This is a genomic window from Streptomyces sp. cg36 (assembly GCF_041080675.1).
In the GTDB taxonomy this organism is placed as follows: Bacteria; Actinomycetota; Actinomycetes; order Streptomycetales; family Streptomycetaceae; genus Streptomyces.
In genome coordinates this window covers 848470-962732 of sequence record NZ_CP163520.1, presented here as the reverse complement: position 1 = coordinate 962732, position 114263 = coordinate 848470, and the positions used below count along the sequence as shown (strand labels likewise).

97 protein-coding genes and 1 riboswitch (2 of these 98 only partly in view) are annotated in these 114263 nt (G+C 73.6%); of the genes, 53 read left to right on the top strand and 44 right to left on the bottom strand.

Annotated elements, in window-relative coordinates; genetic code table 11:
* The 4 genes from AB5J87_RS04240 to AB5J87_RS04225 all read right to left on the bottom strand — a co-directional run.
* Positions 1-269, bottom strand: the 5' portion of a protein-coding gene (locus tag AB5J87_RS04240; protein WP_369374064.1) for a tyrosinase family oxidase copper chaperone. The gene continues 118 nt to the left of window position 1, outside the view; only the first 269 of its 387 coding nucleotides appear in the window; its start codon is at positions 267-269; the stop codon falls past the left edge of the window.
* Positions 270-455: 186 nt separating this feature from the next.
* Positions 456-1706 carry a YncE family protein gene (locus tag AB5J87_RS04235; RefSeq protein WP_369374062.1) on the bottom strand — a complete coding sequence of 417 codons (1251 nt, stop codon included), beginning with the start codon at positions 1704-1706 and terminating at the stop codon, positions 456-458.
* A 172-nt stretch (positions 1707-1878) separates the two neighbouring features.
* On the bottom strand, positions 1879-3375 hold the full coding sequence (locus AB5J87_RS04230; RefSeq protein WP_369374060.1) for a hydrolase: 1497 nt from the start codon (positions 3373-3375) through the stop codon (positions 1879-1881).
* A 226-nt stretch (positions 3376-3601) separates the two neighbouring features.
* Positions 3602-5884: a WD40/YVTN/BNR-like repeat-containing protein gene (locus AB5J87_RS04225; RefSeq protein WP_369374058.1), complete on the bottom strand. Its 2283-nt coding sequence runs from the start codon at positions 5882-5884 to the stop codon at positions 3602-3604.
* 319 nt (positions 5885-6203) lie between these two features.
* On the opposite strand from AB5J87_RS04225, the gene AB5J87_RS04220 reads away from it, so the two are divergent.
* The 6 genes from AB5J87_RS04220 to AB5J87_RS04195 all read left to right on the top strand — a co-directional run bounded on the left by AB5J87_RS04220 (position 6204) and on the right by AB5J87_RS04195 (position 12931).
* The gene (locus AB5J87_RS04220) at positions 6204-7241 is read left to right on the top strand and encodes a LacI family DNA-binding transcriptional regulator (protein WP_369374056.1); all 1038 of its coding nucleotides are present in this window, start codon (positions 6204-6206) and stop codon (positions 7239-7241) included.
* Complete coding sequence (locus tag AB5J87_RS04215) at positions 7238-8776, top strand: sugar ABC transporter ATP-binding protein (RefSeq protein ID WP_369374054.1); 1539 nt, start codon at positions 7238-7240, stop codon at positions 8774-8776. The genes AB5J87_RS04220 and AB5J87_RS04215 overlap by 4 nt, the downstream gene beginning before the upstream one ends.
* The gene (locus AB5J87_RS04210) at positions 8766-10715 is read left to right on the top strand and encodes a substrate-binding domain-containing protein (RefSeq protein WP_369374052.1); all 1950 of its coding nucleotides are present in this window, start codon (positions 8766-8768) and stop codon (positions 10713-10715) included. The genes AB5J87_RS04215 and AB5J87_RS04210 overlap by 11 nt, the downstream gene beginning before the upstream one ends.
* A 38-nt stretch (positions 10716-10753) precedes the next feature.
* Positions 10754-11659 carry a ribokinase gene (locus tag AB5J87_RS04205; protein WP_369374050.1) on the top strand — a complete coding sequence of 302 codons (906 nt, stop codon included), beginning with the start codon at positions 10754-10756 and terminating at the stop codon, positions 11657-11659.
* A complete protein-coding gene (rbsD, locus tag AB5J87_RS04200) occupies positions 11656-12045 on the top strand; it encodes a D-ribose pyranase (RefSeq protein WP_369374048.1) in 390 nt (129 codons plus the stop codon). The genes AB5J87_RS04205 and rbsD overlap by 4 nt, the downstream gene beginning before the upstream one ends.
* Before the next feature lie 211 nt (positions 12046-12256).
* Positions 12257-12931 (top strand): hypothetical protein, encoded by a 675-nt coding sequence (locus AB5J87_RS04195; RefSeq protein ID WP_369374046.1) that lies wholly within the window; start codon positions 12257-12259, stop codon positions 12929-12931.
* 788 nt (positions 12932-13719) lie between these two features.
* On the opposite strand, the gene AB5J87_RS04190 is transcribed toward AB5J87_RS04195, so the two are convergent.
* Positions 13720-14730, bottom strand: coding sequence for an isopenicillin N synthase family dioxygenase (locus AB5J87_RS04190; protein WP_369374044.1), 1011 nt, complete (start codon positions 14728-14730; stop codon positions 13720-13722).
* A gap of 444 nt (positions 14731-15174) precedes the next feature.
* On the opposite strand from AB5J87_RS04190, the gene AB5J87_RS04185 reads away from it, so the two are divergent.
* Positions 15175-15630 carry a lamin tail domain-containing protein gene (locus AB5J87_RS04185; RefSeq protein WP_369374042.1) on the top strand — a complete coding sequence of 152 codons (456 nt, stop codon included), beginning with the start codon at positions 15175-15177 and terminating at the stop codon, positions 15628-15630.
* A gap of 101 nt (positions 15631-15731) precedes the next feature.
* Here AB5J87_RS04185 and AB5J87_RS04180 read toward each other — a convergent pair whose 3' ends face one another.
* Entirely contained in the window at positions 15732-16142 is a 411-nt protein-coding gene (locus AB5J87_RS04180) for an organic hydroperoxide resistance protein (protein ID WP_369374040.1), read from the bottom strand.
* Positions 16143-16268: 126 nt separating this feature from the next.
* Here AB5J87_RS04180 and AB5J87_RS04175 point away from each other — a divergent pair, with 126 nt between their 5' ends.
* On the top strand, positions 16269-16751 hold the full coding sequence (locus AB5J87_RS04175; RefSeq protein WP_369374038.1) for a MarR family winged helix-turn-helix transcriptional regulator: 483 nt from the start codon (positions 16269-16271) through the stop codon (positions 16749-16751).
* Here AB5J87_RS04175 and AB5J87_RS04170 read toward each other — a convergent pair.
* The 3 genes from AB5J87_RS04170 to AB5J87_RS04160 form a co-directional block, all read right to left on the bottom strand.
* Complete coding sequence (locus AB5J87_RS04170; RefSeq protein WP_369374036.1) at positions 16723-17463, bottom strand: lysophospholipid acyltransferase family protein; 741 nt, start codon at positions 17461-17463, stop codon at positions 16723-16725. The genes AB5J87_RS04175 and AB5J87_RS04170 overlap by 29 nt on opposite strands.
* A 179-nt stretch (positions 17464-17642) precedes the next feature.
* Positions 17643-18755, bottom strand: a complete 1113-nt coding sequence (locus AB5J87_RS04165) for a sugar ABC transporter substrate-binding protein (protein ID WP_369374034.1) — start codon at positions 18753-18755, stop codon at positions 17643-17645.
* 228 nt (positions 18756-18983) lie between these two features.
* Positions 18984-19697 (bottom strand): TetR/AcrR family transcriptional regulator, encoded by a 714-nt coding sequence (locus tag AB5J87_RS04160; RefSeq protein ID WP_369383348.1) that lies wholly within the window; start codon positions 19695-19697, stop codon positions 18984-18986.
* 202 nt (positions 19698-19899) lie between these two features.
* Here AB5J87_RS04160 and AB5J87_RS04155 point away from each other — a divergent pair, with 202 nt between their 5' ends.
* On the top strand, positions 19900-21318 hold the full coding sequence (locus AB5J87_RS04155; RefSeq protein ID WP_369383347.1) for an MFS transporter: 1419 nt from the start codon (positions 19900-19902) through the stop codon (positions 21316-21318).
* A gap of 21 nt (positions 21319-21339) precedes the next feature.
* Here AB5J87_RS04155 and AB5J87_RS04150 read toward each other — a convergent pair whose 3' ends face one another.
* The gene (locus tag AB5J87_RS04150; RefSeq protein WP_369374032.1) at positions 21340-22251 is read right to left on the bottom strand and encodes a hypothetical protein; all 912 of its coding nucleotides are present in this window, start codon (positions 22249-22251) and stop codon (positions 21340-21342) included.
* 110 nt (positions 22252-22361) lie between these two features.
* On the opposite strand from AB5J87_RS04150, the gene AB5J87_RS04145 reads away from it, so the two are divergent.
* Together AB5J87_RS04145 and AB5J87_RS04140 are read left to right on the top strand one after the other, a co-directional pair.
* Positions 22362-23117: a tyrosine-protein phosphatase gene (locus AB5J87_RS04145; RefSeq protein ID WP_369374030.1), complete on the top strand. Its 756-nt coding sequence runs from the start codon at positions 22362-22364 to the stop codon at positions 23115-23117.
* A 126-nt stretch (positions 23118-23243) separates the two neighbouring features.
* On the top strand, positions 23244-24233 hold the full coding sequence (locus AB5J87_RS04140; protein WP_369374028.1) for a serine protease: 990 nt from the start codon (positions 23244-23246) through the stop codon (positions 24231-24233).
* 6 nt (positions 24234-24239) lie between these two features.
* Here the strand turns inward: AB5J87_RS04140 and AB5J87_RS04135 are convergent, their stop codons facing one another.
* Positions 24240-24533 carry a hypothetical protein gene (locus tag AB5J87_RS04135; RefSeq protein ID WP_369374026.1) on the bottom strand — a complete coding sequence of 98 codons (294 nt, stop codon included), beginning with the start codon at positions 24531-24533 and terminating at the stop codon, positions 24240-24242.
* 226 nt (positions 24534-24759) lie between these two features.
* Between AB5J87_RS04135 and AB5J87_RS04130 the strand changes: the two genes are divergently transcribed.
* Complete coding sequence (locus tag AB5J87_RS04130) at positions 24760-26292, top strand: sigma-70 family RNA polymerase sigma factor (RefSeq protein ID WP_369374024.1); 1533 nt, start codon at positions 24760-24762, stop codon at positions 26290-26292.
* Positions 26293-26316: 24 nt separating this feature from the next.
* Here the strand turns inward: AB5J87_RS04130 and AB5J87_RS04125 are convergent, their stop codons facing one another.
* The 3 genes from AB5J87_RS04125 to AB5J87_RS04115 form a co-directional block, all read right to left on the bottom strand.
* Positions 26317-27153, bottom strand: a complete 837-nt coding sequence (locus AB5J87_RS04125; RefSeq protein WP_369374022.1) for a CAP domain-containing protein — start codon at positions 27151-27153, stop codon at positions 26317-26319.
* 144 nt (positions 27154-27297) lie between these two features.
* Positions 27298-28344, bottom strand: coding sequence for a MarR family transcriptional regulator (locus AB5J87_RS04120; RefSeq protein ID WP_369374020.1), 1047 nt, complete (start codon positions 28342-28344; stop codon positions 27298-27300).
* 177 nt (positions 28345-28521) lie between these two features.
* On the bottom strand, positions 28522-29421 hold the full coding sequence (locus tag AB5J87_RS04115) for a LysR family transcriptional regulator (RefSeq protein WP_369374018.1): 900 nt from the start codon (positions 29419-29421) through the stop codon (positions 28522-28524).
* A 287-nt stretch (positions 29422-29708) separates the two neighbouring features.
* Here AB5J87_RS04115 and AB5J87_RS04110 point away from each other — a divergent pair, with 287 nt between their 5' ends.
* From AB5J87_RS04110 to AB5J87_RS04080, 7 genes are all read left to right on the top strand, one after another.
* Positions 29709-32048 carry a molybdopterin cofactor-binding domain-containing protein gene (locus AB5J87_RS04110; protein ID WP_369374016.1) on the top strand — a complete coding sequence of 780 codons (2340 nt, stop codon included), beginning with the start codon at positions 29709-29711 and terminating at the stop codon, positions 32046-32048.
* Positions 32049-32056: 8 nt separating this feature from the next.
* A complete protein-coding gene (locus AB5J87_RS04105) occupies positions 32057-32533 on the top strand; it encodes a (2Fe-2S)-binding protein (RefSeq protein WP_369374014.1) in 477 nt (158 codons plus the stop codon).
* A 75-nt stretch (positions 32534-32608) separates the two neighbouring features.
* Complete coding sequence (locus tag AB5J87_RS04100; RefSeq protein ID WP_369374012.1) at positions 32609-35866, top strand: BTAD domain-containing putative transcriptional regulator; 3258 nt, start codon at positions 32609-32611, stop codon at positions 35864-35866.
* Positions 35867-35947: 81 nt separating this feature from the next.
* Positions 35948-36901: a LysR substrate-binding domain-containing protein gene (locus AB5J87_RS04095; protein WP_369374010.1), complete on the top strand. Its 954-nt coding sequence runs from the start codon at positions 35948-35950 to the stop codon at positions 36899-36901.
* A gap of 127 nt (positions 36902-37028) precedes the next feature.
* Entirely contained in the window at positions 37029-38381 is a 1353-nt protein-coding gene (locus AB5J87_RS04090) for a carbohydrate-binding protein (RefSeq protein ID WP_369374008.1), read from the top strand.
* Positions 38382-38644: 263 nt separating this feature from the next.
* On the top strand, positions 38645-39757 hold the full coding sequence (locus AB5J87_RS04085; protein ID WP_369374006.1) for an alpha/beta hydrolase: 1113 nt from the start codon (positions 38645-38647) through the stop codon (positions 39755-39757).
* 137 nt (positions 39758-39894) lie between these two features.
* A complete protein-coding gene (locus AB5J87_RS04080) occupies positions 39895-40641 on the top strand; it encodes a hypothetical protein (RefSeq protein WP_369374004.1) in 747 nt (248 codons plus the stop codon).
* On the opposite strand, the gene AB5J87_RS04075 is transcribed toward AB5J87_RS04080, so the two are convergent.
* The gene (locus AB5J87_RS04075) at positions 40616-41338 is read right to left on the bottom strand and encodes an IclR family transcriptional regulator (protein ID WP_369374002.1); all 723 of its coding nucleotides are present in this window, start codon (positions 41336-41338) and stop codon (positions 40616-40618) included. The genes AB5J87_RS04080 and AB5J87_RS04075 overlap by 26 nt on opposite strands.
* 984 nt (positions 41339-42322) lie before the next feature.
* Here AB5J87_RS04075 and AB5J87_RS04070 point away from each other — a divergent pair.
* The 4 genes from AB5J87_RS04070 to AB5J87_RS04055 all read left to right on the top strand — a co-directional run bounded on the left by AB5J87_RS04070 (position 42323) and on the right by AB5J87_RS04055 (position 47620).
* Positions 42323-43081 (top strand): YcnI family protein, encoded by a 759-nt coding sequence (locus AB5J87_RS04070; protein WP_369374000.1) that lies wholly within the window; start codon positions 42323-42325, stop codon positions 43079-43081.
* A gap of 208 nt (positions 43082-43289) precedes the next feature.
* The gene (locus AB5J87_RS04065) at positions 43290-43640 is read left to right on the top strand and encodes a peptidoglycan-binding protein (RefSeq protein WP_369373998.1); all 351 of its coding nucleotides are present in this window, start codon (positions 43290-43292) and stop codon (positions 43638-43640) included.
* Between the two features lie 471 nt (positions 43641-44111).
* Positions 44112-46436, top strand: a complete 2325-nt coding sequence (locus AB5J87_RS04060) for a penicillin acylase family protein (RefSeq protein WP_369373996.1) — start codon at positions 44112-44114, stop codon at positions 46434-46436.
* A 116-nt stretch (positions 46437-46552) separates the two neighbouring features.
* Entirely contained in the window at positions 46553-47620 is a 1068-nt protein-coding gene (locus AB5J87_RS04055; RefSeq protein ID WP_369373994.1) for a radical SAM protein, read from the top strand.
* Positions 47621-47699: 79 nt separating this feature from the next.
* Here the strand turns inward: AB5J87_RS04055 and AB5J87_RS04050 are convergent, their stop codons facing one another.
* Positions 47700-48605: a GyrI-like domain-containing protein gene (locus tag AB5J87_RS04050; protein ID WP_369373992.1), complete on the bottom strand. Its 906-nt coding sequence runs from the start codon at positions 48603-48605 to the stop codon at positions 47700-47702.
* Between the two features lie 751 nt (positions 48606-49356).
* Between AB5J87_RS04050 and AB5J87_RS04045 the strand changes: the two genes are divergently transcribed.
* Both AB5J87_RS04045 and AB5J87_RS04040 read left to right on the top strand, forming a co-directional pair.
* The gene (locus AB5J87_RS04045; protein ID WP_369373990.1) at positions 49357-50451 is read left to right on the top strand and encodes a SagB/ThcOx family dehydrogenase; all 1095 of its coding nucleotides are present in this window, start codon (positions 49357-49359) and stop codon (positions 50449-50451) included.
* A gap of 181 nt (positions 50452-50632) precedes the next feature.
* On the top strand, positions 50633-51901 hold the full coding sequence (locus AB5J87_RS04040; protein ID WP_369373988.1) for an MFS transporter: 1269 nt from the start codon (positions 50633-50635) through the stop codon (positions 51899-51901).
* Between the two features lie 139 nt (positions 51902-52040).
* Here AB5J87_RS04040 and AB5J87_RS04035 read toward each other — a convergent pair whose 3' ends face one another.
* The 4 genes from AB5J87_RS04035 to AB5J87_RS04020 all read right to left on the bottom strand — a co-directional run bounded on the left by AB5J87_RS04035 (position 52041) and on the right by AB5J87_RS04020 (position 54623).
* Positions 52041-52478 (bottom strand): hypothetical protein, encoded by a 438-nt coding sequence (locus AB5J87_RS04035; protein WP_369373986.1) that lies wholly within the window; start codon positions 52476-52478, stop codon positions 52041-52043.
* Positions 52475-52603, bottom strand: coding sequence for a hypothetical protein (locus AB5J87_RS04030; RefSeq protein WP_369373984.1), 129 nt, complete (start codon positions 52601-52603; stop codon positions 52475-52477). Before AB5J87_RS04030 ends, AB5J87_RS04035 begins: the two co-directional genes overlap by 4 nt.
* Positions 52604-52710: 107 nt before the next feature.
* A complete protein-coding gene (locus tag AB5J87_RS04025) occupies positions 52711-53814 on the bottom strand; it encodes a 3-dehydroquinate synthase II family protein (RefSeq protein WP_369373982.1) in 1104 nt (367 codons plus the stop codon).
* On the bottom strand, positions 53811-54623 hold the full coding sequence (locus AB5J87_RS04020) for a 2-amino-3,7-dideoxy-D-threo-hept-6-ulosonate synthase (protein ID WP_369373980.1): 813 nt from the start codon (positions 54621-54623) through the stop codon (positions 53811-53813). Before AB5J87_RS04020 ends, AB5J87_RS04025 begins: the two co-directional genes overlap by 4 nt.
* Positions 54624-55067: 444 nt before the next feature.
* Between AB5J87_RS04020 and AB5J87_RS04015 the strand changes: the two genes are divergently transcribed.
* Entirely contained in the window at positions 55068-55880 is an 813-nt protein-coding gene (locus AB5J87_RS04015) for a BTAD domain-containing putative transcriptional regulator (protein WP_369373978.1), read from the top strand.
* 57 nt (positions 55881-55937) lie between these two features.
* Here the strand turns inward: AB5J87_RS04015 and AB5J87_RS04010 are convergent, their stop codons facing one another.
* Together AB5J87_RS04010 and AB5J87_RS04005 are read right to left on the bottom strand one after the other, a co-directional pair.
* Complete coding sequence (locus AB5J87_RS04010) at positions 55938-56990, bottom strand: ParB/RepB/Spo0J family partition protein (protein WP_369373976.1); 1053 nt, start codon at positions 56988-56990, stop codon at positions 55938-55940.
* A 67-nt stretch (positions 56991-57057) separates the two neighbouring features.
* Entirely contained in the window at positions 57058-57531 is a 474-nt protein-coding gene (locus AB5J87_RS04005; protein WP_369373974.1) for an Rrf2 family transcriptional regulator, read from the bottom strand.
* 91 nt (positions 57532-57622) lie between these two features.
* Here AB5J87_RS04005 and AB5J87_RS04000 point away from each other — a divergent pair, with 91 nt between their 5' ends.
* The 4 genes from AB5J87_RS04000 (at position 57623) to AB5J87_RS03985 (ending at position 63036) form a co-directional block, all read left to right on the top strand.
* Positions 57623-58900: a CynX/NimT family MFS transporter gene (locus tag AB5J87_RS04000; RefSeq protein WP_369373972.1), complete on the top strand. Its 1278-nt coding sequence runs from the start codon at positions 57623-57625 to the stop codon at positions 58898-58900.
* Positions 58901-59127: 227 nt separating this feature from the next.
* Positions 59128-60372: an FAD-dependent monooxygenase gene (locus AB5J87_RS03995; RefSeq protein ID WP_369373970.1), complete on the top strand. Its 1245-nt coding sequence runs from the start codon at positions 59128-59130 to the stop codon at positions 60370-60372.
* Position 60373: 1 nt separating this feature from the next.
* Positions 60374-62023: a class I adenylate-forming enzyme family protein gene (locus tag AB5J87_RS03990; RefSeq protein ID WP_369373968.1), complete on the top strand. Its 1650-nt coding sequence runs from the start codon at positions 60374-60376 to the stop codon at positions 62021-62023.
* Complete coding sequence (locus tag AB5J87_RS03985; RefSeq protein WP_369373966.1) at positions 62020-63036, top strand: methyltransferase; 1017 nt, start codon at positions 62020-62022, stop codon at positions 63034-63036. The genes AB5J87_RS03990 and AB5J87_RS03985 overlap by 4 nt, the downstream gene beginning before the upstream one ends.
* Here AB5J87_RS03985 and AB5J87_RS03980 read toward each other — a convergent pair.
* Positions 63033-64430 carry an aldehyde dehydrogenase family protein gene (locus tag AB5J87_RS03980; RefSeq protein ID WP_369373964.1) on the bottom strand — a complete coding sequence of 466 codons (1398 nt, stop codon included), beginning with the start codon at positions 64428-64430 and terminating at the stop codon, positions 63033-63035. The two genes, AB5J87_RS03985 and AB5J87_RS03980, sit on opposite strands and share 4 nt — an antisense overlap.
* A gap of 237 nt (positions 64431-64667) precedes the next feature.
* On the opposite strand from AB5J87_RS03980, the gene AB5J87_RS03975 reads away from it, so the two are divergent.
* Complete coding sequence (locus tag AB5J87_RS03975; protein ID WP_369373962.1) at positions 64668-65321, top strand: HAD family acid phosphatase; 654 nt, start codon at positions 64668-64670, stop codon at positions 65319-65321.
* Positions 65322-65388: 67 nt separating this feature from the next.
* On the opposite strand, the gene AB5J87_RS03970 is transcribed toward AB5J87_RS03975, so the two are convergent.
* The 3 genes from AB5J87_RS03970 to AB5J87_RS03960 form a co-directional block, all read right to left on the bottom strand.
* Positions 65389-66705 carry an FAD-binding oxidoreductase gene (locus AB5J87_RS03970; RefSeq protein WP_369373960.1) on the bottom strand — a complete coding sequence of 439 codons (1317 nt, stop codon included), beginning with the start codon at positions 66703-66705 and terminating at the stop codon, positions 65389-65391.
* 179 nt (positions 66706-66884) lie between these two features.
* Positions 66885-67181, bottom strand: a complete 297-nt coding sequence (locus AB5J87_RS03965) for a hypothetical protein (protein ID WP_369373958.1) — start codon at positions 67179-67181, stop codon at positions 66885-66887.
* Positions 67182-67196: 15 nt separating this feature from the next.
* The gene (locus tag AB5J87_RS03960) at positions 67197-68867 is read right to left on the bottom strand and encodes a sodium:solute symporter family protein (RefSeq protein ID WP_369373956.1); all 1671 of its coding nucleotides are present in this window, start codon (positions 68865-68867) and stop codon (positions 67197-67199) included.
* Positions 68868-69165: 298 nt separating this feature from the next.
* On the opposite strand from AB5J87_RS03960, the gene AB5J87_RS03955 reads away from it, so the two are divergent.
* The 7 genes from AB5J87_RS03955 (at position 69166) to AB5J87_RS03925 (ending at position 76220) form a co-directional block, all read left to right on the top strand.
* Complete coding sequence (locus tag AB5J87_RS03955; protein WP_369373954.1) at positions 69166-70044, top strand: methyltransferase domain-containing protein; 879 nt, start codon at positions 69166-69168, stop codon at positions 70042-70044.
* Positions 70045-70216: 172 nt separating this feature from the next.
* Positions 70217-71167, top strand: a complete 951-nt coding sequence (locus tag AB5J87_RS03950; RefSeq protein ID WP_369373952.1) for an AraC family transcriptional regulator — start codon at positions 70217-70219, stop codon at positions 71165-71167.
* 153 nt (positions 71168-71320) lie between these two features.
* Positions 71321-72085 (top strand): carbohydrate-binding protein, encoded by a 765-nt coding sequence (locus tag AB5J87_RS03945; RefSeq protein WP_369383346.1) that lies wholly within the window; start codon positions 71321-71323, stop codon positions 72083-72085.
* Between the two features lie 416 nt (positions 72086-72501).
* Positions 72502-73413 (top strand): oxidoreductase, encoded by a 912-nt coding sequence (locus AB5J87_RS03940; RefSeq protein WP_369373950.1) that lies wholly within the window; start codon positions 72502-72504, stop codon positions 73411-73413.
* A 365-nt stretch (positions 73414-73778) separates the two neighbouring features.
* Positions 73779-73964: riboswitch (cyclic di-AMP (ydaO/yuaA leader) on the top strand.
* Positions 73965-73968: 4 nt separating this feature from the next.
* Complete coding sequence (locus tag AB5J87_RS03935; RefSeq protein ID WP_369373948.1) at positions 73969-74778, top strand: transglycosylase SLT domain-containing protein; 810 nt, start codon at positions 73969-73971, stop codon at positions 74776-74778.
* Positions 74779-74892: 114 nt separating this feature from the next.
* Positions 74893-75492, top strand: coding sequence for a TetR/AcrR family transcriptional regulator (locus tag AB5J87_RS03930; protein WP_369373946.1), 600 nt, complete (start codon positions 74893-74895; stop codon positions 75490-75492).
* The gene (locus AB5J87_RS03925; protein WP_369373944.1) at positions 75486-76220 is read left to right on the top strand and encodes a DUF2993 domain-containing protein; all 735 of its coding nucleotides are present in this window, start codon (positions 75486-75488) and stop codon (positions 76218-76220) included. Before AB5J87_RS03930 ends, AB5J87_RS03925 begins: the two co-directional genes overlap by 7 nt.
* 21 nt (positions 76221-76241) lie before the next feature.
* Here the strand turns inward: AB5J87_RS03925 and AB5J87_RS03920 are convergent, their stop codons facing one another.
* On the bottom strand, positions 76242-76955 hold the full coding sequence (locus tag AB5J87_RS03920; protein WP_369373942.1) for a beta-glucanase: 714 nt from the start codon (positions 76953-76955) through the stop codon (positions 76242-76244).
* A gap of 373 nt (positions 76956-77328) precedes the next feature.
* Between AB5J87_RS03920 and AB5J87_RS03915 the strand changes: the two genes are divergently transcribed.
* Entirely contained in the window at positions 77329-77532 is a 204-nt protein-coding gene (locus AB5J87_RS03915; protein ID WP_079664111.1) for a cold-shock protein, read from the top strand.
* A 235-nt stretch (positions 77533-77767) separates the two neighbouring features.
* Positions 77768-79255, top strand: coding sequence for a DEAD/DEAH box helicase (locus tag AB5J87_RS03910; protein ID WP_369373939.1), 1488 nt, complete (start codon positions 77768-77770; stop codon positions 79253-79255).
* A gap of 48 nt (positions 79256-79303) precedes the next feature.
* Here the strand turns inward: AB5J87_RS03910 and AB5J87_RS03905 are convergent, their stop codons facing one another.
* The 4 genes from AB5J87_RS03905 to AB5J87_RS03890 all read right to left on the bottom strand — a co-directional run bounded on the left by AB5J87_RS03905 (position 79304) and on the right by AB5J87_RS03890 (position 82862).
* Positions 79304-79708, bottom strand: coding sequence for a GntR family transcriptional regulator (locus AB5J87_RS03905; protein WP_369373937.1), 405 nt, complete (start codon positions 79706-79708; stop codon positions 79304-79306).
* A 106-nt stretch (positions 79709-79814) separates the two neighbouring features.
* Complete coding sequence (locus AB5J87_RS03900; protein ID WP_369373935.1) at positions 79815-80783, bottom strand: ABC transporter permease; 969 nt, start codon at positions 80781-80783, stop codon at positions 79815-79817.
* Positions 80780-81724, bottom strand: coding sequence for an ABC transporter ATP-binding protein (locus AB5J87_RS03895; protein WP_369373933.1), 945 nt, complete (start codon positions 81722-81724; stop codon positions 80780-80782). The genes AB5J87_RS03900 and AB5J87_RS03895 overlap by 4 nt, the downstream gene beginning before the upstream one ends.
* A gap of 79 nt (positions 81725-81803) precedes the next feature.
* On the bottom strand, positions 81804-82862 hold the full coding sequence (locus AB5J87_RS03890) for an NAD(P)H-dependent flavin oxidoreductase (RefSeq protein ID WP_369373931.1): 1059 nt from the start codon (positions 82860-82862) through the stop codon (positions 81804-81806).
* A gap of 232 nt (positions 82863-83094) precedes the next feature.
* Here AB5J87_RS03890 and AB5J87_RS03885 point away from each other — a divergent pair, with 232 nt between their 5' ends.
* Both AB5J87_RS03885 and AB5J87_RS03880 read left to right on the top strand, forming a co-directional pair.
* The gene (locus AB5J87_RS03885) at positions 83095-84399 is read left to right on the top strand and encodes a hypothetical protein (protein WP_369373929.1); all 1305 of its coding nucleotides are present in this window, start codon (positions 83095-83097) and stop codon (positions 84397-84399) included.
* Between the two features lie 131 nt (positions 84400-84530).
* On the top strand, positions 84531-85205 hold the full coding sequence (locus AB5J87_RS03880) for a DUF4232 domain-containing protein (protein ID WP_369373927.1): 675 nt from the start codon (positions 84531-84533) through the stop codon (positions 85203-85205).
* 21 nt (positions 85206-85226) lie between these two features.
* Here the strand turns inward: AB5J87_RS03880 and AB5J87_RS03875 are convergent, their stop codons facing one another.
* On the bottom strand, positions 85227-86345 hold the full coding sequence (locus AB5J87_RS03875; RefSeq protein ID WP_369373925.1) for a sulfite oxidase: 1119 nt from the start codon (positions 86343-86345) through the stop codon (positions 85227-85229).
* Positions 86346-86567: 222 nt separating this feature from the next.
* On the opposite strand from AB5J87_RS03875, the gene AB5J87_RS03870 reads away from it, so the two are divergent.
* Positions 86568-87950, top strand: a complete 1383-nt coding sequence (locus AB5J87_RS03870) for an FAD-binding oxidoreductase (protein ID WP_369373923.1) — start codon at positions 86568-86570, stop codon at positions 87948-87950.
* 4 nt (positions 87951-87954) lie between these two features.
* On the opposite strand, the gene AB5J87_RS03865 is transcribed toward AB5J87_RS03870, so the two are convergent.
* The 5 genes from AB5J87_RS03865 to AB5J87_RS03845 form a co-directional block, all read right to left on the bottom strand.
* Positions 87955-89349 (bottom strand): VWA domain-containing protein, encoded by a 1395-nt coding sequence (locus AB5J87_RS03865; protein WP_369373921.1) that lies wholly within the window; start codon positions 89347-89349, stop codon positions 87955-87957.
* Entirely contained in the window at positions 89346-90215 is an 870-nt protein-coding gene (locus tag AB5J87_RS03860; protein WP_369373919.1) for an AAA family ATPase, read from the bottom strand. Before AB5J87_RS03860 ends, AB5J87_RS03865 begins: the two co-directional genes overlap by 4 nt.
* 149 nt (positions 90216-90364) lie before the next feature.
* Positions 90365-92977 (bottom strand): SpoIIE family protein phosphatase, encoded by a 2613-nt coding sequence (locus tag AB5J87_RS03855; protein WP_369373917.1) that lies wholly within the window; start codon positions 92975-92977, stop codon positions 90365-90367.
* A gap of 146 nt (positions 92978-93123) precedes the next feature.
* Positions 93124-94518, bottom strand: a complete 1395-nt coding sequence (locus AB5J87_RS03850) for a hypothetical protein (protein ID WP_369373915.1) — start codon at positions 94516-94518, stop codon at positions 93124-93126.
* A 138-nt stretch (positions 94519-94656) separates the two neighbouring features.
* Complete coding sequence (locus AB5J87_RS03845) at positions 94657-96030, bottom strand: amidase (protein ID WP_369373913.1); 1374 nt, start codon at positions 96028-96030, stop codon at positions 94657-94659.
* Between the two features lie 198 nt (positions 96031-96228).
* Between AB5J87_RS03845 and AB5J87_RS03840 the strand changes: the two genes are divergently transcribed.
* Positions 96229-97047 carry a maleylpyruvate isomerase family mycothiol-dependent enzyme gene (locus tag AB5J87_RS03840; RefSeq protein WP_369373911.1) on the top strand — a complete coding sequence of 273 codons (819 nt, stop codon included), beginning with the start codon at positions 96229-96231 and terminating at the stop codon, positions 97045-97047.
* Positions 97048-97153: 106 nt separating this feature from the next.
* Positions 97154-97699 carry a hypothetical protein gene (locus AB5J87_RS03835; protein ID WP_369373909.1) on the top strand — a complete coding sequence of 182 codons (546 nt, stop codon included), beginning with the start codon at positions 97154-97156 and terminating at the stop codon, positions 97697-97699.
* A 48-nt stretch (positions 97700-97747) separates the two neighbouring features.
* Here the strand turns inward: AB5J87_RS03835 and AB5J87_RS03830 are convergent, their stop codons facing one another.
* A complete protein-coding gene (locus AB5J87_RS03830) occupies positions 97748-98197 on the bottom strand; it encodes a MarR family winged helix-turn-helix transcriptional regulator (protein ID WP_369373907.1) in 450 nt (149 codons plus the stop codon).
* Positions 98198-98315: 118 nt separating this feature from the next.
* On the opposite strand from AB5J87_RS03830, the gene AB5J87_RS03825 reads away from it, so the two are divergent.
* A complete protein-coding gene (locus AB5J87_RS03825; RefSeq protein ID WP_369373905.1) occupies positions 98316-98819 on the top strand; it encodes a hypothetical protein in 504 nt (167 codons plus the stop codon).
* A gap of 26 nt (positions 98820-98845) precedes the next feature.
* Positions 98846-99478, top strand: coding sequence for an NAD(P)-dependent oxidoreductase (locus AB5J87_RS03820; protein ID WP_369373903.1), 633 nt, complete (start codon positions 98846-98848; stop codon positions 99476-99478).
* A gap of 42 nt (positions 99479-99520) precedes the next feature.
* Here the strand turns inward: AB5J87_RS03820 and AB5J87_RS03815 are convergent, their stop codons facing one another.
* Positions 99521-100555, bottom strand: coding sequence for a hypothetical protein (locus tag AB5J87_RS03815; RefSeq protein ID WP_369373901.1), 1035 nt, complete (start codon positions 100553-100555; stop codon positions 99521-99523).
* A 167-nt stretch (positions 100556-100722) separates the two neighbouring features.
* On the opposite strand from AB5J87_RS03815, the gene AB5J87_RS03810 reads away from it, so the two are divergent.
* Both AB5J87_RS03810 and AB5J87_RS03805 read left to right on the top strand, forming a co-directional pair.
* Positions 100723-101943: an MFS transporter gene (locus AB5J87_RS03810; RefSeq protein WP_369373899.1), complete on the top strand. Its 1221-nt coding sequence runs from the start codon at positions 100723-100725 to the stop codon at positions 101941-101943.
* A gap of 251 nt (positions 101944-102194) precedes the next feature.
* On the top strand, positions 102195-104000 hold the full coding sequence (locus AB5J87_RS03805) for a S8 family serine peptidase (RefSeq protein ID WP_369373897.1): 1806 nt from the start codon (positions 102195-102197) through the stop codon (positions 103998-104000).
* A gap of 83 nt (positions 104001-104083) precedes the next feature.
* Here AB5J87_RS03805 and AB5J87_RS03800 read toward each other — a convergent pair whose 3' ends face one another.
* On the bottom strand, positions 104084-106393 hold the full coding sequence (locus tag AB5J87_RS03800; protein ID WP_369373895.1) for a C40 family peptidase: 2310 nt from the start codon (positions 106391-106393) through the stop codon (positions 104084-104086).
* Between the two features lie 154 nt (positions 106394-106547).
* Positions 106548-107804, bottom strand: coding sequence for a glycosyltransferase (locus AB5J87_RS03795; RefSeq protein ID WP_369373893.1), 1257 nt, complete (start codon positions 107802-107804; stop codon positions 106548-106550).
* 204 nt (positions 107805-108008) lie between these two features.
* On the opposite strand from AB5J87_RS03795, the gene AB5J87_RS03790 reads away from it, so the two are divergent.
* On the top strand, positions 108009-108824 hold the full coding sequence (locus AB5J87_RS03790) for an endonuclease/exonuclease/phosphatase family protein (protein ID WP_369373891.1): 816 nt from the start codon (positions 108009-108011) through the stop codon (positions 108822-108824).
* On the opposite strand, the gene AB5J87_RS03785 is transcribed toward AB5J87_RS03790, so the two are convergent.
* On the bottom strand, positions 108799-109671 hold the full coding sequence (locus AB5J87_RS03785; RefSeq protein WP_369373889.1) for a RimK family alpha-L-glutamate ligase: 873 nt from the start codon (positions 109669-109671) through the stop codon (positions 108799-108801). The two genes, AB5J87_RS03790 and AB5J87_RS03785, sit on opposite strands and share 26 nt — an antisense overlap.
* A gap of 181 nt (positions 109672-109852) precedes the next feature.
* Here AB5J87_RS03785 and AB5J87_RS03780 point away from each other — a divergent pair, with 181 nt between their 5' ends.
* On the top strand, positions 109853-111859 hold the full coding sequence (locus tag AB5J87_RS03780) for a glycoside hydrolase (RefSeq protein WP_369373887.1): 2007 nt from the start codon (positions 109853-109855) through the stop codon (positions 111857-111859).
* 13 nt (positions 111860-111872) lie between these two features.
* Here the strand turns inward: AB5J87_RS03780 and AB5J87_RS03775 are convergent, their stop codons facing one another.
* A complete protein-coding gene (locus tag AB5J87_RS03775) occupies positions 111873-112031 on the bottom strand; it encodes a hypothetical protein (protein WP_369373885.1) in 159 nt (52 codons plus the stop codon).
* A 209-nt stretch (positions 112032-112240) separates the two neighbouring features.
* Here AB5J87_RS03775 and AB5J87_RS03770 point away from each other — a divergent pair, with 209 nt between their 5' ends.
* On the top strand, positions 112241-113158 hold the full coding sequence (locus tag AB5J87_RS03770; protein WP_369373883.1) for a MurR/RpiR family transcriptional regulator: 918 nt from the start codon (positions 112241-112243) through the stop codon (positions 113156-113158).
* A 320-nt stretch (positions 113159-113478) separates the two neighbouring features.
* Entirely contained in the window at positions 113479-113883 is a 405-nt protein-coding gene (locus AB5J87_RS03765; RefSeq protein WP_369373881.1) for a hypothetical protein, read from the top strand.
* Between the two features lie 7 nt (positions 113884-113890).
* On the opposite strand, the gene AB5J87_RS03760 is transcribed toward AB5J87_RS03765, so the two are convergent.
* On the bottom strand, positions 113891-114263 hold the end of the coding sequence (locus AB5J87_RS03760; RefSeq protein WP_369383345.1) for a YfcC family protein. It continues 1073 nt past the right edge of the window; 373 of the gene's 1446 nt are visible here — the last part of the coding sequence; its start codon lies beyond the right edge, outside the window; the stop codon is at positions 113891-113893.

The following is a 114263-nucleotide window of genomic DNA, read 5'->3' as shown; positions in this document are numbered from 1 at the left end:
GGCATGATGTGCAGCGGGCGGCCGTCGATGAAGACGGCGAAGCCGAAGTCGTGGTGGCCGGTCCCGGCGGTGGCCCGGCCCTCGATGCGGCGGCCCTCGTAGATCTCGTCGAACGGCTGGTGGCCGTGGTGGTGCTCGTGTCCGGCCGGTGCGGCGGTCGCGGCCGGCGCCGCGGTGGCGACGGCCTGTCCCGCGGGTGCGGCGATCGCGACGGCGGCGGCGACGGCCGCCGTCCTGGACAGCATGGAGCGACGGGTGAGGTCAGACACCCTGGATCCCCCTCTGGTCATGCTCTGAGGCCCCCCTCAGAAGAACGTGTGCAAACCTTCGGCGCGCCCTTGGGGCGCGCCGAAGATGATCAAGAACGTAGCAGATCTTCGACGCGTAAAGGACATCTAGTGGGTTTCGCTGTTGTCCGACATACGCGCCGATGTGCGACGGGGGATCCGGGCGGGTCAGTGCGCCGAGGGGCCGGTCCAGTCGGCGGGGACATGGCCGATCCGGACGCGCTGGGGGTGGTCGCCGACCGCGACCGACACGGTCTTGCGGCCGGTGGCGAAGTCGATGGCGGTGATCCGGTCGGCCCCGCTCTCCGAGATGACGCAGGACTTGCCGTCGCCGCTCACGGTCGCCCAGTACGGCTTGGAGGCGGGAACCAGCGGGCCCTCCCGCAGCGTTGAACGGTCGACGACCGTCGCGTAGTCGTCCATCGTCCCCGCGACGCACAGCTTGGCTCCGTCCGGGCTGAGGGAAAGCCCGTGGTGGCGCGAGTCGTTGACCCAGGTGGTGCGGTCCTCGCTGGTGGCGGGGTTCTTGGGGAGCGTCTTGAGCCGGGTGATCCGGTCGGCGGCGATGTCGTACTCAAGGAACCCGTTGAAGAACGACACCTGGAAGTAGAGCGTGGACTCGTCGGGGGTGAAGACCACGGGCCGTACGGCGTCGGAGAGGTCGGTGCGGCCGTACGCGTCGAGCCGTTCGCGCATGTCGATGGTCTTCACCTGCTTGAAGGTGTGCGCGTCCACGATCGTGATGTGCCGGTCGCCCTTGGTCCAGTCGAGCCAGGGGGCGTCCAGGTCGGTGTTGACCTCGCCGATCGCCATGTTCCAGAGGTATTTGCCGCCGTCGGTGAAGACGTTCTCGTGGGGTTTGTCGCCGGTCGCGAACGAGCCGAGCTGCCGGCCGGTGGTGATGTCGAGGACGTGCACGGTGTTGGAGGTGGAGGCGGAGACGGCGACCTCGGTGCCGTCGGGGGAGACCGCCATGTGGTCCGAGCGGTAACCCGACACGGGGAAGCGCCAGTTGACGCGGCCGGTGGCCAGGTCGATGGAGACGACGTCGGCGAAGCTGGGGCGCGAGACGACCACGGCCGAGCCGTCGGGCGTGGTGTACATGTCGTCCACGAACTGGTCGTGCCCTTCGCCGGGACCCTGGCGGATGCCCAGGAAGTAGGCGAGTTTGATGGGGTTGAGGTAGATCTCGGTGAGCCGTTGGTCCTTGTCGGGGATCACGTTGACCCGGCCGATCCTGGCGAAGTCGCCGCCGGACGCCACGACGTCGGCGGTGCCGTCCCAGTTGTTGCCGACGAACATGACCTCGCGCAGGGCGGTGGCTCCGGACGCGGACGCGCCGGTGGCGGAGGCGGGCGTCCCGGCCGCGACGAGGGCCGCGACGGCCGCCAGGGAACCGAGCGTACGGGAAACGGACATCGTCACTCCGGTGTGAGCTTGTGGAGAGCATGACAATGGTGTGCGGGGTGGTTACGGGAAGGTAATGAGCGGCGGCCGACAAGACAAGGTCCGTGACGGGCCCGCCGCACGAACGACGGCCGCCGCCCACCCCGGAGCGGGGCGGGCGGCGGCCGTCGGCGGTCGGCTGGTGTCAGCTCACGTCGAGCGCGGTGTCGTCGATGACGAACGACGTCTGCAGCGTGGAGCCCTCGGTGCCGGTGAACTTCAGCGTCACCGTCTGCCCGGCGTAGCCGCTCAGGTCGAAGGTGCGCTGCTGGTAGCCGTTCGCGGCATTGAGGTTGGAGTAGGTGGCGAGCGTGGAGAGGACCGTCCCGCCCGCGTCGGTCACCTGCGCCTTGAGCGTGTCGTACGCCGTCGTGGTGGTGGTCTCGGCGGTGTCGACGTGCAGGTAGAAGCTGAGCCTGGCGCTGGTGCAGCCCGCCGGTACCGTCACCGTCTGGGACAGCGTGTCGGTGTGCGCCGAGCCGTAGCCGCTCAGCCATGCCTTGTACGTGCCGGTGTGCGCGGCCTCGCCGGAGTCGGTGGTGATGACCCCGCTGCTGCCGGACCACACCGAGTCGCCGGACTCGAAGCCGGGGTTGCCGAGCAGCTGGGCCGCGGTGCAGGTGCCGCCGCCTCCGCCACCGGTGCCGCCGGTACCGCCCGTGCCGCCCGAACCGGCGGCGCCGGAGAGCCACTCCGTACCGTTGAGGGCGAGGGCCGCGTCCGTGCCCGCCGGGTCGTCCCAGCCGTCGAAGAGGGTGTTGCCGGGCTGGCCGGTGCCGTCGTCGATCGGCGAGCTGTCGCCCCAGAACGCCACCCGGCCGCTGCCGAAGGTGCTGGTCGCGAAGAAGGCGCCGGTGTTGCCCGAGGAGCCGGTCCGGTACACCAGGCCCTTGACCGCCGGGTTGTCGGCGGGCTTGAGGGTGACGGTGGTGCCGTTGCGGATGATGCTGCCGGTGACCTTCCCGAAGGATCCGTTCAGCACCGGGTCGGTGGTGCTGGAGATGGCCCTGGGGTTGTCGTTGGCGATGTTGAGCGCGTCGACGGAGAAGCCGAACGGGTCGGTGCTGTCCACGCTGTTGTTGGTCATCAGGTCGTTGAGGACCTTGACCGCGTCGGCGCCGTCGTTGTTGCGGTCGGAGCCGGTGTGGTCGGAGATCATGAAGAGACCTCCGCCGTTCTGCACGAACTTCATGACGGCGGTCTTCTCCGCCGCCGAGAGGAGCACGTTGGGCTCGGGGAGCACGAACGTGTCGAAGTTCTGCAGGTCCAGCGGCGAGGACGTGCCGTACGTGATGGTGTTGCCCGACGGCAGCGTCTTGAGGGAGTAGTTGCCCGTCTTCTGGAGCGCGACGCCCCAGGAGGAGAGCGCACCGGTCCAGTCGGTCTCCGCCGAGGGATTGGCCTTCTGGCCCAGCGGGTCGGGCTGGCTGGTGCTGATGATCCAGTCGGCGTTGCCGGCGGTCTCGGCCTTCGAGTTGTCGAAGAGCACGCGGTGCGGTGCGGTGGCCGCGGCGGCGGTCGGCGCGGCGCCGGTCGGTGCGGTGGCCGCGAGGGCGGCGGTGCCGCCGCCCAGCAGACCGAACACGGCCAGTGTGGTGGCGATCGTCAGCCGTGGCCGTGTGGAACTCCGGGTTCGGAGCATCCTGCTACCTCCATGAGGGGTGGGGGAGAGGCGGTGCGGGCGCCCAGTCTGCGCGCGTAGAACGGCAGTTGGGGTACGTCCGGACCACGCGCGTTTGAACGGTACATGGCGAGAATTCATCGGGGGAGTACCCCGGCCCGACTCATCGGAACCGGCCACTGCCGCGCCCGCGCGAAAAGGCCCCCGCCGGACGGACCGGCGGGGGCCTGATGGTGCGTCAGATCGCTTACGGGGTGCGGAGGGTGTAGAAGCCGCGGCCGAAGGTCGCGGCCACCAGACGGTGCCCGGCCGGGTCGTATGTGATGTCCGACACCGGCACCAGCGGCAGCCCGCCGCCCAGCCGCCGCCAGCCGCCGCGCCCGCTCACGAACACCCCCTGGTCGGTGGCGGCGTAGAGCGTGTTCCGGCCAGTGAGCACCACGTCGTTCACCGGCGCCTGGGGAAGGTTTCCGGACAGATCGGCCCATCTCGCCCCCGCGTCCCGGGTCCGCAGCAGATGCGGCTGCGCTGAGCCCGAGCGGTAGCCGGAGAGCGAGACGTACGCGGTCGCCGGATCGGCCGGGTCCACCGCGATCCGGGTCACCCAGGGCTGACCCGAGAGCACCCGCGTCCAGTGGGCGCCGAGGTCGCGGGTCACCCACACCCGTCCGTCGTCCGTGCCCGCCCACACGGTACGGCCGTCCCGCGCGGCGGCGACCGTGGTGATCGTGCCGTACGGATAGCTGTCGCGGCCGGGGCCGCCGGTGAGGTCGGGGCTGATCGGCTGCCAGGTCGCGCCGCCGTCGGCGGACCGGTTGAGGCGGTCGCCGCCGTAGTAGAGGACCCGGGGGTCGACCGGGTCGAACTGGACGGGGGTGAGCCAGTTGCGCCGCTCGGCGGTGGTGGAGTCGGTGTACTCGCTCAGCGTGGCGCCGCCGTCCGTGGAGCGGAAGCAGTTGCCGTACTGGTAGCAGGCGTACACCCGGTCGGGGTCGGTGGGGTCGATGAGGTTCTGGAGGCCGTCGCCGCCCAGGTACTCGTTGAACCGGTCGCCGCCCCAGGAGCGGATCGAGCCGTTGTCCTGCGCGCCGCCGGAGATGCGGGCGGGGTCCTGCGGGGTGGCCGCCACCGTGTAGAGCTGGGTCCACGGCTCGTACACCGCCTTGGTCCAGCCGCCGTCGCCGCGCGCGTCCGAGCGGTAGACGCCGCCGTCGTTGCCCAGATAGACCCGGCCGGGGTGGCGCGGGTCCCAGATCATCGCGTGCTGGTCGGCGTGGACCGCGTCCTCCTCGCTGGTCCAGGTCGCCCCGCCGTCCTCGGTGGTCAGCAGGCCCACCCCGGCCGCGTGGACGTGTCCGGCGTCGGCCGGGTCGACCCACACCTTGCCGAACCACCACGAATAGCTCGACTGGGAGTCGGTGAGCACCGCGCTGTCGGGCAGTTTCGTCCAGTGCTCCCCGTGGTCCGCCGAGGTGAGGAAGGAGCCGAACGCGCCGTCTGTCGCACCGACCAGGGCGTACAGACGGCCGGGCGCGGAGGCGGCGACACCCAGGCCGATGCGGCCCGAGTCGGCGGTGGGCAGCCCGCCGCCGAGCCGGTGCCAGTGACGGCCGCCGTCGTCGGAGCGGTAGACGCCGGAGCCCGTACCGCCGTAGGTGCGCCGGTCCGGTACGCGCCGGTGGTCCCAGAGCACCGCGTAGACGCGGTCCGGGTCCGCCGGGTCGCGCTGGACGTCGACCGCGCCGGTGAAGGCGTTGGGCACGTCCAGCACCCGCCGCCACGAGCCGCCCGCGTCGTCGGAGAGGTAGACGCCCCGGTCGCCGCCCCCGTTGTAGAGCGAGCCGGTGGCCGCCGCCAGGATCCGGCGCGGGCGGCGCGGGTCCACCGCGAGGGCGCCGACCGCGCCCGAGTCCCGCAGCCCCACGGCCCGCCAGCTGCGGCCCTGGTCGGTGGAGCGGTAGACGCCGGTGCCCTCGTACGTCACGCTGCCGCCGCCCGGGTTGGGCTCGCCGGTGCCCGCGTACAGGGTGCCGTCGGGGGCGGTGGCGAGCGCGCCCATGGCCTGGGTGCCGCGCTCGGGCCAGGCGGGCGCGAAGGTGCGCCCCGCGTCCGTCGAGCGCCACACCCCGCCGCTGGCCGCCGCCGCGTACAGGGTGTCGGGGTGGCGCGGGTCGAGGGCGAGGGAGGTGACCCGGCCGCCGATGTTGGTGGGGCCGACGCCCTGCCAGGTGCCGCCGGTGGCCGGGAGCGCCTCGGCCTGGGCTGCGGCCGTGTCGTAGGCGTGCCGGGGCAGCGGCAGGCCCGGCACCGCCTTCTGGAGGTAGCTGTACTCGGCGGGTGCGGCCGGGCCCGCGTCGTCGTCCTCCTCCTGCGTCCCGGCCCCGGCCTGTTGGACCCCGGCCTCCTGCGTCTCGGCCCCGGCCTCGTGGGCCGCGGCCCCTGCGGCGTGGCCCGCGGGGGCCAGCAGCCCGGCGACCGCCAGGACCGCGACGGCGGCGGCGCGTAGCCTTCCGGTTCTTCCTGTACGCATGGACGGCTCCTTACGCGGGCCGGCGCGGCCGGCGCGCGACGAGTGGAAGAGCGTTCCTCGGTACGTGACAGGGGGAGAGTTTTCATCAACTGCCGCACCAGCACCAGTAGTTGGTGGGCGGAGGCGGTGGGAATCGGTCGCTGCCGGAGCCGCCCGTCCGGGCCGTCGGGCGGCGCCCGGCCTGGCGGGCGGTCATCACGATCGGATCTCGGAGGGCGGGAAGGGGGTTGCCGAGTGGCGTGTAATCGATTCCAATCCTCCGTGTAATCGATTCCAAGAGGTCCCGGACCCCGGGTCCGCAGCGGAGGTGGTCCCGCACATGGCGAGCATCAAGGACGTCGCGGCACGGGCGGGGGTGTCCGTCGCCACCGTCTCGCGCGTCCTCAACAGCCACCCCTCCGTCAGCCCCGACGCACGCGCGCGGGTCCTGGCCGCCGTCGACGCGCTCGGCTACCGGCCCAACGCCGTCGCCCGGTCCCTGCGCACCGACCAGACCCGCACCCTCGGCCTGGTCATCAGCGACGTGCTCAACCCGTACTTCACCGAGCTGGCCCGCTCGGTCGAGGAGGAGGCCCGCGCGCTGGGCTACAGCGTCATCATCGGCAACGCCGACGAGCGCCCCGAACTCCAGGACCACCACGTCCGCACCCTGCTCGACCGGCGCATCGACGGACTGCTGGTCTCGCCCACCGACGGCGGCTCGCCGCTGATGCTGGAGGCGGCCCGCGCGGGCACCCCCATGGTCTTCGTCGACCGCTGGATCCCCGGCGTGGACGTCCCCGTCGTCCGCGCCGACGGCCGCGCCGCCATCCGCGACCTGGTCGCCCATCTGCACGGACTCGGCCACCGCAGGCTCGCCATCATCGCCGGTCCGGCGGCCACCACCACCGGCAGCGAACGCGTCGCGGCCTTCCGGGACGCCCTGCGCGAGCACCACCTCCCGCTGCCCGACGCCCACATCGGCCAGGGCGACTTCCAGGCCGACAGCGGGCGCCGGGCCACCGAACGCTTCCTCGCCCTGCCCGAGCCGCCCGACGTGGTCTTCGCCGCCGACAACCTGATGGCGCTCGGCGCGCTCGACGCCATCCGGGCCCGCGGGCTGCGGGTGCCGCACGACATCGGGCTCGCCGCGTTCGACGACATCCCCTGGTTCGTGCACACCGATCCGCCGATCACCGCGATCGCCCAGCCCACCGGCGAGCTCGGCCGCGCCGCGGTCCGCGCGCTCGTCGACCGCATCGAGGGACGGACCCCCGAACCGGTCACCCTGCCCGCCCGTCTGGTGGTCCGCCGCTCCTGCGGCGAGGCCGCGCCGGACGGATCCGCCCCCGACCGTACGTCCAGGAGCAGGCCATGAGCGGCACCGACGAGTTGCTGCGCGTCGAAGGCGTGCGCAAGGAGTTCCCCGGCGTCGTCGCGCTGGACGGCGTCGACTTCGAGCTGCGCCGCGGCGAGGTGCACGTCCTGCTCGGCGAGAACGGCGCCGGCAAGAGCACCCTGATCAAGATGCTCTCCGGCGTCCACCGCCCCGACGCCGGACGCGTCCTCGTCGGCGGCGAGGAGGTGCGCGTCCACGGCGCCCAGGACGCCGAGCGGCTCGGGATCGCCACCATCCACCAGGAGTTCAACCTCGTCCCCGACCTCACCGTCGCCGAGAACGTCTTCCTGGGCCGCCAGCCGCGCCGCTACGGCCTGATCGACCGCCGCCGGATGGAGGCGGAGGCCGCCGCGCTCCTGGAACGGGTGGGCGTCGACGTCGCACCCCGGACGCGCGTGCGCGAACTGGGCATCGCCCGGCTCCAGATGGTGGAGATCGCCAAGGCGCTCAGCCTGGACGCCCGCGTACTGATCATGGACGAGCCGACCGCCGTCCTCACCTCCGAGGAGGTCGACAAGCTCTTCGCCATCGTGCGCGCACTGCGCGCGGACGGCGTCGGCGTCGTCTTCATCACCCACCACCTCGACGAGATCGCGGCCCTGGGCGACCGCGTCACCGTGCTGCGCGACGGCCGCAGCGTCGGCCAGGTGCCCGCCACGACCCCGCAGGACGAACTCGTCCGGCTGATGGTCGGGCGCGGCATCGACCAGCACTACCCGCGCGAACGCCCGGACACCGGGCCCCCGTTGCTCTCGGTGCGCGGACTGACCCGCGACGGCGCCTTCCACGACGTCGGCTTCGAGGTGCGGGCCGGGGAGGTCGTGGGGCTGGCCGGTCTGGTCGGCGCCGGACGCACCGAGGTCGCCCGCGCGGTCTTCGGCGCCGACCGCTACGACAGCGGCACCGTCCACGTCGGCGGCGCGCCGCTGCCCCGCCACGACGTCGGCGCCGCGATGGACGCCGGCCTCGGCCTCGTCCCCGAGGACCGCAAGGGCCAGGGCCTCGTCCTGGACGCCTCCGTGCAGGAGAACCTCGGCCTGGTCACCCTGCGCTCGGCCACCCGCGCCGGACTCGTCGACCGCAAGGGCCAACGCACCGCCGCCGCGCGGATCGCCGGGGAACTGGGCGTCCGCATGGCCGGGCTCGGGCAGCCGGTGCGCACCCTGTCCGGCGGCAACCAGCAGAAGGTCGTCATCGGCAAGTGGCTGCTGGCCGACACGAAGGTGCTCATCCTCGACGAACCGACCCGGGGCATCGACGTCGGCGCCAAGGTCGAGATCTACCAGCTCATCAATGAACTCACCGCCTCCGGACACGCCGTCCTCATGATCTCCAGCGATCTGCCCGAGGTCCTCGGCATGAGCGACCGGGTGCTCGTCATGGCCCAGGGCCGGATCGCCGGGGAGCTCCCCGCGCACCTGGCCACCCAGGAAGCCGTGATGGAACTCGCCGTCGGCGCGGCGGCCGTACCCACCCCAGCGACGAACGATGTGGAGGGCTCCCGTGGCCACTGACACGCTCCAGAGCACCCGGGGCGCGAGTGGCGCCCCCGCGCTCCGCCGTCTCCTGCTCGACAACGGCGCGCTCAGCGCCCTGGTGGTCCTCGTGGTGGCGATGTCGCTGCTCTCCGGGGACTTCCTCACCACCCAGAACCTGCTCAACGTCGGTGTCCAGGCCGCCGTCACCGCGATCCTCGCCTTCGGCGTCACCTTCGTGATCGTCTCGGCGGGCATCGACCTGTCGGTGGGATCGGTGGCGGCGCTCTCCGCGACCGTGCTCGCCTGGACGGCCACCAAGCAGGGCCTGCCGGTGTGGCTGGCCGTCCTGTTCGCAGTCGGCACCGGCATCGCCTGCGGCCTGGTCAGCGGAGCGCTCGTCGCCTACGGCAAGCTCCCGCCGTTCATCGCCACCCTGGCGATGCTCTCGGTGGGCCGTGGCCTGTCCCTGGTCATCTCGCAGGGAAGCCCGATCGCCTTCCCCGGGTCCGTCTCCCGCGTCGGCGACACCCTCGGCGGCCATCTGCCCGTCCCCGTCCTGGTGATGGTGGCGATGGGCCTGCTCACCGCCCTGATCCTGACCCGTACGTATCTGGGCCGCTCGATGTACGCCATCGGCGGCAACGAGGAGGCCGCCCGGCTGTCCGGGCTGCGGGTCAAGCGGCAGAAGGTCGCCATCTACGCGCTCTCCGGCCTGTTCGCGGCCGTCGCGGGCATCGTGCTGGCCTCCCGGCTGGTCTCCGCCCAGCCGCAGGCCGCCCAGGGGTACGAGCTGGACGCGATCGCGGCCGTGGTGATCGGCGGCGCCAGCCTGTCCGGCGGCGTCGGCAAGGCGTCCGGCACCCTGATCGGCGCGCTGATCCTCGCCGTGCTGCGCAACGGCCTCAACCTGCTGTCCGTGTCCGCCTTCTGGCAGCAGGTGGTCATCGGAGTCGTCATCGCCCTAGCCGTCCTGCTCGACACCCTGCGCCGGCGCGCCGGGGCCGTGCCGGGCGCGGGCGGCGCCGGGCCCGGCGGCTTCGGCGGTGGGCGCGGGGCGGCCAAGCTGGCCCTGGGCGCGGTGGGACTGGCCGCCGTGCTGGGCGCCCTCTCCTTCGTCCACCCGGGCGCGTCCGGCAAGTCGACCAAGGTGGGCATGTCGCTCTCCACCCTCAACAACCCCTTCTTCGTCCAGATGAAGGCCGGGGCGGAGGCCGAGGCCAAGGCGGCCGGGATCGACCTCACCGTCACCGACGCCCAGAACGACGCCTCCCAACAGGCCAACCAGATCCAGAACTTCACCGGCTCCGGCATGAAGTCGATCATCGTCAACCCGGTGGACTCCGACGCGGTCGGCCCGTCCGTACGGGCCGCGAACAAGGCGGGCGTTCCCGTCGTCGCCGCCGACCGGGGCGTCAACAAGGCCGACGTCGCCACCCTCGTCGCCTCCGACAACGTCGCGGGCGGCAGGCTCGCCGCCAAGGCCCTCGCCGACAAGCTCGGCGGCCGGGGCAGCGTCGTCGTCCTCCAGGGCACCGCGGGCACCTCCGCCTCCCGAGAGCGCGGGCAGGGCTTCGCCGAGGGCATCACGGCGTACCCCGGGATCACCGTGGTGGCCCGTCAGCCCGCCGACTTCGACCGCACCAAGGGCCTCGACGTGATGACCAACCTCCTCCAGTCCCACCCGGACGTGGCCGGGGTCTTCGCCGAGAACGACGAGATGGCGCTCGGCGCGATCAAGGCACTGGGCGCCCGTGCGGGCTCCTCCGTCGCCGTGGTCGGCTTCGACGGCACCCCCGATGGCCTGAAGGCGGTCTCAGCGGGCACGCTGTACGCGTCGGTCGCGCAACAGCCCGCCGAACTCGGCCGGATCGCCGTCCGCAACGCGGTACGGGCGGCCGGGGGCGAGCGGGTGGAGAGCACGGTGAAGGTCCAGGTGCTGGTCGTCACCCGGCAGAACGTCGCCGACTTCCAGTGACCACGGCCACCGAGCCCCGCAGCGAAAGCAGGACAGGGATGTACGACTACGACCTTCTGGTCGTCGGGTCCGCCAACGCCGACCTCGTGATCGGCGTCGACCGGCGCCCCGCCCCCGGCGAGACCGTCCTCGGCTCGGACCTGGCCGTCCACCCGGGCGGCAAGGGCGCCAACCAGGCCGTGGCCGCCGCCCGGCTCGGGGCGCGCACCGCGCTGCTGGCCCGGGTCGGCGACGACGGCCACGGCCGGCTGCTCATCGAGTCCCAGCGCGCCGCCGGGGTCGACACGGTCGGGATGCTGGTCGGCGGGGCGCCCACCGGGGTCGCGCTGATCACCGTGGACCCGTCGGGCGACAACAGCATCGTCGTCTCGCCCGGCGCCAACGCCCGTCTGGCGCCCGCCGACGTGCACGCCGCCGCCAGCCTCTTCCAGGCGTCCCGGGTGGTCTCCGCGCAGCTGGAGATCCCGCTGGAGACGGTGGTGGAGACCGTGCGCAGCCTCGCCTTCGGCAGCCGCTTCGTCCTCAACCCCTCACCACCGGGGCCGCTCCCGGCCGAGGTGCTGGCGGCCTGCGACCCGCTGATCGTCAACGAGCACGAGGCCCGCTTCCTGCTCGGCGACTCGGCGGGCCCGGCCCCCGAGGACTGGGCCCGGTCGCTGCTGCTGCGCGGCCCGCGCTCGGTGGTGATCACCCTGGGCGCGGCGGGCGCCCTCGTCGCCGCCGGGAGCACGCAGTCCTTCGTCCGCGTGCCGAGCCCGAAGGTGGACGCGGTGGACACCACCGGGGCGGGCGACGCCTTCACCGCGGCGCTCGCCTGGCGGCTGAGCCTGGGCGAGGACCTGGCCGAGGCCGCCGCGTTCGCCGTACGGGTGGGGGCCGCCGCCGTCACCAGACGCGGCGCGCAGGAGTCGTACCCCACCGCCGACGAGGTCTTCGCCCGATGAAGCGGTCGGGCGTCCTCAACCGCCATCTCGCGGGCGCGCTGGCCGAGTTGGGCCACGGCGACGGGGTCCTGGTCTGCGACGCGGGCATGCCCATTCCGCCCGGCCCGCGCGTGGTCGACCTGGCGTTCCGGGCCGGGGTGCCGTCGTTCGCCGAGGTCCTCGACGGGCTCCTGGCCGAGCTGGTGGTCGAGGGCGCCACGGCGGCGCGCGAGACGGACGCGGCCAACCCGGCCGCCGCCCGTCTGCTGGCCGGGCGCTTCCCGGAGCTCGAATTGGTCGCGCACGAGCGGTTGAAGGCGCTGTCGTCGGGGGCGCGGCTGGTCGTGCGGACGGGGGAGGCGCGACCGTACGCGAACGTGCTGCTGCGGTGCGGGGTGTTCTTCTGAGGGCGCCCCGCCGCTGAGAGGTCCCGCCGGGGGCGCGCGAGGACCCGGCGGGAGCCGCCGCGTTGGGACCGGGGGCGGGGATGGCGAATCTCGGCCATATGGGTGCAGATCCAGGAAAGTGCCCCGGCCCAGCCTCTACCGTGATCCCGGTGCGTCGGCCGACGCAGCACCGTTCGGCCCACGGGGGCCCGCGACAGGGAGTTGCGCGCACATGAATCGACGGTTCGGCATCCTGTTCGCGGCGGGCACCCTGACGGTGGCCGCGACGGCCACCGGCACGGCCACCGCGACGGCGTCCCACGCCGGCGGGTCCCACGCCGCGGTGACGGCCGAGATCTTCGCGACCGACAACACCGCCGTCATCACCGACCCCGACGACGCCCGGCTGAAGGAATCGCTGCGGCGCTTCGACCGCGAGGTGCGCGAGATCGTCCAAGCCAACGGCGCGCGCACCGGCCGCTCCACCCTGCTGGACGGCGTGTTCTGGTCCTCGGACCTCAAGCAGACGACCTACGAGCGCTCGCGCGAGTTCGACGTCAACCACGTCAGCGCCGACGGGCTGCACCACATCGCGGACGTCATCCGCAAGCAGTACAAGCAGGAGTCGGTCCTCACCTTCCGCCATCTGCCGCGCGACTCGCCGCAGACCAACGCCGTGGACATCGAGGCCCCCGGCGTCACCCCGCGCGCCCTGCACGACGCCCTCGTCGAGGACCCGGTGGCCCGTGACGAACTCGGCGGCGGCTCGGTGACGGCCCGGGACGGCCGTCTCATCCTGATCGCCCCGCTGGCCGACCTCCCGCTGGCCAAGCGGTTCGCGGCCCGGCTGGGCGTGGACTGGAAGAAGGCGAAGGTGCGGTACGGGGCGGAGGAGTTCGTGGGCTGAGAGCCCGTCCGCGCCCCCGCCGGCGCCCGGCACACCCGCCCCGCCCGGCACCGGGCGGACACACGGCCGCACGCGCGGGCCCCCGGCCCCGCGCGTGCGGCTCCCCCCGTCGCGGCCCTACGAGACGTACAGCTTCCCCGGGTGCGGGTCGTTGCCAAGGAGAGGTACGTGTAGCTCTTGGACGCGGCGGCGTCCTGCGCGGCGGTGGACGCCGGGACCTGCTGAGCGGTTCCGGCCGCCGAGGGGGCGGCGTGGGCGGGCAGGGCCCCGATTCCGGTGACGGCCATCGCGACGACCGCCGCGTGCGCGAACGTGAACTTCCCCCGTGCCGTGGTCATGGATTCATTCCTTCCCTCGGTGTTCCCCGCAGGACTTCTGCCCTCGGCGTGCGGAACACCATAGGAATCGCCGGTACCGCACGGCATTCACCGTGGGATTGAACCCTTGTGAACTTCGGGCGTAGCCCTCTGAGGGAGCGTCATACCGGGGCGGTAGATCGACCGCGGTAGACGGGCGAGGGGCGGCCGTCACACCCGGTGACCACATGCGTCCCACCTGCCTCGGCGCCCGCGTGGCGGCCCTGCCGCAGCCGGATTGGCCACTTTAAGTGGTCGCAGAGCCCGTGCATTTCGCGGAAGTACGGCGCAAGCTGGAAGCGGAGCCGGGCCGCCTATCCCCGAGCAGCCGGCCCCGCTCCCTCCGGGGCGCCGCCGACCGCGGGAGGACGGCGCCCCGCACGCCCCGGCCGGCGCACGCCCCGGCCGGAGCGGTCGTGGCGCCGGGGCGCGTCAGGCCGCCAGCTCCGGGTGGTGTGCCCGGGCCACCTGCGGGTGCGCCCGCAGCCACCCCTTGAGCTCGTTGCGTCCGTACTCGGCGTGCAGCGGGTTGTCGGCGCTGTGGGCGACGCCCGGCGCCTGCGCCAGATAGGCGCCGGGGACCGTCTCGATCCGCGCGTCCAGACGGGGGTTGTAGAAGAACGGCACGGAGAAGCGCTCTACCGCTCCGGGCGGCGAGACGACGCGGTGGTCGGTCGCCGACAGATAGCCCTCGGTGGCGATCTCCAGGAGCTCGCCGAGGTTGACCACGAAGGCGCCCGGCAGCGGCGGCACGTCCACGAACGCGTCGCCCATGCGCACCTGGAGGCCGCCGACGGAGTCCTGGAGCAGCAGCGTGAGGAAGCCGTAGTCCTTGTGGGCGCCGACACCCTGGCCGTCGCCCTCCGGCGCGCTGCCGGGGTACCGGATCAGCTTGGTGTGCAGGTGGGGGCGGTCGGCGAAGGCCGCGTCGAAGAAGTCGGCGGGCGCGCCGATCGAGGCGAGCAGCTCCTGGAGCAGCCGGTGGGCGACCGCCGCCAGCCGGTCCTGCCAGTCGAGCACCGCGGTGCGCAGCTCGGGGAGCGCGTCGGGCCACTGGTTGGGGCCCTCCAGCCAGCGGTACGCCGGGTCGTCCGGCCCCACCGTCGGGGCGGGCCGCTCGGCGCCGACGTCCAGCTGGTCGCGCCAGTCCGAGCGCCCGCCCGTCAGCTCGTGGCCGATGCGCGTGTACCCCCGGAAGTGCGGCGAGCGCAGATTGCTGACGGCGATCCGGTCGGCCTCGGGCAGCGCGAAGAAGTCCCTGGTCAGCCGCTGTATGCGGGCCACCTCGGCGTCGTCGATGCCATGCCCGGTGAGATGGAAGAACCCGGTGTCGCGAGCCGCCCGGTGCAGCCCCGCGCGGAAGGCGTCGCGGGTGGCCGGGTCGTCGGCCTGGGAGAGGTCGACCACGGGGAGTGAGGTGGCGAGGAGAGTGGTGCTGGACATGGCGGGTCCGTTTCCGTTCCGGGATGTACGGCGGTCCTGGTCCCGGGGTTGGCGGGAGGACGGTCGGAACGGGTCGGCGAAAGGGTGCGCCGGAACCGGGGAGGACCGCGACAGGACCGAGGGCAGAAGGGCGGGCCGGGGCGGGCCGTGAGAGGCGCGCCGGGGCCGCGGAGGCTGCGAAGGATCAGTCCTGCGGGCGACAGCTCATGCTGGTGACGCGCACGTAGTCCACGTGTCGTCGCATCACCAGAAGAGTCATGCCCCGAGCGTACGCCCGCCGTCGCCTGCCGTGGGGGAGAGCTATCCCACACCCGGGGCGGGAATGCGGGCGGGTGAGTGTCGCGGTTCGGTAACCCGCCCTCGGCGCCCCGGAGCCGCTCGCTAGCGTGGGGGCTTCGCCGGGCCCGATTTGGGGGGTGCCCGGACCGAACGCAAGGGACATCCATGCTGCGTACGCGCATTCTGACCGTCACCGCCGGTGCGGCGGCCCTCGCCGCCGTCGCGGTGGTGCCCACCCAGGCGCAGGCCGCCTCCGGGTCGGTGCACCTGTACAAGATCTACTACGACAGCCCGGGCACGGACACGCGCTCCAACGCGAGCCTGAACGGCGAGTACGTACAGATCCGCAACACCACGTCCCGGGCCGTGAGCCTCAAGGGGTGGACGCTCACCGACGCCTCCAACCACCGGTACGTCTTCGGCAACTACACCCTCGGCAAGGGCGCGACGGTGACCGTGCACACCGGCAAGGGCCGGAACTCGGCGGCCCACCTCTACCAGGGCCGGGCCGCCTATGTGTGGAACAACGACAAGGACACGGCGACCCTGAAGAAGGCCAACGGCAGCCGGGTCGACAGCTGCTCGTACAACTCGACCAGGGTCGACTACAAGATGTGCTGAGCCGGAAACGGCGGAAACGGGCGCCCGTCCCCTCGGGGGGGCGGGCGCCCGTTCGTCGTCCGCGCCCGGCCGGCTCGCGCGGGCCGGGCGCAGGAGGGGTGTTACTCGACGACGAGCTCGACCTCGATGTTGCCGCGCGTCGCCTTGGAGTACGGGCAGAAGGCGTGCGTCGCCTCCACCAGCCGGCGGCCGGTCTCGCCCGCCAGCTCCTCCGGCAGCTCGACGCGCATGACGACCGCGAGCCCGAAGCCGGTGTCGTCCTTGCCGATGGAGACCTCGGCGGTGACCGAGACGTCCTTGGTGTCGACCTTCAGCTCGCGGCCGACGACGCCCATGGCGCTCGCGAAGCAGGCCGCGTACCCGGCGGCGAAGAGCTGCTCGGGGTTGGTGCCCTGGCCGTTGCCGCCGAGCGCCGGGGGCATGGCGAGCGCGAGGTCGAGCTGACCGTCCGAGCTCACGGCCCGGCCCTCGCGCCCGTTGGCGGTGGCGGCAGCGGTGTACAGCGCGTCCATGGAGGTGCCTTCTTCCGTCGGGTGGTGAGTGTGCGGGGCGGGTGACGGCCGCCCCTCTGCCCCAAAGAGTTGCACACAACTAAATGGTGCGCAACTGAATGATGGGCGACAAGCTACTCTGGATCCATGAGCTCCTCGTCGACCCCCGCCGCGTCGCCCGCGCCCCTGGCGTCCGACGTCGATCTGCTCCGCCTCGACCACCAGGTCTGCTTCTCGCTGCACGCCGCCTCACGGGCGTTCGGCGGCGTCTACCGCGACGCGCTCAAGGACCTCGGCCTCACCTATCCGCAGTACCTGGTGATGCTGGTGCTCTGGGAGCACGGCCCGCAGCCCGTCAAGGTGATCGGCGAGCGGCTGCGGCTCGACTCGGGCACCCTCTCGCCGCTGCTGAAGCGGCTGGAGGCGGCCGGCCTGGTGACCCGCGAGCGCAGCGCCGAGGATGAGCGCTCGGTGACGGTCAGGCTCACCGAAGAGGGCTCGGACCTGCGCGAACGCGCCCTGCCCGTGCCGCTGAGGATCCTCTCCGCGACCGGTCTGACGGTCGAGGAGGTCCTCTCCCTCCAGCAGCTCCTGGGGCGCCTCACGACGGCACTGGACCAGGCGCACTGAACGCGCCGGGCCGTACCGTCCGCGCCGGGTCCGCGGCCTCGGCGGCGGCCCTGGCCTGCGCCGCGTAGACGTCCACGTACTCCTGCTCGGAGAGCGCGCGGATCGCGTACATGATCTCGTCGGTCACCGCGCGCAGCACCGCGGGCCGGTCGCTCACGGCCGCGTACCGGGAGAAGTCCAGGGGTGCGCCGAAGCGCATGGTGACCGGTACGCGCCGGGGCAGCCGCCGGCCGCGCTCCTGGGCCTCGAAGGTGCCGATCATCGCGCAGGGGACGACGGGCGCGCCGGTGCGCAGCGCCATCGCGGCGACCCCCGCCTTGCCCTTGTAGAGGCGGCCGTCGTGCGAGCGGGTGCCCTCGGGGTAGATGCCGAGCAGTCCGCCGCTCCGCAGCACCGCGACCCCGGTGTCGATCGCGGCCCGCGCCGCGTCTTTGCCCGAGCGGTCCACGGGTATTTGCCCGACGCTTCGGAAGAACGCGGCGGTGAGCCGCCCTTTGGCACCCCGGCCGGTGAAGTACTCCATCTTGCAGAGATAGGTGACCCGGCGCCGTAGCGTCACCGGCACCAGAAAGGAGTCGCAGAAGGAGAGGTGGTTTCCCGCGATGATCGCGGCCCCGGTGCGCGGAACGTGCCGGAGCCCCTCGACCCTGGGCCGCAATGGCCACCGCAGGAGCGGTATGAGCACGATGTATTTGAACGCGTAATAGAACACGCCAGTGAGACCCTTTCCCCGAGTGACCCCCGCGCCGAGGCACGCTAATGGGGGGCAGGGCGCGAGGGGAGAGGGCCTATTGAGCCACCGGACAACGGGAGTCGGGAGGGCTCCACAATGCGGTTGCGCCCCGGTGAAGCTCCGGGGCACAACCATTTGCGATCACAATGCGGCATCCGCTACTTGAGGTCCATCGCGGCGCAGGCGTCCTTCAGGTTGGCCGTGCAGATCTCGGAGGCCGTGTAGATGCCGTCGCGGAGGACGGTCTCCTTCACGTTCGCCTTGGTGAGCGCCACGATCGGGATGATCACGGACGGGATGGCCTTGGTGGTGGGGGAGTCGACCGTCGCCTTGGTGATCATGGTGAGCGGCTGCCCCTTGGCGAGCGCCACGGCCATCTGCGCGGCCACCGGGCCCTCCTGGACGTAGGGCTTGTAGACGCTCATGAACTGCTCGCCCATGACGATGCGCTGGACGCCGGCGAGTTCGGCGTCCTGGCCGGTGACCGGGGGGAGCTTGGACAGGCCGGCCGCCTTGAGGGCGGTGATGATGCCGCCCGCCATGCCGTCGTTGGCGGAGTAGACGCCAATGATCTTGTCCTTGCCCAGGGCCGAGATCGCGCCCTCCATGTTGGCGTTGGCGTTCTCCGGCTTCCACTCCTTGGTGTCGTACTCCTTGCCGATGTTCACCTTGCCGTCGAGCTCGGCGTGCGCGCCCTTCTTGAACAGGGCGGCGTTCGGGTCGGTGATCGCGCCGTTCATCATCACGATCTGGCCGTCCTTGGCCTTCGCGCCCAGCGCGTCCACCAGGGCCTTGCCCTGCACATGGCCGACCTGCTCGTTGTCGAACGACGTGTACGCGTCGATCGGGCCCTCGGCCAGCCGGTCGAAGGCGACGACCGGGATGCCCCGGTCCTTGGCCTTCTTGACCGCGCCCGCGATCGCCTTGGAGTCCACCGCGTCCACGATCAGCGCGTCGACCTTGTTGGTGATCATCGCGTCGACCTGCTGGGCCTGAAGGGTCGCGTCCTGCTTCGCGTTGGCATAGACGACCTGGCCCTTGCCGTTCGTGAGATCCCGGACCATCTTCTCGATCAGCGGCTTGTCGAACTTCTCGTAACGCGCGGTCTGGTTCTCCGGCAGGAGCAGACCGATCCTGAGTGCCCCGCCTTTCTTCGCCGCCGAATCCTTGGCCGCCGCGCCCGAGTCCTTGGCGCTGCCACAGGCGGCGAGAGAGACTGCCAGCGCGGCGGCGGTCATGGCCGTCGCGGCACGACGCGTACCCGTGTTCATTCGGTGCCCTCCCTGACGAGGCCGCAGGTATGCGGCCGAGGTGGCTGGAAGTCAACTGGGAGGTGAATGAGGCGTCAAGGAGTCGCGGAGGAACGAGACCGCAATGAGTCTTTTCTTGGGCTGGTCGAAAAGGCAACCTCTTTGAATCGAGAGAGCGGTGGCACACGGAAGGACCAACCGGGCAGTGCGAAAAGGGCAGTTCTCCGGGCAGCCGTGAAGCACGACGGCTCACGGCAGCCGGAACCCGTCCGCCAGCGCGTCCACTTGGGCCGTCAGCAGCGTCCGCGCCCGCTGCCGCATCCCCTCGTACTGGCCCGAGACCGCGAGGCTCACCGTGCCGTGCAGCTGGGACCAGGCGAGCACCGCGCCCGCCAGCGCCGTGCCCGCGCGCGGATCGCCGGGCACCAGCCGGGCCCGCTCCTGGAGCCAGTCGGCCACGGAGTCGTCCTCGCGCACCCACGCGGCCATCTCCGCGACCGTCGGCCGGAACACCTCGACCGGGTCTCCCGCGGCGAAGAGCAGCAGGAACGGGCCGAGCGCGGCCCGCGCGCGCTCCAGGGCGTCGGGCGGTGCCGCGTACCCCGGCACCGGCGGCCCCTGGATCAGCAGATAGCGGTGCGGCTGCGCGGTGGCCCAGTCCAGCCAGGCGTCGGCGAGGGCGTGCAGCGCGGAGCGCGGACCGGCCGCGCGGTCGCCGCTGGTGTGCGCGACCGTCCAGGCCAGATCGTCGTAGGCGTCCCGGATCAGATCGCTCAGCAGGTCGTCGCGGCTCGCGAAGTAGCGGTACAGGGCGGGTCCGGACAGCCCCATCTCCTTGGCGATCCGGGTCAGCGCCACCGACTGCGCGCCGCCCTCGGCGAGCTGCTGGAGCGCCATCGCCTTGATCTCCGCACGGGTCTGCTCGCGATAGCGGGCCCGGGGGCTGTTCACCTCGGAGGGCATGGTGCCTCCCGCGTGCCGGAGGAAGCCGCGCCCGGACGCGCGTCCGGAGGCGGTGCTCATTCCATCATCCTCTCGCGAGTGTGCGTCGCAAGAGTTACGGGCCGTAACGGCGCGCTACCGTGGCGTACTCGTCCGTGCGAGAGAAGGGCCGCCGGTGACTGCGGATTCCGAGGGCGGGCCGGGCACCCGGCGGACCGGCGACCTGTCCGAGCGGGCGCGCTGGCGTGCGCTCGCGGTGTGTCTGGTGGCGGCGTTCATGACGCTGCTCGACGTGTCGATCGTCAATGTGGCGCTGCCGTCGGTCCGGGCGGCGCTGCACGCCCCCGAGGCCGATCTCCAGTGGGTCCTCTCCGGATACGCGCTCGCCTTCGGGCTGTTCCTCGTCCCCGCCGGGCGGATCGGTGACGCGCGCGGGCGACGGGCGGTGTTCCTGACCGGCCTCGCCCTCTTCGTCGTCGCCTCGGCGGCCTGCGGGGCGGCCCAGTCCAGCCTGTGGCTGGTGGCCGCGCGGGCCGTCCAGGGCCTGGCCGGAGGGCTGATCTCGCCCCAGATCTCGGCGCTGATCCAGCAGATGTTCACCGGCGCCGAACGCGGCCGGGCCTTCGGGATGATGGGCAGCGTCATCGGCATCTCCACCGCGGTCGGGCCGCTCCTCGGCGGAGTGCTCATCCACGCGGCGGGCCCGCACGAGGGCTGGCGCTGGGTGTTCTACGTCAACGTGCCCATCGGCATCACCTGTCTGGTACTGGCCCGGCGGCTGCTCCCGGACACCCCCTCCGCCCGCCGCGTCCCGCTGCGGGCCCTCGACCCGGTCGGGGTGCTGCTGCTCGGGGCCGGTGTGCTGGCCCTGCTGCTGCCCTTCGTCCAGGCGCAGCAGTGGCACGGACCGCTCAAGTGGCTGCTGCTGGTCGTGGCGGCGGCGCTGCTGGCCGGATTCGTGGGGTGGGAGCGGCGGCAGACCGCGCGCGGCGCCTCCCCGCTGCTCGACCTGACGCTCTTTCGCCGACGCGGTTACTGGCTCGGCTGCGCGCTGATCCTGCTCTACTTCGGCGGCTTCACCTCGATCTTCTTCGTCACCGCGCTCTACCTCCAGGCCGGGCTGGGGCTGAGCGCGCTGCTCGCGGGGCTGGCCATCACCCCGTTCGCGGTGGGCTCCGGCGTCGCCGCCTCCGTCGGCGGGCGGCTGGTCACCCGCTTCGGCCGCCGACTGGTCGCCGTCGGACTGGTGACGGTCGCCGTCGGCCTCGGCGCCACCGCGCTCGCCGTGCACCTGGTCCCCGGCCGGGCGGGCGCGTGGGCGATGGCGGCGCCGCTGCTCATCGCGGGCCTCGGCAGCGGTCTGGTCATCGCCCCCAACCAGACCCTGACGCTCTCTCAGGTCCCGGTGCGCTCGGCGGGCAGCGCGGGCGGCACCCTCCAGACCGGTCAGCGGGTGGGCTCCGCCATCGGCATCGCCGCCGTCGGCTCGGTCTTCTTCGCCCGGCTGTCCCGCGAGGGCTGGACCACCGCGTACGCCCACGGGCTGCTGGTGTCGATCGCCTTCGTGGTGGGGGCGCTGCTGCTGGCGCTGGGGGACCTGCGGGCCGGACCGGCGGACGGGCCGGGGCGCGGCGACGGGTGACGCGGCGGCGACGGGACCCGCTCAGCCGGTTCCGCCCGGCGCCCGGGTCCGTACCGCCCGCCGCCAGGCCCGGTCGACGGCCGCGAGGGCCGTCTCGTCGCGCCGCTGCGCCCAGTGCTCGCGGGCCTCGTCCCGTACTTCGGCGAGGGCCCGGGCGCGGTCCACCGGCGGCGGGGTGAACAGACCGCCGCAGGCGCGGCCGTGGGCGTCCCACCGGTCCCGCCAGAACGTGACCGTCCAGCCCGGCCAGCGCGCGGCCATCTCGTACGCCCCGGCCTGGGCGCCCGGCAGCCACCAGCCCACCCGGCGGCGCTCCGGGTCGATGTGCAGGCCCGACAGGACGGCGAGGCCGCAGCGGCCGTGGTCCGGCGCACCGGCCAGCCGCTCCAGGAGCGCGGGGCCCTCCGCGATCGGGTGGTCCCCGGTGGCGGCCACCAGATGGCAGCGGTCCGGGCCGACGGTGACGGCCGTGACCCAGGGGTCGTCCTCTGCCAGTTCCTCGTCCCCCGGGGCGATCAACGCACCCGCGGCGACGCCCAGTTGGGGGTCGCGGACCGCCTCCGGGTCCAGGCCCAGATAGGCGCGCAGCTCGGCCGGGCCGTCGTAGGTGTGGCGCGACTCCCAGCCCGGCCAGGCGTGCCCGAGCAGCTCCAGGGCCGCCGCCCGGTGGCGCAGACAGGTCCTCGGGCCGTCCTGGACGAAGGAGAGCAGCACCTTGCGCCCCTCGTCGACCAGGGCCGCGCCCTCGCACCGGACGTCGTCACGCCACTGCCCGTGCGCGGCGCGGTGGCCGCGCACGAACGGCAGGACCACGTCCGGGCCGGCCAGCAGGTCGAGGTCGAGGCCGGGCGCGCCGAAGCGCGACTCGTACAACTCGTACGCGCCGGGGTCGCCGCTCCCGGGAACGAGCGCGTAGTTCGCCCATTCGGCCATGGGGAAAGGATCTCAACCCGGCGGACCGTCCACCAGCGGTTCCGGCCCCGGGTGCGGTACGTGATCCCCACCACGTCCGACGCGCGGCGGCGGCCGTAGGGTGCGGACCTGTGAACAGGCACATCGAGTTCGAACGGCTGCACAACTTCCGTGACCTCGGGGGCTATCGCACCGAGGACGGCCTGACCGTCCGCTGGGGGCGGCTCTACCGGTCCGACTCCCTGGGCAAGCTCGCGGGCGAGGACTGGGACCGCTTCCTCGCCCTCGGCGTGCGCACCGTGATCGACCTGCGCTACCCGTGGGAGATCGCCTCCAAGGGCCGGGTGCCGGAGCACACCGCGCTGGCCTACCGCAATCTGAGCATCGAGCACCGGCCGTACGACCAGGCGGCCCTCGGCCCGGAAGTCGAGACGGGCCGCTACCTCGCCGACCGCTTCCTCGAAGTCGCCGAGGACGGCGTGGCCGAGCTGCGCGAGGCCCTGGCCACGATCGCCTCGGCCGACAGCGGGCCGCTGGTGTTCCACTGCGCCTCCGGCAAGGACCGCACCGGGCTGCTGGCCGCGCTGGTCCTCGCCCTGCTCGGGGTGGACGAGGAGGTGATCGTCGAGGACTTCACCCTCACCGGGCTCGCCACCGACCGGCTGATCGCCGACTGGCGGGCCGCCCACCCGGACCGCGAGATCACCTGGCCGGGCTATGGGCGCGCCCCCGCCGAGATCATGCGGTTCTTCCTCGCCGACCTGACCGAGCGGTACGGCTCGGTGCGCGGGTACGCGGCCGAACTGCTCGGGGCGGACGACCAGTTGGTGGCCCAGCTGCGTTCGGTGCTGCTCGAACCGGCCGTCGAGCCCGCTCCCGTGCGGTAACCCGGACGCGGGACACCGGCCACCGCGCACCCTTCTTCCCGCAACGCGCCGCGCCTATGGTGGGGCCTCACTCGTGCCCGACAGCGGGTTGCCGGAGGGAAACTGATGGTGCGTAGGACCAGGATCGTGCGGAACGCCGCCGTGTGCGCGGCGGCCCTGCTGCTCGGCGCGGGCTTCGCCCCGACGGCCTCGGCCGACGGGGCGGGGGCCCAGGGAGCACCGGCCGGGGGCGCCCGGGGCGCGGCGGTCGCCGCCGCCGCGCGGCTCGACGCGTACTGGAGCCCGGCCCGGATGGCCGCCGCGCTGCCGCAGGACGCGCGCGGGGGCGCCGCCACCGCCGCGGCCCGCACGGCCGGGCCCGCGGTCGACGGGCCCCGGCCGGGCGAGTACATCCCGCCCAGCCGCAGCTTCGACGGCATGCCCCAGGCGGGCACCTTCTTCTGGACCGACGCGACCGGGACCGGGCGCACCTGCAGCGCCTCCGCGGTCCGCAGCCCCGGCCGCAACCTGGTGCTCAGCGCCGGACACTGCCTCAAGGGGTACTCCGGCGGCAGCCCGCGACGGCATCTGGCGTTCGTGCCGCAGTACCACGACGGGCTGAAGCCGTTCGGCGTCTTCCCGGTCGTCACCAACGGCGTGTACGTCGCGCGGGAGTACTACGACCTGGGCGAGCACGCCGGGGCCGCCTACGACTTCGGCTTCGCCGTCACCGGCCCCAACGAGAACGGCCGGCTGCTCCAGGACGCGGTGGGCGGGGTGCGGCTGCTCACCGGGACGGGGTACTTCCACGTCCCGGTGCGGATGATCGGGTACCCGGGAGGGGCGCAGAAGCCGCTGGAGTGCTGGAGCTGGACCACCCGGTGGGAGAGCGACGACCCGGCGGACCCGGGCACCTTCCCGCGCATCGCCTGCGACGCGTTCGTCGGCGGCACCAGCGGCGGACCGATGCTGGTGCCGTGGCGGGGCGGCTGGGGGGTGATCGGGGTCATCGGCGGCTACCACACCGGGGGCAACACGCCCCAGGTCTCCTACAGCGCGTACTTCGGCGACGCGACCGAGGCCCTCTACCGGGCGGCGGTCTCGGGCGCCCCGCCCGCCGGTCCCACGGGCTCCTGAGCGGGGTCAGTTGCCCAGGGCGGCCAGCCCCTTGCCCAGGTCCTCGCGGTTCATGACCGGGGTGAAATCTATCTTCGCGCCCATCTCCATGAAGAAGGGCTCGGCGATCCTCGGCAGGTCGGACTGGTCGGCCAGGTCGAAGACGATGTAGGCCGTGCGGCGTCCGTTCTGGACGGTGAAGTAGGCGGCCTCGGGGCGGATCGCCTCCAGGGCGGCCGTCATGGTCTTGTCGAGCGAGCCGCTCCTGATGGCTTCGTTGCCCTTCTCCGTATCCATCTCGGCCCTCAGCAGTACGCGCACCTCACTCACCCCTTCCGGACCGGGTGGGTGGTCGCTTCCGGCGCACCGGTCACGCCCGGTCGCATCTACCCCAAGAGTCCCGCTTGTCCCCCTCGATCACAACGCGGGCGGCCGGCCGCCCGGGGCGTCGGACAAAATGAGCCCCGAGTTCCTGTTACCGCCGCGTCCGCCGGGGGTCTCCGAAGCGACGGGAGCGCACGCACGACGCCAGCGGGTGAGGGAGCACATGCACAGGGACAGCACGTCCATGCCGGATCTGGTCGGCGCCGCGCGGACCGGTGACGCCGGGGCGCGGGAGCGGCTGGCCGCCGACTACCTGCCGCTGGTCTACAACGTCGTCGGGCGGGCCCTGGACGGTCACGCCGACGTGGACGACGTGGTGCAGGAGACCATGTTCCACGCGCTGGAGGGGCTCGACGGGCTGCGCGAGCCGTCCCGGTTCCGGTCCTGGCTGATCGCCATCGCCATGAACCAGATACGCCGCCGCTGGCGGACGCAGCAGCACACCGTGCTGCCCGGCCCGGACGGCCTCGCCGAGGCGGCCGGGCCCGAGCCGGACTTCGCGGACCTCACCATCCTGCGGCTCGGCCTGTCCGGGCAGCGCCGCGAAGTGGCCGAGGCGACCCGCTGGCTGGACCCGGACGACCGCGAGCTGCTGGCGCTGTGGTGGCAGGAGGCGGCGGGCGAGCTCACCCGGGCCGAACTCGCCGAGGCCATGGGGCTCGCCCCGGCGCACGCCGCCGTACGCGTCCAGCGCATGAAGACCCAGCTGGAGACCGGCCGGACCGTGGTGCGGGCGCTCGCCGCCCGGCCGCCCTGCGCGGGACTCGCCCCGGTGGTCGCCAAGTGGGACGGGCGACCCGCGCCGGTGTGGCGCAAAAGGATCGCCCGGCACACCCGGGACTGCCGGATCTGCTCAGGCCACCGCCACGGGCTCGTCCCCGCCGAGGGCCTGCTGGCCGGGCTGGCGCTGATCGTGCCGCTGTACGGGGCGGCCTCGCTGGTACGTCCCGACCGGCTCGCGCCGGTGGCCGCCGTGACACCGCCCGCGGCGGCCCCGATGCCCGCGCCCGCCGCGACGCCCACGCCGTCGGTGGGGGCGCGGCACGCCGGGCCGGGCGCGGGCACCCCCTCGAAGCTCCGCCGGTACGCGGTGCCCGGCGCCCTCGCCGCCGTCCTCGGGCTCCTGGTCCTCCTGCTGTGGCCGGACCCGGGCTCCCGGCCCCAGGCCGCGCCGCCGAGTTCCCCGAGCGCCTCGGCGCCCCTCGCGGCGCCGACCCCGTCGAGTCCCCCGAGCCCCTCACCCACCAGGGCGAGCCCCACGCCCACGCCCGCCCGCAAGAGTCCCAGGCCCACCCCGAAGCCCACGGTCCTCACCCCCGACCAGCGCCTCGTCCAACTCGTCAACGCCCGTCGCCGTACGGCCGGCTGCGCTCCTCTGCGTACCGACGCCCGGCTCACCAGGGCGGCCGTGCGGCACGCGCGCGACATGGTGAACCGCCACTACTACGACCACGCGAACCCGGAAGGACAGCACGCCGACGCCCGGATCAGGGCGACCGGCTACCCCGTCGGGGCGTGGGCGGAGAACCTGGACCGGGGCGGCGCGGACGCGGCCTCCGTGTTCGGGGACTGGATGGACGGTTCCATCCACCAGCGGAACATGCTCGACTGCGGGTACCGGGACACGGGCGTGGCCGCCGTGCCCGGGCCCGACGGCACGGTGTGGGTCCAGGACTTCGCCGGTCCGATGTCCTGAACGCGCACCGTGCGCCCCGCCGGGTCAGCTGCCGAAGTTCTGCACCCACCAGGGGCCGTTGCCGCCGAGGTTCACGCCCACGCCGATGTCCTTGAACCCGCAGTCCAGGATGTTGGCGCGGTGGCCGGGGCTGTTCATCCAGTCGCGCATCGCCGCCTCGGGGGTCTTCGGGCCCCGGTGGATGTTCTCGCCCCACTTGTGCCAGGCGTACCCGGCCGCGCTCATCCGGTCGCCGGCGTCGCGCCCCTCCGGGCTGTCGTGCTCGTAGTAGTCGCGCGCGGCCATGTCGTCGGCGTGCGCCCGGGCGGAGGAGTCGAGCCGGGTGTCGGCCCGGAGGGGCGAGCAACCCGCCTTCGCGCGTTCGGCGTTGGCGAGGGCGACGACCTGTCGCACGTACTCGGCCGCGGTGCCGGTGGCCGGTCCGCCGCCCGGCCGCGGGGCGGGCTTCCTGCTGGGCGGCCGGTTGTCGGTGGGCCCGCCCGCCGAGGTGGTGCCGGTGCCCGGGGCCGTACGGGGGGTGGCGGGCTTCGGTGTGCCGGGGCGCGGCTCGGGCCTGGTGGCGGGGGACTTGGCGGGCGCGGCCGAGCGCGTGGGAGCGGCGGCGGCCGGCGGGGAGGGGGTGACGGACGAGTCGGCGCCCGGGTCGAGGAGGTGTCCGGCGGGGAGCGCGGCGGGCGTCCGTACCGCCTCGGCGTTTTCGGGCGAGTCCGGCCAGAGCAGTGCCCCGGCGACGGCGGCGACCGCCACGGTTGCGGCGGCGGCGGTCACGGTGGCGCGGCGGGACCGCTTCCGCGCCCGCCGGCGCCCGGCCCGCCCCTCGGTCGAGGGCCGGGCGTGCGGGTGGTCGTCGTGGTGCTGCATGCTGCTCCGTTCTCTGTCCGGTACTGCCGGGAGGTCTCCGGCACCTGGGAGAGCGGGCGGGGCCGACGGGATAACCGATATCGCGGACGTGACCTGGGACACACGGTGTCGCCGGGGCGGCGTGACGGGCCGTCCCGCGCGCCCTCACCCCCGCACGCCCGCCGGTTCCCCTCCGATGTCCGAGGCGGAGGCGTTGAGCAGTCCGGCCCCGGCCGGGGTGAGGGTGTGCAGGACGGCCTGGCGGTCCCGGGCGCTGCCGACCAGACCGGCCGAGCGCAGCACCGTGGCGTGCTCGCTCGCGCTCGCGGGTGAGATGCCGGTACGGGAAGCGAGTTGACTGGTCGTCAGGCCCGGCTGGTCGGCGATCGCGCACAGCACGGTGGCCCGGGTGCGGCCGAGCAGCGCCGAGAGCGAGCGCGGCGCGGCGGTGAGGGCGCCCGCGGTCGTCGTCGTGGAGAGCGGCAGCCACGGGGTGCGGTCGGGGACGACGGGGAAGCTGATCCAGGGCTGGGAGCCGCCCGCGTCGTCGCCGAGCACGGGGTGGGTGCAGCCGAAGAGCGTGGGGATCAGCAGCAGTCCCCGCCCGTCGAGGTGTACGTCGCCCTCGTGGCCCGAGGCCATGGTCAGTTCGAGCACCGGCGGGTTCCACCGCACCCGGGGCGGGTTCAGCCCCTGGAGCAGGCGCTCCACACCGCCCTCGGTGAGGTGCCGCATCCGCATCGCCCGGTCGGCGCCCGCCAGTTGCTCGATGCGCGGCCAGTAGGGCCCCACGAGCTGCTCGTAGGTCTCCTCGAAGACATCGGCGAGCTCGCCGACGAAGGCCGGGTCGTCCACGATCCGCGCCGTCCACCCGGGCAGCCGGGTGACCCGGCCCGTCCACCGCTCCACGTGCTCGCGCACCTGGCGGGGCGGTGTCGCCCGCACCTTCTCCCACAGCTCCCGCGTGCCGCCGGGTTCCACCGGCAGCAGCAGGTCCAGCGACCAGCCCCGGACCGGGACGAGGTCCAGCGCCATCCGGTGGCGCGGGGCGAGCCGGGCCGACGACTCCCGGCGCCACGCGTCGAACCGCGCGCGGTGCGCGGGCTCCCGCAACATCCGCAGCGCGATGTCCAGTTCGAGCATCGGGCGCGGGCCCTCGGCGACCCGGGTGCGGGCCAGGTCGTCGGCGGTGAAGTGGATGCGCAGGGTCACGCGCCCGAGCATGGCCGGATGGCGTGTTTCGGACCAGCCCGAAACACGTCACCTCCGCGGCGCGGGGGATGCCAGCCTGAAGGGGCACGACGGGGGAGTGCCGGCCGGTGCACACCGTGGGGGGCGGGGGTGCGTCGGCCGGCGCCCGTCGGAGTGCCGTCCGGGCCGTGCCGCGTGTCATGGCCGGGGGCGGTCCGCCAGGCTGTCGGCGACGGTGGCCGCGAACTCCCGGGTGAGCGGGCCCAGCGCGTCCCACTGGCGTACCGCCCAGCCCGCCGCCAGCGGTGACAGCGCGGGGACGGGCACCAGGCGCAGGGCGGCACGGCCGCCACCGGTCCAGCCCGGCAGGGCGGGCACCACCGCGTGGCCGAGGCCCAGCTCGGCCAGCAGGATGGCGGTGTCCCAGTCCGCGACGCTGGTGGTCGACGTCAACCGCACTCCGTGGCGGGCCAGTTGCTCGTCGAGCCGGTGGCGGGACATGGAGTTGGCGGGCAGCTGGATGTGCCGGACGGCCGCCAGGTCGGCGGGCTCGACATGGGTGCGGCGCGCCAGCGGGTCGTCGGCGTGGACGGCGAGCACCCAGGGCAGCTCGGTCACCGGCCGCTGCTCGATGCCCCGCACCGGTGGACCGATGGTGATCCAGGCGAGGTCGGACTCGCCCGCCGCCAGCGCATCGAAGCAGCCGCGTCCGGAGTTCTCGGTGCGGAACTCCAGCTTGGCGGCGGGGTGTTCGCGCCGGAAGCGGACCACTCCCTCGGACATGAAGTGCCGCACGGTGGTGGCGCCCGTGGTGATCCGCACGGTGCCGCCGTCGCCCTGCTTCATGTCGTGCAGCCGCCGCACGGCGAGCTCCAGATGGCCGATGCCCTGGGAGGCGGCCTGGTGCAGGATGCGGCCGGCCTGGGTGGGGGACACCCCGCGCGGCTGCCGTTCGAGCAGGGGCAGCCCGAGCTCCGCCTCCAGCCGCTTGACGTGCTGGCTCACCGCCGACTGCGTACGGGAGAGATCGCGGGCCACCGCGCTGAGATTGCCCGACTCGCAGGCGGCGACGAAGACACGGAGGTCGTCGAGGGTCATGCAATCCAAGGTATTGCTTGGATCTTTGAAAGAAAACCAGAGGATTGACTGGGGTTACGGCGAAGGAAACGATGCTCCCGAGGCGGCAACCCGGTGGCGGGCGCCGAGGGGGTCCGGACTCCCTCGGCAGCGATCCGCGCCGGGTGCCGACCTCTGCCCGAGTGCCCCGGCGGGCGTCCGTGCCGTTCTGGACCCCATCGGTCCCGATCCCGCTCTGGTGTTACTCACGAGAAATATGTGACCCTCTGACACGGCGTGGACGGAGCAGGTGACGAAGGGACGGGTGGATGGCAGCCGCACAGGGGCGTCCGGAGCGGGAGAAAGCGGCCCCGGCCCCGGAGTTGGGGCGACGGCGCTTCCTGGGGTACGTGCTCGCCGCCTCGACGCTGACCGTCGCCGCCGAACTCGGCGAGGCCGTCGTGGCGCCGGCGCGGGCCGAGGCGGCCGTCCCCTCGCTCCCCGGGCCGTCCGAGATCTACGACCTCAACGACATGCTCACGGACGCCGCCCTGCCGACCTCGCACCTGATCACGATCGAGCTCGGCGCGGACGGCACGGCCTCCTTCGCCCTGCCGCGCGCCGAGGTGGGCCAGGGCGTGACCACCTCCTCCGCGATGCTCGTCGCGGAGGAGCTCGACCTGCCGCTGGAGAAGGTCCGGGTGTCGCTGGCCGACGCACGGCCCGAGCTGCTGTTCAACCAGATGACCGGCGCGTCCAACACCACCATCGCCACCTTCACCCCGATCCGGGTGGCCGCGGCGACCGCCCGCGCCCGGCTCCTGGCCGTCGCCGCCGCCGAGTTCGGCGAGCCCGCAGCCACCCTCACCACCCGGGCGGGCGTCATCACCTCCCCGAAGGGCCGCACCGCCACCTACGGCGAACTCGCGGCCAGGGCCGCCAGCCGCACCGTGCTCCGGCTCTCCGTCACCCTGAAGAACCCCGAGCGGTTCGGTGTCATCGGCACCCCGCGCAACCGTGTCGACGCGCTGGCCGCGGTGACCGGACGCAAGCAGTTCGCGATGGACGTGAGCGTGCCGGACGCGCTGCCCACCATGGTGTGCAGGGCGCCCACCATCAACGGCACCGTACGGTCGGTGGAGAACCGGGACGCGGTGCTCGCCATGCCCGGCATCACCCATGTCGTCACGGTGCCCACCGGAGTGGCCGTGCGCGGACGCACCTTCGGCCAGTGCATCGACGCGGTGCGGGCCCTGCGGGTGTCGTGGGGGCCCGGCACCGAGGACGGCGCGTCCGACGCCACCGTCCTCAAGGAGCTGCGCGCCGCCGAGCTCCCGCTGGTGATCCCGGCGCTCGACCCGCTGGTCAAGTCGGTGGACGCGCGCTTCACCTTCCACTTCGCCAGCAGCAGCGCCCTGGAGCCCAACTGCGCGGTGGCGGACGTCCGGAGCGACCGGGCCGAGATCTGGGCGTCCCTGAAGACCCCGATCACCGCCCAGGAGACCATCGCGCTGAAGCTGGGTCTGCCGGTGTCCGCGGTGACCGTGCACGTCACCGAGGGCGGCGGGTCGTTCGGGCGCAAGCTCTTCCACGACGCGGCGCTCGAAGCCGCCCTGGTCTCACGGGCGATGGGCAGACCCGTCAAGCTGATGTGGCACCGCACCGACGACTTCCGCCAGGGCCGCACCCACCCGATGTCCACCTCCCGGGTCCGGGCCACCTACTCGCTGGGCCAGGTCCTCTCGTACGAACAGCGGCACACCTCGGTGGCCACCGACTTCGGGCACGGGCTCGGCGAGATCATCACCTCCATGGCGGCCAAGCTGCCGGTGGGCGACCTGGCCTTCTCCGAGACCATCTTCGAGCTCACCCAGCAGAGCCCCTACCACTTCGGCGTCACCACCCAGCTGCTCGCCGAGGTGGACAAGGGCTTCAACACCGGCAGCATGCGCAACATCTACTCGCCCAACGTCCGCTGCGCCCAGGAGCTCGTGGTCGACCAGCTCGCGGCGCGGATGGGCAAGGACGCCTACCGCTTCCGGCGCGAGTTCCTCAAGGAGGACCGGGCCCGGGCCGTCCTGGACAAGGTGGCCCAGGCCGGCGAGTGGGGCCGGAGCATGCCCGCGGGCACGGCGCAGGGCATCGCGCTGCACCCCGAGTACCACGGCTTCGTCGCCGTCCTCGCGGAGATCGACTGCCGGCCCGCGACGACCGGGCGGCGCGTCCCCGACGCGTACACCGGGCCGCGCGTCACCCGGGTGGTGTGCGCCGTCGACGTGGGGCTCGCGGTCAACCCGCGCGGTCTGGAGGCCCAGATGATGGGCGGGATCATGGACGGCATCGCCGTCACGCTCAGCTCCGGCCTGCACCTCAAGGACGGCCACTTCCTCGAAGGCAGCTGGGACAACTACTTCTACACCCGGCAGTGGAACACCCCGCCCGAGCTGGAGATCATCGTGATGCCGCCGACCGGCGACAAGCCGGGCGGGGCGGGCGAGCTGGCGGTGGCGGGCGCGATGGCGGCGGTGGCCTGCGCCTACGGCCGCGCCACCGGCACCATGCCGACCACCTTCCCCATCAACCACGACGAGCCCCTCGGCTTCGAACCGCTGCCGACCGTGCCCCCGATCCCCGCGTCCCCCACCGACGGCTTGAGCCGCGCGTACTAGGAGCATCCGTGCCTCAGCACACCTTCATCCTCAACGGCAGGCCGGTCTCGGTGGACGTCGAGGACGACGTCCGGCTGCTCTGGGTGCTGCGTGACGTCCTCGGCGTGACCGGCCCCAAGTACGGGTGCGGCCTCGGCGTCTGCCAGGCGTGCACCAGCCACATCAACGGCAGGGCGTTCAACCCCTGCTCGGTGCCGGTCAAGGACATCGGCCCCACCGACGAGGTCACCACCATCGAGGGGCTGCCCGCCACCGTGGGCAAGGAGCTCCACCCGATGCAGGAGGCGTGGCTGGAGTACGACGTGGCCCAGTGCGGCTACTGCCAGCCCGGCCAGATCATGGCGGCCGTCGCCAAGGTCCGCCAGGCGCGGGCCGCCGGGCACGAGATCGGGGAGGCGGACTTCGACGAGATCCGCAACATCTGCCGCTGCGGCACCTATCACCGCATCCGCGAGGCGATCACGGCGGGCGCCAAGAATTTCTGACATGTCCCGTGAAGACCGCACGCTACGATGCACGCCACGAGGGCCCGAACAGGCCCGGAGTGCGCGGGGGAACACGTGAAGTTCGGGCTGCTCGGTCCGCTGTCCGTCGACGACGACGAAGGGGTGGACCGGACACCCGGATCGCCCAAGGGCCGCGCCCTGCTCACCGCCCTGCTGCTCGCCGCGGGCCGGCCCGTGTCGCCGTCCCGGCTCGAGGCGGCGCTGTGGGGCGAGCACCCGCCCGCCACCGCCCGCGCCTCCCTGCACAACCACGTCCTGCGACTGCGCCGCTCCCTCGGCGACGGAACGCGCGTCCGGGCCGTGCCCGCCGGGCTCGTCCTCGACGTCGGCGACGGCGAACTCGACACCCGGGTCTTCGCCGCCCACGTCGAGGCCGCCCGCACGGCCCGGCTCGGCGGCGACTGGGAGCGGGTCGCGCGCGAGGCGGGCGCGGCGCTCGCCCTGTGGCGCGGCGCCCCGCTGGAGGAGTTCCCGGCGCTCGCCTCGGAGGCCGACGCCCAGCTCGGCCAGTGGCAGGAGGCCCGGCTCCAGGCCCTGGAGTGGCGCTGCGACGCCGAGCTCAGCCGGGGGCGCCACGACGCGCTGCTGCCCGAACTGTCCAGTCTGACCGTGGAGTTCCCGCTCCGCGAGGCGTTCCGGGTCCAGCTCATGCGCGTACTGCACCGCAGCGGCCACCGGGCCGAGGCGCTCGCCGTCTACCACCGGCTGCGCCGCGCCCTCATCGAGGAGCTGGGCATCGAGCCCGGCCCCGAGGCGTCCGCCGCCTACCAGGAGATCCTCACCGACGAGGTCCCGCCGCCCGCCGAGGCCCCCGAGGCGGCCACCGTGCCCACCTCGCTGCCGCGCGACGTGGCCTCGTTCACCGGCCGTGAGGAAGAGGTGCGGCGCCTGATCGAGGAGGTGCGCGCGACCGCCGCCGGTGGCGCGGGCGTGGTGGGCATCCACGCCGTCGACGGCATGCCCGGCGTCGGCAAGACCGCCTTCGCCGTCCACGTCGCCCACCGCCTCGCCGCCGACTTCCCCGACGGCGTGCTGTTCCTGCCGCTGCACGCCCACACCCCCGGCACCCCGCCGGTCGACGTCGCCACCGCCCTGACCGGGCTGCTGCTCGCCCTCGGCGCCGACCCCCGGCGCATCCCCGCCGAGGTGCACGCGCGCGCCGGAATGTGGCGCGGCAGGCTGGCGGGCGGCCGGTTCCTCGTCCTGCTCGACGACGCCCACAGCAGCGAACAGGTGGAACCGCTGCTCCCCGGCACCGCCGGTTCCCTGGTGCTGATCACCAGCCGGCGCCGGCTGGTCGCGCTCGCCGACGCCGTGCCGCTCACCCTGGACGTCCTGCCCGAGGACCGCGCCGTACGGCTCCTCGTCGCCAAGGCCGGGCGCGCCGATCTGAGGGTTGGTCAGCCCGCCGTCGCCGCGCTCGCCCGGCTCTGCGGCCACCTCCCGCTCGCCCTCCAGCTCACGGCGGCCCGGCTGCGCCACCACCGGGCGTGGAGCGCCGAGGACCTGATCTCCGACCTGGACGCGGCGAGCGGCCGGCTGGCCGCGCTCAGCTCCGAGAACGTCTCCGTGCGGGCCGCCTTCGAGCTCTCCTACCGCGACCTCTCGCCGCAGCAGCGCGCGCTGTTCCGGCGGCTCGGGCGGCAGCCGGGGCTCGACGTCGACGCGTACGCGGTCGCCGCCCTGCACGGCACCGACCTGGCCACCGCCCGCCGCCTCCTGGCGGACCTGGAGGACCACCACCTGGTGGAGGAGCCGACCCGGGGCCGCTACCGGATGCACGACCTGGTCCGGGCGTACGCGCGCGCCCTGGCCGAGTCGGAGGACGGCGCCGACGCGGCGAACGCCGTGGCGCGCCAGCTGGACTACTACCTGCACGCCGCCGTGCGCGCCGGGCGGCTCTTCGCCCGCTACGGCGCGACGGGCCGCACCCCGACGGTGCCCGCCCCGCCCGCCCTGCCGCCGCTCGCCGACGAGGCGGCGGCGCTCGCGTGGCTGCGGGCCGAGCGCGACAACCTGTTCGCGGCCGTCGCCCACGCGGCCCGCCACGGCCACACCGCCCATGCCGTACAACTCCCGCCCGCCATAGGGGAGTTCCTGCGCACCCAGGGCTACTGGAGCGACGCCGTCGCGCTGTACCGGACCGCCCACGGCGCCGCGCTGCTCGCCGACGACCGGCTCGGCCAGGCCGTGGCGCTGCGCGAGACGGGGGTCATCGAAGCCATCCAGGGCGAGTACGAGTCGGCCGAGCGGCACCAGAGGGCGGCGCTCGAACTCTTCGAGGCGCTGGGGGAGCGCGGCCACGAGGCGATCGCCCGGGAGGTCCTCGCCTCGGTGATGCGCCGCACCGGCCGCTACGAGGAGGCGCGGAGCGCCCTGGCCCGGGCGCTGCGGCTGTTCGACGAGACCGGGGACGCGCGCGGCCAGGCGCAGGTGCTCAACGAGCTGGGCCACGTCCAGCAGCTCACCGGGCGCTTCCTGGAGGCGGCCGACGCCATGACCCGCGCGCTCGGCCTGCACCGCGCCCTGGCCAACCGGCTCGGCGAGGCCAACGCGCTCACCGCCCTCGGTGACGTCCGCAAGTCCATGGGCCAGTACGCCGACTCCGTGGTCCGCCACCGGGAGGCCCTGGTGCTCTACCGGGAGCTCGGCAGCGAGCTCGGCGAGGCCAACGCGCTGGGCGACCTCGCCGACGTCCTGCGGCTGACCGGCGCGTACGAGGAGGCGCGGGAGAGCGCGACCGAGGCGCTGCGCCTCTACCGCGCGCTGGGCGCCCGCCTCGGGGAGGCGAACGCCCTGACCCATCTGGCGAGGATCCGCCAGTGCGCCGGACACCTCACCGAGGCCGGGAAGGACCTCCAGGAGGCGCTCGACATCTGCCGCTCCCTCAGCAGCCGCCTCGGTGAGGCGTGCGTACTGAGGTACCTGGCCGAGGTCCAGGGCCTGACCGGGGAGACGGGGTACGCGCTGGAGAACGCCGCCGCGAGCGTGCGGCTCTGCCGGGAGATCGGCGACCAGGGCGGCGAGGCCGAGGCCCTGAACATCCTGGGCACCCTCCAGCGGGTCGGCGCGGCCCCCGCCGACGCGTTCGACGCGCATGGGCGCGCCCTGGAGCTCGCCCGCGAGGTCCGCGCCCCGTACGAGGAGGCGCGCGCCCTGGAGGGGCTCGGCGAGAGCCTGCACGCGCTGGGGCGGACCGGCGAGGCGGTGGACCGGCTGACCCGGGCGCTGGCCGTGGCCCGCGAGCTGCGCGTCCCGGACGCCGACCGCATCCAGGCGCGACTGGCCGCGGTGACCGTGCCCGGCGCGTAGCGGCAGGAGAGATTCCGCCTCGCCGGAACTGGTCTGGACCTGCCTCTTGCCTCGTGCCCCGGCACGAGACACGCTCGCGGCATGGAGCTGGAGCTGCGGCACTTGAAGACGATCCGGGCGATAGCCGACGCGGGCAGCCTCACCAAGGCGGCGACCGCCCTCGGGCTCGCCCAGCCCGCCCTGAGCGCCCAGCTCAAGCGGGTGGAGCGGGAGTTGGGCGGGCGGCTCTTCGACCGGGGGCGCGACGGGGTGCGCACCACGGCGCTGGGGGAGCTGGTGCTGGCGCGCGCCCGGATCGTGCTCCCGGCCGTCATCGAACTCCAGCGTGACGCCGTGCGGTTCGCCCGCACCCGGCAGGAGGAGCGGCGGTTCCGGCTCGGCGGCACCCACGGCCCGCTGCTCGGCGCCCTGGTGGACCGGTTCGCCGCCGCCCACCCCGAGGTGCCCGTGACCACCCTGACCTCCTGGTCGGAGTGCGAGATCGCCGCGTCGACGGGCGCCGGGCGGCTGGACTACGCGCTGATCGGCGCGTGCGGGGCCAGCCCGCCGCCCGAGGCCGACCAGCTCGTCTGGCGCGAAGTGGCCGTCGACCCCGTCTTCGTGATGCTCGCCGCCGGGCACCCGCTCGCGGGCCGCCGCGAGATCGACCTGGCCGAGCTGTACGACGAGGAGTGGACCGACGTGCCCGGCGACGGCTGCTTCGGCGACTGCTTCACGGCCGCCTGCGCCCGCGCCGGGTTCGCCCCGGCCCGGGTGTACGAGACGGACACCGCCTCCTGCGTCCACCTCGTCCAGGTCGGCCGGGCCGTCGGACTGTGCCGGGCCACCTTCCCCACCACCGACGGCATGGTCACCCGGCCGCTCGCCGGGTCCCCGCTGACCTGGCGCCACCTGCTCGGCTGGCACCCGGCCGCACCCGCCGCGGAGCTGGCCCCCTCGGTGCTGCGCATGGCGTGCGCCGTCCACGCCGAGGCCGCCGCCCGCAGCGAGAGCTACTCGGCCTGGCTCGCGGCCCGCGGGCCGGGCCGGGCATAACGCCGGGCAGAGGGTCAACTGGGAGCTCCCCCGGGGAAGTTGAGGGCTTTACGGTTTCGGGGCGTCGTCCTGCCCCCCACGGCCTCCCCGCCGAACCGCCTTCCCCCGGATCCGAGGAGCTTCCCCCATGCGCATCCGACCACCCCGACTCCTCTGCGCCCTGACCGCGGTCGCGGCGCTCGCCGGTGCGGCGGCGCTGCCCGGTACGGCCAGCGCGCGCGGCGTGCCGCCGCCGACGGCCGCCGACACCCTCGCGGTCGCGAAGACCCCGCCCGAAGTGCTGCGCGCGATGCGGCGCGACCTCGGGCTCGACGCCGTCCAGGCCCGGCGCCGCCTGGCGAACGAGGCGGCGGCCGGCGCCACGGCGGGCCGCCTCGCCCAGCGCCTCGGCGGCTCGTACGCCGGGTCCTGGGTCGAGGGCGCCGAGTCCGCGCGCCTCACCGTGGCCACCACCGACGCGGCGGCCGTCCCCGCCATCGAGGCGGCCGGGGCCCGCGCCTCGCTGGTGCGCCACACCCTGGCCGGGCTCGACGGCGCCAAGGACCGGCTGGACCGGGCGGCGCGGACGGTGCGCACGGCCGACACGCCCGTCTGGTACGTCGACGTGCGCTCCAACACCCTGGTCGTCCAGGCCGTACGGGCCGCCGCCGTCCGCCCCTTCCTCGCGTCCGCCTCGGTCGACCCGGCCCTGGTGCGCGTCGTGGTCTCCGCCGACCGGCCGCGCCCGCTCTACGACCTGCGCGGCGGCGACGCGTACTACATCGACAACAGCGCGCGGTGCTCCATCGGCTTCCCCGTCACCCGCGGCACCCAGCAGGGCTTCGCGACCGCCGGGCACTGCGGCAGGCCCGGCTCCACCACCACCGGGGCCAACCGGGCGGCCCAGGGCAGCTTCCAGGGCTCGACCTTCCCCGGCAACGACTTCGCCTGGGTCGCCGCCAACGCGAGCTGGACGGCCACCCCGTACGTGAACGGCCAGGGCGGTCAGAACGTCCAGGTCGCCGGCTCCACCCAGGCCCCCGTCGGCTCCTCGGTCTGCCGCTCCGGCTCCACCACCGGCTGGCACTGCGGCACCATCCAGCAGCACAACACCAGCGTCACCTACCCCGAGGGCACCGTCAGCGGGGTCAGCCGCACCACGGTCTGCGCCGAGCCCGGCGACTCGGGCGGCTCCTTCATCACCGGCAGCCAGGCCCAGGGCGTCACCTCCGGCGGCTCCGGGGACTGCACCAGCGGCGGGACGACCTACTACCAGCCGATCAACCCGCTGCTCCAGACGTACGGCCTCACGCTGAAGACGACCGGCGACCCCGGCCCCGGCCCGGGGGACCCGGGCGGCGGCACGTGGGCGGCCGGGACCGTGTACGCGGCGGGCGACCAGGTCACCTACGGCGGCGCGGGCTACCGCTGCCTCCAGGGCCACCAGGCCCAGCCCGGCTGGGAGCCCCCGAACGTCCCGGCCCTGTGGCAGCGCCTGTAGGACCTGCCTCCCGCACCCCCGCCCGCGCTCCGGGCGCACGGCGGGGGCGAGGACAGGCTCCAGGAGCCCGGCGCGGCCTCCGGATCACCCGGCGCCCTGTGTGCCGCAGGGCGTCGGGGCCGGGCTCCGGCCAGGGTCCGCCGACCGTCAAGTGTTGATCACGGTTTGGCAAATTTGGAACCCTTGCACCGGCTTTGTCCATCCCCGGAGGCGGAACACGACCGCTGCGCCCCGCGGGGCAGAACCAAAGCCGGAGCCATCTGATGTCGCACACGCCCACCCGGAGCGCGAACGCCCCGGGGACCTACCAGTCGCGGGGCCACCGCCGTGCTTCCAAGGCCCGCCGGTGGGTGCTGGGGCTGGTGGTCGTCGGGCTGCTGGGGGCGATCGCCTGGCCCGTGATGAGCTACTTCGAGATACCGCCCTTCACCGACAAGGGCGACCCGATCTCGTACGGCAAGATCGACAACCGGGGCGGCGGGCCGCAGCAGCAGCCGGCCGACTCCAAGACGCTGATGCCCACCGGACCGGCCGCGAACTTCAAGATCTCCAGCACGCTCGGCGACGGGACGCACGTCGGCGTAGTGAAGATCACCGGCAAGAAGTCCGGCTTCACCGGCAAGGTGTGGGTGTGGGCGCCCAAGCAGTACGACGACCCCAAGTACGAGAAGAGCGGCTTCCCCGTCCTGATCGCGCTGCCCGGCGGCCCCGGCTTCCCCAACAACTACTGGATGGACAACAGCCTCAAGCTGGAGTCGTCCATCTCCAAGTGGGCCGACGAAGGCAAGGGAAAACCGTTCCTGCTGGCCATGCCGGTGCTCAACCCCAAGCCCGACGACGGCGGCCTCTACTGGGACGGCAGCGACATCCCCGGCCAGCCCAAGATGGGCACCTGGCTCACCGAGGACGTCCCCGACCTCATGCGGCAGAACTTCCGCACGATCAAGTCGCGCGACGGCTGGGCCTTCATGGGCTCCTCCTCCGGCGGCTTCGCGGGCCTGAAGGCCGTGCTGAAGCACCCGGACAAGTTCAAGGCCGTCATCGCCTCCGGCCCGGACATCGTCCCCGACTCCCCGCTGTGGAACGGCCACCCCAAGGAGAAGGCCGAGAACAACCCCGAGGTCCTCTCCAAGCACCTGATCGCCGCCAAGGGCCCGGACGTCTACCTCGCCTTCCAGTACGGGACGAAGGAGTCGTCCGTCATCCCCAAGGTCGACAAATACATCGCCACCTACGGGAACAAGGGCCCCATCCACACCCACCTGGAGGTCATCCAGGGCGGCCGGCACAACGCGGTGACCTATGTGAAGGGCATGGACGACAGCAGCATGGAGTGGATCAGCCGGCAGATCGAGGGCCCCACCCCGTCGTCCTGACCCGCCGCCGCTCCCCGGCACCTCTGTTCCGCTGAGCGGAACAGAGGTGGCACGGCGGTGATCCGCCGGGGCAGGGTGGTGATCGTCGCGGGCGGCGGCGGCCGTCCACCGCTCCCCGTCCAGGCAGGGGGACCGCCATGACCGTTCCGTCCACGCCACTGCTGCTCACCGCCTCGCTGCCGGTCGGGGGCGGGCTGCGCGCGGTGACCCGCGTACGGCTGGAGCTGGTGCCGGGCGCGACCGCACAGGGGCCGCTGATCACCGAGGTCACGCTGGCGCCGCTCGGCGAGATCGCGGTCGCCCACCGGGAACGGGCCGGGTCGGGCGCCGAGCCGGGGGAGCGGGAGTTCGTCCGCCTCCTGCGGGAGGAGTGGGGCGCCCCGGCCGACCCGGCCGGCGGCCCGGTCGCCGGTCCCGACGGGGCGGACATCGAAGCCTGGTGCGCGGCCCGCAGCCTGCAGCGCGTACGGTCCGCCATCCGCCGGGCCGCCGCCCGCGCCGACCTGGAACACCGGGTCACCCTCACCACCGCCCCGCCGCCGGGCGGGCCGCACACCCTGCGCACCCTGACCAACCCCAGCGCCACCCGGCCGGTCCGCATCGCCTACTACGGCCGGGTGCGCTCCTGGCAGCTGCGGCTCTACCGGTGCGGCCTCCACCTCGTCCACGAGGACCCGCCGGACCACCGCGCTCCCGCTCGCGGCGGCGTGCGGTTCGCCGGGCGGCCGGACCGGTGGACCGCCCGCCGGGACCGCGAGGAGCTCCTCGCCCAGTGGTACGAGGAGCTGCCCGAGCGGGGCACCGACATCAGGGTCGGGCCGCACCTCGGCCCGCCGCCGGGCGGAACCGGCCCGCCGGTCAGGGCCTGCGCAGACCCGCGCTGACCGTGAGCCCCGCCTGGGTGACCGACCGGACCAGGCCCTTCAGGTCGTACGCCGGGTCGACCATCGCGCACAGCGCCCCCACCACACGGCCCCGCCCGAGCGTCACGGGCACCGCCACACAGCACACGCCCGGCACCAGCCCCTCCCGGTCCACCGCCACCCCGTGGTCGCGGATCGCCGACGCCTCCCGCCGCCAGGCGTCGGTGACCGGGTTCAGCGGCAGATCGGGGCGCGTGGCCACCAGCAGCTTCCCGGCGGCGGTCGTCCACGGCCAGCTCGCCCCCGCGTGCAGCGAGCCCAGCTCGTCCACCATGCCGGGGACGGTGAGGGCCGCCAGCGTACGGCCCTCGCGCAGCACGCAGAAGCAGATGCCCGCGCCGGTCGTCCCCGCGAGGCGCCGCATCGGGCCGTCCGCCGCGGCCCGCAGCCCCGGGTGCGGCCGGCTCCCCCGCCCCAGCCGCAGCATTCGGGGCCCGATGCGGTAGCGGCGGCCGTGGTGCTCGACCGCGCCCAGTTCGGTCAGCTGCTCAAGGAGCCGGTGGGCCGTCGTCTTGGGCAGCCCGGTCGCCGCCGCCAGCGCCGTCAGCCCCGCCTCCTGTTCGTCCTCCAGGGTCTCCAGCAGGGCGAAGGCGCCCTCCAGCACCCCGCGCCCGCGTTCCGGCCGCTCCTCGGACGCCTCTCCGGCCGACCTGTTCACCCGCAGCCCCCTTCCTCCCGGGACACACATTCCAGCGGGTCGCGATAAGCGGGCCATGAATGCGCGCTCAACACCGGCCGCGCGCCGCACCGCCCTGGGAGTGACGACGGGAGCACGACGAGGGGTTCCGGCCCGAAGCGCGGCCCCCGCCGGGCGCGTTCGGCCGAAGCGCCCCCACTCCCGCGCCGGAGGATGGCATGATCCGGTCATCATGAGGGCCTCGGGTGCGGTGCGGGTGCTGCGCGCGGCGGTGTTCGCCGCCGTGTGCGTCGCACTCGCCGCCGTCGGCCACGTCCTGGCGACCGGCGCCGCGCCGCCGCTGTGGGCGTACGGCGGCGGACTCGCGGGCGTCTTCGGCGCGGCGCTCCTGACCCGCCCGCGCGAGCGGAGGCTGCCGGGGATCCTCGGCGCCACGCTCACCGTCCAGGCCGCCCTGCACGGCGTGTTCGCGGTGGCGTGCGCGCGGGGCAGCGCTCAGGGCGGGCGTCAGCGGGCCATTGCCGCCGGCGGGCGGAGCGCGTCCCCCGGACACTCTTCCGCGGCCCACTCGGCGCATGCGGCGCACTCGGTCCATGCGACCCCCTCGGCGCATGCGGCCCACCTGGCCGATGTGGGCCCGCACCACAGCCTCACCGCCCACATGGGTCTGCACCACACCGCTCTGACCCATCCCGTGGTCCCGCACGCCACCCTCACGCACTTCATCGCCGCGCTCGCCGCCTCCTGGTGGATGTGGCGCGGCGAGGCCGCGCTGTGGGGGCTGCTGCGGCGGGCGGTCGCGCTCGTCCCCGGCCTGGCGGCCTGGTGGTCGGGGGCGCCGCCGACCGAGAGCGCCGGTCCCGTACCGCTCGTCCGCGCCGCCGCCGTGCGGCCCTCACGGCAGGCGTTGCTGCGCCACGCCGTCTCCCGGCGCGGCCCGCCCCACCGGAACCCGTATCCGACCTGTCGTCAACCCATCCCGATCAACGGTACGGAGTTCCCACCATGTTCCAGCACCCCCGTACGCTCCGGCGCGCCCTGCGCCGGTCCGCCGTCGTCACCGCCGCCACGGCCGCCGCGCTGCTCGGCGCCGGGGCCACGGCGTCCGCGCACGTCACCGTCCACGCCGAGAACGCGGCGAAGGGCGCCACGGACGGCGTCCTGACCTTCCGCGTCCCCAACGAGGAGAGCGGGGCGAGCACCACCAAGGTCGAGGTGGTCGTGCCCGTCGACCACCCGGTGCTCTCCCTGCTGGTCACGCCCGAGGCGGGCTGGACCGCGCAGGTGACGACCACCAAGCTGAAGACCCCGGTCAAGACCGACGACGGCACGATCAGCGAGGCCGTCTCGCAGATCACCTGGACCGGCGGCGCGATCAAGCCCGGCCAGTACCAGGACTTCCACGTCGCCTACGGCCAGCTCCCGGACGACGCCGACGAGTTGACCTTCAAGACGCTCCAGACGTACTCGGACGGCAAGGTCGCCCGCTGGATCGACGAGAGCAAGCCGGGCCAGGACGAACCGGCCAACCCGGCGCCCGTACTGCACCTGGGCGCGGCCACGTCCGAGCAGTCGCCGCAGGCGTCGGGCAAGCCGGGAGCCCCGGCACCGGCCGTCTCCACGGCCCCGTCCGCCGCCGGGTCCAAGGCGTCCGACAGCGACTCGACGGCCCGGGGGCTCGGCATCGCCGGGCTCGTCGTCGGCGTCCTCGGGCTCGCCGCCGCCGCGGTCGCGATCCGCAACAGCCGCTCCGCGCGCGGCTGATCGAGGCTCGGTCTCCGCTCCGGCCTGCCGCGCGGGGTGGAGCGGAGCGGCCCGGTACCGCCCTGGGTGGAGGACGCATCTCCATCCACCGTCCGACGACCCGGGGCGGGTGCTCTTCCTAGGTTGGCGTTCCGGCGGCGCATCCACGCGCCGCCGGAACCCCGCGACCCGCCTCCGGGCACGCGGCCACCCGTCAGGGGGAGAACCCATGAAGCAGCAGCCACGCATCCTCGCCGTCGCCCTCGTCGCCGCCGGCCTCCTGGGCGGCGCGGGCGCGCTCGCCCCGGCCGAGGCGGCGCCCGGTGCGGCCCCACGGGCGGCCGGATGCGCGCAGACCAGGCCGTTCCTCTCGCAGGGCGACCGGGGCACCTGCGTCCGGTACCTCCAGCAGAAGCTCACCGATCAGGGCATCAGCACCCACGTCGACGGCATCTTCGGCAGCGGCACGACCAAGTCCGTGAAGACCTTCCAGTACGCGTGCGGCTACCGGGGACACGAGGTGGACGGACTCGTGGGGCCGCGCACCTGGGCCGGACTGCTCGACCACGCCTGCGTCTGAGGCGTGCGTCTGAGGCGTGGGCGGGTGGGCGGGCGGCCCGGGGCGCGGCGCGCGGTGTGTGCCCGCTGGGGCGGGGGGCCGTGCCACTTGAGGTGTGCCGCACGGCAACTCCCGTTCGCTCGACCGCCGTCGACCCGTGGGTGGACGGCTGATCCGCCCCAGGGTGTACATCCTTGGAGCCACATCTGGACCCGGACTTCTACCCGTGGGCCGATGTGCCCCGGCCGCCTCGCCGGGCAGGCTGGTCGCATGTCTGGATCATGGATGTGGAGATACCTGAACGGCCCGTCGAGGAGTCCGGCGGCACTGCCAACACGCCCCGGTCCGGGCGGTGGTGGGGCCGCGCGGCTCGGGCGCGTCGCGCTGTGTCTGACGGCGGTGGTGGCGGCGCTGTCACCGGGGGCCACCGCTGTCGCCGCCCCCTCTTCCGCCTCTGTTCCCGCTGCCGCCTCCGCCCCGGACGGCAGGACCGTGAGCGGGCACGGGTACACGGCGCGGATCCGCCGCACCGAATACGGAATCCCGCACATCCTGGCACCCGACCACGCGAGCCTGGGATACGGGTACGGATACGTGTTCGCCCAGGACAACCTCTGCCAACTGGCCGACGAGATCGTCACGTTGCGCGGAGAGCGCTCCGCCTACTGGGGCGCCGCGGCGACCACCGCCGACGGCACCCCCAACCTCGCCAGTGACACCTACCAGCAGGGACTGCGCCGGGCCGGTACGGTCCAGCGGCTGCTGCACCGCCCCGCACCGCTCGGCCCCACACCCGAACTGCGCCGGATGGTCGAGGGGTACGCGGCCGGATACAACCGCTATCTGCACGACACGGGCGTGGACCGGCTGCCGGACCCGACCTGCCAGGGCAAGCCCTGGGTCGGCCCGATCAGCGCGCTCGACATCTGGAACGTCGTCTACGACGTCAACGGCGTGGCGGCCACGGGAGGGATGAAGGAGGCCATCGCCACCGCGCGACCGCCGGGCGCGGGACCGGCGTCGGTCAAGGGCCTCCCGAAGGCCGGGCCGCGAGCGGTCGTCGCGCCGGGCGCGAGTCCGGGAGCCGGTTCCGCGGACCAGGTCTCCAGCCGCCGGAGCGACCTGGGCAGCAACGGCTGGGCGCTGGGCCGCGAGGCCACCGCCGACCGGACCGGGATGCTGCTGGCCAACCCCCACCTCCCATGGATCGGCAACAGCCGCCTCTACCAGGTGCAGTTGACGATCCCGGGCGTGCTGGACGTCGCGGGCGCCGGAATCTACGGCACACCCGTCGTCGAGATCGGCCACACCGCCAAGCTGGCCTGGACGCACACGACGAGCTACGCCGACCACGCCTCCCTCTACCGGCTCCGGCTGGCCCCCGGGGACCCCACCAGCTATGTGGTCGACGGCAAGACCGTGCCCATGACCCGCCGGACGGTACCGGTCACGGTCCGGGGCGCCGACGGCAGACCGTCCACCACCGTGCGCACGCTCTACTCCACCCGCTACGGCCCGGTCCTGGCCGACGGCTGGACGGCCACCGAGGCGTACGCGCTGCGTGACGCCAGTGCCGACAACCTCCGCTCGATGAACGAGTGGCTGGCGATGGGCACTTCACAGTCCCTGGCCGAGCTGCAGCGGGCCCACCGCACCTACCAGGGCATCCCCTGGACGTACACGATCGCCACCGACACCGGCGGATCCGCGTACTTCATCGACTCCTCTCTCGTCCCGCACGTCACGGACGCCCAGCTCGAACGGTGTTCCCTGCCCGGAGACGGGGATCTGCCCGCGGTGCTGGACGGCTCGACGGCCGGCTGCGACTGGGGCAGCGACAAGGACGCGGTCGTGCCCGGTGTCTTCGGCCCCGGGCAACAGCCCGAGCTGACCCGCGCCGACTACGTGGCCAACTCCAACAACAACCCCTACCTCACCAACGCGGGCGCGCCCCTCACCGGATATCCGAAGATGTTCCGGACCAGCGCCCAGATCGGCTCCCGGGCCCAGCTGGGGCTGGGGATGATCGCGGAGCGGCGCGACGGCACCGACGGACTCGGCGCACCGGGCTTCACCCTGCCCACGCTCCAGGCGGCCATGCTCGGCAACCGCAACCACACCGCCGAGCTCGGCCGCGACGACGCGGTGGCGATGTGCCGGGCCCACCCCGTCCTCACCGCGACCGACGGGACGGAGGTCGACGTACGGGCCGCCTGCGACGCGCTGGCCGCGTGGAACACCCGGGACGACGCCGACAGCAAGGGGGCCGCGCTGTGGCAGGCGTTCCGCGTCGGGGTCACCCTGGGCGGCCCGCACCAGTGGTGGCGGGTCGCCTACGACCCGGCCCAGCCGCTCACCACCCCGCGCGGGCTGAACGGGGACGATCCGCAGGTGCGGCGGGCGCTCGCGGACGCGGTGCAGAGGTTCCACCGCGACGGGATCGCGCTGGACGCCCCCATCGGCAGGGTCCAGCGATGGGCGGGGATACCCCTGCCCGGCTGCTGGGGCGCGGAGGGCTGCTTCAACGTCGTCGCCGCCACGCCGACGTCGGGCGGCTCCGGCGGCACCGCCCCCGCCTCGCCCCGGGACTACGCGGCGGGCTCCAGCTTCGTCATGGCCGTCGAGCTCACCGCCACCGGACCGCGCACCCGCACCCTGCTCACGTACGGCGAGTCCGTCAATCCCCGCTCGCCCCACTACACCGACCAGACACGGCTGTTCGCGGCCGGCAAGTGGGTCACCGAGCGGTTCACCGAGGCCGAGATAGCCGCGGACCCGCAGCTGCGGGTGACCACCTTGCGCCATCCCCAGAGTTAGGGATGGCGCCCCGGCTCCGGCGCCTCCTAGGTTGAGCCCGGAAGACGCGTCCCCCGCCACCACGGGCGGGGGACGCCCGGGCACGCAATCCGTACCGCGAACCCTGGGGGCATCCGATGGAGCATGCACAGGACCTGGCCGACGGCCCACAGGCCGTCATCTGGGACATCACGTACGCCTGCCCGCTGCGCTGCACCCACTGCTACTCGGAGTCCGGCAGGCGGCCGTCACGGCAGGTGAGCCATGAGGAGATGCTGCGCATCGCCGATGCCATCGTCGCCCTGAAGCCGGGCCAGGTGACGCTCGCGGGCGGTGAACCGCTGCTGGTGAAGGGCGTGTTCGAGGTCGCGGAGCGGCTGTCGGCGGCGGGCATCGCCGTCCTCGTGTACACCGGCGGGTGGAACCTCCGGCGGTGGATGGTCGACGAGCTGGCGCGGGTGTGCCGCCGCGTCGTGGTGAGCGTCGACGGCCCCACGCCCGAGGTGCACGACCGGATCCGCGGCAGGGCGGGTTCGTTCGAGCGGGCGATGGGCGCGCTGCGGATGCTCGACGACGGGGCCCGCGTGCGGGTGGAGCGCGGGGAGCAGCCGCTGCGCTTCGGCATCGACTGCGTGGTCGTACGGAGCAACGCCGGGCGGCTGGAGGAGTTCTGCACCGAGGTGGCACCCCGGTTCCCGCACCTGCGTGCCCTGGAGTTCGGCGCGGCCGTGCCGTCCGGGCTCGGCAGCCGGGCCGGCTTCGCCGAGCACGAGCTGCTCTCGGACGAGCAGGTGGCGTGGCTCGGCAGCGAGGAGCAGCGCGAGCGGCTCCAGGCGCTGGCCCCGCCGTCCGTGCGCATCGCCACCATGAGCAATCTGGAGCTCCAGCAGAACCCGGAGCGGATCGCGCGCGGGCAGGGCCTCCAGGCCGTGCAGATCGAGCCCGACGGCGAGGTCCGGGCCATGCTGATCTACGAGGGGACGGTGGGCAGTCTGCTGCACGTGCCGCCGCAGGAGCTGTGGCGGCGCGTCGTGGAGCGGTGGGCCGACCCGTTCGTGGCCGAGGCGCTGTCCGGGGCGGACACGATGCGGGGCTGGGCGGAGGCGGTGCGCCGCATCGACTACCACTTCGGTACGCCCGCGGTCCGCGCCCGCATCGACCGCCGCCCCGTGTTCTCGGCCCCGGAGCCGGCCCCGCGGCCCTGACCGCCGGAGGGGTCGGGAGCGGGGCCGATCCCGCGGCCCCGGCCGCCGATCGTCAGGTCCCGTGGCCGGGGCCGGGATCTCAGTCCCGGGCGTCACCCCGGGCGCCGGCGCCGGGGGCGGGCCGGGACTCGCGCTCCACCGGGATCCACAGCGCCGACTCCGCCCACGACCCGTCCTCGGTCGGCCGGGTGCGGAGGATCTCCGGCCCCGGGCGGCTCCGGTAGGGGTTGGACGGGAACCACTCGGTGAACACGTCCCGCCACAGGTTCTGGAGGGACCGCGGGAACGGTCCCGCGTTCTCGAACACGGCCCACGTCCCGGCGGCCACGGCCAGCTCGTCCATGTCCTCGGGGGTGGGCCGGGCGGTCACCACACCGTGGTAGTAGTCGAGTTCGGTGCCCTCGGCGCGGCTGGCGTCCAGGTCCGCGCTGACCGAGACGATGCCCTCCGGCTCCTGGTCGGACAGTGCGTGGATCCGGTGCGCGGTCTCCCGGTCGATGCCCCGGATGAACTCGGCGATCGCCGGATTCACCCCCGTGTGGACGAGCGGCACCCGGGCCTTGCGTCCCACGACGCGGAACGCGCCCTTCTCCACCACTCGGTATCGCATGCTGCTGCTCCCTTCGACGATGAGGCGGAAGGACATCCGGGGCTGGGACCGCAGCGCCGCACCGGTCCGCCGGGCCTCACCCGGTCCGACCCCGTGCACCGCGCGGAAGGCGCGGGCGAACGCCTCGCCCGAGCCGTAGCCGTACCGCACGGCCACTTCGAGCAGCGTCCGTTCGTCGGCGAGCACCTCGGCCCCCGCGACGGTGAGCCTGCGCCGCCGGACGTACTCCGACAGCGGCATCCCGGCGAGCGCGGAGAACATCCGGCGCAGGTGGTACTCCGACGTCATGGCGATCCGCGCCAGCTCGGCCACGTCCACCTGCCCGTCGAGACGGGCCTCGATGTGGTCCATGGCCTGGTTGAGCCGATCCAGCACCCCGGCCTCCTTCCTTCTGCTCACTCACGTTAGGAAGCCCCCACCCTGCCGCACCCGACATCCTGTGCCCGAACCGGTCGGGTGCGGCCCGTGCAGCGCCGGTGTCCGTGCGGGAGGTCCCGATTTCCACGCGCCGATGCGTCCGGGAATTGTTCCGGCGCCCCCGAAGCGGAATTGCGCAGATGCCGGGCGGCACCTTAATGCCCCCCTGTCGAGAACCGCTCAATATGTGGCACGTGCTTCTGTGGAGATGGTTTCCAGACAGGCGGGAAGGGTGGCTTCGAGGGCGTCAAATCCCTTGCCATCATGGGGTTTCCGTAATGGCATATGCCGTACCCGTCGATTTTTCGCCAGACGGTACGGGAATCGTTGATGCCCCGGAGATACGGGTCTATGTTTTGCGAGCGGCGGAACTCCAGGAAATGGAATCCGCACCGCGAGGAATCCGAAAAAGGGAAGGAGGTGAGAGAAATGAAGCTCGCCATCGAGATCGTCGTCGACGCCCGCACGCTGACGCACCACCCGGGGCAGTGACCCCAGCCCCCTGGTGAGGCGACCGCCTTCTCGCGAGGCGACGGCCTCCGGTGGGGCCGCACGGAAGACTCCGGCTGCGATGCGGGCAATGCATCGCAGCCGGATGCCGTTCGGCGGGGGCGCGCCCCCGCTGCCATCACGGTATCGCCCGCGGCCCGTACGGAGGGTGCCGCATCCGCGCCCGAGCCGGCGCGGCCCACTACGTCTTGGGGGCACGATGAAGGTCCGTCGGGGTGAGCAGTTGGTGTGCCGCTGGCTCGCGGAGGGCCTGGAGGTGGGGATCCCGGGGCAGCGGCGGTGGATCCGGCTCTCCCACGACCTCTACCGGGTGCTGGACCGGGCCGGCGCCGGAATCGAACTCGACGACCTGGCCGCCGCGTTCGGCGCCGAGAACGAGCCGGACGTGCGGGAGGCGGTCGGCTCGCTCGTCCGGCTCGGGGTGCTCGTCGAGGTGGACCGCGCCCCGCGCACCCCACCCCTGTGGGAGCGGTGGGGAGAGGTGGCGCGGCGGATGCACATCGAGGCGCGGGACGCCGACTACCTGGTGGACTCACCGCGCCGGGCCGCCGAGGTCGACGCCATCGTCGCCGAGGGCGGTGCTCCCGGCGCGTTCAAGGAGTACCCCGACCAGCCCTCGGTGCCGCTGCCCCGCAGGGCCCTGCCGCTGACCGCTCCCGTCGACGAGGTGTTCGCCCTGCGGCGTACCCACCGGGAGTTCAGCGACGTGCCGGTGACGCTCGATCAGCTCGCCACGCTGCTGTTCCACAGCTTCGCGCCGCACCGCTTCCTCGACGGGGAAGCCTTCGGGACGCTGCAGTGCCGGGTCAGCGCGTCGGCGGGGGCCCGGCACGAGGTCGAGGCGTATGTCGTCGTCCACAACGTCGTGGGCGTGGCGCCCGGCCTCTACCACTACTCGGTGGCCCGGCACGCCCTGGAGCTGCTGGACGCCGACGTGACGCGCGACCGGGTCGCCGCACTGACGTACCATCAGGACGCCTCGTACGGGGGTGCCTTCACCGTGCTGACCACCGCCGTCGCCAACCGGCTGGCCTGGAAGTACCGGCACCCGCGCGCCTATCGGCTGTGGATGTACGACGCCGGGCACTACGGGCAGACCTTCGCCCTGGCCGCGACGGCGCTGGGCCTCGGCCCCTTCCAGACGGTGGCTTTCGTCGACAGCGAGGTGGAACGGCTCCTCGGGGTCGACCCCGACGAGGAGTTCGCGGTGTATCTGCTGGGCGCCGGTGTTCCGGCGGGCCCCGACCCGCTCCTCCCCGCCGACTTCGCCTACCCGCGCCTGGCACGGGGCTGATCGCGCCGGCGCCCGGGGCTGACCGCGTCCCGCCCGGGTTGGACCGCGCCTGGCCCCGGCGGATAGCCGCGCCCAACCGGCCCGTGCGGCGCCGGGTGTCCACCAGCACCGCGCGTCCTGTACTTGCACACGGCCGCGGAGCACGATGTCCCACCGCCGACAGAAAGCGACCCCACACCTCATGAAGGAAGACACCGGCCTGCCGCAGAGCCGTCTGGACGAGGGCGGCGCCGACGGCGCGGCCACGGGCGGGAAGCTGCGGGACCACCCGCAGTTCGTGCGGCTGTGGCTGGGCCAGGCGGGCGGGGCCGTCGGTGACCAGGTGCTCCCGGTGGCGCTCAGCCTCTACGTCCTGCACCGGGGCGGTGGCGCCGGTGAGGTCGGGCTCGTCCTGTCGGGGCGGGCCGTCTCCCTGGTGGTGTGTCTGCTGGCCGGGGGAGTCATCGCCGACCGCATGCGCCGCACCCGCATCCTGATCGCCGCCGACGGCTTCCGCTCGGCGCTGCTGCTGGCCACCACCCTGCTGCTGCCGGTCCTTCCGATGGGCCTGCTGCCGCTGGTGACGGCGCTGGTGGGCGCCGGTGAGGCACTGTCGCGCCCGGCGTCCCGTTCCCTCATGCCCCGGCTGCTGCCCGACGCCCTGCTGGAACGCGGCAACGCGCTGGTGTCCGCCGCACAGCGGACCTCCGCCGTACTGGGCGCGCTGGTGGGGGTGGCGGCGGTCAGCCTGATCGGGGTGCGTCCCGCACTGCTGGTGACCAGCGTCATGTTCGCGCTGGCCGTCCTCGCCGTGCTGCGGATCCCGGACGCCCGGCCCGTGGCGGGCCCCCGCGCCCGGGTGCTGGGCGACGCCGCCGCTGGGCTGCGCGCGATCCGCCGGCGCCCCTGGGTGATGGCGGTGATGGGGACGGTGTGCCTGCACCTGTTCGCAGGTTCGGCCACCGCGCTCACCCTGCTGCCGGTGGTGGCCCGCCGCGAGTTCGGCGGCGATGTCGCCTACGGCGTCGTCCTGGCCGCGATGGGGTTCGGCGCGCTGCCCGCGATCGCGCTCGCCGGGCGCTGGCGTCCGCGTGCGCGCGGCACCGTGAGCATGGTCGCGCTCACCGGGTACGCCCTGGTGCCGTTGAGCCTCGCCGGACCGCTGCCGCTGCCCGCCGTGCTGGTCTGCTTCGCGCTGGGCGGGTTCGTCGTCGAGCTGTACTTCATCTACTGGGTGTCGGCCCTGCAACGGGCCTTCCCCGACGAGCTGTTGGGCAAGGTGTTCGCGCTCGACCAACTGGGAGCCTTCGCGCTGCTGCCGGTCGGCTATGTGCTGGTCGGGCCGATGGTGAGCCTCGTCGGCGCGCGCGCCACGCTGACCGGCGGCGGGGTCGTGGTGGCGGCGTCGAGCCTGCTGTGCCTCGCGGTGCCCGGCGTGGCCCGGCTGGCGGACGCGCCCGGGCGCGGGTGAGCCCCGTACAACGGACCCGCGACGTGACGCACGGCCCATCGGGGCGAGTGCCGCACGGACGGCCGACCCGCGACGACGTGTACGGCTCATCCGGGTGAATGTCGCACGGGCGAGCAAGTCGGCTTCCAAACACGGCAGTTCACACCGCCGCCGCAAGATAGCGCAGCGACACCGGAGCCCGGCGTACGACCATCCTCGTGCGGCCCGCCAGGATCTCGTGCAGCAGTGCTTCCCGCTGATGGGGGGCGCCGGGGCGGCCGGTGAGCACGCGCCGCCAGACGGTGTCCGGGGCCTGCGGGAGGCCGTCGGCGGGCCGGTGTTCGGCTTGGCACTCCAGCAGGACCGTCCCGTCGCGGTCGTCCGAGGGCAGCAGGGAGAGCCTGATGCGTACGGACGTCTCCGGGAAGTCCGCGCGGACCGTGTCCAGTACGCACGAGACGTGGTGGGCGTCGGCGAGCCGCGCGTCCCCGATGATCAGCACGAACCGGAGGGCGAGGCCCTGGCGGCTCGGCGGCGCGTGCCGGGGCCGGCCGGACGCGCCGGTGTCCGGCGCTCCGGCGCCGGGGGACAGGGTCATATCGTCGCCTCGGTCGCCTCGGTCGCCTCGGTCGCCTCGGTCGCCTCGGTCGCCTCGGTCGCCCGGGCGGGCCGGCGGCTGCGCCCGGCTCCGGCGCCGCGGACGGTGAGCTGTGTCGTGCTCAACGGAGATCTCTCCTGGATGCGTGCGGCCCGCTCGGGCCCGCGGGTCTCGCCTGCGGCGTGCCGGGCCGGGGCCCGCGCGGGGTCCGGCCCGGCACGCCGACGGGCTCTCACTGTTCGAGGCAGAACTCGTCGATCGGGTAGCCCACATGACGGTCGGCGACCGGCAGGTATCCCAGCACCTTGTCGCCGGGCTTGAGTTCGGTGCTGTTGAGGACGGTGCCGCCCGGCCCCAGGACGCGGACGTGCCAGTCGTCCTGGAGGATCAGATTGGCGGTGCGGCCGTCGGGCCCCACCGCGTCGATGGAGAGCAGTGGCCGCGACTCGATCTTCACGCGGCCCACCGTGACCAGCCGGGTCTTGCCGTGGATGTCGACGGCGGTCACCTTGCTGCCCGCCGTCAGCTCGCTCAGATAGCTGGTGCGGGCGTCCTTGGCGAGGGTGTACGAGTGGATGGCGCCCGCGTTGACGCGGAAGGGGCGGGTCGGCATGTAGGGCAGCGGGTGCGTCTCGCTGACGCACAGGATCATGCCCTTGGAGTGCGAGCCGACCAGGATCCCCTCGTCCTTGCGGAAGTAGGTGGCGGTGTCCACGCAGGCCCGTTCGCCCATGCCGACATGGGCGGTCGCCGTGATCTCCAGCTCGACCAGTTGCAGATCGGGGACGTCGGCCCGCGCCGCCTGTTTGAGGGCGGTGGCGTCGCCGACGCGGGCCGGGGCCATCAGCACGCCGTCCGAGCCGAGTTCGAGGACGCCGAAGACGATCTCGGCCTCCTCCACGTCCCGGGCGACGGTGATCAGGCTGCCCTTGGCCCCGGCCGCCGCGGCGATGACGATCTCCAGCGGGATCTTCGTGGGGTCGCGGAAGAGGAGGACGCTCCACTGGTCGGTGCGGCCGGAGCGGCAGGCGTCCTCCAGGGTCGCGGCGTCCACGATCTCCACGAACCGGCCGAACTCGACGTCCGGGTGGAGCAGGGCCAGTTCGGCGGGGTCCCCGTGCTTGGCCGGGTCGACGACGACCACGTCGGCGGCGCCGAAGGAGTCGGGGAGCGCCCGTTCCTGCGGGAAGAGGACCTTCTTGACCGTCGGCGGCAGGTTCTCCAGGTCCGCCGGGTCCGCGGCGAGGATGCCGTCCACGCGGGCGTGCAGCGCCTCCTGGACGATCGCGTCCTTGCACGAACCCACCTCGCGGATGTCGATCCAGCTGAGCTTCACAGCACACCTGCCAGTCGGTTGGAGGGGGGAAGGGTGTCGTGGAGGGAGCCGTGGACGATGTCCGCGAGCTCCCGTACGGTCTGCCGGGGCGTCGGCGAGGTGAAGATCCGCCGTCCGATCGCGAGCCCCCGGCAGCCGGTGGCCAGGGCGGTGCGGGCGAACTCGGCCAGGCTCTGGCGGCTGTCGGCGCCGCCCGCGACGAGGACGGGCACCGGCGAGCTGGCGACCACCTCGGACATCCGCTCGGGCGGGTCGGCGAAGACCGTCTTGACCAGGTCGGCGCCGAGGTCGGCGGCGACGTTGACGACGTGGGCGACGAGTTCGGGCGAGGGCGGACCGGTCATCCGGGGGCCGCGCGGATAGATCATCGCGATCAGCGGTATGCCCCACCGGTCGCAGGCGGCGGCGACCGTGCCCAGGTCGGCGAGTTGGGCGGCCTCGGTGTGGGAGCCGATGTTGACGTGGACGCTGACCGCGTCGGCGCCCAGCCGCAGGGCCTCGGCCACATCGCCCACCAGGACCTTCGCGTCCGTGTCGGGCCCGTGGGCGGTGCTGGCGCTGAGGTGGACGACGAGCGAGCAGGAGGCGAGGGCCTCGGGATCGATCAGGCGCGCCCGCCCCTTGTGGACGACGATGCCGTCGGCGCCCCCGGCCACGAGGTCGTGAACGAGGTCGTGGAAGCCGGCGGCCGTGGTGATCGGACCGTCGGAGACGGAGTGGTCGAGAGGAATGAGGAGAAAACGACCGTCACCGTGACCGGATAGTCTGGCCAGACGTAATGAGGTGCCAGGTAGGGCGGCTCTCGCCATCAGCTACTCCTCGAACGCATACGCGGGTTTCCGGTTGGGGAGATCTGTACACAGATGAGCGGAGAAGTTGATTCCGCCTTTACTCGCTTTGTGGCGTGCTGCCCCGCAGCGTGGCAAAGGCCGGTCGAGAAACTGTCGGCAAGACGTCGAAGTCCAGTTCAGAGCGGGTGTGCTCCGGAGTCGCGCGAGGGCTCCGAGAGGGCCGCTTGTGCAAGTGGGGAATCTCTTCAGTTGCACAAGAGCGGCCTGCGTGCGGGGGGAAACTTTTATTTTCCAGCCTGTTGCGACTCGTTTTAATGGACTGTTTAATCGTGCAGATCTCTGTGTAGCTTCGATCCACCGAACTACTCATCCAAGAGTTGCCGACTCCTGGCGACCGGACTGCACAATGGGGGAATTGTGTACATCTCCGTGTATCCAGTGGGCGATCGCCCGGCCCGCCGTGTGGCACCCGAGCCCGTCGCCCGTGACCCGGAGTACCTGGACTGCGGCGTCCTGGGCCCGCTGCGCATCGGCTCGACGGCGACCGCCGAGACGGTCGCCGTCCCGCCGAAGATCCGCACGGTGCTCGCGATGCTGCTGGTCCACACCGATCAGGTGGTCCCGGTGTCGGCGCTGATGCGCGAACTGTGGCAGGAACGACCGCCCGCGAGCGGCCTGCGGACCCTTCAGACGTACGTACTGAACTGCCGCAAGCTGCTGGTGCGGCTCACGGGGCTGCCCGCCTCGGTCGTCACCCACGACGTGCTGGTGACCCGGGCCGGCGGTTACGGCCTCAACGGCTCCCATGTGCGCCTGGACTGGCTGCGGTTCCAGCGGCTGGCGGAGCGCGGGGCACGGGTCCTGTCCACGGGCGACGAACTGGCCGGGATCCAACTCCTGGGCGAGGCGCTCGACCTGTGGCACGGCACCGCCCTCGCGGACGTACCGGCGGGCCCGGTCCTGGAGTCGAAGCGCCGGCTGTTCGAGGAGTCGCAGCTGGGCGTCATCGGCTCGCTGGCCGAGGCCCGGATCAGAGCGGGCCTGCACCAGGAGGCGATCACCCAGCTCGCCGCCGCCGCCAGCGAGCACGCGCTGCACGAGGGGCTGCACGCCCAGTACATCCGGGCGCTCGCGCTCGGCGGGCGGCGGGCGGAGGCGCTCGGGGTCTTCCAGGCCCTGCGCACCCGGCTGGTCAGCGAGATCGGCATCGAGCCGGGCCATCCGCTCCAGCAGCTCCAGCTCACCGTGCTCAACTCGGGGCCGCTCGCCATGTAGCCGTCCGGATGCGGGCCTTCGTGAAGGAGCGCTCCGGCGTGGTGATGTGACGGACCGTCATCGCATCACTCGCTCCTGCGGGCCGAACGGGTCGAGCAAGCCCGGGTCCGGGGAAGCGTCGCGCAGCCGGGACGCCAGGTCCTGCCACACCTGCGCGCAGGCCGTGGCCATCGCGGAGACGGAGTCGGCGCAGTGTGCCGGAACCGCGTCGGCGATCCGCTCCCACTGCCGGGCGTCCGCCATGTGGATCTCCATCATGCGCAGCAGCAGCCGTCCGGTCTCCGTCAGCCGCAGCGAGGGGTCCCGGCACAGGCTCCGGAACAGCGCCTCGCGCACGTCGGTCGACATCCGCAGCTGAGGTGCGGGCCCGTCCGGGCGGACCGGCGCGGTGTGCGCGGTGGCGCTCAGGCCGCGGGCCCGGCCGGTGGCGGGCAGCGCGCGCTTGGCCGGCACGGGGTCCTCCCCGCGCTTGAGGCGCTCGCGCACATCGCGGACCGTGCCCGGCGAGATGCCCGCCCGCTGGGCGATCTCGCGCAGTGAGGCGGCCGGATTCTCGGCGATCAGCCGACTGGCGATCAGCCGCCCCTCCGTACAGCTGACCGGGCGGACCCGGCCGTCGCGGCCGACCCGGGCGGGCTGTTCGGCGCCGCCGGTGCCCAGTTTGCGGCGCTGCGCGCCGACGGTCTTGGCCGAGAGCCCGGTGACGGAGGCGATGGCGCGGTCCGACCAGTTCGGATGGGTGCGGATGATGCGGGCGGCGGCGGCCGTGCGGTCGGACGAGGACAGCGGCAGGCCGTGAGCGACGTTGGCTTCCACGGCGAGGACGAACGCGTCCTGCGGCGGACCGTCGTAGTAGCGCACCTGGATGTCGCGCCTGCCGCGCAGCCGGGTGGCCCGGAGGCGGTGCATGCCGTCGATCACCCGCATCGTGGGGCGGTGCACGACGATCGGCGGGAAGGGGTGTTCGGACTGGGTGAGCAGCCGGGTGTGCTCGTCGTCCTCCCCGAGCCGGCGGGGCGAGTCGGCGGGCAGCAGCCGGCTGATCGGCACGGTCTCCACGGCGGACAGGGACGGTCCGGGCAGGGGGACGCGGCCGTCGGCGAAGCTCATCGTGCGTCACCTCGTGTCTCGGGGGGTCGGGCTGGCGGGGCGGTGGCGCTCCGGGCCGGGCGGGCCGCTAACCGGCCAGCCAGTCGCGTACGTCCCGCATCGCGCTGCCCGAGCTGTCGGCGTCGATGGTCTCGGAGAGGTCGGCGATGGTGACGGCCTGCAGCGCCGCGCGCCAGGCCCGGTCGGCGGCCTGCATGGCCCGGTTGACCGCGCACGGCTTGGCGCACTCGCGCGGCGGCAGGGCGAGTGGACCCTGCTGACGGATCTCGGTGCAGCGGAAGGCCGGTTCGGTGCCGTCGACGGCCTGGACCACGTCCAGGAGCGTGATGTCGTCGGCGGGCCGGGTGAACGCGTAGCCGCCCGTGGGGCCCGGGGTGGAGCGCAGGATCCCGGCCTGGGACAGGGCCTGGAGGTGTTTGGCCAGGTAGCCCGGGGGGAGTCCGTGCAACTCGGCGAGCTGGGCGGCGGGCACCGGGGCGCGGCTCTGGCCGAGCGACACACAGCAGTGGATGGCCCACTCGACGCCGTTCGAAAGCTTCATGACCCCAGGATAGCTATCCCGGTTATTTACTGTCCGCGATTCTGCTATAAACACGGATACTAAGTGTCCGTGATTACGGAAGGTGCGGCTCATGAGCGAGACGCAAGACCGGTTACCGATGACGCCGGGCGCCGGAACAGCCAAGTCCGGTTCCCCGGCGGCCCCTTCGGGCGCCCCGGGCCGCAGCGCGCTCGGCTTCGCGGCGGTCGCCCTGTTCGTCGCCGCCGCCAATCTGCGGCCCGCGATCGCGGCGGTCTCGCCGCTGGTGGACCGGATCCGCGACGACCTGGGCCTCTCGGCGACCGGGGCCGCGCTGCTGACCACCATCCCGACCCTGGCGATGGGGCTGTGCGCCCCGCTGGCCGCATCGGTCGGCCGCCGCTGGGGGCTCTTCCGGGGCGTCCTGATCGGGCTGTTCGTCGTGGGCGCCGCCACCGCCGCGCGCGGCCTCGGCCACGCCGCCTGGCTCCAGCTGTCCTGCGCCGCCGTGGTGGGCGCGGGCATCGCCGTCGCCCAGACGCTGCTGCCCGCGATCGTCAAGACGCGCTTCGCGGACCGGGCGGGCCTGGTGACCGGCATCTACACCGCCGGACTCGGTCTCGGCGGCGCGGTGGCCGCCGGTGTCAGCGCCCCGATCGCCGACGCCATCGACTCCTGGCCCGGGGCGCTGGCCTCCTGGGCGCTCCTCGCGGTCGCCGGCATCGTGCTGTGGTCGGCGGCGAAGAAGTCGCTCGGCCTCGAACACATCGACGGCCCCAAGGGTCCGGCCACCTCCGGCCTGCCCTGGCGCTCCCCGCTGGCCTGGCGCATCACCGCCCTGTCGGCGGGCAACTCGGCGCTGTACTACTGCGAGTTGGCGTGGATCGCCCCGCTGCTGCACGACGACGGCGGGCTCAGCGAGTCCAGGGCCGGCTTCATGCTGACGGTGATGATCTCCATCCAGGTCGTGGCGATGCTGGGCGTGCCCGCGCTGCTCGGCGAACGGGCCGACAAGCGGACGGGCCTGGCCGTCACGACCGCGCTGACCGCCGTCGGCTTCATCGGCTTCGGCTTCAGCCCCGGCACCGGAACCTGGCTGTGGGTCCTCGCCATGGGCATCGGCCACGGCGGGCTGTTCACCCTCGTCCTGACCCTGCCGGTGGCCGCCAGCCGCGACTCCGCGCAGGCCGGCCGGTTCAGCGCGATGGCCTTCTTCGTCGGCTACGCGTGCGCCGCCGTCGGTCCGGTCGTCGTCGGCGGACTGCGCGACGCCACCGGCGACTACCGGCTCGCCTTCGCCCTGCTGGCGGCGGCCACGGTACTGATGCTGCTGCCGATCGCCCGGCTGTCCCCGCAGCGCATCGAGAGGGACCGGCGCACGGCCGGCTGACCGCCAGGACCACCGGCCGGTGGCCTTGTCCCCCGCAGACCGTCGGCCGGTAGCCGAGGGCCCCGCCTCCACGGCGGGGCCCTCGTGCTGCCAACACCCGCCCCCACCCTCGGTGTTGAGCGATTCTGCGACAGGCTCTCGACAGCCCCGGGCCAACCTGGAGGCGCGGCGGCAGCGCCGTCCGGGTCCGCTTCCCGGGTCCCGCCCCACCGGTCGAGAGGACGAGCATGCCCGACTCCAAGACCCGCGTCGCCATCGTGGGGGGAGGCATCGCCGGCCTGGTCACCGCCACCCTCCTGCACCGCGGCGGGATCGAGGTCAGGCTCTTCGAGCAGTCACCGGCCTTCGGCGCCGTCGGCGCGGGCATCCAGCTCTCGCCCAACGGCGTCCGCGTCCTGCACCGCCTCGGCCTCGCGCACGCGCTCACCGCCCAGGCGGTACCGGCCCGCGCCATCGAGACCCTGCGCTGGGACGACGGCACGCGGATCGCCCGCGTACCGCACGGCGCCGACTGCGGCCAACGCCACGGCGCGCCCTACTACCTGATGCACCGCGCGGACCTCCAGCGGTGCCTGCTGTCGGTGGCTCCCCTGGAGAGCGTCGGACTCGGCCTGGGCTGCACCGGGGTCACCGAGCGCGCCGACGGCGCCGAGGTCCACCTCACCGACGGCTCCGTCGTCCTCGCCGACCTCGTCGTCGGCGCCGACGGAGTGCACTCCGCGGTCCGCCGCGCGGTCGTCGAGGACCGGCCGCGCTTCTCCGGCTACGCCGTCCACCGGGGTCTGGTCCCGGCCGCCCTGGTGGACACCTTCCGCGACGACCCGCGCGTGCTGTTCTGGCTCGGCCCGCGCAGGCACGTGACCTACTACCCCATCGAGAGCGGTGACACCGTCCACTTCAGCGCCGTCGGCGCCACCGACCGGGCTCCCCTCGCCGCCTCCACCGACGGCGCCGTGGAGGACCTCGACACCGCCTTCGCGGGCTGGCACGAGCAGGTGCGGCACGTCATCACCTCGGCCCGCTCCGTCACCCGCTGGGACCTGTACGACCGCGACGTGGCACCCCGTTACGCCACCGACCGGGTCGTCCTGCTCGGCGACGCCGCCCACCCCACCCTCCCGTACCTGTCGCAGGGCGCCAACCAGGCCCTGGAGGACGCCGCCGTCCTCGCCCGGTGCCTGACCGCCCACCACCCCGCCGACTGGGCGCGGGCGCTGCGCCACTACGACGCGTTGCGCCTGCCCCGCACCGCAGAGGTCCACCGCCGGGCCCGGGCTCTGGGCGACACCTTCCATCTGCCCGACGGCCCCGCCCAGTCGGCCCGGGACCGTGCGATGGGCGCCGACGGGGACCTGGCCCATCTGGACTGGCTGTACGGCTACGACGCCGAGGCCGCCGGGCCCCGCACCCCGGGCCCCGCACCGGCCGCACCCTCCGCACTCGCCGCCCCGGGCCTCACCCCGAGGCCCTGACATGAGGAGATCGAACACCGTGCACACCCTGCTGCGCCGGGTCACCCGGGGGAACGGCTTCTACATCGGCGAGATCTTCCACGCCGCGGCCCGCCGCACCCCCGCCACACCCGTCACGCTCGACCGCCCGCTCCAATGGGCCCCCGACCGCGGGACGGAGTTCACCGTCGGCCAACTCGCGGCCCAGATAGACGATCTGGCCGCCCGGCTGTGGGCGGCCGGGGTCCGGCCCGCCGAACGGGTCGCGCTCTACAAGACCGACAACTTCGACATCGCGCTGCTGGCCTGCGCGGCCGGGCGGATCGGCGCGGTCCCCGCCCTGCTCTCCCCGGCCCTGGACGGCGCCGTGGCGGGCGCGTTGCTGACCCGCCTGGACCGGCCGTGGCTGCTCACCGACGCCGACACCCTCACCGGCGCGCTGCGCGAGGTGCCGTTGGCCGGAGTCGTGCGCGGGACCCTGCTGTCGGCCGGGCGGGCGCCCGCCGGGGCCCCGGACACCGTGCTGCTCGCCGACCACGCCGGTGCGCCCCGGCGCGACCCCGTCTTCCTCCACCCGCACCAGCCGTCCCTGATCACCCACAGCTCGGGCACCACCGGCATACCGAAACTCGCCGTGCACTGCCCCGAGACGGGCTGGCACCGGCTGGTCCCGCAGCAGATCGTGGCCTGGCCGATCCGCGAGCGCGAGACGGCCGCGCTGTGCATGACCTTCGTCCACTCGCGCTTCTACCAGGGCCTCGCGATGTTCCTCGGCCACGGCAATCCGCTGGTGATCGCCGTCGACCCGGACCCCGCCCGCATCGGCCCGCTGTTCACCAGGACCCGTCCCGGATACATCGAGACCCACCCCAACACCTATGTCGACTGGGAGGAGTTGGACGCGGCGCCCGGCGCCCCGCTGTCCAGCGTCCGGGTCTTCGGCGCCACCTTCGACGCGATGCACCCGCGCACCATCCAGCGCATGCTCGGCGCCTCCCGCCGCAAGCGCCCGCTCTTCGTGCAGTTCTACGGGCAGTCGGAGATCGGGCCGATGGCCGGGCGCTGGTACACCCGGCGCACCGCGCACCGCTCGGACGCCCGCTGTGTGGGGCTGCCGCTGCCCGGCTTCATCTCCATGCGGGTCGTCGACGACGCGGGCCGGCGCGTGGCCACCGGCCGCACCGGCCATCTGGAAGTGCGCAGCCGCACCCGCATCCTGACCTACCTCGGCGAGGACGACCGCTTCCGCAGCCAGCTGCACGACGGCTGGTGGCGCGTCGGCGACATGGGCTATCTGGACCGCTGGGGGCTGCTGCACCTGATGGACCGCGAGGTCGACCGCATCGAGACCATGGACAGCAACCTCGCCGTCGAGGACCTGCTGATGGGCCGCCTCGACGAGCTGCGCGAGGTCGTCATCGTGGCGGGCCCGGACGGCGAGCCCGTCCCCGTGGTCGCCACCCGGAGCGAGGAGCCGCTCGATCCGGCGCGCTGGCGGATGGCGACCGAGGACCTGCCGCCGATGGCCCCCTACCGGCAGTTCCCCTTCGAGGGCCTGCCGCGCACCTCCACCCGTAAGATCCAGCGCCCCGAACTGGCCCGGATCGTGAGGGAGTCACCACCCCGGCCGGTCGCCACCGGACGGGAGCCGGGCACGGTGACGGGAGCATGAGCATGCGGCATGCGGCGGGCCGTCGGCTGATCGAGCTGATGACGGGCTTCTGGAAGACCCAGGCCGTGTACATCGCGACCGAACTCGGTGTCATCGACGAGATCGCGGCGGCGGGACGCGCCACCGCCGGTGCGCTCGCCCTGGAGACCGAGACCGATCCGGACGCGCTGGGCCGGCTCCTGCTGTTCCTGGCCCGCCTCGACGTGGTCACCGGTGACGAGCGGACGGGGTACGCGCTCACCCCGGTCGGCGAACTCCTGCGGACCGACGTCCGCGACTCCATGCGCGACCACGTCCGGATCTACGGCTCGCACTTCTATCCGGCCTGGGGCGCGCTGACCCACTCCCTGCGCACCGGCGGCTCCGCGTTCTCGCACGTGTTCGGCGCCGACCTCTTCCCCTACCTCCAGGAGCACTCGGAGACCTCGCTGACCTATGAGCGGGCCATGGTCGCGGGCACCCCGTTCTTCGCGGAGGTCGGACGGGCCTTCGACTTCTCCACGGCGCGCAGGATCGTGGACGTCGCGGGCGGGCACGGGGCGCTCCTGCACGAGATCCTCAACGACAACCCCGGCCCCCGGGCCGTCCTGTTCGACGCCCCCCATGTCATCGAGGAGTCGCGCGGCCATCCGATCGCCACCCACCACGCCGACCGGTGCGAGCGGGTGCCCGGCAACTTCTTCGAGGAGGTGCCCCGGGGCGGTGACGTGTATCTGCTCTCGCGCATCCTGCACTGCTTCGACGACGAGGCGTGCCGGCAGATCCTCACCAACTGCCGGCTGGCGATGGGCCCGGACGCGCGGCTGGTGATCGTGGAGCGCGTCCTCGGCAAGGACGCCGGTTCGTCGCTCGCCGAGGGCTACAACATGCACATGCTCGTGGTGCTGGGCGGCGGCCGGGAACGGGACGAGACGCAGTACCGCGCCCTGCTCGACAAGGCGGGCTTCACCGTGGCGGACATCCGTCCGCTGCCCCTGGAAACCCACCTCGTCGTCGCCACGCCGAAGCACTAGCCGAGCGGCTTCTCCAGTACGGCCTTGCGGTGGCTGAACGTCTCGATCGAGTAGCGGCCGTGGTAGCTGCCCATGCCGCTCTCCCCGACGCCGCCGAACGGCAGGTCGGACACGGTCAGATGGGCCAGCGGCAGGCCGAGTCCGAGGCCGCCGGAGGAGGTCTCCGCCGCCAGCCGCGCCTTGGTGGTGGCGGACTCGGTGAAGGCGTACAGGGCCAGCGGCTTGTCGCGGTCGTTGATGAAGTCGATGGCCTCGTCCAGCCCGTCCACCGTGACGACGGGCAGGATCGGGCCGAAGATCTCCTCGCTCATCACGGGGGAGGCGGGGTCGACGTCGGCGAGGACGGTCGGGGCGAGGTACTTGGTGGCGCGGTCGCCCCGGCCGCCGGTCACCACGCGGCCGGAGCCGAGCAGCGCGCTCAGCCGGTCGAAGTGGCGCTCGTTGACGATCCGGCCGTACTCGGCGCTGGACTGCGGGTCGGCTCCGTAGAGCGCCTCCACGGCGCGGGCCAGGGCGGGTTCGAGGGCGCGGGCCGTGCGCGGGTCGGTGAGGACGTAGTCGGGCGCGACACAGGTCTGGCCCGCGTTGAGGAACTTGCCCGCCGCCAGCCGGGCCGCGACCGTCTCGATGTCGGCGTCGCCGTCGACGAACACCGGTGACTTGCCGCCCAGTTCGAGGGTGACGGGGGTGAGGTGGCGGGCGGCGGCGGTCATGACGATCCGGCCGACCGCGCCGTTGCCGGTGTAGAAGATGTGGTCGAACCGCTCGGCCAGCAGCGCCGTGGTCTCCGCGACGCCGCCTTCCACCACCGCGACGGCCTCCGGGTCGAGGTACTCGCGCAGCAGCCGCGCCAGTACGGCGGAGGTGGCCGGGGCCATCTCGCTGGGCTTGGCGACCACCGCGTTCCCGGCGGCCAGCGCGCCGACGACGGGGGTGAGCAGCAGCTGCGCCGGATAGTTCCAGGGCGCGATGACCAGGACGACACCCAGCGGTTCGTGCACCGTCCACGCGGTGGCGTCGCCGAGGAACTCCGGTACGGGCGCGGGCTCGGGCCGCAGCCAGGCATCGAGGTGTTCCAGCGTGTGGTCGATCTCCCGGACGGCGAAGCCGATCTCGGTGCGCTGGACCTCGGCCGGGCTCTTGCCCAGATCCGTGTGGAGGGATTCCACCAGCTCCGCGCCACGCTCGGTGAGCATGGCGCGCAGTCGGCGCAGCTGCGCGGTGCGCCACTCGACGGGCTTGGTGCGGCCGGTGCGGAAGGTGGCGCGCAGCCGGGCGACGGTGTCGGCGGGCTGCTCCGGGGTGGTGTTCATGGTGCCTCGCTGCTGGGAGCGCGTACGGGTCGGTGCGCGCCGGGGTGGACGGGCTCGGGACGAGCTCGATGTATAAGCCAACAGTTGAGGTTGCCAAATAAATTCCCGCCCGTCCAGCCGGTCCCGCGGTCACATGGGGTGAGGGTGGGGGCGACGGGGATTCATCGCGCGTCAACGAGGAGTTTCCTACCGACCAGTAGACATTGAGCCACCCGCTGATCATTCTTGGCCGTGCGCATGCCAATCCGGTGCCGCCGACGCCGTCCGCCACGGCCCGGCGGCGCCCTGCCCTTCGCCCCCAGAGGAGCCCCAACCCCCATGCACCGCACCGCTTGGACGACGCGCACGGCCCTCACCGTGGCCGCCGCGGCCACCGCCCTCATCGCCGTGCCGACCGCCTCCCAGGCCGCGCCCGCCGCCGCACCCTCCGTCGCGGCGTCCGCCGCCACCGGCGGCAGCGCGGCGCTCAAGGGCATCGACTACACGGTCTGGCAGCGCGATGTGCAGCGCGTCGTGGACGTCGCCCGCCCCTATCTGAAGGAGCGCCTGGCCGCGTCCCCGGCCGGGGAGAAGCCGGCGATCGTCCTCGACATCGACAACACCTCGCTGGAGACGGACTTCCACTACTTCTGGACGTTCCCCACCCCCGCCATCAAGTCCATGCGGGACATGGTGCGCGAGGCCAGCGCCCAGGGCGTCGCCGTCTTCTTCGTCACGGCCCGCCCGGGCATCATCGAGTCCCTCACCGCCTACAACCTCAAGGCGGTCGGCTACCCGGTCACCGGTCTGTACGTGCGGGATCTGCCGGACCTCTTCCACGAGGTCAGCACGTACAAGACGGAGAAGCGCGCGGAGATCGAGGCGCGCGGCTACACGATCGTCGCCAACTTCGGGAACAACACCACCGACCTGGTCGGCGGGCACGCCGAGCGCACCTTCAAGCTCCCGGACTACGACGGCAAGCTCTCCTGACCGCCGGACCCCGCACAGCGCGCGGCGCCCCCCACGGCCCAGGCCATGAGGGGCGCCGCACGGTGTCTCAGCCCAGGACCGGGAAGTTGCTGCGGAAGGTGCCGCGCGGGTCGCGGTCGCGCTTGATCTGCTGCAGCCGGGCCAGAGCCTCGGGGCCGAAGGCGTCCGAGGCCGAGTCGCCGGGGGAGAGGTAGGTGTAGGGCTTGCGGCCGCTGACGTACGAGCCGAGCGACTGCACCAGCGCCTCCTGGCGCTCCGTGATGGCGGCGCCGCGCTCCGGCGAGAACGGCACGCCGAACATGGAGAGCGTGTAGGGCTCGGTCAGCGGGCCCTGCGGGTTCTCGGTCGGCTGCGCGAAGGCGCCGCCGAGGTGGCGGATGTGCACACCGAAGAGCGGGTCGATGGGCTCCGCGAGCAGCGCCGCGACGACCTTGTCGTCCAGGTCGGTCAGCAGCTCGGCGCGGGTGGCGCTCGGACCGGGCTCGGTCGGCTCGCCGGTGATCTCGCCCAGCTCGGCGATCGGCAGCACCTTGCGGGTGTCGGTGTTGGCGCCCTCGATGGCGTCCAGCGCCCGCAGCAGCTCCCGGCCCTCGGCCTCCTCGCCCAGGAAGGTGCTGTCCACGGTGACCAGGTGGGGCCCGTTGGGGATCTGGAGCACATTGATCCAGGCGGTCAGCTCGTCCGGGGCGGCGGCGGTGATCTCGCGGAACGCCTCCAGGACGCGCGGCGCCTGGCTGCCGTGCCAGACCACCCGGCCGCCGAACAGGGTGGGCGCGGGGTGCAGGTCGTACTCGATGGCGGTGACCAGCGCGTAGTCGCCGCTGCCGCCGCGCAGCGCCCAGAAGAGGTCGGCGTCGGAGTCGGCGGTCACCCGGGCCTGGGCGCCGTCGGCGGTGACCACCTCGAAGGCGGTGACGCTGTCGGCGGCCCAGCCCCACTTGCGGCCGAACCAGCTGAGCCCGCCGCCGAGGGTGTAGCCGACCACGTTGACCAGCGGGGAGCTGCCCGGCAGACCGGTCAGGCCGAGCGGGCCGGCGATCTCCTGGACCTGCCCGGCGAGCACACCGGCGCCGACGCGCGCGGTGCGCGCCGCCGCGTCCACGTGCAGCTCGTCCAGCTTGCCGGTGCGCAGCAGCACCACGCCCTCCACGTCACCGCTGGCGCCCCGGCCGCCCGGCTGGGGCGCGACGACGAGACCGGCGGACGCGGCGTACTGCACGACGGCGGAGACGTCGTCGGCGTCGGCGGCCTCGACCACGGCCGACACCGGCTGCTGGACGGAGAGGTTCCACGGCTGTCGTGCCTGGTCGAAGCCGTCGTCACCGGTGAGCAGTACGCGGCCGCGCACCTGGGAACGCAGTTCGGCGAGAGCGCTCGTGGTCATGGTTCTTCCCTACTTCCTCGTTCTGCGTGTGCCCCCGGAACCGCACCGGCCGGCTTTCGCGATCACTTCCATGACGGAATCGGGCCGGTGAATGTGACCGGAAGCGGGAAGCGGGTTTACCGGAGGCCGCCGCGAGAACCGGTCGGCCCCGGTTCCCGGCGGGCGTCCTCCCGGTGTGCCTAGGCGCCCTCCGATCCGGTGGCGCCGTCCCCGGCGGCGGGCGGGTTCAGGGGCCGCAGCCACAGCCAGACCAGGAAGAACAGGCCGAGGGCGAGCATGGCGAGCCCCGTCCAGAGGTTGATGTTGACGCCCTGCGCCTTGTCCAGATCGGCGTCCGAGGCGGTCAGCCCGGCGATGGTGACGATCACTCCGTACAGGGTGAACAGGCCGCCGATGATCCGGCGGATGTCGAAGAGCCGGGCGGCCGTGGCGGACTTCTTCTCCAGCTCGGAGACTTCGCGTTGCAGTTCGGACATGTTCCGGGCCTCCGGTCAGAGCGAGTAGGGCAGGTAGCAGAGCGCGGCGAGGACGACCGCTCCCCAGCCGAGGAGGGCGGGCCTGCGGTACCAGGCGCCGTCGCCCTCGGCGGGCGGCTCCTCGATGCCGGGCGCGGTCGTCCCGTACACCAGGCCCGCGAGCTCCGCCTCCGGCTTGGGGGCGGTGAAGAGGGTGACGACGACCATGACGAGCGCTCCGGCGGCGAAGCCGACGATCGCGGAGACGAAGTTGGCGCCCTGGTCGGTGGGGATGGAGACGACGCCCTGCTTGTAGATCCAGAAGTAGTTGACCATCGCGGCCGTGGTGCCCGCGAGCAGCCCCCACACGCCGGACTTCACCGAGGCGCGCTTCCAGAACATGCCGATCACGAAGACCACGAACATCGGCACGTTGAAGAAGGAGAACAGCGTCTGGAGGTAGCCCATGATGTTGGAGAAGCTGGACGCGATGAACGCGGTGCCGATCGAGGCCAGGACGCCGATCGCGGTGATCAGCCGGCCGAAGCGCAGGTAGTAGGCGTCCGGCCGGTCCTTGCGCACGTACTTCGACCAGATGTCGTAGGTGAACACGGTGTTGAAGGACGACACGTTGGCGGCCATCCCCGCCATGAAGGCGGCGAGCAGCCCGGTCACGGCGATGCCGAGCACACCGTTGGGCAGCAGCTCCTGCATCAGGTACGGGATGGCGTCGTTGTACGTGAGATCGGAGCCCGGGGTGCCGATGCGGGGGACCAGGGCGGCGGCCACCAGGCCCGGGATCATCACCAGGAAGACGATGGAGATCTTGGGGAAGGCGGCGATCAGCGGGGTGCGCCGGGCCGCGCTGAGGTTCTTGGCGGAGAGCGCGCGCTGGACCTCGGCGAAGTTGGTGGTCCAGTAGCCGAAGGAGAGGACGAAGCCGAGCCCGAGGATGATCGTCAGCCAGTTGGCGCCGAGCGGATTGGCCTGTCCGATGCCGGTGCCGCCCCAGGCGGTGAGGTAGTCGTGGCCGTGCGCCGCCTCCAGGTCGTCGCTGAGCGCGCCCCAGCCGCCGACCCGCTTGAGGCCGAGGACGACGAGGGGGATGAGGGCGGCGAGGATCACGAAGAACTGGAGCACTTCGTTGTAGATCGCCGAGGAGAGCCCGCCGACGGTGATGTACGCGAGGACGAAGAGCCCGGCGACGACGATCGCCACCCACTGCGGCCAGCCGAGGAGCGCCTCGACGACGATCGACAGGGCGTAGAGGTTGACGCCCGCGATGAGTATCGCCGCGAAGGCGAACAGAGCCGAACTCAGCAGATGTGCGGATTTGTCGAATCGCTGAAGCAGGAACTCCGGTACCGAGCGCACCTTCGAGCGGTAGTAGAACGGCATCATCACCAGGCCGAGGAAGACCATGGCGGGGATGGCGCCGATCCAGTACCAGTGGACGACCGCCACGCCGTACTGGGCGCCGGTGGCGGCCATGCCGAGGATCTCGGTGGCGCCCAGATTGGCGGCGACGAAGGCCAGGCCGGTGACCCAGGCGGGCAGCGAGCGCCCGGAGAGGAAGAAGTCGAGGCTGGTCCGCACGCTGGCGCGGGCGGCGAAGCCGATGCCCAGGACCACGGCGAAGTAGATCGCCAGGATGGTGTAGTCGAGCCCATTGGTGGGAAGCCGCAGGCCCTCGGCCAAGGTGTGCATACGTACTCGCTTCGTCGCGCGAACTGATCCGCACCGGAACCTACGCCTCGCTGGTCAGAAACTGAACACTTCTGTTGAAATTTTTTGTTTGAATCTGGTGGGAGATGGTGGGGGCCGAGCCCTTATCGTGGAGAGGACAGGGCGCCCGACTCTTGGTGGGAGGGAACGTGGCCGGCGGGGACGATCGTCAGACCGGGGACGGACAGGTGGGCGGGCCCCACTCCAGTCCCGGAGATCCGGGCAATCCGGTGCCCGAGCCGGACGACACCGAAGACGACGGCTAGCGCCGGGACTGGCGGTGGCCCTGACCGGAGAGGGCCTGCGGGCCCGCTGCGCACGGGAGCTGGACCGGTCGCCGCGCGGATTCCTGCGCTCCGCCTGGCTCCACGAGGCGTTCCTGGCCGTGCCGCGCGAGCACTTCGTACCCGACCGGGTGTGGTGGCCCGCCCCCGGCCGCGACGGGCGGTACGCACTGCTCGACCGGGCCGAACGGCCCAGGGCCTGGCTCAAGGCGGTGTATCTGCCGGGCGCGGCCCTCATCACCCAGATCGACGACGGGGCCGTCGCCCCCACCGGGCCCGCCACGGGCCGCTTCACCTCCAGCATCTCCTCCCCGGGCGTGGTGGTCGAGCTGCTGCGCCACCTCGCGCCCGAGCCCGGCGACAAGGTGCTGGAGATAGGGACCGGCACCGGCTACACCACGGCACTGCTCGCCCACCGGGTCGGCGCGGCCCGAGTCGTCACCGTGGAGATAGACCCCCGCCTCGCGACCCGCGCGGAAGGCCGTCTGCGCGCGCTCGGCCGCGCGGTGCGGGTGGTGCGGGGCGACGGCGAGCCGGGCCACGCGCCCGGCGCCCCCTACGACCGCATCGTCGCGACGGCCTCCGTGCGCCGCGTCCCGCCCGCCTGGCTCGCCCAACTCGCCCCCGGCGGCACCCTCGTGGCCCCCCTGGACACCCCGTACGGCCATGACCTCCTCGTCCGGCTGACCGGCGACGGCCGGGGCGCGGCCACGGGCCGGGCGGTGGCCCCGGTGGAGTTCATGCGCCTGCGCGGCCAGCGCGCCCCCCGCCCCTACGGCTCCCTCGGCTGGCCCCCGGAGGCCGAGGCGGCCGACTGGGAGACGCTGAGGGTGAGCGTGGACGGGGACGGGCAGCGGGTGCGGGTGGGGGACTGAAAGCGCCGCCGTACCCGCGGAGTCGAGGGCACTGCCGCGCCCAGGGAGGGGAAGGGGGTGTTCCGTCCGCGCGGGACGCATGGCATCGTGAGGGGCTGACCGACTGGTCTGGACCACATTGTCGCCGTGGGCGGTCGAGCCGTGCCGCGGCATCACAGCCAGGAGCGGGCCGATGCGTGGGGCGACGGTGTTGCCGGGAAGTGCCGGGGGAAACGGATGCGACTGCGTGGGCGGTTCACCGCCCCTGCACCGCCTCGAAGTACCGATGCCGAACGCGCTGCCGTTCGCCATGGGCACCTTCGACACCATCGGCGCCATGTCCCGCGCCGCCTTCCCGCACCGGCACACCTTCTACGAGATCGTGCACGTCACCGGGGGCACCGGCGCCCACGTCCTCGACTTCGCCCGGTTCGCGCTGCGCCCGCCGCACCTCGGGGTGATCGCCCCCGGCCAGGTCCACCAGTGGGATTGCGCGGACGGGCCGGATGGCTGGGTCATCCTCTTCACCGACGACTTCCTGCTCGACCACCCCGACGACCGCGCGCTGCTGCGCGGCCTCGGCCCCCGGCCCTGGCTGGCGCTGGACGAGGACGCGCACGCCTGGACGTCGTCGCTGGTGGCCGAGATGTACGAGGAGTACCGGACGGGCGCCGAGGGCTTCCACGGGGTGCTGCGGGCGCTGCTGCACGTCCTGGTGGTGCGCACCGCCCGCCTGCCCGGCCCCCGGGGCGGCGAGGAGGTGGCGCGGGCGGGCGGCGTGGCGGGCGCGTTCACGGCGCTGGTCGCCCGTACGGAGGAACTGCCCCCGTCGGTCCGGGCGTGCGCCGACCGGATCGGGGTGTCCGTGGGCTATCTGAACGAGGCGGTGAAGGAGGCCACCGGCCGCACCCCCGGCGAACTCATCCGCCAGGCCCGCACCCACGAGGCCAAACGGCTGCTCCTGCACACGGAACTGACGGTCCGACAGGTGGCCGCCCGGGTCGGCTTCGGCGACCCCGCCTACTTCTGCCGCTTCTTCCGCAGGGAGACCGGTACCAGCCCCGGCGACTTCCGGCGCGGTGGCGGAGATTTTCACCACGACCACCGCATCGTGTCCATCGCCCCGCCCACCCCGCCCGCCTAGCGTCGTAGCCGTCCCCCACACTCCACCCCCCGAGGAGCAGCCATGGACGGCGAGACCGAAGCGCCCCGGCACGAGGACACCGCGCCCGCGGGCGTCGACGGGCAGCGGCACCCCAGCCGCAAGACCGTGCTGAAGGCCGCGCTGGCCGCCGGGATGGCGGTGCCCGTCTCCCTGGTCGCGGTGCCGGCGCTGGCGCGCGGCGTCGCGGGCAGCGGCAGCGCCCCCGCACTCACCCCGCCCTGCGACGACGGCGACGACCCCACCCCGGCGCAGATCGAGGGCCCCTACTTCAAACCCAACTCGCCGCTGCGCTCCTCGCTCCTGGAGCCGGGCACCCAGGGCACCCGGCTCACCGTCACCGGATACGTCTTCGGCCGGGCCTGTCTGCCCATCTCGGGGGTGCTCCTGGACTTCTGGCAGGCGGACGACAACGGCGCGTACGACAACACCGGCTTCAAGTTCCGGGGCCACCAGTTCACCGACGCGCGCGGCGCGTTCACCCTCACCACGATCGTGCCCGGCCTCTACCCCGGGCGCACCCGGCACATCCACGTGAAGGCGCAGGCCCCGGGCCGCGGGGTGCTCACCACCCAGCTGTACTTCCCCGGCGAGCCGCGCAACAACACCGACTCGCTCTTCGACGCCCGGCTGCTGATGACCGTACGGGACGCGGGCGGCGCCAAGGAGGCGGCCTTCGACTTCGTGCTCGACGTGCCCCAGACCCCGACGCCGACCTCCTCGCCCACCACCGCGCCGCCCACCACCGCGCCGCCCGGCACCACCTGGGCGGTCGGCACCTCCTACCGCGCGGGCGACCGCGTCGACTACGGCGGCCGTTCCTACGTCTGCCTCCAGGCCCACACCGCCCAGCCCGGCTGGGAGCCGCCGAACGTACCCGCGCTGTGGCGCTCCGCCTGACCCGTCCCGGCCCGCGGTGAGGGGTGAATCACCGTCAGGCCGGGGCGTGCCGTCGCCGCTGTCGACCGTCCGGGGCCGGCAGCGGCGTCGGTGTGCCGGCGCCCGGCGAATTCCCGGCGCCAGGTCGACCGGTGCCCCAGCCGTTCAGCGGCCTCGATTGCCGGGCGGGGAACGGTGTCCGGCGCGATGCCCGCGTACGTCGTCGAATTGACCGGGCATCGGGAAAAGCGGTCCGCCCGCGACCGCGATTCGCCGCACTCCGCCGCGCCGCCATATTCTTCAGAGCCGCGCACCATCAATTCCCTTGCCGCGCCGTATTCACGGACCGCGGACGAAATGAACTCGGCCGCGGCGGCACTGTTCCGGCCGTCCCGCGCCCGGCGGATGTCCCGCAGGGCCAATGGCACACTGCGCTCATGACGACGAAGACGACACAGACGGTCGACGCGGCGGCGGCCGGTACCTGGACGCTCGGGGACCGGACCGTCAACCGCCTGGGATTCGGCGCGATGCGCCTGACCGGCAGCGCCGCCTTCGACCTCGGCAGCTCGCGCGACCGCGAGCAGTCGATCCGGGTGCTGCGGCGCGCGGTCGAGCTCGGCGTCGACCACATCGACACCGCCGCCTTCTACTTCTCGCGCCTGCGGTCCGCGAACGAGCTGATCAACCGGGCCCTGGCCCCCTACCCGGACGAGCTGACCATCGTCACCAAGGTCGGCCCGGGGCGCGACGCGAGTGGCGCCTGGCTGCCCTGGGCCACTCCCGGGCAGCTGCGCGGCCAGGTCGAGGAGAACCTGCGCCAGCTCGGCCGCGACCACCTCGACGTGGTCAATCTGCGGCTCAACGGCCCAGGGCCCCTCTCCGACCACTTCGGCGCGCTCGCCGAGCTGCGCGAGGCGGGCCTGATCCGCCACCTCGGCCTCTCCAACATCGGGCCCGAGCACCTGGCCGAGGCCCAGGCCATCGCGCCGGTGGTGTGCGTGCAGAACCGGTACGGGCTGGCCAGTCGTCCCGACCGGTCCGGGGACCTGCTGCGGATCTGCGGCGAGCAGGGCATCGCGTTCGTCCCGTTCTTCGCCATCGCCGGTGAGGGCCGCGAGGGCGGCGCGGCACCGGACGGCGCGGGCGACGACGACGCCGTCCTCGCCGTCGCCCGCGCGCACGGGGCGACGCCCGCCCAGGTCCGGCTGGCCTGGACGCTCGGGCAGGGCGGGCACGTCCTGGCGATCCCCGGCACCGGCAACCCGGACCACCTCGCCGAGAACGTGGCGGCGGGCGCCCTGCGGCTGACCGCCGACGAGATGGCGCTGCTCGACGCGGTTCGCTGACGGCCGGGCCCCACGGCCGGCCCGCCCCGACCCGATCGCACCCTCTTGTCCGAAATGGTCCGGAGCAGGGCTCTTGCTCTGCTATTACGCCAATGTGCCCGTTGGTGACAGTAAGGCGAAATAACCTTTCATTTGCTCGGCGTCGGGGCAATTGTATTTCGCGGCCCGCAAGTGAATTGGGTCACGTGGGTGAGGGCGTGCGCGGCAAGCGTACGCCCTCATTTCCGTTCCCTGGACGGCGAGTTGGGGGCGCACCGTACTGACGTCCGGAATGCCGTTCTTCCGGTGGATCTTTCTTCGGGGAACCAAGGTGAATTGACGGCCTTGTTTCGTCCGGCGGAATTCGCTTACGGTCACCTTCAAATCCGGACGGACCGCCGAATCCTGCCGCTGCCCGGATACCTCCCACACAGGAAAAGGCAGGAGCGGGGGACCCAGGTAGGCCGCCGGATCCGGATCCCGGAACGGCTCGGGGTGAAGTCGCGCCCACCGCGGCCGGGCAGCTCTCGCCCGAACCCGACAGCTCACCCCGCAGGCGCACGAGAGGAATGCGCCATGCCTGCAAAGGGTAAGCACCGCCGTCCCAAGTCCGGCTCCCTCACCCGGGGCATCGCCGCCGCGGGCACCGGCGGCGCCGCGCTCATCATTCCGGTGATGGGCGCCACCACGGCCGGTGCGGCACCGGCCGCGCACGCGGTCGCCGCCGGCACGACAGCGGCGCACACCGTCGCGGCCACGCTGCCGCTCGCCCCGGCCAAGGCCGCCCCGACGTCGTACTCCGTGGTCGCCGGTGACTCCCTTGCCAAGATCGCCGACGATCTGCGGGTGAGCGGCGGCTGGAAGCAGCTCTACCAGGACAACCGGCAGGCCATCGGCGCCGACCCGACCCTGATCCACCCCGGTCTGAAACTGTCGGTGGGCAAGGCGGCGAAGGCGCGGGGCGGCGAGGCCCGGACCGCCACCGCGGCCCGCGCCGACCGTTCGGCGCGCACCGGCACCCCGCCCCAGCAGACGACGGCCGCCGTGGCGAAGACCACCCGCTACAGCAACGACCTCGACGGCTGGATCCGCGAGTCGCTGGACGTCATGGCCCAGCACGGCATCCCCGGCTCGTACGAGGGCATCTACCGCAACATCATGCGCGAGTCCTCGGGCAACCCGCTGGCCGTCAACAACTGGGACTCCAACGCGGTGGCGGGCACGCCCTCCAAGGGCCTCCTCCAGGTCATCGACCCCACCTTCCAGGCGTTCCACGTGCCCGGCACCTCGCTGGACAGCTACGACCCGGTCGCCAACATCACCGCCGCCTGCAACTACGCGGCGAGCACCTACGGCTCGATCGACAACGTGAACGGCGCCTACTGAGCAACGGCGCCCACCGGGCCGCGGCGGCACCCGCTGCCGGACGCCGGGACAGACCACATGGTCCATGACGGACCATGTGGTCTGTTAGCGTGACCGGGACCAGGGAGGCCCGCCATGCCACGCCCCACCCGCGCCGAACTCGACGCCGAGATCGTCGAGGCCGCCGCCGCGCTCTTCACCGCGCGGGGCTATCTCGGCACGTCCGTGCAGGAGATCGCGGACCGCGTCGGATACTCCAAGACCGGTCTGCTCCACCGGTTCCCGTCCAAGGAGCGGCTGCTCGCGGCGACGCTGACCGGGCCGCTCACCGAGTTCGCCGCCCTGCGCGCCACCTGGGCCGCGCTGGCGCCCGGGCCCGAGCGGCAGCGGCGCGCCTCGGCCGACCTGGTCGAGCTGGCCCTGCGCCACCGCTCCCGGCTCGCCCTGCTCTTCAACGCCGGGCTGCCGGTGCTGCCCGGCGCGCTCGCCGGGGTGGCGGGCCTGGGCGACCTGGGGGACCACCGCACCGAGACGCTGGCCGCCTTCGCCGACCCGGCCGACCTCGCGGGCACGATCCGGGCCCAGCTCGCCGTGACCGGTCTGCTGAGCACCGTCGCCGCCCGCCAGGACGTTCCGGACGACCTGCTGCGCGCCCCGCTGCTCGACGCCTTCCGGGCCGCGTGCGGCACCGCCGCCACCCGGACGGCCGTACGGGACGGGGGCGCGGCGTGCTGAGCCCGCGCACCGCGGCCCGCCGGGCGTTGCGCGGCCGGCGCAAGTACCCCGTGATCCTGGCCCTGCTGGCCGCGGTGACCGTCGGGGGCGACCGGGCCGCGGCGGCCTGGACCGAGCACCGTACGGCCGACGCGTTCCAGCGGGCGCAGCGCCTCGCCTCCGCGCCGCACGTGCGGGTGCACGGCTTCCCCGTACTGACACAGCTGGCCGGGGGCACCCTCGACCGCGTCGACATCGAGGCCGCCGACATACCCGCGGGCCGTGACGGCGGCCGGCTGCCCGTCACCACGCTGAACGTCGAGCTCGACCGGCTGCGCCGCTCCGCCGACGCCACCGAGGCGCACGCGGACTCCGCGCGGGCCACCGCCTTCCTCTCCTACCGCGACCTCAGCGGCGCGCTCGGCTTCGACGTCGCCTACAGCGCCGACAGCACGAAGGCCGCGCCCCGCGTGGCGGCCACCACCACCCTGCCGCTGCTCGGCCGGGCCACCGCCAGCGCCCGGGTGACCGTCGCGGGCGACCGCGCCATCGCCCTGCGCGACGTACGGGTCGCCGGCGATCTGCCGAAGGGGCTGCGGTCCCTCGTCACGGGCGCGCTGGAGCGGGAGTTGAGGCTGGACGGCATCCCGGCGGGGCTGGCCCTGACCTCGGTCACCACCGACGAGAAGGGCCTCACGGCCACCTTCGCGGGCCGGGACGTCACCTTCCGCACGGACGGCCGCGCCTGAGCGGCCACCCCCGTGCGGGACTCACCGCCTGGGCGGCGGTACGGAGATGACGCGCCGCCAGAGGCGGTGGCGCGGCGACCACACCCGCAGCGCGGGCACCTCGAACGACATCTCGGTCGCCTCCGGCGGGGGCGGCGGGTGGTAACGGCCCGCGCTGACCGAGAGGTTCACGATCAGATGGGCGTGCCAGCGGCGGCCCACGCCCCGGCGGTCGGCGAAGACGAGGGCGCCGTTCACCCACCAGGAGACGGAGCGCGCGCCGAACTCCACCCGCAGATCGACGAAGGCCCCGGGGGCCACGGCCGGGTCGCGGTGGTAGAGGTGGGCGTCCCTGACGTGGTTGCTCAGCTCCAGGAGATCGGGGTTGTCCGGGTGGTACTCGAACACGTCGATCTCCTGGCCGCCGTCCCGCCAGGTCCAGATGGCGGGCCAGGCACCGAGCACCCCGGGCAGCCGTACCCGCGCCTCCAGGACGTCGCCCGCGCGCACCATGATGTCCTCGTCGCTGCCCTCGGTGGTCAGCAGGCCGGTGTCCCACAGCCCGTCGGGGCGGCGCCGGGCGCGGAAGACGCCGTCGCGGCTGTAGGCGGGGTCGGCGACGAGATGGTCCAGCTTGTCGTCGTCCGGGTTGACGGGGCCGCCGTCGGGGTAGGCCCAGGAGCGGCCGGCGACCCACTGCGCGGGGGAGCCGAAGTCGGCCGTGAGGACGGGGAGCGGCGGAGCCTCGGGAAGCACGGCCACACTCTGGCACAGGCGCGGCGGCGCCCCGGGGAAGCCGCACCGCACGCGGACGCCACCTCGCGTTACCCGGCAGTATGCTTTACGTAAGCAAATATCTGTTGCCATGGCGCGGGAATATTCACAATGTGGACGGCGAGCGGGGGCGGGTCCCGGAAAGGGTCGACATTTGCTGTACGGGGCGCGCCTGCCGTGCTACTGTTGATCCCAGTTGCAGTTGTGGTTCCCAAAGACTTCAAGTGCCTTGGTGGGCTAACCCCGCCGGGCATTTTTGTATTTCCGGACATCGTTCCGGACGGGGCAATCATCACGGCGACGCCGGGGTTCGCACAGTGCGGGCCCCAGGGCACTGCCCCGAAGGAGATATGACATGGCTACTGGCACCGTGAAGTGGTTCAACTCGGAAAAGGGCTTCGGCTTCATCGAGCAGGACGGCGGCGGCCCGGACGTCTTCGCCCACTACTCCAACATCGCCGCCCAGGGCTTCCGTGAGCTCCAGGAGGGCCAGAAGGTGAACTTCGACGTCACGCAGGGCCAGAAGGGCCCGCAGGCGGAGAACATCACCCCCGCCTGAAGCCACTGAGGCACAGGTTTGACGCAGCTGGGGCCCGCACCTTGTGTACGGGCCCCAGCTCGTTGCTGTCTGTGGGCCGCCGCGTGCGAAGGAATTCCGCGGCCCGGCACCGAATGGTTGCCCCACCGCCCACCGAATTTATTTTCGTTTTTACTTCCGGCTCGTTCTTGCGATTCCAGGGCAGCGAATCCTGCCGCGAATTCCTCGATGCGTGCCATATCGAGGAAGGTTCTCCATGAACCGGTCAGCCCGCACGAACGGCGGCTCGTTCGGCGCCCGCAAGGGCGGCGGCTCCGCCGGGCACGACCGGGGCACGCGCCCCCGCCGTCCCGCCGCCCAGAAGGGCGAATTCGCCCTGCCCGCCACCGTCACCCCGGCCCTGCCGCCCGTCGAGGCGTTCGCCGACCTGGACATGCCCGCCGAGCTCCTCACCACGCTCACCGGCCTCGGCATGGAGCAGCCGTTCCCCATCCAGGCGGCCACCCTGCCGAACTCGCTCGCGGGCCGCGACGTCCTGGGGCGCGGGCGCACCGGCTCCGGCAAGACCCTCGCCTTCGGCCTCGCCCTGCTCGCCCGTACCGCCGGCAAGCGCGCCGACTCCAAGCAGCCGCTGGCCCTGGTCCTCGTCCCCACCCGGGAGCTGGCCCAGCAGGTCACCGACGCGCTCACCCCGTACGCCCGGTCGCTGCGGCTGCGCGTCGCCAGCGTCGTCGGCGGCATGTCGATCGGCCGACAGGCCAAGGCGCTGCGCTCCGGCGCCGAGGTCGTCGTGGCCACGCCGGGCCGGCTGAAGGACCTGGTGGAGCGGCGCGACTGCAAGCTCGACCAGGTGGCCGTCACGGTCCTGGACGAGGCCGACCAGATGGCCGACATGGGCTTCATGCCGCAGGTCACCGAGCTGCTCGACCTGGTGCGCCCGGACGGGCAGCGGATGCTGTTCTCGGCCACCCTGGACCGCAACGTGGACCTTTTGGTGCGGCGCTATCTGCACGACCCGGTCGTGCACTCGGTCGACCCGTCGGCCGCCGCGGTCACCACCATGGAACACCACCTGCTCCAGGTGCACGGCGCCGACAAGTACGCCACCGCCACCGAGATCGCCGCCCGCGAGGGCCGGGTGATCATGTTCCTGGACACCAAGCACGCGGTGGACCAGTTCACCAAGCACCTGATGGGCAGCGGGGTGCGGGCCGCCGCGCTGCACGGCGGGAAGTCGCAGCCGCAGCGCACCCGCACGCTCGCCCAGTTCAAGGAAGGCCACGTCACCACGTTGGTGGCGACCAACGTGGCGGCCCGGGGCATCCACATCGACGACCTCGACCTGGTGGTCAACGTCGACCCGCCCAGCGACCACAAGGACTATCTGCACCGGGGCGGCCGTACCGCGCGCGCCGGGGAGTCCGGCAGCGTCGTCACCCTGGTCACCCCCGGTCAGCGCCGCGACGTGAGCCGGCTGATGGCGGACGCGGGCATCCGGCCGCAGATCACCCAGGTGCGCTCCGGGGAGGCGGCGCTGAGCCGGATCACCGGTGCCCGCACCCCGTCGGGCGTCCCGGTCGGCGGCGCCCCGGCGGCCGAGCGCCCCAAGAGCGGCAACGCGCCCTTCCGGGGCATCGGCACCACGCCGGGCCGGCCCGGCCGCTCCGGTGGATCCCGCCGCACCACCGAGGCCGCCCGCCTCGCCGAGGCCCGCAAGGCGGCCCGGGTGCGGCGCTCCGCGTAGCGCGCGAGCCCGCCCGGCGGTTGACCGGGCGGGCTCGGGCGGCGGTGCTCAGGGCGCTGGTGTCGGTTCGGACGGCTGGAACGTCTCCGCCAGCAGCGCCGTGAACAGCGTCGACACGTCGTGCTCGGTCAGCCCGGCCGCACGGGCCTCGCGCATCCACTCACCGAGCCGCCCCCGCAGCGGAGACTCCGGCGCGGTCTGCGGGGTGGCCAGCGAGCGGGTGATGAACGTGCCCGCGCCCTGGCGCACTTCCACCAGACCGGCGCGCTCCAGCTCCCGGTACGCCTTGAGGGTGGTGTTGGGGTTGACCTTGGTGGTGGCGGCGACCTGGGCGGCGGTAGGCAGCCGGTCGCCCTCGGCCAGAGCGCCCATCTGCAGCGCCTGCTCCACCTGCTGGACGATCTGGAGGTAGGCGGGCAGACCGCCACGGCGGTCTATGCGGAACACGACCACGGCGTCTGCCTCCCTTCGTCCCGCGTACGGTGTGTGCACAGCCTATGCCGGTACGTGCCCGGGCCCGCGCCGCATTCCCCGGCGCGGGCCCGGGCGTCGTGCCCGCTCAGAAGGCGCGGCGGCGGGCCCGCCACACGATCAGGGCGACCAGGACGGCGGTGCCGCCGAGCAGCAGCCCCGCGGCGGTCCACTGCATGGGGGCCCGCTGGTCGTAAGTGAAGTAGTCCCAGACCGAGTTGACGATCCCGAGGCGGGCGCGGCACTCCTTCATGTCGGAGTGGACGCAGGTGCCGTACCCGTAGACCTTGCCGGACGCCGTGCCGACCCACTGGTCGACCTGGTAGACGTGGGAGAGCGCGGCCGGGGGGTCGGTGTCGAGGGGGAACGCCATCCGGTGCGGGGTGGCGAGCCGGGGCTTCAGGTAGTCGAAGAGGAGCAGGAAGGCGCCCGACGCGACGAAGGTGAGCGTCATGGCGGTCGCCGCGCGCCGCACCAGGGTGCCGATGGCGATGCCCAGCGTCGTCAGGAACAGGGTCATGGCCGCCAGGACCGGGCCCGCGGCGGTGAACGAGTCGCCGTCGAGCCAGCCCTGGGTGAGGAACGGGTGCGCCGAGCTCCAGTACCAGCTCAGCACCGCGCTGAGCGTTCCCGTGGTGACCGCCACCAGGCCGAGGGCGAAGCCGAGCTTCGCCAGCAGCCAGCGCATCCGGGGCACCGACTGGGTGGTGACCAGGCGTGCGGTGCCCTGCTCGCGGTCGGAGGCGATCAGCGGGGCGCCGAAGAACGCCCCGAAGAGGATGGGCAGGTACGCCAGGTAGGAGACGGCGTCGTCGAACCGGTTCTCCAGCCGGCTGCGCAGCGCGTCGTCGACCGTCGAGGGGGTCGCCCCGTTCAGGGTGTCGAGGAACGCGCCGCGCTCATAGGCGAGATAGGCCGTGCCGAGCACCGTCGCGGCGGCGCACAGGGCGAACGCGACGCGGTGCTGACGGAACATCAGCCAGGCCAGACCGCGCAGCCGCCGGGGCTTGGTGCGGGCCGGGTCGCGCCGGGCGGCGGGGCGGGTCAGCGTGCTCACGCGGCGTACTCCTCTCGGTGCCCGGGGACGGCGGACGGCGACAGCAGCGCGGGCGCCTTGGGGTTGCGCAGATAGGCGAGCAGGACTTCCTCCATGCTGGGCTCCGCGAGCTGCCAGCCGGCGGCCAGCGGGCCCTCGGTGCGGACCATCGCGGTGAACTGGCGTCCCGCGGTGCGGACGTCGACCACGGTGTGGGTGGCGAGCGCGGCGGGCAGCAGCCCGTCCTCGGTGACACCGGTGACCAGGGTGTGCATGGGCACCAGTTCCTCGGCCTCCCCGGCCATCCGGACCCGGCCCCCGGCCAGTACGAGCAGGTAGTCGCACATGTGCTCAAGGTCGCTGAGCAGATGGGAGGACATCAGCACGGTGGTGCCGCGCTCGGCGGCCTCGGACATCAGCAGGGAGCTCATCTCGTCGCGCGCCAGCGGGTCGAGGTCGGCCATCGGCTCGTCCAGGAGCAGCAGGTCGGGCCGTTTGCCGAAGGCCAGGGCGAAGGCCGCGCGGGTGCGCTGGCCGCCCGAGAGGCTGTCGATCCGGGCGTCCAGCGGCAGGCCGCCCGAGACGACGATGCGCTCGGCCGCCTCCTGGTCCCAGTCCGGGTTGAGCTCCTGGCCGAGCCGCAGGGTCTCGGCCACCGTGAACCGCTTGAACAGCGGCTTGTCCTGGTCGAGATACGCGTACCGGGGCATCGCGGCCGGGTCGTCGGCCGGCACTCCGAAGATCCGCAGCTCGCCCTCGGTCGCCTCGGTGAGCCGGGTCGCCAGGTTGAGCAGGGTGCTCTTGCCCGCCCCGTTGGGGCCGACCAGGCCGCAGATGCGGCCGGCCGGAATCCGGACCGTGCAGTCCTTGAGGGCCCAGCCGCGCCGGTACCTCTTCCCCAGCCCGCGGGCTTCCAGGGCCCACCGGGCGTCGGCGGCTCCGTGATCGTCCGTGCCTCGCACGCGTCCCCCCTTTCCATGATTCCACTAGTCAACTAGTGGAATCATGGTGCTCTGGCGAGGACGTGTCAAACGCCCCCCGTCACCGGGCGGCGGGCGGCAGGGCCGCGCGGGTGCGGGACCACAGGTCGCGGGTGAGCTCGGCGGCCGGTACGGCCGGGGCGAGGCGGTGGCGCCGGCCCGCCCACAGATGGAGCCGCTCGGCGTCCCCGCGCTGGGCGGCGGCGGCCCGCAGCCCCTTGGTCAGGTGGTGCACCTGCGGGTACGCGACGGGCGCGTGCGCGTCGTGCGCGTCGATGAAACGGTTGCGCAGCCCCCGCGCGGGGCGGCCCGAGAACGCCCGGGTCACCACCGTCTCCGTGAAACGGGGATCGGCCAGGGCGTCCTTGTGCGTCCGCGAGGCGCCCGACTCGTCCGTCCGCAGATACAGCGTGCCCAGCTGCGCGGCGACGGCGCCCGAGGTGAGGACCGCGGCGATGTCCTCGCCCGTGCCCAGGCCGCCCGCGGCGATCAGCGGGAGCCCGGTCCGCTCCCGTACCGCCGCCAGCAGCTCCAGCAGCGGCACCTCCTGCGGCCGGGCCCCGGCGTCGTACGTGCCGCGGTGGCCGCCCGCGTCCGGACCCTGGACGCACAGCGCGTCCATCCCCGCCGCCTCGGCGGCCACGGCCTCGTCCACCGTGGTGACCGTCCCCACGAGATGGCTGCCCGCGCGGTGCAGCGCCTCGGCCTCGGCGGCGGCGGGCAGCCCGAAGGTGAAGGAGACGACCGGCACCGGCTCGCGCGTGAGCACGTCCAGCTTGTCGCCCCACTCGTCGTCGTCGGCCCCGTCGACCGGCTCGGGCAGGGTGATGCCGTACGCCTCGGCGTCCGCCAGGAGCTCCTCGCGGTACGCGGCCACCGCCTCGGCCACGGACGGCGCGGGCGGCGCCGGTACGAAGAGGTTGACGCCGAAGGGGCGCGCGGTGAGTTCACGGGTGCGGGCGATCTGCTCGCGCACGTCCCGTGCCGTGCGGTACCCGGCGGCCAGGAAGCCGAGCGCCCCCGACTCGCCGACGGCGGCGGCCAGTTCGGGGGTGGAGGCGCCGCCCGCCATGGGGGCCTGGACGAGCGGGACGGCGAGACTTTCGGGATGGAACGGCACGGTCGGCCTCCAAGGGTGAGAGGTGCGGATCTGTACTTGCGATCATGCTCCTTCCCGTGGGTGAACACCGTGTCGCCCCGGGCGTCCCCGAGGGCTCGCCCAAGGCCCGGGAACGGCCCGGAGCTGCGCTCATGGCTGATTGATCCATAGGCGGGGCGGGTGGCCGAGGCGTACGATCCGGCCGCCCGGCAGGTCGAATCCGGCCGCGGGGGAACGGACTTATGGGGGAGTCATGACCAGCATGGAGAGGGAAGGGCCGACACCGGACGACAGTGGTCTGCCCGATCCGGAGACACTCGGCACCGCCACCGAGCTCGTGGCGGCGCTGCGGGCCATCAAGGCGGTGGAGAGCCTGTCCCTGCGCGAGTTGCAGCGGCGCAGCGGGCTGCCGAGGACGACGATCGCGCACGCCCTGAACGAGGAGCGCCCCGCGCCGCCGCCCTGGGAGCGGGTGCTGGCACTGCTGCGGGCGTTCGGTGTGGCGGAGGGTGAACTGCCGCGCTGGAAGGACGCGTGGACCCGGATCCGGCTGGATTCGGTCAAACGCAGCGACCAAGGCGCGGCAGCGGACCCGGCGGACGGCCGCGGGGGCGAACGGTCCGGGGAACCGGGCGCACGGGCGGCGGCCGACCCGCCCGAGGCGGAACCACGGACGGCCGAGGAGCACACCGGGGCCGTGGCTCCGGTGCCGGGCCGTGGGCGGCCGGCCCACCGGCGGCGCCGACTGCTCACCCATGGCGCCACGTTGGTGCTCGGCGTGCTCCTCGGGGCGGGCGCGGTGCTCGGGCTGATCGGGGCGCCGGGCCGGGCGCACGGCAGCGGACGGCCCGGCCCGGCGGAGCCCTGCGCCCCGAGCGCCAAGGGCTCGGACCCCGCGGCCGTACCACCGGGCGGCGGCACGGCGGCGCGGCCCGTGCGGGCGCGCCCCGCGTGGGTGGGCAGACCCGCCGCCGACGCGCAGATCCTCTCCGGCACCGACGTCGTCCTTCCGGTCACCTCGCCGGTGACGGGCGGCGACGCGCTGGTCGTCAGCGTCATGCTCACCAGCGCCTGTTCCGGTCCCGTGCGGGTGACGGACACCCGGGGCGACGAGTTCCGCGACGCGGGGGAGGCGACCGACGGGCATGGCCACCGCACCCTGCTGATGGTGGGCTTCCACGTCCACCCGCTCACCACCTCCGACTCGCTCAGGGTCGGGTATCCACGGGCGAGCAAGTACCACGTGGCGGTCGACGAGTTCCGCGGGATCAGCACGGTGGTGGGAGGCGCGTACGCCCATGGGGAAGCGGGTGGCAGCGCCTTCAGCACCGGCGACGGACAGGTCGGCTGCGCACCGGGGGACCTGCTGGTCGCCGCCGTCGGCACCAACAGCGGCACCCCGGCCGGCCATTCGGCCGAGTGGCGGACGCTGCCCGTGCTGAAGCTGTCGTCGTACCGGCTCTCCACCGCGTACCGCACCGCCCCGGACGACCGGGACTGCGCGGCGACGGGGACGACCACCGCCCAGTGGGGCGCGGTGGTGGCGGCCTTCCGCTGACCGCGCGACCGCGCCACGGCGGTCTGTAACGGTCGCGCCACACTGGCCCCGGCGCGCGAACCGATGTCCCGGCGGGAGGTGTGTCGTACCGCGAGGGCCGGTGCGGACCGGCCGTGGCCCCGGGGGGAATGATGGACTTCACACACACGCGCCGCACGATCGCGGTGGCCGCGCTGGCGGTCGCGGCGGGCACGCTGGTGGTCGGCTGCGACCCGACCGGCAAGGGGCCCTCCGCCCCCGCGCCGGTGGTGCCGAGCAGCACGGCCGCCCCGCACACCAAGGACCCGGCCACCCACGCCCCGGCGCCCGCCGGTACGGCCACGCCCGGGTCGGCGGGCAGCGGCAAGGCCCGGCACGCGCCCGCCAAGTGCGGCGCCGTGGACCTCAAGGCGACCCCGGCCCACCAGTCGGCCAAGCGCCCGCAGGGCACCGGCACCGGGGCGGCGGTCGTCGGGTTCACCAACACCTCCGCCCACCCCTGCACGGTGCGCGGCTTCGTCACGGTGGCGGGCGCGGGCAACGGTTCGCCCGACAAGAACGTTCCCCTGACGGTCCATCACACCGGCACCGCCACCACCGTGCTGCTCGCACCCGGGGCGCGCGCCTGGACCAAGCTGACCTTCGTCCCGGTGTCCGGCGAGGCCGACGGCTACTGCACGTCCGGCTCCACCCCGGCCTCGTACCCCACGATGGTGCTCGGTGTGCCCGGCGCCGGACATCACCAGACGGCCCTGGACGACGGGGTGCTCGCCGAGTGCGACAACACGGTGGGCGTAACCCCGCTCTCCGCCGTCAAGCCGGTCTAGGGCGGCGGGCGGCCGGGCGGATCAGCCGTCCTCGGGGCAGTACACCGGGACGCGCTGCACCAGGTTGTTGGCGAAGCCGCCGCGGTTCCACGGCTGCTCCACCGGCTGGGCGGCGCCGGAGGCGTCGGTGGCGCGGACGCTCAGGACGTGCCTGCCGGGCGTGGCCGTCCACCACGCCCGCCAGCGGCGCCAGGCCCAGGTGTGCCCGTCGGGCGGATCGAGTTCGGCCTCGTACCAGCCGCCGCCGTCGTCCCCGCACACCTCCACCCGGGTCACCGGGGCCCGGCCCGACCAGGCCCGGCCCGTCAGCTCCACGGGGCCCGGGCGCACCACCCGGGTGCGGGACATGAAGTCGGGGAAGCCGGGCGGCACCATCAGCGCGCGCGGGGCGATCCGGGTGACCGGCACGCCCGGATCGTCGGCCGACTGCCGGTAGCGGTAGGCCACTTGCTGCTGGAACCCGGTGAAGGCGGTGTCGGTCAGCGTGATGTCGCGCAGCCACTTCACGTGCGCCATCCCGTACCAGCCCGGCGCCACGAGCCGCAGCGGACGGCCGTGCTGGGGCGGCAGCGGGCCGCCGTTCATCGCGTACGCCACCAGCACCTCGGGGTCGCCCCGCAGCGCGTCCCGGAGCGGCAGGCTGCGCCGGTAGTCCTGCTCCACCCCGCGCTCCACCCCGTGGTCGGCGCCGGTGAACACCGCCTCCACGGCGTCCTGCTCCACCCCGCACTCGCCCAGCAGCGTGCGCAGCGGCACCCCGGTCCAGTCGGCGGTGCCCACGCCCTCGACCAGCCAGGGCTGGCTCACCGGGCGGGGGGTGAGGCGGGCGCGGCCGTTGCCCGCGCACTCCATCGTCACCCGGCGCGTGACGGCCGGGAAGGCGCGCAGGGCCGGCAGGTCCAGGGTGAGCGCGGTGCGTACCCGGCCGCTCACGGTGAGCCGCCAGGTGTCCGCGTCGCCCTCCGGGATGTCGTAGTGGACCAGTACGTAGTGCAGGCCCGGCGGGGTGACGTCGTAGCGCAGGGCTTCGAGCGGGAGCCCGTGGTTGCGGGTGGTCAGGGCGAGTTCATCGGGTCCGATCCCCTCGCCGGGACCGGCCAGACGCCCCGGTGCGCTGATGTCGCCGATGCCGCCGTCCATGTCCCCATGGTGCGCCCGGCGGCGGGTCCGGGGCACTCCGGAGGGGCGGGCGGGCGGTGGGCCGGGCCGCGATTGCGCGTGCGCGCGGGCGGCGGGACGCTGGTGGTGTCAGCCCTGTGGCGTCCGGTGCGGTGGAGGTGCGCGAGGACACCGGGGCACCGGCGCGCTCAGCCACACCGGCGGCCCAGCAGGGGACGGGCGGTGCGGTTCGAGGAGATCGCCATGGACGGCACGACGCTGGAGGCGATGCGGACCGTACTGCGCGGCCCGGTCATCGGCCCGCAGGACCCCGAGTACCACCGGGTCCGCAAGATCTACAACGCGATGATCGACCGCAGACCGGCCGCCGTGGTGCGGTGCACGGACGCGGGCGACGTCATCGACGCGGTCGACTTCCTGCGCGACCACGGCATCGACATCGCGGTCCGCGGCGGCGGGCACAGCGGCGCCGGGCTGTGCGTGGCGGACGACGCCGTCACCCTCGACCTGGCGCCCATGCGCTGGGCCCGCGTCGACCCCGCGGCGGAGACCGCCCAGGTCGGCGGCGGCAGCCTGATCCAGGACCTGGACCACGCGGCGCACGCGTTCGGCCTGGCCACACCCGCGGGCATCATGTCGACCACCGGGGTCGGCGGGCTGACCCTCGGCGGCGGACACGGCCACCTCACCCGCAAGTACGGGCTGACCATCGACAACCTGCTGGCGGCGGACGTGGTGCTGGCCGACGGCTCGTTCGTCACCGCCGACGCACAGCACCACCCGGACCTGTTCTGGGCGCTGCGCGGTGGCGGCGGCAACTTCGGCGTCGTCACCTCCTTCACCTTCCGGCTGCACCCGGTGCACACCGTGGTGCTCGGCGTGACGGTGTGGACGCTGGACCGGATCGGCGATGTGCTGCGCTGGTACCGCGAGTTCCTGCCGCAGGCGCCGGACGACCTCAACGGCTTCTACGCGTCGCTGGTCGTGCCGCCGGGGCCGCCGTTCCCGGAGGAGATCCACGGGCAGAAGATGTGCGGCGTGGTGTGGTGCTGGACCGGCGACCCGGAGCTGGCCGCAAAGGCGCTGGAAGCGGTCGGTGAACCCGGCCCGCCCGCCTTCCACTTCACGGCGCCGATGCCCTACCCGATGGTGCAGGGCATGTTCGACGAGCTCATCCCGACCGGTCTGCAGTGGTACTGGCGCGGTGACTTCTTCGACCGGATCGGCGACGGCGCCATCGACGTGCACGCCAAGTACGCCGAGGGCCTGCCCACCGGCCTGTCGACGATGCACCTGTACCCCGTCGACGGCGCGGCCCACCGCGTCGGCGCCGGTGAGACGGCCTGGGGCTACCGCGACGCCGTCTGGTCCGGGATCATCGGCGGCGTCGACCCCGACCCGGCCAACGCCGAGACCGTCAGACAGTGGTGCGTCGACTACTGGGAGGAGCTGCACCCGCACTCCATGGGCGGCAGCTATGTGAACTTCATCGGGGAGGGCGAGGGCCAGGACCGGGTCCGGGCCACCTACCGCGACCAGTACGACCGGCTGGCGGCGGTGAAGCACACCTACGACCCGCGCAACCTCTTCCACGGCAACCAGAACATCGAACCGGCGAAGGGGTAGGGCCTCAGATCGGCAGCAGCCGGGCGACCAGCCCGGTCAGCTGGTGCGCGTTGCGGCACACGTGCATCTCGACCAGCTCGGCGTAGTCGAGCGCCGCCGAATCGCCCGTCGCCCACTGGGACACCGGCTCCGGGTTGAGCCAGTACACCCGGCGGGCGCGCTCCGCGATGCGGCGCAGGGCGGGCAGATTGGGGTCGCTCATGTTCGTACGGGCGTCGCCCAGGACGAAGACGGCGGTGCGCGGGCCGACCGCGTCCAGATGGAACTCGGCGAACTCGCCCAGCGCGGTGCCGTAGTCGCTGCTGCTGTGCCGGCCGGTCACCGCCGCCCGAGCCGCGATGCGGTCGCCGAGGCCCGCCGGGTCCGCCGCCCCCGGGCGGAGCAGTGCGGTCACCTCGTCGACCCGGTTGACGAAGGCGAACACCCGCACCTTGGCGAACTGGTCGTGGAGCGCCTGCACCAGCAGCATCGTGAAGTTCGCGAAACCGGCGACGGACCCCGACACGTCGCAGAGCAGGACGAGTTCGGGGCGGGCCGGGCGACGGCGGCGCAGCACCGGCCGCATCGGCACCCCGCCGGTCGACAGCGAGCCGCGCAGGGTGCGCCGCAGATCGATCCGCCCCCGGGCGGCCCGGCGGCGGCGCGCCGCGAGCCGGGTGGCGAGCCTGCGGGCCAGCGGCTGGACCGTCCTGCGCAGTTCGTCGAGCTGGGCGCGGCCCGCCACCAGGAAGTCGACCCGGTCGGCGGTGGGCCGCACCGCCCGGCGGGCGATCTCGTCGGCGCCGCGCCGCTCGGCGACCCGCCGTCGTGCCTCGGTGCCCACCTGGGCGCGGAACGCCTCGATGCGGTGGCGGATCTCGTCGTCGGTCAGCCGGTCGGTGAAGTCGGTCCGGCCCTCCGTCCCCCGTCCGAGCGTCGACCGCACCCGGGCGAGGAGCGTCTGCGGGCGCAGCCGGTCCAGCGTCTGGTGCGCCGAGAAACCGTCCGAGCCCGGTACGGAGCCGTAGCCGCCCAGGCTGTCCACCGCCTCCGCCGCCAGCCGGGCGAGCGCGGCCCTGTCGTCGGCCGCGAGCGCGGCGGCGAGCCGTTCGCGCAGGTCGTCGCGGTCGGCGCCGGGGGTGCGGGGGGCGCCGACGGCGAGCGGGAAGTACAGATCGAAGACCGGGTCGAAGACGGCCCGCTGTGCCTCCTGGTGGAGCAGGGCGGCGGCGAGGCCCTCCCGGACCCGTTCGCGGTCGTCGAGGCCGAGCACCTCCAGCACGGCCGCGGCGTCGACGCTCTCGCCCGGACCGATGCGCAGCCCGTGCGCGCGCAGCGTCTGGACCAGGTCGGTGAGCCGGTCCGTGAGGCCCCCGGCCGGATCCCCGCCGCCGTTCCCCCAGGGGCCGCCGGCGGTCACACGGCGTCCAGGTCGAGCTTGGCGGCGGCCTTGACGATGTCGTCCTGGTGCTTGAGGACCACGCCGAGGCTGTCGCGTACGAGGTCCTCGTCCAGGGTGGTGGCGCCGAGCGCGAGCAGGGTGCGGGCCCAGTCGATGGTCTCCGCCACCGACGGCGCCTTGCGCAGGTCCATCGCCCGCAGCGCCCCCACCACCCGCACCACCGACGCGGCGAGCGCCTCGTCCAGACCCGGGACCTTGAGCCGGACGATCCGGCGCTCCGAGGCGGCGTCCGGGAAGCCGATGTGCAGGAAGAGGCAGCGGCGGCGCAGGGCCTCGGAGAGCTCTCGGCCGGCGTTGGAGGTGAGCACCGCGAACGGGCGGGTGGTGGCGGCGATGGTGCCCAGCTCGGGGACGGTGACCTGGAAGTCGCTGAGCACTTCGAGGAGCAGTCCCTCCACCTCCACGTCCGCCTTGTCCACCTCGTCGATCAGCAGGACCTTGCGGTCGGCGCCGCGGATGGCGGTGAGCAGGGGGCGGGGGAGGAGGAACTCCTCGCTGAAGATGTCGGTGCGCGTCTCGTCCCACGACTCCTCGCGCCCGGCGGTGATCCGCAGCAGCTGCTTGGCGTGGTTCCACTCGTACAGCGCCCGGGACTCGTCCACGCCCTCGTAGCACTGCAGCCGTACCAGCCCGGCCCCCGCGACCTCGGCGACCGCCTTGGCCAGTTCCGTCTTGCCGACCCCGGCCGGGCCCTCCACCAGCAGCGGCTTGCCCAGCCGGTCGGCGAGGAAGACGGTGGTGGCGACGGCCGGGGAGGCCAGGTAACCGGCCGTCGCCAGGCGTGCGCGGGCGTCGTCCACGGACGTGAAGTACCCGGTCGTCATGGGGTGTTCTCCTGCTCTGCGGCTCGGCGCGGCGAAGTGGCGCCCCTGTACTTGATCAGCCCGCCGGGCCGCTCGGCAACGGGCGTACGCGGTTTGCGGCGAAGGTCACGGCCGGTGCGGGCGCCCGGACCCCGCCCGATGCCCGGCTCTCAGTGCGCGGTGCGGCGCGTGGTCAGCAGGAGCGCGATGTCGTCCGGGCGGTCGGTGGCCCGGCGGGCCTCCTCGATCAGCCGGTCCGCCGTGGCGCCCAGCGAGGGGCCCGCGCCCCGCCCCGCCCCGGCGGCCCCGGCCAGCGCCGTCCGCAGCCGTTCGACGCCCTCGTCGATGTCGGTGCCCGGCCGCTCCACCAGGCCGTCGGTGTACAGGGCGAGCACCGCGCCCGGCTCCAGGCGCAGCTCGGTCACCGGGTAGCGGGCCGACGGGTCCACGCCGAGGACCACTCCGCCCGGCAGGTCCAGGACCTCGGTGCGGCCGTCGGGGTGGCGCAGGAGCGGCTGGGGGTGTCCGGCGCGGGCGGCCCGCAGCACCCCGGTGACCGGGTCCAGGCGGAGGTAGCAGCAGCTGGCGAACTGGCCCGGGTCCAGATCGATCAGCAGCTGGTTGGTGCCGCTCATCACCTCCTCGGGCGGATGCCCGGCGATCGCGAACGCCCGCACCGCGCTGCGCAGTTGGCCCATGGTGGCGGCGGCCTGCACGCCGTGGCCCTGGACGTCGCCGATGACGAAGGCGAGGCCCGCGCCCGCCTCCACCACGTCGTACCAGTCGCCGCCCACGTCCATGCCCTGGGTGCCGGGCAGGTACCGGCCCGCCGTCGCCACCTGCGGATGCTCGGGGAGCCGGTGCGGCAGCAGGGCCGACTGGAGGCCGCGGGCCAGCGCCGCCTCCGTGTCGTAGCGCTGCGCCCGCTCCAGGGCCTGCGCGATCAGCCCGGCGAGCGCGGTCAGCACCGTGCGCTCCTGGGCGCTGAACTCGCGCGGCCGGTCGAAGCCGAGGATGCAGGAGCCGACCGGGCGCCCCGACGCGATCAGCGGCAGGAACGCGCGGGCGCCCTGCTGGGCGTCGAGCGGGATGCCCGGGTAGGCGGCCGAGAGCTGCTCCATGGACTCGAAGAAGAGGGGGCGGCCACTGGTCAGGGTCTCCACGCCGGGCAGCCGCACGTCCAGCGCCACGCCGTCGAACGGATCGAGGAAGCCCTTGGGGAAGCCGGACTCCCAGGCCAGATAGAGATGGCGCTCCTGGAGCAGGTAGATGGCGAGCCGGCGCCCGCCGAACGCGGGCAGCAGCTCCTGCATCACCACGGCCGACACCTGGCGGGCCGTGACGGCCTCGCTGAGCGCCAGGGCGAGGACGACGGGCGGGTAGAGCGGGGCGGGCCCGTTCCGGCCGTCGCCGTCCCCGTCGCCCGCGGGTGCGGTGCCGGGCGCCGCGGGGGCGATCCCCGTGGCGGCGGCGGGCGGGACGGTCCACTCCTCCGCGAGCTCCCCGGGCTCCTCGCCGGGCCCGGCGGGGCGGCGGGCGGCGCCCCGGCCGTCGCCCGCGTCCGGGGCGTCCCGGTCCCGGCCCAGCGGGACCGCGGTGAAGGTCAGCCCGTCGGGGCCCGGGTACGCCGACAGCGACAGCCAGTCGACGCCCGACGGGCCCGGCGGGTCCCCTTCGCGCGCCTCCCGAGGGCGTCTGACCCGGAAGTGCACCGGATCCCTGGACAGCAGCGCGCCGCGCAGATGGTCCTCGTAGGCGGGCCGGGCCAGCCACGGCACCCCGTCCCACAGCGACCGGCCGAGCAGCCCGTCGCGGGGGCGGCCCAGCAGCAGTTCGGCGCGCGGGTTCACATAGCCGATCAGGCCGAGGCGGTCGAGGGTGAAGACGCCCTCGGGCAGCAGCTCCGCCGCGCCGTCCCCGGCCGCCGCCCGGCCCACGTCGACGATCAGGCCGTCGAGGCGGCGCGCGGCGTCCGGCGCGGAGAGTTCGAGCAGCCGCGGCCCGCCGTGCGGGGCCCGGATCCACAGCGGATGCGCGGGCGGCCGGCCCGTGGCCGCCGTCTCGCGCAGTGCGGCCAGCAGCCGCGGCGCGTCCCGCGGGACCGCAGCGGCGGCCAGCGCACCGGGCGTCGCGGCGAAGTCGGCGGGCGCGGTGCCGAGCAGGGCGCACAGGGCGGCGTCGGCGCTCACCGCCCCGGTGCCCAGGTCCCAGGAGAACCGCCCGATGCGGCCGGGCGGGGCCGGCGGGGAGGGCGGGGGTACGCACAGGGGCTCCGCGTCCCACTCGGCCCGCCCGCCGCCGTCCGCCTCCAGCTCCCGCAGGCCGTCCGCCAGCTCCTGGGCGACCTCGGTGAGCCGGTCGCGGTCCAGCGGCGCCGCCGACGGGTCGGAGCTCGCGGGCCGCAGCACGGTGAGGACGCCGTACGCCTTGGTCTGCGTCGCCACGGGCGCGTACACCGATCCGAAGCGGAACGGCAGACCGGCCGCGAGCTGCGGGTAGCGGCGCATGGTCTCGATCGGCCCGGCCAGCTGGATCTGCACCCCGAGGCGGTGGGCGTCGGCCACCGGGAACGGCCGCTCCACGTGCATCCGCCACCAGGGCCGGAAGAGCGGGCCCGGCAGACCGGCCAGCACGGCCAGCCGCAGCAGACCGGGGGTGCCGGAGCGCAGGTACACCCCGCCCACATGGCCGCCGACGGCGCACATGGACTGCGCCACGGCCCCGGTGAGCAGTGCGGTCAGCCCTTCCGGCGCCCAGTGCCTGCTCTCGGCGCTCTCACTCATCGGTCTGCCCTCGTCCGCGCCGCGCGGTAGGTGGTACAGCAAGAATGCGCCCGGGACGGGGGAGCGCGCACCTCGTGCGATCACGCGGGAGGGCCGGAAGACGGTCGTCCTCCGGCCCTCGGGGAGGTCGGCGCGGGCGCGGCGGGTCAGCGCTCGGCGTGGCCCTTGGCCAGCGGCCACTCGCGGTGCAGCGCGCCCAGCGGGATGCGCCGCTCGATCATCGGCGTGCCGAAGAGGGCCAGCTGGAAGTGGAGCTGTCCACTCAGGTCGAAGCCGCCGTACACCGCCCAGGCGCCGCTCACCGACGCCTTGCCGTCGCTGGACGCGGTCGCCCTGGCGTCGGCCTCGCCGCGCAGGTACGGGGCGAAGTCCGCGGTGACGCCGACGGCCCCGTACAGACCGACGGACGCCTCGGCGCCCAGGGCGCCCTTGACGCTGCCCGCGGCGCTGACGGCCGCGGTGACCGGGGTGCTGTGCACCGCCGAGGTGCTGACCGGGCTCCAGCCCTTGGCGTGGGTGTAGCTGCCGCCGACCCGGAAGTCGCCGCGCACGTCCTGCCGGACGTCGAGGGTGACCTTGCCGTCGGCCTCCACCTGGACGTAGCAGGTCAGGTCGAGGTTGACGACGACCGGCACCGGGCCGACCTGGATGACGGGGGCGGTGTGCAGCTTGGCGAACGGGATGCGCTTGGGGGCGCCGGTGCTCGCGGCGGCTCGGCCCTTGAGCGCCCACTGCGAGGACCAGTCGCCGCTCATGCCGAGGAACGCCGAGCTGGGCCCGAAGGCGCCCGAGCGGCCGTCGTAGGAGAACTCGACCTCGGGAGCGAGCTGGACGAAGCCCGCCACCGAGGCGCCCGCCGAGGCGGGGGCGTCCTTGGCGGTGTCGACCGCCGCGTCCACGTCCAGGCGCAGGTTGCCCAGCGGCAGCTTGGCGCCCTTGGGGCCGAAGCGGACGCCCTGGCTCTTGGCCCAGGAGAAGGTGACGCCCTTCATCAGGGGCTTCACCACCACCGAGGACGGGTCGACCGGGACCTTGCCGTCGGCCTTGTCGTCCTTGAGGACCGCGGCCAGCGTGGTGGCTGCGGTCTTCACCTCGGTGCCGCGCTCGCTCTTGCCGACGACTTCGGTGACCTTGGCGAGCAGCCCGTCGGGCGCGCCGGGCGCGGGCGCGCTGGCGATGACGTCGCCGACGGCGACCGGCTTGTCCGGCGCGGGGGAGTGGCCGGGCGCGGGGGTGTGCCCCTGCGGGGCGCTGGATATGACGGCCCGTCGGCTCGCCTTGTCGTAGGAGGCGACCTTCAGCGAGGACTTCTCGGGCCCGCCCCTGCCGGTACGGGCCCGGGCCACCGAGGTCGGCGCGGTGGAGCCCTGCGGGGCGGCGGCCACGTCGAGTTGCCGCTGTGCGTCGTCGGCCGGGGCCGCGGTGGTGGCGGTGCTGCCCGGCTGCGCGGCGGTGGTGTGGCCGGTGGAGGAGCAGCCGGTGGCGGCGAGGGCCAGCGCGGTCAGGCCGGGCAGCAGGAGGCGTCTGGAGAGCATGCGCACAGAGGTGTGACCTTCAAGTGGGAGGTGGGGGTCATTACCGACAAGTAATGTGAAGGGTGATCATGCCATGCGCACCCGGCGCCAGTCATATCGGGCACCCGCCAACTCCCCGGCCCGCCAGGACGGTTGAAGGTTCACTCACACATCGAGGGGAGCCGTCCGCCGCCAGGGGTCGCTCCGCTCCAACTGGGCCACCAGATCCAGCAGCCGGTGCTCCGAACCGGGGCGCCCCACGAGTTGGACCGAGCCCGGCAGCCCCGTGGGCAGCACCCCGAACGGCACGGCGAGGGCCGGACGGCCGGAGAGGTTCCACGGGGGAGTCAGCGGCGAGCAGGCGGTGTTGACCGCGATGTTGGCCAGCCATCCGCGCTCGTGCCAGGGCGCCGCGGCCGGTCCCCGCCGGGCCAGCGCCGGGGTGAGCAGCACGTCGTACTCCTCGAAGAACGGCCCGAGGCGCCGGTTGAGCGCGCCCCGGTGGTCGGCCCGCAGCAGCCCCGCCCGCCCGGCGAACCGGCCCACCGCCGCGTGGCGCCGGGTGCGCGGTGCCAGAAGCGCCGGGTCCAGACCCCGGGCGTCCTGCGCGGTGCCGCCCGTCCAGCGCGCGAGGACGGCCGTGCCCAGGGAGAGCGGATAGGGCGGGTGGGCCACCGACACCCGGTGGCCCGCACCGGCCAGCGCCCGCGCGGCCCGCCGGGCCAGTGCGGCGTAGGCGGCGCCGACCGGCACTCCCACGATCGGGCTGCGCGTGGAGACGGCGATCCTGAGCCCCTCGGCGGGCGCGTCCGCACCGCCCTCGCCCTCCCGTGCCGCGGCGTTCGGGTCCTCGCCCGCCAGGACCGAGAACATCAGCCGGGCGTCGGCGGCCGTCGTCGCCAGCGGCCCGTTCTCCGACATGCCGAACCAGCCGCCGCCGAGATCGGCCGGAACCCGGCCGGTGCCCGGCTTGAGACCGATCAGGCCGCAGTGCGCGGCCGGGATGCGCAGCGAGCCCATGCCGTCGTTGCCGAGCGCGAGCGGCACCAGGCCGGCGGCGACCGCCGCCGCGCTGCCCCCGGACGAGCCGCCCGCGGTGCGGGAGGGGTCCCACGGGTTGCGCGCGATGCCGTGCACCCCGTCCGTGGTGCCGAAGACGCACAACTCCGGTACGTGCGTGAGCCCCACCACGACCGCGCCCGCCGCCCGCAGCCGGGCCACCGTGACGTGGTCCTCGGCGGCCGGTGCGGTGGACGAGGCGGCGGAGCCGTTGCGGGTGGACTCGCCGCGCACCGCGAGGTTGTCCTTGACGGCCACCGGCACCCCGGCGAGCGGCAGCCGCGCCAGGTCCGCCCGCCCGGCCACCTCCTCGGCCTCCGCCCGCGCCGCCTTCTCGCGCACCACGCGGAACGCGCCGACCCGGCCGTCGAGACGGGCGATCCGCGCCAGGTGCCCGGCCACCACCTCGGCGGGCGCGACCTCGCCGCGGCGGACCGCGTCGGCTATCTCGGTGGCGGTGCGGCCTGCCCACTGGGTCACGGTGGCTCCCTCGGCGCTGGTGGTGGATCACTGGGTGCGAGAAAGGCCACTGTGGACGACCCCGGCGGGTCCTGTCGATACCTGTCGATCTTGACGCGGGACGCCCGGTGCCCGGTGCTGAACGCGGGGGTGCTGGACGCGGGACGCCGGACGCCCGGCTCTGGACACGGGGCACCGGCTGGGGCAGGCTCCGGCGCCATGAACGCACAGCAGCCGCGGACCGACCCCCTGCCGCCCGGTCTCGACGAGGCGATACGCGGCACCGCCGAGGACATAGCCGTACTCCTGCGCGGCGCCGGGGACACCGGTGTCGCGGTGCCCGGGCTGGAGTGGACCCTCGGCGAGACGGCGGCCCATCTCGCCCAGGCCAACCTGCTGATGGCCGAACTCGCCCTCGGCCGCACGCGCGCCCACGGCGACGGCACACCGGGCGGCATCGCCGAGGCCAACGCGCGGGCGCTCGCCGAGTTCGACGAGCGCGCCGCGGAGCCGCTGGCCGCGACGATCGTGGCGACCGCGGCGGAACTGCTCGACGCCGTCGCCGCACCCACCGCGCCGACCACCCCGCTGGCCACCCCGATGGGCACCATGGACCTGACGACGCTGGGGTCCTACCTCCTCACCCACATGCTGGGCCACGGGTATGACATCGCCCGCGCGGTGGGCCGCCCGCACATGGTCGACCGGCGCCGGGCCGACCTGTGCGTGCCGTTCATGGTGGAGGCGATGCCCCGGGTGGTCGAACCCACCACCGCGCACGGCCTGAACGCGCGCTACACCGTGCGCCTGTGGGGCGGTTCGCGGTTCGGGGTGGTGTTCACGGACGGCGTGGCCGAGGTGGCGGCCCGGCCCGTGAGCCGCCCGGACTGCACCATCTCCATCGAGCCGGTCACCTTCCTGCTGATGGCGCTCGGCCGGATCGATCAGCGCGGCGCCCTCGCGCGCGGCCGGGTGCTGGCCTGGGGCCGCAAGCCCTGGCTGGCCCCGCGCTTCCCGACGCTGTTCACCGCGCCCTGACGGCCTGTCACCCCCCCCGGCGCCGGGGGCGGGCACGCCGCTCCGGGATACTCGACTCCCGGCCGTACGGACCCTCGTACGGCCTCTGACCAGCACGGGAGTCCTCTTGTCCATACCGCAGCCGTCCGTCCGACAGCCGTCCCGCCGCGCCCTGATGGCGCTCGCCCTGGCCCTGCCGGCCCTGGCGGCCACGGCCACCGCTCCGGCGCGGGCGGCGGAGCGCCCGGGTCCGGCCGCGACCGTGCGCGAGGGGCAGTTGGGGGAGGTGGCCCGGGGCGGCGCGCTCACCTACCCCTCGGTCACCAGCTGCCTCACGGTGACCGTGCGGCTGCGCCAGGGCGGACTGGTGGGCGCCCACGCCAGCCTGTTCCAGGTGCCGGGCGAGCTGCGGTCGGACGCGATCCTGCCCGCGCTGCGCAAGGCGGTGGGCGGCCGTGCGGTCACCGCCGTGGAGGTGCGGGGCGCGGTGGGCGCCTGGCACCCGGGCTACTTCACCAAGGCCATCGAGGCGTACGGCGACGGCGAGGCGGTCCCGGTGCCGCAGGGCCCGGACTACGACGGCCTCGCGGCGGCCGTGGCGCGCCAACTCTGCCTGCCGCGCGCCCTGGTGAGCGTCCAGGACGTGCCGGACGGCGACCAGGTCGTCCGGTGAAGCGGGTGCGGGTGAGGGCCCGGCGTATCTGATGCGACGCGGCCGGGCCTACGCGGGCCCGGCCGCGTCCGTGTCCCGGAGGGTGCGCAGGACGCGCTCCAGGGTGTGGCGGTCGTCGGGGGACAGCCGCCCGGTGAAGTAGGTGCGCAGCCCGGCGACATGGCTGGAGAGCGCGCGGTCCAGCGCCTTCTCGCCGTCCTCGGTCAGTACGGCGAAGGCGGCCCGGCGGTCGTCCGGGTCGGGTTCGCGGCGGATCAGGCCCGCCTCCTCGATCCGGTCGGCGAGCCGGGTGAAGCCGCCGGAGCTGAAGGACACCGCCGCCGCCAGATCGCTCATCCGCAGGGCGTGCCCGGGGGTGCGGCCCAGCCGCAGCAGCACCTCGAACCAGGTCTCGGGCAGCCCGAGGTCCTGGTGGAGCAGGGGTTTGAGGCGGCTGAAGGCTTCCACGAACAGGCCGTACAGCGTCACGTCGTCGTCATCGAGCAGTTGTCGCTTCACGCCTCAAGAGTGGCAGAAAACCATCGGCACCGGCAGAACCTGCCCTTGCGATATCTGCATCGGCAGACATATTGTCTTCTCCGGCAGATAATTCATTTGCATATATATGGAGCCCGTCATGCGCAAGCGCACCCTCCCCGCACTCGGTCTCGCCGCGGCCACCGCCGGGATCGTCGGCGTCGTCCTCGCCCTCAGCCCCGCCACGGCGGGCGCCGCCCCGGCGTCGTACCCGCAGCACTCGCTCACCATCGAGGCCGTGGAGAAGGGCACCGCGATCAACATGGTCGACGTGGCCCCGGCGGACTCCGCCCTCGGCGACCAGCTGATCGGCACCGGCGACCTGGTCGGCAAGGACGGCCGCAAGCTGGGCACCAGCAGCTTCCAGGGCATCTCCACCGACGCCCGGCCGCGCACCGCCGAGCTGCTGACCTTCGTCTACGAGCTGGCCGACGGCAAGATCACCACCTCCGGCACCGCCCGCCTCTCGGCCACCGGCCCGGTCTTCGACGAGCAGTTCGCCATCACCGGCGGCACCGGCAAGTACAAGAACGCCCGCGGCCAGGTGCGCGTCCTCCAGGAGACCGTGGAGCAGGCCAAGGTCACCTTCGACATCCAGCTCTGACCCCCGCGAACCCGAAGGAGCCTCCCATGGCCACCACCCCCCTGAAGATCGTCGTCCTGGGCGCCACCGGCATGGCCGGCAGCCGCATCGTCGGCGAGGCCCTCGACCGGGGCCACCACGTCACCGCCGCCGCCCGCGGCCACGCCGACGCCCCGGCGCACGAGCGGCTGGACCGGCTCACCGCCGACGTCACCGACACCGAGGCGCTCGCGGGGGCCGTCTCGGGCGCGGACGTCGTCGTCAGCGCGCTCCCGGCCCGGCTGGTGCTGCCCCTGGTCGCGCCCCTCAGCGAGCGGGTGCGCACCGAGGGCACCCGGATCGCGTTCGTCGGCGGCGCGGGCAGCCTGCGCCACCCGGCGGGCGGGCGCGTCATCGACCAGCCCGGGTTCCGCGAGGAGTGGAAGCCGGAGGCGTCCGCGCACGTCGAGCTCCTGGACCTGCTGCGCACGCTGCCCGAGGACCTCGACTGGACGTTCCTGAGCCCGTCGGCGCTGTTCCTGCCGGGCGAGCGCACCGAGGCGTTCCGGCTCGGCGGCGACGACCTGCTCACCGACGCCGAGGGCGGCTCGCGTATCTCCGCCGAGGACTACGCCATCGCGCTCCTCGACGAGATCGAGACCCCCGCCCACCGCCGCCGCCGCTTCACCGTCGGTTACTGACGAACCGTCAGACCGCGTCGGCGCCGCCCACCGCGCCCCTCGTCATGTCGTGAACCCGATGTGCACGTGGTCGTGGTGGGTGGCGTCGGAGAAGAACTGGTTGGCGGTGGCGCCGCCCGTCAGCGGCACCGGGCCGCCGACGTTGTACGAGCCGACGTCGGCGGCCCGCCGCATGAAACCGGTGATCAGGGAGCGGGAGGTCGCCGGGTCGACCACCGGGTGGCCGTCGACGCGCCACACGTCGAACGCCCGGCCCCGGGGGTGGTCGCTGGGCCGGTCGGTGCCGAACACGTCGAGCGGATGGCCCGAGCGCACCACGCTCACCGACATCCGGTGGCTGTCCGCCAGCCGCAGCATCGCCCGCAGCACGCTCTCGTGCACCCGTCCGCTGCGGACGTCCGCGACCGACGCGGGCGGCAGCTCGATCCTCGGCTGCGCCAGCACGGCTCGCGCGTAGGCGCCGGGCGCCACCGGCGGCCCCGGGTCCGCCGGGTGCAGCGAAGTCACCGCCCAGCCGGAGCCGGTCCGGCTCAGCCGCACATCGACCGTCGTCCCGCCGCTCGCCGTCGTCCCGCCGCCGCGGGTGCGCTGCCCGCACACCACGAGCACGCTCGCAGAGTCGGCGAGGATCCCGCCGTACTGGGCGTCGATGACGGTGACCACCGCCTCGTCCGCACGCGGGGTCAACGGGCCCGCCTGGGCGGCCAGTCGAGCCGCCCGTGCCGGGGCCACCCCCAGCGCCGCGAGCCGGGCCGCCGGGCCCGCCCGCCCCGGGCGCCAGGTTCCGAGCGCCTCCACCAGACGTACGGCGGCGGCCTTGGCCTCGGGCGTCACCTCACCCGGACCCGGCCGCCAGGGAACGGGCGCGGGCAGTGCCGCACCCGCACTTGAGGCCGCCGGAGTGCCGGGTCCGGCCGTCCGTGACGACCGTGAAGCCGACGCGGCGGGCGCGGCCTGACTCCGTCCCGTACCGTCCGAGCAGCCCGTGGCGCAGGCGCACCAGGCCGCGGCGCCGACCAGCAGGGAGCGGCGGGCGAGGGGCGCGGGCCGCTGTTCGCGAACGGGACGAGGGGCCATGACCGCTCCTTCGGGGCGACCGGCGGACGGGCTCCTCCCACTATGGGGCAGCGGACCCCGCCTCGGGTGGAGGGCCGCGCCCGACGGTGTCGTCGCAAACCCGCCGGACCCGGCCCCGGGCGGCTGCTGGACTGTCCGGCGACGGACACCAGCCACGGACGGGACCCATGACCACAGCCACCACCTCCTCCGCGACCACCCCGGGCACCACCGCCCGCCGACGGCCCCGGGGCGGCTGGGCCGCGGTGCTCTCGGTGATGGCGGGCATCTTCGCGATCGTCACCACCGAGATCCTGCCCATCGGCCTCCTCAGCCCCATCGCGGCCGACTTCGGCGTCTCGGACGGCACCGCGGGCCTGATGATGACCACCCCCGCGCTGCTCGCGGCGGTCTCCGCGCCCGTGGTCACCCTCGCGACCGCGCGAACCGACCGGCGCGTCCTGCTCTGCGGCCTGGTGGCGCTGCTGGCCGTGGCCGACTTCCTGGCCGCCGCCGCGCCCGTCTACTGGCTGGTCCTGGTCTCCCGGGTGCTGGTCGGCGTCACCGTCGGCGGCTTCTGGTCGATCGGGGCGGGGCTCGCCGCCCGCCTGGTGCCCGCGAGGTCGGCCGCCCGCGCAACCGCCGTGATATTCGCGGCCGTTCCGCTCGGCTCCGTCCTCGGGGTGCCGGTCGGAACGCTGATCGGGGACCGTGCCGGATGGCGGACCGCGTTCCTGGTCATGGGCGCCCTGTCGGTGGCGGTGCTCGCCGCGCTGCTGTACGTGCTGCCGCCGCTGCCCGCCGTACGGACCGTCCGCGCGGACACCCTGCGGGCCCTGCTCGGCGGCGGCGCCACCCGCCGGGTACTGGTCATCACCTTCCTGACCGTCCTCGCGCAGTTCGGCGCGTACACCTACGTCACCCCGTTCCTGGAGCGGGTCACCGACGTCGGCCCGGGCGCCGTCACCGCACTCCTGCTGCTGTACGGGGCCGCGGGCATCGCGGGCAACTTCCTCGGCGGCGCCCTGGTGCCACGCCACCCGCGCGCCGGGTTCGGCGGTGCCACCGCACTGATCGGCTGCGCCACCCTGCTGCTGCCGCTGCTCGGCGGCTCCACCGCCGGGGCCGTGGTGCTGCTGCTGGTCTGGGGGATCGGCTACGGGGCCGTGCCGGTGGCGTCGCAGACCTGGTTCGTCCGCTCGGCGCCGCACGAGAGCGAGGCGGCCACGGTGCTCTTCACCTCCTCCTTCCAGGCGACCATGTCGGTGGGTTCGCTCGGCGGCGGACTCCTGGTGGACCGCTCCTCGCCCTCGGCGGTGATGGCGCTCGGGGGAGCGGTGGCCGTGCTCGCCACCCTGGTCATCGTCTCCACCGGGGTGCGCGGCGCGGGCGCGAAGCGGACGCGGTAGGCGGGCGGGCCGAGGTCCGTACCCCGGCGCGGTGTGCGGCCCGAGGCCCCGGGATCCGGCGGGTCCGCTTCCGGTCGTGCGGGCGCCAACGGAGACGATCATGTTTCCGTCGTGTTTCGGCGCCGCCGCCGGAACAGCCGCACGCCGAAAGGGACTTCCCTCCCCGGGTGATCATCTGACATCTTGCGTCCACCACTCGTTTCGTACGACCCGGTAGGCGCCACCAGCCCTCCGGGTCATCGGAGGATGCCTTGATACCCCCCATACCCACCCTGTCCAGACGGCGCCGCGCCCTCGTCGCGGCGGCGGCCCTCGGGGCCTCGCTGACCTTCGCGGCGCCCGCGCTCGCCGGCACCCAGCCCGTGGCCCCGGCCAAGACCGCCAAGGCCGCCGCGGTGGCCCCGGTCACCGCCCGCAGCGCCGCCTGGGTCGCCGGTACCCGCGCCTATCTGGTCATCACCGCCCCCGGTGACACCTCCGCGGTCCGCGCGGCCGTCACCGCCAACGGCGGCACGGTGTACTCGTCCTTCGACGCCATCGGCGTCATCGTCGCCCACTCGGCGTCCAGCACCTTCGCCACCACCCTGCGGGGCGTCGCCGGTGTGCAGCAGGTCGGCGCCACCCGCACCTCCGACGTCCCGGCCGACGCCTACGACCCGGCGCTGCCGAACAACCCGGCGCAGTCCACCACCCCCGCCGGTGAGCCGGTGCGCTGGGACATGAGCCAGATCAAGGCCGACCAGGCGTGGGCCGTCTCCACCGGGTCCTCCTCGGTGAAGGTGGGCATCCTCGACACCGGTGTGGACGACCAGCACCAGGACCTGGCGCCCAACTTCGACGCCGCCGACTCGGTCTCCTGCGCCTACGGCAAGCCCGACACCCGCACCGGCGCCTGGCGGGACGTGGACAGCCACGGCACGCACGTGGCGGGCACCATCGCGGCGGCCAAGAACGGCAAGGGCGTCGTCGGCGTCGCGCCGGGCGTGAAGATCGCCTCGGTCAGGCTCGCCGAGCCGACCTCCACCCTCTTCTACGCCGAGAACACCGTCTGCGGTCTGGTGTGGGCCGGTGACCACGGCTTCAAGGTCACCAACAACAGCTACTACACCGACCCGTGGCAGTTCAACTGCCCGGACAACATCGACCAGGCCGCCATCATCGAGGGGGTGCGCCGCGCCCAGGAGTACGCCGAGAACAAGGGCTCCCTCCAGGTCGCCGCCGCGGGCAACTCCAACTACGACCTGGCGAACAAGACCACCGACACCGAGAGCCCCAACGACTCGACGCCCACCACCCGCCGGATCACCAACGCCTGCCTCGACATCCCGACCGAGCTCCCGGGCGTCGTCACCGTCTCGGCGATGGGCAGCGGCAACGTGAAGGCGTCCTACTCCAACTTCGGCAACGGGATCATCGACGTCGCGGCCCCCGGCGGCGACGGCTCCAACGGTGTCTACTCCACCCTGCCGGGCGGCAAGTACGGCACCAAGAGCGGTACGTCGATGGCCTCGCCGCACGTCGTGGGCGTGGCCGCGCTGCTGGCCAGTGCCGACCCGGGCATCACCCCGGCCCAGCTGCGCGACAAGCTGGCCGCCCAGGCCAACGACGTGGCCTGCCCCTCGGACGGCCGCTGCACCGGCACCACCGCCAAGAACGGCTTCTTCGGCGAGGGCCAGGTCGACGCGCTCAAGGCGGTCGGCGCCACCGTCCCGTCGGGCAAGTACTTCGAGAACACCACCGATGTCGCGGTCAACGACAACACCACGGTGGAGAGCCCGATCACGGTCACGGGCGTGACCGGCAACGCCCCGGCCGCGCTCAAGGTGGGGGTGAACATCGTGCACACCTACATCGGTGACCTCAAGGTCGACCTCGTGGCCCCCGACGGCACCGTGTACACCCTGCACAACCACGCGGGCGGCGGCACGGACGACATCCACCAGACGTACACCGTGGACGCGTCCGCCCGGGTGGCCAACGGCACCTGGAAGCTGCGGGTCAACGACAACGCGAGCGGCGACACCGGCCGCATCGACAGCTGGAACCTCACCTTCTGACCCTTTCCGAGGCTCCCGACCCACGGAGAAGCCCGGGCGCCCGCTCCCGAAGGAGCGGACGCCCGGGCGTCCGTACTGTGCGGTCAGGCCCGGGTCTCCGGGTCCAGGGCGGGCGGCCGGGTGCAGTCGATGACCCGGTCCAGCCACGCCGGGCCCTTCAGATAGATGTTGCTGATCCACGCCTTGTAGTCCGGCAGGTAGGACCACACGTCGTTGGTGACGCCCTCGGCGGTCACCGACTGGGCGTGCTTCTGGCAGCCGATCCGGACCTGGGTGGGTCCGGAGAAGGTGTTCTTCACGTCCGAGGTGACGTACGGCCGCGCATGGGTGTTCACCCCGGTGCCCCAGGTGCTGAACATCCCGTCGGCGCCCGCGCTGGTGCCGCCGCCGGTACCGGTGTCCGGGTCCAGGGCGGGGGGCCGGGTGCAGTCCATCACCCCGTCCAGCCAGGCCGGACCCTTGAGGTAGATGTTGCTGATCCAGGCGCCGTAGTCCGGCAGGTAGGACCACACGTCGTTGGTGACGCCCTCGGCTGTCACCGACTGGGCGTGCTTCTGGCAGCCGATCTTCACCGGGGTGGGCCCGGAGAAGGTGCTCTTCACGTCCGAGGTGGTGCTGGGGTGCGCGTGGGTGTTCACGTCGGTGCCCCAGGTGCTGTTGGACCCCGGCGACGTGCCGCCGCCGCAGTCCGGCACGCCGTCGAGCCAGGCCGCGCCCTTGACGAAGATGTTGCTCACCCAGCCGCCCACGTCGGGCAGGTGCGACCAGGCGTCGTTGGTGATGCCCTCGGCCGTCACCGACTCCGCGTGCTTCTGGCAGTCGATGTGGATCGCGGTGGGCGCCGAGAAGGTGGTGACCACCGACCCGGAACGGGACGGTGTGGAGCGTACGTTGACGCTGTCGCCCCAGGTGGAGTGCTCCCCGGAGCCCGTCGAGCCACCGCAGTCGGGCACCCCGTCCAGCCAGTAGGGGCCCTTGACGTAGATGTTGCTGATCCAGCCGCCCAGGTCGGGCAGGTGCGACCACACGTCGTTGGTGATGCCCTCGGCGGTGACCGACTCGGCGTGCTTCTGGCAGTCGATGTTGACGGCCGTCGGGCCGGGGAAGGTGGTGACCACCGAGGCCGAACGGGCGGCGGCGGAGCGCACGTTGATCCCGGTGCCCCACGTCATGTGGTTGCCCGAGCCCATGCCGCCCATGAACCGCAGCCCGCCCGCGTAGTCGCCCATGTCATGGCTGTTGAGGTCGGAGACCATCACATGGGTGTCGGACTCGCGTGCCTCCACGATCTTCCCCGCGCCCAGGTAGATGGCCACGTGGTGCACCGACCGTCTGCCCCAGAACACGATGTCGCCGGGGCTGAGCGCCGAGGTGTCGGTGCCGAGCCGCTGGCCGGGCAGGCTGTAGATGCCGGCGGCCGTGGTGTTGCCCATCACGTCGTACCCGACCGCCTGCGACCAGGCCCACCGCACCAGGCCCGAGCAGTCGAAGCCCTTGCGGTACGGATCGTTCTTGCTGCGTTCGGGGTCCGACTGGTCCACCCAGCCGTAGGAGGCCCCGGGCGAGCCGCCGTGGCCGCCGCCCCAGCTGTACCAGGTGCCCGCCGCCACCTGCGAACAGGCCGCGTCGATGGCCCGGTTGGCGGCCGGGGAGACCGCGGTGCCGTGCGCGGCGCACCCCCAGGTGTTCTGGCCGTCCGGCGGACCGTACTGCCAGGGCCAGTAGATGTGCCCCATCTCGCAGGGGATGTAGGCGTTGCGCGACAGGTCCACGGGGTAGCGGCACTGCGAGTCGAGGTGGTCCAGGAACCCGTCCGGATACGCCCACTGGTGCCACTCGCCGTGGGCGATCCCGTACGAGAGGTTCTTGGCGTACTGATCCCAGATGATCTTGGCGACGGGGGTGTTGTAGGTGAGCCACTCGCTGAGGCTCCACGGCCCGTCCGCCCGCACGTGCAGCAGGAGTTCCGTGTCGGTGCGCTCGATCCAGAACACGATGGCGCGGCCCGCGCCCTCGGAGTGGCCGGGCAGCGAGACCAGCCGGAAGCCGGTGGTGTACACATCGGTGGCCTGCACCGGGTTCTCGGTGCCGTAGTACTTGAGCATGCACTTCGCGCCCGGCTTGAGCTGCCCCTGGCAGTCGGTGTCGAAGGCGAAGTACTGGGCGAAGCGCCACTCGGCCATCGCGGCCACCTGCCACGCCGCCGGCTCGGCGGCGCCGCGGTCCACGGTCGCGAGGCTGTAGGTGAGTTCGTGCGCGTCGTCCGCGCGCGCGGTGGTGGTGCCGGTGAAGAGCAGGGTGCCGATCGCCATGATGAGACTGGCGACCACGGCGAGGGTGCTCTGCCACGCGCTCCGCGGGCGCCCCGGCGCCCGCGCGACCTGTCCGGTCAATGTCACTCCTTGGTCAGCAGGGGAGAGCGCAGCTCCGTTGGCGGAAACCGACCCCCCGGTCGGCCGGAAATGCGCGCACGGATCATAGCGTTGTCCGTCCACGGTCAAAATTGATCTTGGACGCCCCCCGGAACGGCGGCCCGCGGCCGTGCCCTCAGCGCCCGCCCCCGGCCCGTTCCACCGCCGCCAGAACGGCCGCGGCGCCGTCCTCGGCGCCGATCCGGGCGGCGAGCGCACGGGCCCGCTGCCCGAATCCGGGACGCTCCACCGCCGCCCGCAGCGCCCCCGCCAGCCGGTCGGCGCGCAGGGCCCGCAGCGGCACCGCGCCCGGGCTGACCCCCAGCGCCGTCAGCCGGGCCGCCCAGAACCCCGCGTCGAGCTGCGCCGGTACCGGCACCGACGGCACCCCGGCCCGCAGTCCGGCGGCCGTCGTCCCGGCGCCCCCGTGGTGGACCACGGCCGCCGTGCGCGGGAACAGCCAGTGGTGGGGCACCTCGTCCACGGCGAGCATGTCGTCGCCCTCGGCGCTCAGCCCCGTCCACCCGGCCTGGACGACACCCCGCAGTCCGGCCCGCCGCAGCGCCTCGCGCACCACGGCGCCCAGCCGTTCGGCGTCGGCGACCACCAGGCTGCCGAACCCGACGAACACCGGGGGCGGGCCACTGGCCAGGAAGTCCACGAGACGCGGCTCGGGCCGCCACCCCGGGTCCGGGTGGGGCCACCAGTAACCGCCGACCTCAAGTCCCGGCCGCCAGTCGGCGGGACGGGGCAGCACCGTGGGCGAGACGCCGTGCAGCACCGGCCAGCGCGTCCGGTCCTCCCGCCGCCGCTGGGCGGCGCCGCCCAGCGGCGGCAGACCGAGCTCCGCGCGCAGCGTGCGCACGGCCGGGGCGAAGAGCCGGTCGAGGGCCACCCGGGTGGCCGCACCTGCGGCCCGGTTCCCGTACCGGCCGAGCGGGCGGATGCCCAGCACCGCGGGCGGGAAGTCGGCGGTGGGCGCGAGCGGTTGCAGGTAGAGACCCATGCTGGGAACGCCCAGCGCCTCGGCCACCACCCGGCCCGGAGGAGCGGTGGAGGTGGAGAGCAGCAGCAGGTCCGTGCCCTGCTCGGCGGCCTCCAGCACGCCCGCGCCGAGCGCCGGCAGCACCGCGCGGCCGATGCGGGCGATCTCGACGGCCTCCAGCGTCCTGGCGCGGGCCTTGAGCAGCCGCTGGCCCCGGTGGGAGGCGAGCACCTCGCGGGGGTCGACCGGCAGCGGACCAAAGCCCAGCCCGGCCCGCCGGACCACCTCGGCGAACCGTTCGTGGGTGGCGAGGGACACCTCGTGGCCCGCCCGCCGCAGCCGGGCGCCCAGACCGCAGTACGGTGCCACATCGCCGTACGATCCGGCCGTCGCGATCAGGATGCGCATGGCTGCAGTATCACCGTGCCGGAGCGTCCGCACGCGTGCGTACGCGCCGGTCCGGGGGAGGCTTCGGCGCGGCATCCGCACGTCAATCGAACAAGGGCACCTACATACCGTACGCCTTTCCATCCAATCGGATGATTTTTGTCAACCTCAAGCAGTAAATGGGGAGTTAGAGCAGGAAGCCGCCCTCCACACAGAGGTGTCCCAGTGACGCGTTTCCACGCCAGACCCGCTCTGGCCCTCGCTCTGCTGCTCCTGCCCCTCGCCACCGCCCAGCCCTCGGCGGCAGCCGCGCCCCGGACGCTGACGGTCCTCACGTACAACATCCACCACGGCGCCGGCGCCGACGACTCGCTGGACCTCGACCGCGCCGCGCGCGTCCTGCGGGACAGCGGCGCCGACGTCATCGGCCTCCAGGAGGTCGACCGCCACTACTCCTCGCGCAGCGACTTCGCGGACCAGGCCGGATGGCTGGCGCAGCGGCTCGGGATGCACATGGTCTACGGGGCCAACCTCAGCCTCGACCCGGCGCGGCGCGGCGACCCCCGCCGCCAGTACGGCACGGCGATCCTGACCCGATTCCCGGTCCGCGAGTCCCACAACACCCTGCTGCCCCGGCCCCACCAGGGCGAGCAGCGCGGGCTGCTCGAAGCCGACATCGACGTGGGCGGCGAGTCCGTGCGCGTACTGAACACCCACCTGGAGCACACCTCGCAGGACGAGCGGATCGCCCAGGCCGACGCGATCGGCGACGTGGTGGACGGCTCCGACTCGCCGACCGTCCTGGTCGGCGACCTCAACGCCACCCCAGGCACCCGCGAGGTGGCCGTCCTGACCAGGCGCCTCGGCGACGCCTGGCGCGCGGCGGGCGAGGGCGCGGGGTACACCTTCGACGTGCGCGACCCGCGCAAGCGCATCGACTACGTCCTCGTCTCACCCGGTGTCTCCACCCGCCGCGCCGAGGTGCTCGACACCGACGCCTCGGACCATCTGCCGGTCAGCGCGGAGGTGTCCCTGCCGTAGCCAGCGCCGTGGCCACCGCCGAGGTGAAACGCTCCAGGGCGCCCGGAGAGCCGTCGAGGAACAGATGGGGTTCGACGAGCTCCACCTCCATGACCACGGGCTCCCGGTCCGCGCCGAGGGCGAGGTCCACCCGCGCGTAGAGCGGGGCGCCCTCGCCGGGCACGGCGGCCAGCGCCGCCAGCGCGGTGCGGAGCTCCGCCGGTGACGGCTGATGGGGCGTCACACCGGGGTGCGGGTCGCGGGAGTTGTCGACGACGTTGGGCTCGGTGAGCACCGGCTGCTTGCGGATCGCGTGGCTGAAGGCGCCGGAGAAGAAGACGAGCGCGCGCTCGCCCTCGCTCACCAGCGGCAGATACGGCTGCACCAGCACCGCCCGGCCCTGGTCGAGCAGCGCCCGGGCGTGGCGCACCGCGTCCGCCCGGTGGTCCGTATCGTAGCGGGCGGTGTCCTGCGCACCGGCGGAGACCACGGGCTTGACCACGACCGGGCCGGACAGGTCGAAGTGCGTCACCTCGCGGTGCCCGCCCGGCTCGACGACCAGCGTCGGCACGACCGGCACGCCCCGCGCGGCGAGTTCGGGCAGGTACCGCTTGTCGCAGCCCCAGCGGACCACCTGTGCGGGGTTGCACAGCCGGGTGGCGCGGGCCGCCGTGTCGACCCAGGCCAGATACTCCTCGATGCGTGCCGCGTAGTCCCAGGTCGAGCGGATGAGCGCGAGGTCGAACGCGTCCCACACCACCTCGGGATCGTCCCATGCGACGGCCCGTGCCTCATGGCCGTCGGCACACAGGGCGGCCACGAGCAGGGGGAGGTCCACGTCGTACTCGAACCCCATCCCGCTCGACACGACAGCGATCCTGGCAGCACCCACGCGACTCTCCCGTCCCACAAGCCCCGGTTCCCCCATGGAGCCGGGCCTGCACTCTCGCACAGCCGACCTCCCGCGCGCCGTCCGCCCCGGGGCGTCGGGCGGGGGGTCGCCGCGCCGCTCTTAGAACTCTCTTAATCCGCACGACTATTCACGACCCATGAGATCAACTTCTTCGGTCCGCACACCCGCCCGCCCGCGTCGCGCCGCCGCGCGCGGGCTCGCCGCCGCCCTCGCCCTCACCGCCGTCGCGGGCTGCGCCACCGCCGTCGGCGCCGAGGCCGGGCCCGCCGGTCCCGGCGGCAGGGTCACCGTCCCGGTCAAGGGCGGCACGGCCGTCATCGACACCGCCTCCCTCGGCGTCCGGGCGCGCCCGGCGGGCGGGGGAGAGCTGGAGCTGTCCGCCCCGGCCGCCACCGATCTGGGCAGGCCGGGCCCGGTCACCGCGCTACCCGGCGGCGCCCGCTGGACCTACCCCGACCGGGGGCTGACCGTGACGGCCGTCTCCGAGCGCGGGCGGCTGAAGGTGGATGTCGCGGCGGGGCGCGACGGGTCGCTGCGCTGGCCGGTGAGCGGCGCCGGCGCCACCGACCTCCAACTGCCGCGCGGCGAAGGGCTGAACGTCCCGGTCGCCGACCCGTTCTGGAACGCGCCCGAACGCGGACTCACCGACGAGCCGATCGACCTGGGCTCCGGCGCCCTCACCATGCCGATGTGGGGCTACACGTACGGGAAGCACGGCGTCGGCTATCTGGTGCCCACCGACATCGGCACCTCGCTGCGGTTCGCCTCCGACGGCGGGCGGCTGCGCGGCACCGCCACCCACACCTTCGACGGCGGCGCCGGGACCCGTGCGTACACCGTCACCTTCGCCCTCACCGACGGCGACCCGGTCGCCCCGGCCGTCGACTACCGCGACTGGCTCGCGGAGCACGGCGAGCTCGGCAGTCTCCGCGACAAGATCAGGGCCAACCCCGCCACCGGCCGGCTGCTCGGCGCCTTCCACGCCTATCTGTGGGGCGACGCGCGCACCGAGCGGGGCGTGGCCGCGCTGCGCGGCCTCGGGGTGGGCCGGATGTGGCTCGGCTACGACGCCGGGAACGACCCGATGGGCGCCGCGGCGGTGCGCGCGGCGCGCGCGAACGGCTATCTGGTGGGTCCCTACGACTCGTTCGCCAACGGCCAGGACAGCGCCACGGCCGACGCGCCGAACTCGGTGTGGCCCGACCGCGTCTACCCCGACTTCTGCGTCACCGACGCCCAGGGCAAGCCGGAGACGGGCTTCGGCAACCGGGGCTGCTATCTGAGCTCGCAGGCGTTCGAGCGGGCCGAGCCCGCCAAGCACTACCTCGCCGACCGCACGCGCCAGATGGTGGCCAACGGCGCCGACAGCTACTTCCTGGACGTGGACGCGGCCGGTGACCTCTTCCGCGACCACAGCCCCGCCCACCCCATGACGATGGCCCAGGACCGGGCCAACCGGCTGGCCCGGATGCAGCGCCTCCAGGACGGCGGCCTGGTGCTGGGCTCCGAGTCCGCGGGGGCGTGGTCGAACCGCGTCCTCTCCTTCGGCCACGGCTCGGCCACCCCGGTGGCGGGCGGTCTGTGGGCGCTGGAGCGGGACAAGGAGGTGTGGGGCGGCTACGCGCCGGAGAAGGCGCCCAGGACGTTCTTCAAGCCGGTGGACCTGCCCGCCGACCTGGCGCGGGAGATGTACGACCCCAGGTACCGCCTCCCGCTGTACGAGACCGCCCTGCACGGCTCGGTCGTCAACGCGGAGCGCTGGGAGCTGTCCTTCGACAAGCTGCCCGCGCAGAAGACGACGCGCGCGATGCTGGCGATGCTCTACAACGTGCCGCTCAACTATGTGCTGGACGGGCCGACCCTGAAGCAGTACGGGCCCGAACTCGCCGCGCTCCAGCGGTACTTCGCCCCGCTGCACGAGCGGGCGGGCACCGAGCGGCTCACCTCGTTCAAGTGGCTGAGCGCCGACCGCACGGTGCAGCGCACGGTCTTCGGCGACGGGGTCCTCACCGTCACCGCCAACTTCGGGGACGCGCCCGCCCGGGGGGTGCCCGCGCGGTGCGTCGCCGCCCGGCTGAAGGGCGACTCCGCGGACCGGCTGCTCTGCCCGGACAAGGTGCTGGTGGCCCCGGCGGCCCGCTGAAGCCCCGCCCGGCCTAACGGAAGCCGGGCGTCGGCAGGCCCGGGCGGAACGGCATCAGGATCCGCTCCAGGCTGCGCTGGATCTGCTCGGCCTCCCGGCGCACATCGCCGGGGACGTCGCCGCGTTCCCGTATGAGCTGGGCATAGATCGGTACGTCGTTGTCGCTGTACACCGCGCGCTGTCCCTCCTGGCCGCCGGCGCTCGCCGCCGGCGGGCACGATTTTAGGGGGCCGGGGGAGGACGGGGTGCGCGCGGTCTGCGGATGACCGGGCCGGGGCCGGTGCGGACCCCGACGCGGCTGGTCAGTGGTGGAATCGGATCGGGTCGGTCACGGGGGTGAGCTATGTTTTGACCACACATGGCACGAGAAGGAGGCCGTCGGTGTCATCGGGTCAGCAGGCACGCGCGCAGGCGGCTGCGATCAGGCCGAGCGAACAGCCCACCGACCACGAACGTGCTCCGGCCGACCGGGTGCGCGCGCTCTTCGACGGCCACCGGCTCTCCCCGGGACAGCGGCGCATCGCCCAGTACCTGATCGACCACCTCACCGAGGCCGTGTTCCTCTCGATCACCGAACTCGCCGAGCGCGCCGGGGTGAGTCAGCCGTCGGTGACCCGCTTCGCCACCTCGCTCGGCTACTCCGGCTATCCCGCGCTGCGCGACGTGCTCCAGCCGATCGCCCTGAGCGCGGCGGCCGGGTCCCCCGAGAGCCGCGAGGAGGACCGCCACAACGAGCTCCAGGCGGCGGTGGACGCCGAGATCGAGAACCTGGAGAGCGTGCGCCGACTGGTGGCCAACACCCATCAGGTGCTGGAGCTCGGCCGGGACCTGGCGCGTTCGGTGCCGCTCACCGTGCTGGGGCTGCGCATCTCGGTCTCGCTCGCGGAGTACTTCGCGTACGCGGCCCGGCGCATCCACCCCGATGTGCGCCTGGTGACGCGGGGCGGCAGCGTCGCCTACGACGCGCTGCTGCAGTCGCGCACGGCGGGCGGGAGCTGGGTGCTGGCCTTCGCCATGCCCCGGCACGCCAAGGAGACCCTGGCCGCGCTGCGGGCGGCCAAGAGCGCGGGCCTGCGGGTCGCGCTGATCACCGACACCACGCTGGGTCCGCTGGTGGACGAGGCGGACGTGGTGTTCACGGCCGGGACCGGCTCACGGCTGGTCTTCGACTCGTACGCGGCCCCCGGAGTGCTCTCGGCGGCCCTGCTCCAGGCGATGGCCGACGCCGATCCGGAGCGGACGCAGGCGCGGCTCGAAGAGTATGAGCACGCCGCTGACCTGCATGGATTCTTCCTTTAAGACCCGATTCGCCCGTCGCCGTATGCAAGATCTTCACAGCTTCACGGTGCATGAATTTTTTCATACCCTTGTTTACTCAACGGTATATATGTTTACTGAGGCGGTGCGATCCCCCGATCCCCCAGATGCCAGGGCGAGCGACCCCACGCTCTCCCAGAGCGGACGGCCGATCTGACGCCCCCCTCCTCGCGTCAGGCCGGATGTCCGATCCAGGCTTTCGGATCCGGGCGGAACGTGCCCACGGCGGCCTCGGCCAACCCCTAGCCGGGGCCGCCCTCCCCTCTTTTGATCAGAGTTCAACAACTTCGGAAGGGACGAGGATGTCCCACACGGCCCCCACCACCACGCTCAGCCCGGACTGGCCCTGTCAGGTCAAGGCGCCCGGGACCCGTGACTGGGAACGTACGGCCACCCGTTGGCTCCGCGACCTGCTGCCGGCCCGCTACTCCGGCTATTCGCCGCTCACCCGCCACCACGTCCTCCTCGCCCGGCACGCGCAGCTCCAGCTCCACCACGAGATGCGCGCGGTGCGGGTGGCGCTCCAGACCAGCCGGGCCGAGCTGCCCACGCTGGGAGTGGCGGAGGCGGTCATCGAGAACACCATCCGGATGTACGCGATGGAACTCGAACAGCTGGGCCGCCTCGCCCGGGGCGTGCGGCTGGTGACCGACGCGCTGATGGGCGACCACGCCTACGCCGTCACCGCGCGCCCCCGGATCAGGTGAGCGCCGCTCAGGTGAGCACCGCGCCCAGCGCCACGAACCCGCAGATCAGCAGGAACAGGATCGCCAGCAGCGGCCACACGAAGCGCAGGTACTTGTCGTAGCCGACCTTGGCGAGCGCGACCCCGCCGATCGTGACGGCCGTGGTCGGCACCCACAGGTTCATCCAGCCGCTCGCCGCCTGCCAGGCGGTGACCACCACCGCGCGCGAGACGCCGGCGAAGTCGGCGAGCGGCGCCAGGATCGGCATGGCCAGCGTGGCGTGGCCCGAGGTGGACGGGATCAGGAAGGCCAGCGGCAGGTTCACCAGGAAGACGATGATCGCGAACAGCCCCGACGAGGTGCCCTTCACGACGCCCTCGATGGAGTGCAGGACCGTGTCC

What these genes read in the sequence shown, in the direction of transcription:
- AB5J87_RS04235 (WP_369374062.1), bottom strand. Translation starts at nt 1,706, where the DNA reads ATGTCCGTTTCCCGTACGCTCGGTTCCCTGGCGGCCGTCGCGGCCCTC.
- AB5J87_RS04230 (WP_369374060.1), bottom strand. Translation starts at nt 3,375, where the DNA reads ATGCTCCGAACCCGGAGTTCCACACGGCCACGGCTGACGATCGCCACC.
- AB5J87_RS04225 (WP_369374058.1), bottom strand. Translation starts at nt 5,884, where the DNA reads ATGCGTACAGGAAGAACCGGAAGGCTACGCGCCGCCGCCGTCGCGGTC.
- AB5J87_RS04220 (WP_369374056.1), top strand. Translation starts at nt 6,204, where the DNA reads ATGGCGAGCATCAAGGACGTCGCGGCACGGGCGGGGGTGTCCGTCGCC.
- AB5J87_RS04215 (WP_369374054.1), top strand. Translation starts at nt 7,238, where the DNA reads ATGAGCGGCACCGACGAGTTGCTGCGCGTCGAAGGCGTGCGCAAGGAG.
- AB5J87_RS04205 (WP_369374050.1), top strand. Translation starts at nt 10,754, where the DNA reads ATGTACGACTACGACCTTCTGGTCGTCGGGTCCGCCAACGCCGACCTC.
- rbsD (WP_369374048.1), top strand. Translation starts at nt 11,656, where the DNA reads ATGAAGCGGTCGGGCGTCCTCAACCGCCATCTCGCGGGCGCGCTGGCC.
- AB5J87_RS04195 (WP_369374046.1), top strand. Translation starts at nt 12,257, where the DNA reads ATGAATCGACGGTTCGGCATCCTGTTCGCGGCGGGCACCCTGACGGTG.
- AB5J87_RS04190 (WP_369374044.1), bottom strand. Translation starts at nt 14,730, where the DNA reads ATGTCCAGCACCACTCTCCTCGCCACCTCACTCCCCGTGGTCGACCTC.
- AB5J87_RS04185 (WP_369374042.1), top strand. Translation starts at nt 15,175, where the DNA reads ATGCTGCGTACGCGCATTCTGACCGTCACCGCCGGTGCGGCGGCCCTC.
- AB5J87_RS04180 (WP_369374040.1), bottom strand. Translation starts at nt 16,142, where the DNA reads ATGGACGCGCTGTACACCGCTGCCGCCACCGCCAACGGGCGCGAGGGC.
- AB5J87_RS04175 (WP_369374038.1), top strand. Translation starts at nt 16,269, where the DNA reads ATGAGCTCCTCGTCGACCCCCGCCGCGTCGCCCGCGCCCCTGGCGTCC.
- AB5J87_RS04165 (WP_369374034.1), bottom strand. Translation starts at nt 18,755, where the DNA reads ATGAACACGGGTACGCGTCGTGCCGCGACGGCCATGACCGCCGCCGCG.
- AB5J87_RS04160 (WP_369383348.1), bottom strand. Translation starts at nt 19,697, where the DNA reads ATGCCCTCCGAGGTGAACAGCCCCCGGGCCCGCTATCGCGAGCAGACC.
- AB5J87_RS04150 (WP_369374032.1), bottom strand. Translation starts at nt 22,251, where the DNA reads ATGGCCGAATGGGCGAACTACGCGCTCGTTCCCGGGAGCGGCGACCCC.
- AB5J87_RS04130 (WP_369374024.1), top strand. Translation starts at nt 24,760, where the DNA reads ATGCACAGGGACAGCACGTCCATGCCGGATCTGGTCGGCGCCGCGCGG.
- AB5J87_RS04125 (WP_369374022.1), bottom strand. Translation starts at nt 27,153, where the DNA reads ATGCAGCACCACGACGACCACCCGCACGCCCGGCCCTCGACCGAGGGG.
- AB5J87_RS04115 (WP_369374018.1), bottom strand. Translation starts at nt 29,421, where the DNA reads ATGACCCTCGACGACCTCCGTGTCTTCGTCGCCGCCTGCGAGTCGGGC.
- AB5J87_RS04110 (WP_369374016.1), top strand. Translation starts at nt 29,709, where the DNA reads ATGGCAGCCGCACAGGGGCGTCCGGAGCGGGAGAAAGCGGCCCCGGCC.
- AB5J87_RS04095 (WP_369374010.1), top strand. Translation starts at nt 35,948, where the DNA reads ATGGAGCTGGAGCTGCGGCACTTGAAGACGATCCGGGCGATAGCCGAC.
- AB5J87_RS04090 (WP_369374008.1), top strand. Translation starts at nt 37,029, where the DNA reads ATGCGCATCCGACCACCCCGACTCCTCTGCGCCCTGACCGCGGTCGCG.
- AB5J87_RS04085 (WP_369374006.1), top strand. Translation starts at nt 38,645, where the DNA reads ATGTCGCACACGCCCACCCGGAGCGCGAACGCCCCGGGGACCTACCAG.
- AB5J87_RS04080 (WP_369374004.1), top strand. Translation starts at nt 39,895, where the DNA reads ATGACCGTTCCGTCCACGCCACTGCTGCTCACCGCCTCGCTGCCGGTC.
- AB5J87_RS04070 (WP_369374000.1), top strand. Translation starts at nt 42,323, where the DNA reads ATGTTCCAGCACCCCCGTACGCTCCGGCGCGCCCTGCGCCGGTCCGCC.
- AB5J87_RS04065 (WP_369373998.1), top strand. Translation starts at nt 43,290, where the DNA reads ATGAAGCAGCAGCCACGCATCCTCGCCGTCGCCCTCGTCGCCGCCGGC.
- AB5J87_RS04055 (WP_369373994.1), top strand. Translation starts at nt 46,553, where the DNA reads ATGGAGCATGCACAGGACCTGGCCGACGGCCCACAGGCCGTCATCTGG.
- AB5J87_RS04045 (WP_369373990.1), top strand. Translation starts at nt 49,357, where the DNA reads ATGAAGGTCCGTCGGGGTGAGCAGTTGGTGTGCCGCTGGCTCGCGGAG.
- AB5J87_RS04040 (WP_369373988.1), top strand. Translation starts at nt 50,633, where the DNA reads ATGAAGGAAGACACCGGCCTGCCGCAGAGCCGTCTGGACGAGGGCGGC.
- AB5J87_RS04035 (WP_369373986.1), bottom strand. Translation starts at nt 52,478, where the DNA reads ATGACCCTGTCCCCCGGCGCCGGAGCGCCGGACACCGGCGCGTCCGGC.
- AB5J87_RS04020 (WP_369373980.1), bottom strand. Translation starts at nt 54,623, where the DNA reads ATGGCGAGAGCCGCCCTACCTGGCACCTCATTACGTCTGGCCAGACTA.
- AB5J87_RS04010 (WP_369373976.1), bottom strand. Translation starts at nt 56,990, where the DNA reads ATGAGCTTCGCCGACGGCCGCGTCCCCCTGCCCGGACCGTCCCTGTCC.
- AB5J87_RS04005 (WP_369373974.1), bottom strand. Translation starts at nt 57,531, where the DNA reads ATGAAGCTTTCGAACGGCGTCGAGTGGGCCATCCACTGCTGTGTGTCG.
- AB5J87_RS04000 (WP_369373972.1), top strand. Translation starts at nt 57,623, where the DNA reads ATGAGCGAGACGCAAGACCGGTTACCGATGACGCCGGGCGCCGGAACA.
- AB5J87_RS03995 (WP_369373970.1), top strand. Translation starts at nt 59,128, where the DNA reads ATGCCCGACTCCAAGACCCGCGTCGCCATCGTGGGGGGAGGCATCGCC.
- AB5J87_RS03990 (WP_369373968.1), top strand. Translation starts at nt 60,374, where the DNA reads ATGAGGAGATCGAACACCGTGCACACCCTGCTGCGCCGGGTCACCCGG.
- AB5J87_RS03985 (WP_369373966.1), top strand. Translation starts at nt 62,020, where the DNA reads ATGAGCATGCGGCATGCGGCGGGCCGTCGGCTGATCGAGCTGATGACG.
- AB5J87_RS03975 (WP_369373962.1), top strand. Translation starts at nt 64,668, where the DNA reads ATGCACCGCACCGCTTGGACGACGCGCACGGCCCTCACCGTGGCCGCC.
- AB5J87_RS03970 (WP_369373960.1), bottom strand. Translation starts at nt 66,705, where the DNA reads ATGACCACGAGCGCTCTCGCCGAACTGCGTTCCCAGGTGCGCGGCCGC.
- AB5J87_RS03965 (WP_369373958.1), bottom strand. Translation starts at nt 67,181, where the DNA reads ATGTCCGAACTGCAACGCGAAGTCTCCGAGCTGGAGAAGAAGTCCGCC.
- AB5J87_RS03960 (WP_369373956.1), bottom strand. Translation starts at nt 68,867, where the DNA reads ATGCACACCTTGGCCGAGGGCCTGCGGCTTCCCACCAATGGGCTCGAC.
- AB5J87_RS03950 (WP_369373952.1), top strand. Translation starts at nt 70,217, where the DNA reads ATGCGTGGGGCGACGGTGTTGCCGGGAAGTGCCGGGGGAAACGGATGC.
- AB5J87_RS03945 (WP_369383346.1), top strand. Translation starts at nt 71,321, where the DNA reads ATGGCGGTGCCCGTCTCCCTGGTCGCGGTGCCGGCGCTGGCGCGCGGC.
- AB5J87_RS03940 (WP_369373950.1), top strand. Translation starts at nt 72,502, where the DNA reads ATGACGACGAAGACGACACAGACGGTCGACGCGGCGGCGGCCGGTACC.
- AB5J87_RS03935 (WP_369373948.1), top strand. Translation starts at nt 73,969, where the DNA reads ATGCCTGCAAAGGGTAAGCACCGCCGTCCCAAGTCCGGCTCCCTCACC.
- AB5J87_RS03930 (WP_369373946.1), top strand. Translation starts at nt 74,893, where the DNA reads ATGCCACGCCCCACCCGCGCCGAACTCGACGCCGAGATCGTCGAGGCC.
- AB5J87_RS03915 (WP_079664111.1), top strand. Translation starts at nt 77,329, where the DNA reads ATGGCTACTGGCACCGTGAAGTGGTTCAACTCGGAAAAGGGCTTCGGC.
- AB5J87_RS03910 (WP_369373939.1), top strand. Translation starts at nt 77,768, where the DNA reads ATGAACCGGTCAGCCCGCACGAACGGCGGCTCGTTCGGCGCCCGCAAG.
- AB5J87_RS03885 (WP_369373929.1), top strand. Translation starts at nt 83,095, where the DNA reads ATGACCAGCATGGAGAGGGAAGGGCCGACACCGGACGACAGTGGTCTG.
- AB5J87_RS03880 (WP_369373927.1), top strand. Translation starts at nt 84,531, where the DNA reads ATGGACTTCACACACACGCGCCGCACGATCGCGGTGGCCGCGCTGGCG.
- AB5J87_RS03875 (WP_369373925.1), bottom strand. Translation starts at nt 86,345, where the DNA reads ATGGACGGCGGCATCGGCGACATCAGCGCACCGGGGCGTCTGGCCGGT.
- AB5J87_RS03870 (WP_369373923.1), top strand. Translation starts at nt 86,568, where the DNA reads ATGGACGGCACGACGCTGGAGGCGATGCGGACCGTACTGCGCGGCCCG.
- AB5J87_RS03860 (WP_369373919.1), bottom strand. Translation starts at nt 90,215, where the DNA reads ATGACGACCGGGTACTTCACGTCCGTGGACGACGCCCGCGCACGCCTG.
- AB5J87_RS03855 (WP_369373917.1), bottom strand. Translation starts at nt 92,977, where the DNA reads ATGAGTGAGAGCGCCGAGAGCAGGCACTGGGCGCCGGAAGGGCTGACC.
- AB5J87_RS03840 (WP_369373911.1), top strand. Translation starts at nt 96,229, where the DNA reads ATGAACGCACAGCAGCCGCGGACCGACCCCCTGCCGCCCGGTCTCGAC.
- AB5J87_RS03825 (WP_369373905.1), top strand. Translation starts at nt 98,316, where the DNA reads ATGCGCAAGCGCACCCTCCCCGCACTCGGTCTCGCCGCGGCCACCGCC.
- AB5J87_RS03820 (WP_369373903.1), top strand. Translation starts at nt 98,846, where the DNA reads ATGGCCACCACCCCCCTGAAGATCGTCGTCCTGGGCGCCACCGGCATG.
- AB5J87_RS03815 (WP_369373901.1), bottom strand. Translation starts at nt 100,555, where the DNA reads ATGGCCCCTCGTCCCGTTCGCGAACAGCGGCCCGCGCCCCTCGCCCGC.
- AB5J87_RS03810 (WP_369373899.1), top strand. Translation starts at nt 100,723, where the DNA reads ATGACCACAGCCACCACCTCCTCCGCGACCACCCCGGGCACCACCGCC.
- AB5J87_RS03795 (WP_369373893.1), bottom strand. Translation starts at nt 107,804, where the DNA reads ATGCGCATCCTGATCGCGACGGCCGGATCGTACGGCGATGTGGCACCG.
- AB5J87_RS03780 (WP_369373887.1), top strand. Translation starts at nt 109,853, where the DNA reads ATGAGATCAACTTCTTCGGTCCGCACACCCGCCCGCCCGCGTCGCGCC.
- AB5J87_RS03765 (WP_369373881.1), top strand. Translation starts at nt 113,479, where the DNA reads ATGTCCCACACGGCCCCCACCACCACGCTCAGCCCGGACTGGCCCTGT.